A 115343-nucleotide genomic window follows, 5' to 3' on the forward strand; every position below is an offset into this window, starting at 1 on the left:
TGCGCCAGATTCGGTAGAACTGGGTAAAGATCCGGTGGTTGAAGATATCCAGGAATGCCTCCAGGGCTTCATGGCCTTCGCGACGCTGAGCGATGTCGTCAAGAAAGGTCGTCGGCATTGGCGAATCGACGCCGTACAACCCCAACAAACGCGTACGCACCGTGGCCGGGCGCTCGGGATGGCGTTCATCGGTTTCGATTGCCCGCAGCTCCCCGGCAGGAAAGCCCATGCCGGGGTCGGGACGAAAGCGCACCGGGTCATCCGCCGGGTGGGCGGTGCTGCCCAACAAGGGGTGACCGGGCAACGCCTGTTCCAGCAACTGGCAGAACCGGTACAGGTTGGCCTCCGCGACCCGCCCGCCCAGTGCATCCAGCAGACCGGAGGCTTTCAGCCGGGAATACGCTGACTGTGGTTCTCGTTCCATCGCAGGCACTTTCCAGTAGGTTGCAGGATCAGCGTGAGCTGGTTGAATAAATGAATGTCGGCATACAGGCCAAAGAAGCGGTGGAGCATTTCACCGAACAGGCTGATATCGCCCTCCCCCGAAAACCCGTTGGCATCCAGGGTGACTTCGATGTCTACACCGCGCAGTAAAAAGCCCTTTTCAAAACGCTGAACCAGATGGTGGCGAACATCGACAATCGCCTCCAGGCGCCGACGGTTCAGCTCGCTGCCAGTCCAGTCGTACAGTGCCAACGTGCCGCGCAATACCTCGGCACTGTCGAGCATCGGCAGGAAGTTGGAGCCCAGGTGGCTGAGTACCCGCCAATGGAAACGATCCCGGTTGGGCGGGTACTGCGGCAGGCTCGGCGCACACAGGTTGCGTACCTGCAGGCCGGCCTGGGTCGATTGCACGGCGGTGTCGAGCAAGGTGCTTTGCAACGCTTTGCGCGGCAACAGGCCGTTGGTGCCGGTCAGACGCAGGGACAGGCTTTCGGTGGTGTTCAAGCGGTCTGCGTCGAAGCCCTCGCCCCCCAGGATCAGCCAGGTGTCGTGCAGGCCCTTGGCCGAGCGCTTCAAGCGGGTGTGGAAGTAGCGTTCCGGCGCGTCGTCGCGCAGCATCCCGCCCTTGTGGCGGAAGCTGGTGAACGGCACATAGTCATGGCGTTCGGCGTTTTTCGACGAGGTGACCCGGTCGACCGAATAGATCTCCGTATGGCCGTCCTGCAAACGCATCGGCCGCAGCAGGTAGTCAGTCTGCAACGGTGCCAGGGTCAAGGGGTCGGCTTCCAGCGGGAACAGGTTGATTACCGGCACCGCGTGCAGGCGAATATGCTCGTGGTTGAGGCTGAATTCGTGGGGCCAGGCCTCGCGCAGTACCACGTCCAATTCGAACCATGGCGTGCCGCCAGCCAACTCCAGGCGCTCCAGCCCGCACAGGGTCACGAACATGAACTTCTCGCGGAAGGTGAAATATTCCAGCAGCAACTGATAACCGCTGAAGGCGCTGTCGCCCTTGGGCCACAGGCGGTCTTCATCGGCAAAGCCCTTGGGCGCAAAATGCGCCTGCAGCGCCTGGCGCTCGGTTTGCCCTGGCAGGCGCGCATACACGGCCTGGGTGTTCAAGGTCAGCGCCTGATGCAAGGCGCTGGCCAGCGGCGCGTCGGCATTGAGGTACAGCGGCAGGCGGCTCAGGTCGATCTCGCCCCAGTCGGTCAAGGCGCCGCAGGCAAAGCGCAGGCGCAACACCGAACGGCCGTCCGGCTCGTAGGCCAGGCGCACCTGCTCCAGCGCCAAAGGTTGCAGGGTCAGCGCCTGGGTGGTGGTGTAGCAGCAGCGTGTACCTTGCGCACCGATGGGTTGGGACAACACCTCGAAGCCTTTCGCGATCGGTTCGCTGTGCTTCATTTGCTTGAGGTCCGGCGCCAACTCGATGATCGACAGCGACGGAATGGTGCGCAAGTAGTGCGGCCACAGCAGGCTGACCAGCCCTTCGGTCAGTTCCGGCAAGTCATCATCGAGCTTTTCGCGCAGGCGCCCCATCAGGAACGCGAAGCCCTCGAACAGGCGCTCTACGTAAGGGTCCTGGGCGCCGGGTTTATCCAGGTTGAGTTGCGCCGCCCGGTCGGGGAACGCCTGCGCGAACTCCTTGCCGGCTTCGCGCAGGTAGCGCATCTCGGCGTCAAAGTAACGCAGTGTCAAATTATCCATGCTCACACAAACACTCCCGCTCAATAAGGGTTAGCCGCACAGCACGGCGGCGCGTACCGGGTCGATCGTCACCAGCGCCGCCAGCAACGCTTCGGTGCGGCGGGCCAGGCCGGGTTTGTCGGCATCGTTGCGCTGGGTTTTCAAGCGCAGCAGCTTGAGCAGACGCGCCTTGACCTCGAAATTCAGTTCCGGCTCCCACGTCGCCAGGCCGTGCTGTTGCGCGGTGACGTCCAGTTCTCCCAGCAGGTGCATCGCCAGCTCGCTCTTGCCGTATTGCTCGGCAACCCGCGCCATCAACAACCGCAACAGCCAGCGTTGACGACCGGTCTGCGCACCTGGGCGCGCCGCCAGCCAGGCCAGCGCCGCCTCGACGCCATCACTGTCAGCCTGGGCCACCGCTTCACTTTCCAGCGAGAGGATGTCGGCGTCGGCCGAGGTCAGCACCGCCCGTGGCGCGGGTAGCCATTGTTGTGGGCGATTGCCGCTGACGTGCTGGGTGATCCAGTCACGGGTGGTCTCATCGGCGAAGGGTGTGCCGTCGCTCCAGTGCAGCAACTCCAGGCCCGGCAAACGCTCAAGGAACATCCCCAGGTCACGCTTGACGATGTCCGCCCAACTGTCCTGCGGCGTCGGTTGCTTGCTCAGCGCCTGGTACAGGTACCACTGCAAATCCAGCCAGAAATGGTTCACTCCCTCGGCGTACATGCGTTCGATCTGGTCGAGCAGTTCCGACCAGCCCTGTTGCAGGTACAGGCGCTTGAGCTGCGCGCGATAATCGCCACGCGGCGGTGCCAGGCGCGTGGTGCCGCTGGCCTCCTCCGGCGGCGCCTGGTGCACGGTGTCCCAGCGCAGGCTTTTCATCAGCCGATGCGCCGCCAGCCACCCCAGGGGTTGCTCGCGCAAATAGCCGGCCAGCGCACGACCGTTGTCCAGCAGGTCGCGCCCGGACTTGATCGTCGTAACGCCGGGCGCCGCCGTATGCAGGTTGGTTTCATGACTGGCGCTGTGTTGCGGCACCAGCGCATCCACCCCGCCCGACTGCGCCAACCTTGCCGACAACGCGTCATACAGCGCCCCCAACGCCGGTCGCTGATCCGCCGGCCAGGCTTGCAGCCCATGCTCCAGCCAGGCCAGCGCCGCCACCGTACGCTCGGCCTCGCCGCGCACCACCTCCGGGTACAGCGACAGGCTGTCCAACACCTTGCCGCTGGCCAGCCATTCCAGGGCCATCTTGCGGGTGTTGGGCCGCGTCGGCAGCACCTCGGCGACATAGCGCTCCACCAGTGCAGCCAACAAAGTCAGACCATCCGCCAACCCGGCCTCCCCGTCTTTTTGCAGGCGCGCCCACAGATAATAGGTGGCCACGCGCAAATCCTTGCAGGTGTGCTCCAGCAGTTTCTGCGCCCACTGCACCACCTGCTCGGCATCGGCGCCGGAGAGCTTGTTGACTTCTTCGCGCATGCGCTGGAAGTCGTCGTCATAACCGGGGTCGTGGCCGGCGGGCGCGTCGCTGCTGATCGGCTGCAGCCACGCCTGCCAGGGCCCGGCCTGCTGACGGGCCAGGGCCACGGCGTCGCGTTCGCCCAGGCATTGGGTGACCAGGGAGTGCAGGCTCATTCAAGGTTCCCCTGTGTTGCAGTAGTCGCCGTGCTCTCAGCGAGAAAGATCTGCTGCGGCAAGGTGAAATTGCGCAGCGCCAACAAGGCCAGCGGCCCGGTGCTCATTTCGGTGCGCAGGTTCCAGGTCAGGTCCAGGCCATCCGGGGCCTTGAGTACCATGCGAAAGCGGCTGTCGCCGTCGTCCAGCGGTGTGAGCGTGGCTTTTTCCAGCAGGCGGATCAGGCCCCAGGTACCCTCGAAATCACCGAACAGGCGCTCGCCGCTCTGCACGCTGGTCCAACTCAAACTCGCTCCCGGGTCGTCGCTGAAACCCGGCCAGTTGAAGCGCTGCCACGCTTGGCGCTGGTTGAAGTACTGATGTTCCTCACCGTTGAGAATGAAGTTGGTCTGCACCACATTGCGCGACGGCCTACCCTGCAACTCGAAGCTCATGCCCATGCCGCCGTCGGTGTACATCACGTCGGCCAACTGGCTGAGCTGGTTGATCGCCGCCAGGAATTGCGGGTTGAAGCGCAGCCCCTGACTGTGGCGCGGGTCGGCCACCCAACGGCTGCCTTCCTTGCGCAGCACGCCGCCCAGTTGGTTCTGCAAAAACTGCTCGATGCGCCCGGAGTCGGCGCGGATCATCTGCCCCAGCATCGGCAGCGAGGCGTCGCTGGTGGTGTTGGCAAACGGATAACGACCGGCGAACGCGCCCTGCCAGTCGGTGACGATTGCCCGCCGCCACTGGTTGTTGAGCCCTGCCGCCGAAGGTTGCAGCACCCGCTGCCAGGCTTGCGCCAGCGGCTGCACGAACAGCGTCTGGCCGACCACGCCCCACTCCGCGCCAAGGCTGGCGGCAATCAGGCTGCCGTAGGACTGGGTGTCGGTGAGGTCGACGCTCTTGCCCTGGAACACGGTTTGCGCCAGGGCCTGGGTCATTTCCCGCGGGTCGGAGGCGCTGCTCACTTGTTGCAGCTTCAGGCGCACCCGCGTCACCCGGGTGAGGAAGGCTTGCAAGCTCAGGCGCTCGCTGTCGGCCTTGCCTTCGGCGTCCTTGCCAAGCAGGGTCAGCAGCGGCCCGAAGGTGCCATCCAATGGACTGCGCGGCACCTGGCTCTGTTGGTCGATCAGCGGCACCTTGTCCTGGTCGAGCAGGTCTTTGGCCGACTTCATCAGCGAGTCGGCCAAGGCCTGCGTGCGCGTGCCGGCCTGGCCCTGATAGGCCAGGGTGTTCATCAGCGCGATCAGCGGCGACTGGCGCACGTCGGTCATCAGGGTCAACTGGTCGATCACATCGCCCATGCCCTCGGCCTTGCGCCAGCGCAGGCTGTTGAGAAAATCCAGCCAGGCACTGGCGTAGTCCTGGAAGTAGCGTTCGGTGAGTTGCTCCTTGAGCATCTGCGGAGTCAGCTCGCTGGCGATGTCGGTCTGACTGTCGCTGAGCACCCAGTCGATTTCCTCGCGGCGTGCTTCGGCGATCTCATCGATGGCCTGACGCACCCGGCCTTCCCACGCCTGCCGGGTAAAGACGCCCGCTACGCTGGCCGTGGTGGTGAACAGCGCCGAGGCATCGGTTTCGCCAACCATGCCGTGCAGGCTCAACGCCGGGTATTGATTGGCCGCAATGTCGAGCACTTTGCGGTACAACGCGGCCTGCGCATTGCGCTGGCCCAACTGGCTGAGCAACACCTGACGGGCCTGGGCCACCAGCGCCGGGTCGGCCTTGATCGCCCAGTCCGGGTGCGCCGCCAACTGCTCACCATAGAAACCCCACAAGACCGGCGACAACCCTTGCCAAAGCCCCGTCGACACGCCGCTGCGCGCCGGTTCGGCGTTTACCAGCGCCTTGCGTAAAAAGGTGGCGTCGGCCTTTTGCGGCCGGGCCAGCATCAGGTACGCCTTCAAATTTTCATAAGCTCCCGCCGCGGCCCCCGCACGCTGTTCGCTGCCGGGCGGCAAGGCGATAAACGCCTTGAGCCGGCCCTGCAGGTTGGCCACCACCGGGTCGAGCATCAGGCGGTTGTTGGCTTCGACGTAATGCGGCCACACTGCCGCCAGCAGGTTCTGGTTCTGCTCCAGGCCGAAGCGCTGATACCACGGCACCCCGTTTTTAGCACGGTAATCCAGACGCGCCAGTTCACGGGTCAGATCGTTGAGCGCGGTCAACTGCGCGTCGCCGCTCCCGGGCTGCTGCAACGCCGCCACCGAACGCTCGACCTCGCCAATCTGCACGCGGTTGGTCACGAACGAGAGCAACAACCCCGCGCCCCATAACAGCGCCAGGCCCAACACCAACGCATACCCGACGCGCACCACGCCCCAGCCTAGACGGCGGCTATTGCGGTTATCCTCAAGCACACCCTGCCACGGGGCGGGCGCGGACCAGTCGTGGGTTTTTGAAGCAGACTTTAGCGGCGCCACCGGCAGGCTGAACCACAGCCCACGCAACGGCACTCCCCGAGCAAAATCGGGCGTCAGCGGCTCCAGCACCTGCCGCCAAAGGGCAATTCCCTTGGCCTGCAAATCACGCGACAACCGCAGCAGAAAATCGTGGGCCAACGTCTCATTCATCTGCCCCAGCCCGGCACGGCGCAACGGCGTGAGCAACTCGGTCAACTGCTCCTGCAGTTCCTGCGCACTAAAACGCTCGGGCAATACACAGCCCACCGGTTGCACCGCACGACCAGTTTGCTCCCAGGTGCTGGCGCACACTTGCCAGAGGTACAAGGGCAACTGCCAGCCTACGTGATGCGCCAAGCGCTTTAACTGGCGCACGCCGGTGGCCATCGCGGCATCGTCGGCGGCCTGGGGGTTGTCCAAGGCCCAGACCACGCCGTCCAGAGCGCGCCAACGGCTCAGGCCGGACCAGTGTGCGGTGAAGGTTTGCTCCAGGGATTCATGGGCGTTTCCGCCCCACAGCAGGACGGTGCCTTGGCCTTCCAGCCAGTGGCGGGTGGTGAGGTTGGGGGCGATGGCTTCGACGGTGTCGGGGTTGCCGATGATGAGGAGGAGGCGGACTTTTTGGCGCCAGAGGGGGCCGTAGTATTCGCGTAGGTGAGCCTTCAGTTGGATTACGGCATTGGGGTCCACTAGCCGACGCTTGGTAGCGGTAGGCATCACGTCGGAAGTGCGAGCTGTTTTATCCCCTCGCCAGCGAGAGTAGAAATCCATTGATGCCAAGGCCTTGGTCCCCCACCCGCTCAGCCCATCGAGGAAAAAAAACAACAGGCAGGCAATCAGCAGGCCTGCGGAAAACTTCAACTTATCGGTTTCGTTGGCTGACGGAACTAACGGGTTATCCACCCAAATCAACAGACTGCCCACGATCAGTACGCAAAGGATCACTATCCAGACACTGATGCTTTTCTTTTTCACGATTAATCCTTATATCGACATCATCAAACAGGCTGGACCACGAAAACCTGAGCACCTGTGTCCTGCAACATCACCACCTGAGCCTGACGATCCGCATGGGCTTGTTCACCGGCAAGTACCAGAGCAACGTTACCCACCGCCGCCCCAGGTAAACCAAACGAGTCATCCAACGTATGGCACCGGGCAACATCAAGGGGGTAACCCAGAGTGCTCAGAACGATGCTTGCGTCACACCAAACTTCGCCAGGTATTTGAGTGAGCCAGGTCATGTACGCTTGGCTCTCAAGCAGCCGGCCCCACAAAAACGCGTCCTTTAACGCTAAATCAGGGTCATCCATTCGCACGGGCCGGTGAACCCAAGCCGTCGGCACGAAGGTCTGTACCGCACACTCGTCAGCCGACGCCAATAACACCGCCGAAACGGACTCGGCCTGTTCGGAGACAGGTTCCAAAAACAAATTGATTTCCAACGATAACAAGAGCCGATACCGCTCTGGTTGATCCAGCCAAGCATCCAGCCACATCAAACCATCGTCCTGCGTGGCGAAAAACACCTGATCATCCGACTGCTCGTTCTGACGCGCCAACCGCCATAGCGACAACACTTTTTCATCACTCAGAACCTGGTTGTGCCGTATACGTACCCGTAATGGCTGGTCGCGGACATAGCGCTGCAAATCCGGTTCAAGCCCCGCCAACACTTGCCGTAAATACAGAGCCAAACGCTGCGCATACTCTGCTTGTGTGTGCTCCTGTACATAAGGCACCAGTTGGCTCAATCGCATCGTTTGAGCCTGAGACTTAAGGTAAACCGGTTGCAATGACTTGCTGCCGAGGCGAAGTGCCTGGGCTATTAGATTGTTCCCAACAGCGGTGCAATAGGACGTGGCCAACAGCCCCACGGTACGCTGCCCCTGCCGAACCAGCACCTGCTCCTGCTCTTCAAGGCTTCGGTTCCAGCTCTGGGCGTAATCACTGTGTCGTTCGTAAGCCAACAAGCGCAAGGCATAGATCAGTAAGCCCGGTATGACCGGCAATATCACCACACAACACCAGAACCACAGCGAAGTTTGCCAATGGCCCTGCGGCCACAACAATGCGACCAGAGCGCCGACCAGCATCGCTCCCAAGAGCACCATCAGGCACCAGCGCCTATGACGAAGCGGCGCGGGCAATGGCAGCTTTTCCGGCAGCGCCCTCAAATCGACCGGCACTTCATAACCTCCCGGCTTGCGGCAATGAAGTGATTAACAGGCAGCCACAGGCGCAGCGATGCCCATGCAGGGCAACGGGCCGGCCCAGGTATTGACAACCCAAGTCGCCTTCGACGATCTGATTGGCACCGTGCCCAGGCAACGGGCAAAAAACCTTATCTCCTACACACGCTACTTCACGCGCGATGAACTTCAAACCGGGCGCACCGGTCAGTACAGTGCCACCCGAGGAAAGTTTGTCGCCGATACGTATGACGCCTCTCATAAAACCTCCAGGTTAGTAATCTCTTATTCGAACCTTAACGCGCAAGTTTGGGTAAAAACGAAATATCGACGTAGTACTTCTTGGGGTTGTTTTTTTCGATAAGCACTTTAATCACTTCGCGTTCCATGTAAGGTAAAGGGTCAAACCAAATATTCTCACTCTGAAACATATGAAGCTCGGAAGTCTCCGGATTTAGCCACTGGCATATAATTACAAAAGGATTTTCTTGATTCATGGTCAAACTATAATTAACTTCCACAGACTGGATACGTGCCTCTACGGCGATACCATTTTTTTGTAGATAGTCTTTCTTGCGATTTTTCAGAAAGCCTACTAAAAATAGGATTACACCAATAAATACAAACCCCGCACCCAGCACAGTCGTAACCAGGACCGCCCCCCAAACAGCAAAAAAGCTCTTGATAGTTGCGTCCTCTGGATTGTGAGGGGTATACAAGACCTCGATCGTTTCTCCTACCGGGTAGGAGGAAGCATGGCCCCCAGTGGAAGACTTGAATTCGACTGTCTGGCCGTCATTGGTGATAAATCTGACCACGGGGTGATAGCTGACTGAATCACCGCTAGTGTTCTTTATCAGATCAATAATCGTGCCCTGTGCGGGAACAGCGACAGTTAAAAACTCACTGGAACTTTTATAGGCAAATATTGCTCCAACCAACAACACGACACCGACTATCGAGAACAGGTATTTAATAACAGATAACATCTTCATCAAGCTTTCCTCAAGGCATTGGCCTTATGACCGAATATTCAATTCACAATCACTTTTCAACCGATGCCAGACAACCCACTGGGTAAGGCGTCGCCTTGAATATTAAAAAGCTATATTTTTTATCTTCCAAGTCATCTGATTCGATGATATCGGGCTCACTTTATCGGAGTCGCACTATTCACGGCACAGCGCGCCGTTTTGGTGGTTAAAAAAGCTATCTCTTCTTTATTTCTATAGCCATGTGGCTCGGCTGCAGTTCTATGGACATTAACACCCCCACCCCAAGCGGGATTTGCAAAATCCTGGCCGCGTACAACCTTGGTATCACGCCCAAAATAATCCTTGAAGACTGGTTTCTCCGGGCCTTGAGGATCGTTAACAGGCGAGTTTTTGTAATACTCGGGGTCATACCAATCCTTGACCCACTCGTAACCATTATCTGACATCGAATACATGCCCAGAGGATTGGGCGGAAACATATCCACGGGCAAGGGAGTGAAGGTATCCGTTTTCCATCCCTTCGCCTTAGCAAAAGCTTCTCGATCCCAAGAGCTGGAAATATTAATACCCCTGGGGCCACTCTCCCAGTCTCTGGTAACAGGATCATTTGTCATCTTATAAGTACCATCATCAGTAGCGACCATTAAAAATTGGCCACGGCTACGTGCTGCATATTCCCACTGGGCCTCCGTGGGTAAGGCAAACGGTAGAGCGGTAATTTTAGCTAGCCAAGCACAATATTGCTCGGCTTCATACCAGTCCATATGCGCCGGAGTATTAGGTATAGAACTAATATCTTCCCATTTTTTTTGAAAGGCCTGATGAACCTGCCTCAACTGCAACCCATTAATTTTCAAGTAGTATTGATATTCTAAATTTGTCACTTTGAACTCACCCATAGAATAGCCACTTAACTTAACCGAATGCACTGGCTTACTATCCTTATCCACATCATAAGACATTTTCTCCGGCCCATACTCCCGACCATAGTCCCCCATCAAGAATTCACCACCCTCAACAAAAACCAAACTCTGCCTGACTCGTTCAACAAACCATTTAAGCTCCTGCGAGGGTGCTTTAACTTCGGAGACATTAACTACTTTATCTGTTCGCTCGCAGCCTGCAAGTATCACAACCAAAAACAGACCCTTGGTATATTTTTTTGAATTCATCTTAACTCCAATTATCAAACCCAATGTTCTAGCTGGTCTTCGCATGGCCCAAATGTACAATTCTGCGGATACCTAAAATTAGACCCATGGTTAATTTTGTAATAGTGAGTATCATTCATCGCCAATGCATACCCCCAGGCAACTTCTGTTCTTAAACGATTATAAACAGCCATCAACTCTCGCTTGGCGTCGTGAAAACCCTGATCACTGTTAATACCCTCTCGCAGAAAATTGATTAGGTGTTGCTCTTGTTTTTGAACAATCTCAACCTCACTTTCCTCACTCGCAAGGTTAGTGCCATTGGGGCTGATACGGCAAAACACCTTGCGCCATTCGGCACGCGTCTGGATACTTTTAAGAATCCAGTTTACGGCCTCTTTGCGCTCATGGTAGAGATCGGGGATCAAACCATCGCCACGATTATCTAAGTCCAGATGATCCCAAACACCATGACGCGTAAGTAAATATAGGAGTACCCCTTTAGTCTCAGGGGTATAACCTAGAAGATCTTGCCGCCGAAAAATGATATTTCTTGCTAACTGATTACGACTCTTTGAGGACTCCAAATCTTTTTTACTTTCAGTTGCCACTCTCGATAAAAACAACTCAAACGCCTCACTAACGTCTACTGCCCTCTCCTTTAATTCTCCATAAGCCTCATACAGGTCTTTCTCTAAATCTGCCATTTTCATAATGCAATATTGACTATAAACATTAAAGGCAGACCTTTCCACCACATCAAAAAAACCATAATCCAACCGATACAACTGATAAATCAACCAAGCCCCAAACTCTACAATCGTTTTAGTGCCCACCTCACAAATAAAACCGCCCTTCGCCCCAGCCCCCCAACACAAGCTGGCGGCCACGTGAAAACAAAACCGGCCATTGATAAAGGTGCAATGAAGTTTGCCGCCGACCCCTGCGCCGAATAAGCCTGCGACGTTGCCGCCGATGGTGCAAAAGTCGGTAAAGTCGCCGCTGGACTTCAATATGCCAGCGAAGCGGGCATCCACATCTGCGGGCGGAGTGGGTTTGAGCCATTGCAAGCTGCCCTTGAGGCTGCCCTCGGCCCGTATGCCAGCAAAGACCTCGCCGGAAAGGCTAAGACCTTCGTCCCCGGCAGCCATCTGTTTATGAAAAGTCGCACCCTTGGTGCGCCTTTCGCTGAAACGCGGTAATCGGCCGTCTGGCTGACCGGCCAGCACTTGCTGGTCGCCTTGCGTTACAACTTGCAGTTGTGCCTCGACCTGTGCTGAAGCACCGATGAACCCGCTCAACTCGGGGGTCAGGCACAGGCGCACCATTCCCATATCGAAGGTGTTGCCTTGGGTATTAGTGTAAGACCATGACCACCCCATACGGTCTGGAAAATAGGCAGCCAGATTGACCACAGCCGACGCCACGGTCAGGCTGGCCTTGGCCTCCCCCTTGACCGCCACATTACCTTTATTCGGGTCAAACTCGGCGCTGGCCCCGACGTTGGAGATGCACCGCATGAACTGCGCGCCGCCGGAAATATCGACGTTGGCACCTAACGCCTTTTGACCCACCAGGCTTTTGTTCCAACTTTCCGCCCACTCGAACAAGGCGAAGTCCTTGTTCAGTGCCTCAGGGTCAAAATCGAGCCCGGTCCATTGAACGATATCCGCCATATCAAGTTTGACTTTGGGCCATTTGACCTCAGCCAGTTGTTCCTTGAGCTTCTTCTCGTCAATTCTACGGCGCTTGCCATTTTCTTTGACATAGATGCTTTTCTTACCACCTTTCTGGTCGCTGCCTTTCAATGAAACCTTGTGCAGCTTGCGACCTTCCTCGCTCTGGGTGAAATAGCCTTTCTTGACATAGGCGTAGCGGGTTGGCTTGACTCCGTTCTTGCGCTTTGCCCCCTGCCCGCCGATAGGCAGCAGCTCAACTACATCGTCATAACTCATGCCTTCCTGGGAAAACTTGCCGAGTTTTTTACGCAGGGCCTCGCGTTCTTTTTCGAGCTTCGCCTCCGCCGCCGCCACTTCTTTGGCATGGGGGTCGTCCTCTGCCACTCGCATGGGATTGGCCGAAGCCGCTTTCGCGTACTGCTCCAAGGCCCTTGAATACGCCTCCTTGGCCAGATGAAACTCGTTCACCCGGGTCATCATGTCTCGCCAGTGCTCTTCAAAATCATTGGCGTCACGGTCCGCGATAAAAATCAGCTCTTCGGTCTCGGGGCGAAAGTAGCACTGGCCCGATCCTTGGTGTGCCACCACTATGGGGTTCTGTTTACTGATCCGGTTTTCAGCATCAGGCGCATTGGTTTCGTTCATGTCCGTGGGCTCCATGATCATTCAAAAAACAGCTTGATGCCCTGCGGATCAAGGCCGTAGTGGTGTTGGGTGTAGCCGTTGCTATCCGTCACACCTCGGACCACGCTGCCATCGGTGGCTTCGAGGCGATAAGGCACATAGGCTTTGGGCGCGTTCGTCACTTTGTCCTTGACCTGGAACCCACCCTGCATCGGATTTTTATAAATAGGATCTTGCAAGGTCATGGGGGTCAGGGCCTGGTCGAGCGAGGCTGAACCGCCCCAGGCAATGTTGTCGTTCTTGATACGTAACTCACCCGGTGCACCAATCTCGATGGAACCGTCTTTGAGCTTGATATAGGCGCCTCGACTGACAAGGGTGATGCCCTGTTGAGCATTCAGCATGATTTCACCATTGATGCTGTTCAGGGTCAGGGCCTTATCCGCTTGCAATGTCATGGCATTGCTTTGCGCCTGGATCTCTACCGGGCCATGGGCAGCGAACAGCTTGAGTCCCAGCTTTTGGGCGAACAGGCTTATGGCTTCGCCAGCGGCGAGGCTGAAGCGTTTGAAGACACTGATATCGGCACTATCCCCTGCGGTAGCCATAAGGTTTTTACCGGCCGACAACTGAATATTGGCCGGTGTTGTGAGTGCCATACCGGCGGGGGCGGAGGCGATCAGGCCCGCCTCCGCCAGCCGTGTCAGCGCCTCCCGCAATCCCTTTTGAGACTCGACGTCCGCTGGCAGTGCGCTCGATCCAGCAGCGCTTTGTGCCAGGGTGCTGACCAGTTGCAAGGCATTATTGAGCTGCGCTAAGGCGGCGCTCATGTCCAACGTGTCACCTTGGGCTTTGGGCTGCTCATCGGCACTGATAAACAGCCCCTTCCCACCCCGAATCGCGCCCCAACCATCAGTGCGCAGTTCAAAGCCCTCCCCGCGTTTTTTCTTCTCGGCATCCACCAAATGCCCCAGATTCAACTGGCTCTTGCCACTGTGCTCAGTACTGAGCTTGACGTGCTCCTGCCCGCGCAAGTCTTCCATGCGCAGCTTATTGTTGGCTGGCGTGCGCAGCACGTTGCGCGTGTAGTCGCGTTTACCCAACGTCACGTGGTCGACGTGTTGGCTGTCGTGCAACGCGTGGGCGATATAAGGCCGGTCGGGGTCGCCTTGCTCGAAAGCGATGGCCACTTCGGTGCCGGCCAGCAGTGGCAGGTGCAGGCCGTGGGTGTCGCCGGCGTAGGGGCGGGCCAGGCGTAGCCAGAGGCTTTCCTGGCCGGGTTTCCAGGTGTCGCGGTCGAACAGGAAGTGGACTTTGTAGCGGCCTTCGAGGTCGATGTGGCCGTAGGGGTCGTGTTCCTTGGGGCTGGTGACGCGGGCCGGGACGGTGCCGGCGATTTGCGGTTTGGGCAGCAGCGCCGGGCGGTAGCACACGGTTTCCGAATACGGGATGGCCTGGAAGCTGGCTTCAAAACTGCGGTCGCGGGCGGCGTGGGTGGTGACTTGGGTGATAACCGCGCCGGGGGTGAAGGCGTTGGGCGCGCCGCCGGAGATTTTCAGCACTTGACCCGGGGTCAGGCTCGGGCTGCTGCTGATGCCACTGAGGTGGGTCTGGCCGTTGAGGTAGCGTTCGTGGCGCAGGCGTGCGTAGAAGTAGCCGCTTTCGCTTTGCAGGTCTTCGTCCTGGTCGTAGCGGTCGCCGATGAGGTTGTAGGGCTCGGCGTAGTGGTAGGCCTCGCCGTAGGTGCCTTTGGCGCCACGGCTTTGGTCAATGTCGCCGTCGAGGTAGGCGTTGGCGACGCGGTGATGGTAGGCGCGGATGTTGACGTGTTGCTCCACCACCTTGTGGGTCGATTGCAGGCGCCATACGCCGTCCTGGCCGCTGCTGTTCAGGCCGGATTGGGGGCGGTATGGCAGCTGGACGTCGAACTGGTAGTGGCGCTGGTCGTCGTGGAATTCCACCACGTCGATGTTCAGGCGTTCGTCGCGGGTGAAGCGGTACCAGATGCCCACCTCGGCCAGCAGGCGCGAGATGAAGGCCAGGTCGCTTTCGTCGTACTGCATGACCTGTTCGCGCTTGGGGTATTCGCGTACCAGGTTGAAGAGAAAATCCTGACCTTCGAAGTCGTGGCGGCTGCGCAGGATGCTTTCGACGATCTGCGGCGCGGATTGGTGTTGGTAGATGCGAAATTGTTTGCCGCGAGCGAGCAAGGCCAGGCGCGGTTCAAGGGTGATTTCGTAGCGGGCTTCGTCGAGGGAGCCGGACAGGCGTTTGAAGCCGGTGACCACGCCGTGCAAGGTGCGCAGTGGCTTGACCGCCGGTACTTCAATACCCACGGCTTTGAGCGCCGCCATGCCAGAGTTCAGGCCGGGGCCGTGCAGGCTGAAGTTGGCGTCTTGGCCCAGCACGCTGTCGGCACCGATGTCGCCGTTGATGCAGGTGAATTCAACGCGATAGTTGAACGGCTGGCTCAAGCCTTCGTGGCCTTCGAAGGCCAGCACGTCCAATACCGAATCCAGCCCGTAGACAGCGAGTTTGTGGCGGCTGTGGTCGAAGAAGGTGCGCAGTTCATTGAGCATGTTCAGGCCTCCAGGGCGACCGGCGAGTCATGGTCCTGGCCGTCGGTGAAGTGCAGGACGATGCCCTCCTCCTCGCTGTAGCCCAGGGTCACTTCGGTGGTTTTTTCGTGGGCGGCCTGACGTCGCAGCAACTGTTGGCTGAGTACCGGCAGGATCTGTTGATTGAGCAGGCTGTCGATGTTGCGTGCACCGGTGTCAGGCAGCAGGCACGCGGCAACCAGTGCCTGGTTGAGCGCCAGGTCGATGCGGCAGTGCACGCCGTAGTGACGCTGCAAGCGCTTGGCAACCTGGCCCAGCTTGATGGCGACGATGCGTTGCAGGGCATCGGCCAGCAACGGGCGGTAGATCAGGGTCTGGAAGCGGGCGAGCAAGGCCGGCTGGAAATGCTCGCGCAGGATCGGGCGCAGCAGTTCTTGCAGGGTGCTGTCGGGCGCACCGGGGAACTCTTGCAGGCAGGCTTGCAGTTCGTCGCTGCCCAGGTTGGAGGTCATGAGAATGACGGTGTTGCGAAAGTCGATTTCACGCCCTTCGCCATCGCGCATAAAGCCACGGTCGAACACTTGGTAGAACAGGTTGATCACGTCGCGGTGGGCTTTTTCCACTTCATCGAGCAGCACCACGCTGTAGGGGCGTTGGCGCACGGCTTCGGTGAGCACACCTCCCTGGCCGTAACCCACGTAGCCGGGTGGCGAGCCTTTGAGCTGGCTGACGGTGTGGGCTTCCTGGTATTCCGACAGGTTGATGGTGATCAGGGATCGTTCACCACCGAACAATTTGTCCGCGAGGGCCAGGGCGGTTTCGGTTTTGCCGACGCCGCTGGTGCCCACCAGCAGGAACACACCCAGCGGCGCCTTGTCGTCGGTCAGGCCGGTCTTGGCCGCACGCAGGCGCTGGGCCAGGGCGCTCAGGGCGTGGTCCTGGCCGATCACCTGTTCGCCCAGTTGGCGCTCCAGTTCCAGCAGGTTGGCCTGTTCGTCCTTGAGCAGGCTGCCCAGGGGTACGCCGGTCCAGTCGGCGATCACTTCGGCCACGCTGCGCACATCCACATCCAGCGACAACAGCGGTTGGTTACCCTGGACTTCGCGCAATTGTTGTTGCAGGTGCAGGCAAGCGTCCCGGCTCGACGGTTCGGCCAGGCGTGCCGCGAGCAGTTGCCGGGTGAGGTCGAGTTCGTGGCGGTATTGCTCCTCCATGGCCGCTTGCCGATGCTGCAGGTCGGCGTGCTGGCCGGCAATCGCCTCCAGGCGTTCCTCGGCATCGGCGCCATTGAGTTTGTGGTCTTCTTCCAGGGCCAAGTGCTCCAGTTCCAGGGCAGCCTGCTGGGCTTTGAGGCGCACCAGGGGTTGCGGCTCGCAGTCCAGGCCCATGCGCACCCTGGCGCTGGCGGTGTCGAGCAGGTCGACGGCTTTGTCCGGTAGTTGGCGCCCGGTGAGGTAGCGCCGCGACAGGCTGACCGCCGCCTGCACCGCCGCGTCCTGGATGTGTACGCCATGGTGGCTGGCGTAACGCGCCTTGAGGCCGCGCAACATGAGGCTGGCGTTGGCATCGTTTGGCTCGTCGACCTTGACTACCTGGAAGCGCCGCTCCAGGGCCGCGTCCCGCTCGAAATACTGTTTGTACTCGCTCCAGGTGGTGGCGGCGATGGTGCGCAATTCGCCACGGGCCAGGGCTGGTTTGAGCAGGTTGGCCGCGTCGGCGCCACCCGCCTGGTTGCCGGCGCCGATCAGGGTGTGGGCTTCGTCGATAAACAACAGCACCGGCAGCGGCGATTGCTGCACGGCGTCGATCACGTTTTTCAGGCGTTGTTCGAACTCGCCCTTGACCCCGGCGCCGGCCTGCAGCAGACCCAGGTCCAGGGTACGCAGGCTGACCGACTTGAGGCTGTCGGGCACGTTGCCTTCGGCGATGCGCAACGCCAGCCCTTCGACCAGCGCGGTCTTGCCCACACCGGGCTCGCCCACCAGGATCGGGTTGTTCTTGCGCCGGCGGCTGAGGATGTCGATGACCTGGCGGATTTCATCGTCACGCCCGAACACCGGGTCGATCTGCCCTGCCCTGGCCTTGGCGGTCACGTCCTGGGTGAAGCGGTCGAGGATGCCTTGCAACGCCTCCTGCAGTTCGGGGAGCGAGGCGCTGTCGAGCGGCGCACCATCGGCAAGCTCCAACGTAGAGAGCTGGTGCAGTTGTGGACGCTCTATCGACTGCTGGTCGAGCAGCTCGGAGAGGCGTTTCAACTGAGTTTCGCTGACGCTGAGCAACGGCCAGGCGGACTCGCACGCCAGCAGATCGGAATTATCCAGCAAGGCCGCGAGCAGATGGACCGAGCGTATGCTCTCGTTGCGGCTGTCCAGCGATGCGTATAACCAGGCGTATTTGATCAAGTGGTACAGCTTGTCGCACAGCTGCGGTTTGCTTTGCACGCTGCGCGGCAGGCTGTCGAGATGATCGAGCAGGCCGCGCCACAGCGTGTCCATGTCCCATTCATAACGCCGGGCGATCACGGTCAGGTCGCCCTCGCCCTGCTCCAGCAGCTTGAGCAACCAGTGCTCGATACTGATCAGCCCGTGGGCACGGCTTTGGCACAAGGTCGCCGCAGCACTCAGTGCCTGGGCGCAATACGGATTGAGGCGGCGAAGCAAAAGCGCGGAATTCTGGGCCATGGGCGTACATCTCTGGTCTGTGGGCTCGGCGTGTCATCAAGGCTCGATGTGTTTGGCTGAGCGTCCGCGAACGGGCGCTCAACCCTGCACACCGCGAACCGGCAGGCGCACATCGCCTGCCGGTGTTCGCGCATCAGGCGCTCTGGCGTTCGTTCCAGGCGTCGGAGTGGATGATGTTGCCGTCCTTGTAGGTCCAGGTGACCTTCTCGTAGCGCAGCTCGACCTGTTCCATGTGGTTGTGCTTCTCCTTGCCCGGGTCTTTGATGTCGTGCATTTTCGGCGCGACTTTGACGACCTTGACGTTCTCCAGTTTGGTGATGAAGTACTCGACTTCCTGGCCGGCGTCGTCGATGCGGTACCACTTGAACTCGGCGCTTTTGAGCGTCTGGCCCGTGGTCACAGCCTTGTAGAGGTAAGGGCTGGACGCATCGATTTCCTTGCTGAACAGGAACGGGGTGTGCACCCGCGTGCCGGTCAACTTGCCGGTGTTGTTGTCGGTGGGGATGTACAGGCTGTGGTCCTGCGCGATGACCTCGATACTGCCTTCGCGCTTCTGCACGTTTACGGAGCCTTTGATTTGCGCGCCGCCGTCATCTTGCAGCCAGAGGTAAACGGGAATTGCCATTTGAAGCTCCTTTTCTCGGGGTTTGCATGTCGCGGAATGCGACAGGCGGGGTCTTGCCCGGCCCCGCAGCGGGCAGCGCACAGGCCCCCGCTTCCGGTACCAGACGAATATCGACGCGACGGTTGGCGGCGCGCCCGGCGTCGGTGTCGTTGCTCGCCACGGGTTGCTGGGCACCGAAGCCCTGCACGGCGAAGCAACTGTCGGGAATGTCACCCATGCGCTGCATCCAGTCGCGTACCGAAGCGGCACGAGCGCGGGACAGCTCAAGGTTCTGGCCGGGGCTGCCGGTGATGTCGGTATGCCCGGCGATAACGATCAGCCAGCCGGCCTGGGCCTTGATGTTGACCAGCGCGTCGATCAGGACCTTGGTGGAGCCGGCCTTGAGTTCAGCCCGGCCGGGGTCGAACAGCGAAAGGCTGTCCAGGCGCACCGGGTCGGGAATCTTCACCGGCGGCGGTGCCTCGGGTGGTTGCCGGTGGGCGGCGATGGTCGCCAGCAACGGCAGGCGCAGGCGCTCGCCGCGATACAGGCCCAGGCCCAGGGCCAACGGCTCGCCCTGGCGGTAGTAGTCGTCCAGTCGCGCAGCGTCCTCGCGCAACACGGCCACTGCGTTTTCGCGCAGGAGGAATTGCGGCTGGTCGCGGCGCTCGGCCAGCGGGATGGCGTGGTAACGGCGCAGGTCATCACTGACCTGACGCAGCAGCAGGTTGTTCTGCCAGGCCGAACTGGCCAACGCCACCACGCCCGCCAGGGTGAACAACCACACTGCCAGGATGCCCGCACGCAACCGCGCAGAACGCCGAATACGCAGGGGCAGCAGGTTGAGCAAAGGATCGGGAAATGGCAGGCTCGCACCGGCCACCGAGGGTTCGGACGCGCCGAGGGCGACCCTGACGCGCAGCCACTGCTGCCACAGGTTGCCGGGCACGCGCTGAGGCACGGCCGGCACCAGTGTCATCGCCCACACCAGCGGCACACGCCCGTCACGCCCGGTAAAGTGCGACAGCACCTTGTCTTTGAGCCATGCGGCCAGGCTGCCGACCTGTACGCCCATGGCCAGACGCTCCGTACCGTGGGCGCTGTCGACGGCCTGGCGCTGCCAATCGCTCAAGCTGGCACAGGCACCGGCACTGCGCACCCACAGGTCGGGCTCACCGCTCTCGCAACTGAACCAGGCGTCTTCGTCAGTGGTGGTCTGCCCATAACTGACCAGCATCAAGGGCAACGTGAGGCCGCGTTTTCGCGCCAGCGTGAGTTGGTGGCGAAAGGCACGTATGCGCCCCGCCAACTCGCCGTCATCCGTATGTTCAACGGGGTTGACGCAAAACATCACGTTCAGTTGCCCACCCCAGTCCGGGCGTTGCGTCAACACGCCCGCCACTGCCGTACCCAGTTGGTCCAGCGCAGGCACCCGCACATAGCACCCTTGCGCAGTCACCCGCAACGCCAGCTGGTCGGCGGGAACGGCACCGAACAGTCCCGTGAGCCCATCGCCACACACCAGCACCACGGGCTGGCGATAAGTTGCCGCCGGCAGGGGCGTCTCACCCGGCGGCAGCAGTTGCGCGCCGCGCTTTGCGAAACGACGCTCTGCCCAGACCCAGGCCAGCACGACCGTCAAAATCGCTGCCGCTCGCACCCAGCCCGAGGCCGGAATGATCAGTGCCAGCGTTACAACCAGCACCCCGGCCCACAGCCAGAGCCCTCGTATCAAGTTGAGTGTCATCGCGGCCTCACGCCTGGCCAGGGGCAAGCGTGGCGACCAGGCCACCGAGCATCTGGTCCAGCCCACACCAGACGCCGACCAGCAGCACGCCCGCCATGGCCAGGCGAACCCAGGGCGAGCGCAAGGTGCCAAGCCGCTCGTTGCGTGGGCCGCTGCCCTGGGTGGTGAGCATCGGGTTGAGCTTCAGGGGCGGAACGTGCGCATTCAGGGCGTCCATCAGCCGCTGGCGCTCGGGGTGGTTGAGATCCGGGTAGCGCCCGCGAAAACCCAGGAACATCACGCGCTGGAACACCGTCAGCACCAACAGGTCGGGCATTGGCTGGCGCAGGGCCTGGCGCATGTCCTCATACAGGAACTCACCCGCCTGGTGACGGTTGAACAAGTGGGCCTGCAAGGGCTTGCTCGCCCAGCGCGCATGGGCCGGCCCCGTGGCACGGTTCAGCACGGTTTCATCGAACAGCGCGCTCTGAGCATGGCAGATCAGCGCCGTGCTTTTGTTGCTCACACCGGCCGCCTGCAACGCTTGGTACACCTGCTTGACCTGCCGCACGCAGCAACGCCACAGCTCGGAGGTGTCTTGCACCTCTGCGCCCTGGCGCAGTTCGACCACCAGCAGGTAGCTGTTTTGCAAGAGTTTGTCGATATCCAGCGCCGAGGCCGGGTTCTTTTTCGAGGCAGTCAGGTTCATGCGCGCAGTACCGCGAAGAGTTCAAGTTTGATGTCAACCAGCGTGCTGGGGACGTACAGCGCACAAACCCCTTCGGCGAGCATGGCCTGGCCCTTGGGGTGCCCAAGGTCGAGGGCGAAATACTGATTTTCCAGGCGCAGTGGAATCGCCGCCGGTACATGACTGAGCGGCTGCAGCGGAATACCGTCGAGCGCGGCGTTGACCAATTGGTTGACGTCGTCCGGCGTGCCGACTTTGCACAGACGCGGGAAGTGTTTTTGCAACTGCGCGGCCGGCATTCGGCAGCGCACAGACAGGTAGAAATCGGCACCGTCGCGCTCACGCAGGCGGGCATCGTTGAGCGTGACCTGCCAGCGATTCGCGGCCACCTCCTCCAGCACCAGCGCCACCACCCGCGACGGCAGGCTGGCCTCAAGCAAGGTGGAAATGGTCTGCATCAAGGGCGGGAACACGGTTTCCAGTTGCTCATGCCGGTAGGCTGGAATCTGGTCGATATCGTGTTCCAAAGAAAACGTCAGCAAGCCACCGGCCAGTTTGATCAGCGCCTGGTATACCTGCTCGGGATGCCGCGCCGGGTGAGCCTTGAGGTCGGCCAGCACCGGTTGATAGGTGTTCAAGGCGTTGAGCAACCAGAACAGCGACACATCGGCCACGGCAAAATCGGCCATGCGCTGGTTGCTTTCGCGGCGCATGCCCATCAGCCGTTGACGCTTGGCGGCCAGTTGGGTCAGCAGGTTGTCCAGTTGGGTCACCAACCCCGGGTGGGCGGCGAAGCTGAGCAAGGGCGGGACAAAATCAGGGTCCAGGTGCCAGGCGCCCTGCCCGTCACGCATCAGCCGCGCGACGGGACAGGTCAGGTAGTCGGCGTTGTCATCGTCGGCCAGGCGCAGGGTCAGTACATGTTCGAGCACGCCAATCGATTGCACCTCATCGCCATACACATCCTGGACCTTGCGCCAGTCCTGGCGATAGCGCACCGGCCGGTCGACCCGCGTGCCTTCGAACACACAGTTATTGCCATTGGCCTGTTCCAGCGGCAACGCCAGCACCAAGGTGGCGCTGCGGCGGGAATCGGACAGCAGCCCCGCCAGCTCCAGCGCCGGTGGCAGGCGATCCACATGGTCGGTGTCGATCAAGGTGCCATCGGGCAGGCGCACGCGTAACTGCGTGGCCTTGAGCTTGCCCAGGTGCAAGGCCTGCAAATCGAAGGCCACCCCCCAAACCCCCCAGGGGTGTACGAGGCAGAGATGGGCCAGACGGTCGTCGGCCCACGCCTCCCAACGCGCCTGCTGCTGGAACTGTTGCGGCGACAGCAAGGCGCCCGCGGCCCACAGGGGGCGGTCGATCTTCATCACATCGTGTCCTTGCGAAGGGGGTCAGGCTTTGGCCTTGGGCATCTGCGAAACCAACGACAAGTTGACGTCCATGCCTTCGACCTGAAAGTGCGGAATCGCATACAACTTGACGCGGAAGAACCCCGGGTTGTCCTCGATGTCCTCGACCGTCACCCGCGCATCGCGCAATGGGTGGGAGGCTTGCAGGTCATCACCCGGGTCGGTCATTTCGGTGACGAGGCCACCTACCCATTTGTTCAGCTCCAGTTCGAGCAAGCGGCGGTCCTTGGTGGTACCGATGTTTTCGCGCTGGATCAATTTGAGGTAATGGGCGATGCGCGACAGCAGGAAGATGTACGGCAGGCGTGCGTTGATGCGGCTGTTGGCCGTGGCATCGGCGGTGTCGTACAGCGCGGGTTTCTGGGTGGAGTTGGCCGAGAAGAAGCACGCGTAGTCGCGGTTCTTGTAGTACGACAACGGGATGAAACCGAGGTTGGCGAATTCGAATTCGCGGGTTTCCGGGATCATCACCTCGGACGGAATCTTCACCTGGTTGCCCGTGCCCAGGTCGTAGAGGTGAATCGGCAGGTCGGTGACCGCCCCGCCCGACTGCGGGCCGCGAATCTGCACGCACCAGCCGTTGGTAATGAAGCTCTTGACCATGTTGGCCGCGAAGGCGAACGAGGCGTTGGTCCACAGGTATTTCTCGTGGTCCGGGCCCTTGACGCTTTCGATGTAGTTGAAGCTGCGCACCGGGATGGTGTCCGGGCCGTACGGCAGGCGCCCCAATACACGCGGCATGAGCAGGCCGATGTAGCGCGAGTCATCGCTGTCGCGAAACGACTTCCACTTGATGTATTCGGCGCGGTCGAAGTAGTTGCCGATGTCCTTGATCGCCGCGACTTCTTCCATCGACTGTTTACCGAAGAACGCCGGCCCCACCGCGCCAATGAACGGCATATGGGCGGCAGCGGCGACTTTGGAAATGTTGCGCAGCAGGGCAATGTCCTGCGGGCCGCGCCCGAATTCATAGTTGGAAATGGCCGCCGCAATCGGCTCGCCGCCCGGGGTGTCGTATTCCTGGGTGTAGGTGTGCTGGTACAGGCCGCTCTGGGCAATTTCAGGTACGTCTTCGAAGTCCTGGATCAGGTGATCCTTGCTGATATCCAGCAGTTCGATGCGCACGTTCTGGCGAAAATCGGTCTGGTCGATCAGCGACTTCACGCCGCGCCAGGTGGACTCGACGCGCTGGAAATCCGGGTGGTGCATGATCGCATCGAGTTGACGGCTGATCTGCGTATCCAGCGCGGCGATGTGCTCGTCCAGCAACGTCTTGTCCAGGCGCTCGACTTTCTGTGACGACTGCTTGAGCAGGTTGAGGAATACGCTGACCGCTGCGGTTACCCGCTCATCAGGCGAAGCCTCGGACAGCACCTCGGCATTTTGGAATGGCTCGATCGCGCCCAACTCCGACACCGGGTTGAGGTTGATCTTGGCGAACAACGCGTTATAAACGCCCTGGCCGACTTCGGCGGCATAGGTCTGGGTTTGCTGCGGTTGTGACGATGGGTGTTCGACGGACATGATCAAAATTCCTTATCAGCGGACCAAGGGCAATCAACGAGCGGACGGTGGCGCCAGGGCGGCCAGTTCAGCGCGCAGTTCATCGCTCAGGGCGTCGTCCTTGAGGATGCGCTCCAGCTCATGGCGGAAGGTGGCGTTATCGAGCAGGTTGGATTTGAGGTCGCGCAACAGGTTGCGCATCGCCAGCAGGGCGCGCAGCTGCGGCATTTGCCGGGCGACTTGCTCGGGCTCGAAATCCTTCATATTGCGGAAGGTCAGCGCGATGGCCGCTTCGGCGTCGCCCTCGACCAGGGTATTTTCCACCGCCAGTTTCACGCTGGGGGAAAACTCGGCCAGCACGCTGTCAAAGTTGTTCTTGTTGATGTCCACTTTGTTTCGTTCAGACAACGGACGCTGTTCCTGACCGTTGCTGTAATCACCCATAACCATGAGTTTGAGTGGCAGCTCTATCTTTTTCTGCGCGCCGCCGGTGTGCAAATCGAGCTTGATATTTACCCGAGCCTTGGGTACTTCGTTTTGAAAGCTATTTGAAGCCATACACCCTCCAGACACTCTTTGCGCGACACGCCATTGCGTCACGAACAACAACTGAAACTGGAGTTAATGCTTGGCCGACAGCCTCTAAAGGGTTGCCGTCCTGGCATATAAACTCCGCTGAGAAGCTGCAACAAGCAGCGAACTTTCGTGTAATAACTGAATACCCACACCGATAGCGTGGTACTTCACCCTGCGATGACTTTACCTTCAGCGAGCGGCGGGCAACTGGGCGCCCTGCTTCAGGTTTTACCCATTTTTAAACGGCTGGCTGCGCCTGCCCGCACCAAAACGGCGCACAAAAAGATAGCTATTCCTGTCCGCGAGCCAATGACGGTTTATGTGAGAGCCCACCCAATAAACATAACGTTTAAAGAGTATTACATCCCGCTTGAAAAAATATCAATACGTCACCTTTGTTCACATTTGCATGAATACTCAATACAGCACACCTACATGAGCACGTCACGCTCGGAAATTTCCTACATCAATTATTCGAAACTACCGCTAGACACTTAGCCGAACCGAAAAATTATCTCGCTAAATCTTTTTTCCTACACTTGGGGAGGGGGGGGGGGGAATCTTTGGCTGCAGGGTTAAAAATCCCTATTAAATGTCCTACACCTCAAGTCGTTTCCAGGAAGCAAAAACCTGGGCATTTTTTCCGAGTGGCGAAACAAAACTCCGTTACTAAACATTTCAAAGGATGCAAAAAAAACTTCGCTTTAGAAGGTTTTGATGTGTCAGTGCATAAAGCGCCAGGCAACGCGTCGCTGCCGGAGCACCGTGAGCAGCATCTGCGCGAAAGACAGCAGGAGGCTTGCTGCGTCGAGCTCAAAAGACCGATTGAGGTAGCACCGCATCTGTACCGCCCAAGCGCAGGCGTGGGAAATTTTCCCGATCAGGACGCCCTACCCGAATCAACATTGAATGCTACGCGCGTCATAAGCCCGCCTATCTCTTTGATAATTATCGTATTGACTCTGCCGAACAGCGGTTTACGGGCGCTACGTGCGTTCGCGGCCGGCAGGAAATTTCCTACAGAGCCATGGGATTCAGATTGCTTGAATATGCATCGCTTGTAGGTGCTTGAGGCAGACCCCGCCTGAGCGTAGACAAGAGCAACCAGGCCAGGCCGATACGAGCGTCAGTTTGTTCCATGAGACGTGAGCGACCCAGATGCTCTCATGAACAAACACACTCAATAAGCATTAAAAGTTAGCACTCTCAATCCATACGAGTGGGAGGTCGCTCATTTTAAAAAGCCTGCTAAATTGAATTCTGTTATCCAGCGAGTTTCAGCGCGAATGATTAACGGAACCCCAACTTAATTATTTTTGCGGAGACGGCTTACGCCATCGACATGAACAAAATACATGCTGTGATTTGGAGCGTTTCAAAACACTGTTGGTTGGTCGTCTCTGAACACGCAAGCAGCGGTGGCGGGCGAAGCAGCCGTCGCGCGGTCATTGATCGAAGTGGTTTGGACAAGGCGCAAACGGCAGTGGGCGTCCAACAACTGCCTGGCTCTATCAATGCTGTTTCACTCTGCTTGCGCACAGTACGCACTGCTCTTATGCCGATGATGTTGACGCTCGGGACGGTATCCATCGCTGTTGCAGGGCCAGGCGATGGTATTTTCGTCAACGATGGCACTGATAACGGCTGCAGCCGGGTCGGTGACTCGGGCTCGATGAGCGGCGTAACTAACGCGGCGTGTACTTCATCCGACAAGTCAACTCAGACTGATCACTCGCTGTTCTATAACCCACTGGGTCAAGTAGGCCTCGGGGCGACATCGTTGACGCTGGGTAACGAACTCTTTGTCAATGGCGGTTCCACCGCAACACTTTTGGCCCCGGTGACCGCCGGTGCGCATATCAATACCCTCGACATGCGTGGCACTAAAGTCCTGCAACTTGCGAACGGCACTGTTTCGGCCACCTCGCAAGACGCCGTGAACGGCGCCGAACTGTTCAACACCGCAACTTCAACGGCAACCGCGCTGGGGGGTGGCGCTCAAGTCACCGGCACTACCGGGCAGATTTCCGCCCCAAGCTATAGCACCACCACTGTCAATGCAGCGGGCAATGTCACCACCGCCACCACCAGCGCCAATGTCGGTGATGCATTGACCAACCTGAGCACCAGCCTGGCCAACAGCGCTAACGTCGGTGTCAACTATGACGACGCGGCCACCAAGGCCCGCGTGACGTTCAACCCGACTGGCGCTGCAACCACGCTGGCGAATGTTGCCGCCGGCACCTTGAGTGCCACCAGCACCGAGGCGGTCAATGGCACCCAGTTGAATGCTACCAATACCACCGTCAGCGCCCAGGGTGCCCAACTGAGCGGTATGGTCAATGACGGTACGGGCATCAAGTACTTCCACAGCGCTTCAACCAAAGGTGACAGCAGCGCCACCGGTCTCGACAGTGTGGCCATCGGCCCGTTGGCCACAGCTGCCGGCGGCGGATCCATCAGCCTTGGTAACGGTGCCACCACCACTGCAACGGGTGGTCGAGCGATCGCCTTGGGGAACTTATCAAGCGCCCAGAGTAACGGTTCCGTCGCGATCGGCTCTGAATCCACCGCCTCCGGCATTGACGGTCTTGCGTTGGGCTGGCAGGCCCAGGCGCTGACAGCCGGCGCCGTCGCGCTTGGCGGTGAGGCCGCTGCGTCGGGCAATAACAGTGTCGCCCTGGGCAACAACGCCAGTGCTACGGTCGCAAACTCCATGGCGTTGGGCTCTTTCGCCACCACCACTGCTGCTACTGCGACGACCAATGGCGTGATCAATGGCACCACTTACAATTACGCCGGTACTGCGCCTGTGGGCGTGCTCAGTGTTGGTAATGCAACCCAGCATCGGCAGATCACCAACGTCGCCGCCGGCGAGGTTTCGGCTACCAGCACCAATGCGATCAATGGCAGCCAATTGAACGCGACCAACACGGCAGTCAATGCCTTGGGCGCCCAGGATCAACAATTCACCACCGCTCTAGGGGGTGGTGCGCAGTTGGACCCGACCACGGGGGCCTGGGTCGCACCGAGCTACAACACCACCACCATCGATGCCGCCGGCAATGCCAGCGCCCCTGCCACCAGCAACAACGTGGGCGCCGCCTTGACCGGCATGAGCAACAGCCTGGCCAATACCGCCGCCGTGGGTGTCAAGTACGATGATGCGAGCACTAAAACCTCGGTGACCTTCAACCCAGGCGGCACCGCCACCACCCTGAGCAACGTTGCCGCCGGCACCTTGAGCGCCACCAGCACCGACGCGGTCAACGGTAGCCAGTTGAACGCCACCAATACCTCGGTCACCGATCTGGGCACCAGTCTCAATACGTCCATTACCAACCTGGGCAACAGCTTCAGCACCCAGTTGGGCAACATCATCAACAATGGCGACGGCATCAAGTATTTCCACAGCGAATCCAGCCTGGGCGACAGCACGGCTACCGGCCTCGACAGCGTAGCCATCGGCCCGGTGGCAACCGCTTCGGCCGACAATGCCATCGCGATGGGCAACGGTGCCAACGCCAGCATCGCCAACTCCCTGGCTCTGGGTAATGGCGCCACCACCGCTGCGGCCACTGCAACTGCCAGCGGCGTGATCAATGGCACCACTTACAATTACGCCGGCACTGCGCCTGTGGGCGTGCTCAGTGTCGGTGCCGTCGGTGCCGAACGGCAGATCAGCAATGTCGCCGCTGGGCGGGTCTCGGCCACCAGCACCGACGCGGTCAACGGCAGCCAGTTGAACGCCACCAATACCTCGGTGACCGACCTGGGCACCAGTCTCAATACGTCCATTACCAACCTGGGCAACAGCTTCAGTACCCAGCTTGGCAACATCATCAACAATGGCGCCGGCATCAAGTACTTCCACAGCAACTCGGCCCTGGGTGACAGCACGGCCACCGGCACCGACAGCGTAGCCATCGGCCCGGTGGCAACTGCTTCGGCCGACAACGCCATTGCCCTGGGCAACGGAGCCAACGCCAGCACCGCCAACTCTTTGGCCCTGGGTAATGGCGCCACCACCGCTGCGGCCACTGCAACTGCCAGCGGCGTGATCAATGGCACCACTTACAATTACGCCGGTACTGCGCCTGTGGGCGTGCTCAGCGTTGGTGCCGTCGGTGCCGAACGGCAGATCAGCAATGTCGCGGCTGGGCGGGTTTCGGCCACCAGCACCGACGCGGTAAACGGCAGCCAGTTGAATGCCACTAACACCTCGGTGAGCGACCTGAGCACCAACCTGAGCACGCAGATCAGCAACCTCGCCAACAACGCCGGCAACCAGATGGGCCAACTCGGCCAAGGCGTCAGCGCGGCCTTCGGCGGCGGCGCACAAGTGGACCCGACTACTGGCGCCATGACCGCGCCAAGCTACAGCACCACCACCATCGATACCGCTGGCAATGCCACCACCGCCACCACCAGCAACAACGTGGGCGCTGCCTTGACTGGTCTCAGCAACAGCCTGGCCAATACCGCCGCCGTGGGCGTCAAGTACGATGATGTGAACACCAAAACCTCGGTGACCTTCAACCCAGGCGGCACCGCCACCACCCTGAGCAACGTCGCCGCCGGCACCTTGAGCGCCACCAGCACCGACGCGGTCAACGGCAGCCAGTTGAACGCCACCAACACCTCGGTCACCGACCTGGGCACCAGTCTCAATACGTCCATTACCAACCTGGGCAACAGCTTCAGTACCCAGCTTGGCAACATCGTCACCAACGGCGCTGGTATCAAGTACTTCCACAGCAACTCGGCCCTGGGCGACAGCACGGCCACCGGCACCGACAGCGTAGCCATCGGGCCGGTGGCAACTGCTTCGGCCGACAACGCCATTGCCTTGGGCAACGGTGCCAATGCCAGCATCGCCAACTCCCTGGCCCTGGGTAATGGCGCCACCACCGCTGCGGCCACTGCAACTGCCAGCGGCGTGATCAATGGCACCACTTACAATTACGCCGGTACTGCGCCTGTGGGCGTGCTCAGTGTCGGTGCCGTCGGTGCCGAGCGGCAGATCAGCAATGTCGCCGCTGGGCAGGTGTCAGCCACCAGCACGGATGCGGTCAACGGCAGCCAGTTGAATGCCACCAACACCTCGGTCACCGACCTGAACACCAACGTCAATACCTCGGTCACCAACCTGAGCACGCAGATCAGCAACCTCGCCAACAGCGCCGGCAACCAAATCGGCCAACTCGGCCAAAGTGTGAGCAACGCTCTGGGTGGCGGTGCGCAGGTGGATCCGACTACTGGCGCCATGACCGCACCAAGCTTCAGCACTACCACCATCGACGCGGCTGGCAATACAACCACTGCCACCACCAGCAACAATGTCGGCGATGCCTTGACTGGCCTCAGCAACAGCCTGGCCAACACCGCTGCAGTGGGCGTCAAGTACGACAATGTGAGCACCAAAACCCGGGTCACCTTCAACCCAGGCGGCACAGCAACGACCCTGAGCAACGTCGCTGCCGGCAGCCTGAGCGCTACCAGTACCGACGCGGTCAACGGCAGCCAACTGTTCAATACCACCGCCCAGCTCAATAACTTGATTGCCAACTCCGGGAGCCAAAACCAATACGTCGTCAATGCACTGGGCGGTGGCGCGCAAGTGGATCCGGTGACGGGTGCTGTAACCGCGCCCAGCTTCAACACCACCACCATCGATACGGCAGGCAATACGACCACCGCCACCACCAGCACCAATGTCGGCGATGCCTTGACGAGCCTCAGCAACAGCCTGGCCAATACCGCTGCGGTGGGCGTCAAGTACGATGACGTGAACAGTAAAACGCGAGTGACCTTCAACCCAGGTGGCGCTGCGACCACCCTGACCAACGTCGCCGCCGGCAGCCTCAGTGCTACCAGCACCGACGCAGTCAATGGCAGCCAGCTTTTCTTGACCAATAACACCGTTGTCGGCCTGACGACTCAGCTCAACAACATCGTGAACAGCGGCTCAAGCATCAAGTACTTCCACGCCAGTTCGTCCAAGGCCGATTCGCTCGCCACCGGCACCGATGCCATGGCAGTAGGCCCCAATGCCCAAGCCAGCGGTACGGCGGCCATTGCCGTGGGCAATGAAACTGTTGCCAGCGGCAGCAGTTCGGTAGCGCTGGGTGACGGCGCGAAAGCCACCGCTGCCGGCAGTGTCGCCATCGGCAAGGGCGCCAGTGACGACCAGCGCGGTACCGAGACCTATACCGGCAAATATTCGAATGCAAGCAACACCACGGCCGGCGTCGTATCGGTAGGCAACGCGACCACCGGCGAAACACGCGTAGTGAGCAACGTGGCTGATGGCAGCCGGGCTACCGACGCGGTCAATGTGCGTCAGCTCGATGGTGCGGTGGCCGAGTCCAAGGCCTACACCGATACCAGCCTGAATCAGATTCAAGGCTCGATCAAAAATGTGGACGGCGCGATTGCCAACGTCACCAGCAGCGTGACCAAAGTCGAAGCAGCGGTGACCAGTGTGCAGAACGGCACCAGCGGCGCATTCCAGGTCAACAACACCCGCGCCGCAGCGCAACCCAAGGCAAGCGGTATCAACGCGGTAGCCGGTGGCATGGGCTCGCAAGCCTCGGGTAACAACAGCATGGCCGTAGGCAGCAACACCGTGGCCAGCGCTGAAAATGCCACGGCAACGGGTAACGGCGCCCAGGCCACGGCACAAAACAGCGTGGCCCTGGGAGCCAACTCGGTGGCGGATCGCGAGAGCAGCGTCTCGGTAGGTAGCGCGGGGGGTGAACGCCAAATCACCAATGTCGCCGCCGGCACCCGTGGCACGGATGCCGCCAACATTGACCAAGTGAGCCGCGGCATCATGAATGCCAACATCAACTCCAAGGCTTACACCGACCAGCGTTTTACCGACCTCAAACGTAACCTCAAGCAGCAGGACGACACCCTCAGCGCCGGTATCGCCGGCGCCATGGCAATGGCCAGCCTGCCGCGCTCGTCCGTTGCCGGCGGCAGCATGACGTCGGTGGCGATGGGTAATTACCGCGGGCAATCGGCACTGGCTATTGGCGTTTCGCACGTGTCCGAGAATGGCCGCTGGTCGACCAACTTCATGGGCACTACGAGCAGCCAGAATGACACTGGCGTGGCCGTGGGGGTTGGTTATCAGTGGTGATTGCGAACCGAACCGATAATGAAAAAAGCCCGGCCTGCGCGTAATGCAGGTATCCAATGTGGGAGGGGGCTTGCCCCCGATAGCAGTGTGTCATTCACAGCATCAGTGACTGATCCGGCGCTATCGGGGGCAAGCCCCCTCCCACATTTGGTTCACCTGCCTTCAGATTTGCATCAGGCTCGCACAGGGCATTTTTCTTCTACGCTGAGTTACATCCCTATGCCCACCTACGGATTGCCCACGACAGGATCCCCTGAATGAAAACCCAACTGCCGCTATGCTTTGGTTTGATCGCTTGCCTGGGCCTGGCCGGGTGCCAGGAAAAAACCTCTCCCCCTACTGCCAGCCAGCCCGAGTGGCTCGCCGTGCCCGCCCTGCCCATCCTGCAAAGCGCGGTGTTCAGCCTGGCAGACGCCCTCGTCCCGCATAAAAACCCCTTGGCCATGGAACAGATCTGCGCCCTGGCCAAAGGCGAGACCCAGCAGGCAAACGTCAACCACTTCATCCAGCAGCAAGGCGGCAACGCACAAAGCATTCCCCCACAGGGCCACCCATTGTCGTTGCTGGTAAACGGTGACCGCCAGGCGCAGACCCGTGCCTGCGCGGCGTATCTGGCAATCAGCGTGCTGTCACCCTTGAGCTTGAACGGTTTGCTGGTCGAGCAGGCAAGTGCCCCGCCCCAGGACAAGAACAAACCGGTAGAAAAACGTGAGCCTCAGATCGATCAGGCAAAACTGCTGGCGAGTCTACCGAGCAAGCTGGCGATCGCACAAACCAATGCGGATTTTTTCGCGCTGATCGCCACCGAGCTGCAACAGCGTCCAGGGCTGACGCTGGAACAATACCGCCAGTTATCCATGGAGATGTTCGCGGGCCTGGCAGCCGACTATCTGCTGCGTTTGAAAGAGCAGACGCCCCCGCCCGGCACCGAATATAAAGTGCTGAAGCTGGACGCGGACCAGTTCATGTTCGTCAGCAGTACCCGTACCCTGTTCGAGTATGATTTTTCCGGGTTGAAACTGCAGCAGAACGGCATGACCTGGTTTGGCGAGGGCAAGCTGTTGGGCAAGGATTACTTCTTGAAGGTGGCCTACCTTCCCAGCACCGCCAAACAGCTGAAGAACACACCAACGCCTTAGGGCGCTGCGTGGGTTGAGCAGTAAGGCGACTTAGGGAGGTAAGCACGTAGCGAATGCGCGCGCCGCCCGTTCAGCGGGCAGGCGTGAGGAAAAAATACCGTGACGGTGTCGGTCGTGCGGGGTCGATCTGGTCCATAAAGCCTTTGATGGCAGCGGTATCCGGAACGCCCGGCAGCTTTTTGATCACCCTTGCCGGCGGCTTTCCTTCGGCCTTTGGTACCGCCAGGGGCAGCCCTTCGTAAATCAACGCATGGTGCACACTTGGGCAATCCTGGCAGAACGCTTCAAGGTCAAGCATTGCGCCACCGACAAATGCACTGTTGATGAGCAACAGATCAAAGGGCTCAATGGCATGGTCGATCATCGCCAGCAACTCCTCCAACGAAGAGACGGGCGCCACTCGATGGTAGCCGCAGTGGTTGAGCATCCGTTCGAGGTTCAAGCGCTGCAGGTGGACGTGATCGGCAATCAAGATGCGTAAAGAACGTGTGGGCATTTATATATCCTTCCAAACCAGCCAGCAGACCGTCAGACGCGCTTTCCAGAGGGGGCGCGCGCTCCCAGCCAAGTCAAAAAATCTTGCTCGGTCATGGGCTTTGCAAAGAAATAGCCCTGCCCTTGCACACACCCAAGCTCCAGCAACTGTTGATATTGATCTTGTTTTTCAATGCCCTCGACGACCACCGACATGCCAAGCGCCCTACCCAGCTCGAGCGTGCACTTGATCACCGCAACACATCTTGGGTCATGGTCCAGCCCCCGAACGAACTCGCGATCGAGCTTGATCTCGTTGAAAGGCAACTGGCACAAGCGCTGCAGGGAGGAAAACCCCACACCAAAATCATCGATGGATAACCGACAACCCATCATGCGCAACCGCACCAGGCTTTCCAGGCAGGTGGCCGAGGCTTCGAGCAAACCGCTTTCAGTCAATTCAAATGTCAGACTGGAAGCCGGTAGCCCGAAGCTGCACAAGATGCCACGGATGATGGAAACCAGCTCGGGATTGGAGAGCTGTACCGGCTCCAGGTTGAACGCGATATTCAACACGTGTCCGCGACTCGAAGCCTCACGGGCCAACGCCAGGCCCTGCCTGATCTGACCGAACAGTAACTCATTGAGCAACCCGCAACTTTCAATGGCAGGCATGAACACCGCCGGAGAAACCACCCCTTGGGTCGGGTGGTTCCATCGTGTCAGCGCCTCGACGCCAATCACATCACCATTGAGCAAATTGACCTTGGGTTGGAAGTACGTTTCCATTTGCTTTTGATGCATGGCCGAGCGAACTTCGCCTGCTTGCGCCAGCTCCAGGGGCTTGAGGCTCATCGGCGCGATCCTGGGATCGCTCAAGTGTTTATGCAGCAGCTCGTTCAAGGCTTCAGCGTGCAGCGGCTTGCCGAGGTCGCCCAATAGCGGCAGCCCCAGTAGCGTCACCAATTGCCGAGCGGCCTGGCGTACGTCTCCCGAGAGGGAACTGCTGAGAATCACCGCGCCCACCAGGCCAACGCGAGCCACACGTTGCAAAAACTCCAGGCCATCCATGCCTTCCATGCGCAGGTCACACACCACAATGTCCACCGGACCGACCCGTTGCAGGGTCTCCAGGGCCTGGGTGCCGTTTGAAGCACTGAACACATCCTGACAGCCAAGCTTCTTCAGCAGGTTGACGGCGACGGTTTGCTGGAACAGATGGTCCTCCAGCACCAGCACTCGCAGGGGCAACACTTGCATCACTGATTCTCCACAATTGGGTTGCAGCACGAACGCCCGATACGCCCTGATTGCTGGTGGTAGCCGATGCCCACTCAAACAAGGTTGATGGACCTCAACGCCCGCTCCCCAAGGGAGCAGGTGTATTCAGGTCATCCATGACGCACATTCATTAACGTTGCGGGTGCGTTGCTTGGGCAACGTCAATGAAAGATGGGGTCGCTCCCTAGCGGATTCGTTAGGCGAGAGGTCATCTCTGCTCTTTGAGCCGAAATTATCCGGGGATTTTCCTGACCGAAATGTAGGAAATTTCCCGGAGAGCAATTTGGAACAGAGACCTCACGGTCCTGTCTCCGCACCCACAACCAGTCAGTCGACGGATTGGGCGATCCGTTGCGTCAACACCTGCGTCAGGGTGTCCATCGTTTGATGCAGCGCATCCACTGATTGGGTCAAGCGCGCGGCGTCGTGCCCGTCGCAATCTATCTGCAACTGCTCGCAACAGTGAATCAAGCGCTTTGCCTTGACGATGCGCGCGCCACCCTTGACCCGATGGGCCAGGTCGGCTAGCCCGGTCAGGTCGTTCTGGCTGAAGAGTTTGAGCAACCGTACTTGATCCTCCTCGTTACTGCTGAGCAGGTCTTGCAACAAGCTGCGGATTGACGCCTGATCCCCGTAGGTCAGTTGCTCAAGGCTGACCAGGTCGATTTCGTCGTCCAAGTGCGTCACGTCATCGTTATCGGGCAACGGTTCAAATGACGACTCAACCCCCGACAAGCGTGCGGCCAGATCCTTCATGCTGATGGGTTTGAACAGGCAGTCATCCATGCCCGCAGCAAGACAGCGGTCGACCTCGTCGGGTTGCGCGTTGGCGGTGAAGCCAAGAATCAGACACGGCGGCTTGCCCGAGGCCGCCTCGTCGTCACGGATCGCCTTGGCCAGTTCATAGCCATTCATCACTGGCATATTGCAGTCGGTGATCACCACATCAAAGGGATGGCTGCGCCAGGTGCGCAAGCCGTGGGCGCCATCCTGCTCGTCTTTGACGCTGTGCCCCAGATAGCTCAGTTGTTGCAGCAACAACAAGCGGTTGGCGGGGTAGTCATCAACCACCAGAATGTTCAACTCACTGGCAGGCAACAGCTCGGTTGGTTCAGGCTGGCTGCGGGGCAATGGGGCCAGGATGGGTAACGTCAACAGCACCTCGGTTTGCGTGCCAAGACCCGGCACACTGCTCAGCTTCAACTCGCCGTCCATCATCGTGCATAACGTACGGCTGATGGTCAGCCCCAACCCCGATCCGCCGACAGTCAACTGGCTCTGACCGCCAACCTGGGTGAAGGGCGCAAACAGTTTCAACTGGTCGTCGGCGCTGATACCGATGCCAGTATCGCGTACGCGCAACTGAATACTCATCTGCTGATTTTCTTCGTCGAGTGTCGCCTTGACGCTGACCAGCACCTCGCCTTTCTCGGTAAATTTGATTGCATTGCTCAGCAGGTTTGCCAGCACTTGCTTGAACCGCATCGGGTCGATCAACACATCACGGTTGGCGAGCTCATCGAACTCCAGAACCAGCGGCAGTTGCTTTAGCCGAGCACTGGCGGCCTGCACCCGCACCACCTCCTCCACCATCTCCTTGAAGGCAGCCCTCTGCGGGGTCAAGGTCAGACGCCCGGATTCGATGCGCGCCACATCCAGGATGTCGCCAATCAGCTCCAGCAACGCCCGTGCGGCGCTGGAGGCCACTTCAATGGCAAACCGGTCGAGAATACCTTGATCAGCCTTTTTCATCGCCAATTCCAGCATCCCGACCACCGCGTTTATCGGCGTGCGCAGCTCATGGCTCATGGTTGCCAGGAACGTGGTCTTCGCCCGGTTGGCGCCATCGGCATCGTGCTTGGCCACCTTGAGTTCGCTGAGTAACCGCACACGCTCACTGATATCGATCCACCCGGCAATGATCCCTTTGACTTCTCCGCTGCTATCGCAAAATGGCAGCACCCAGTGATAGGCGTCGATCGTCTGCCCGTTGGCCAGCACCAACTGACGGTCCTGAATCTGCTCCTGACCAGCCTCCATCACCTCAAGGTATTGCTGTTCGAACGTAAGGTTGTCCGTTGGCATGATGCCCACGTCAGCAGTGAGCGCCGTGCCGATCACCTCCTCTTGGGTACGCCCAACCGCTTTAAGGTAACGCGTATTGCACAGCAGCATTCGGGCCTGTCGGTCTCGAACGTAGATGGGGTGAGGCAAGCTGTCGATCAGTACATGCAGGAAGTCCATCTGTTCCTTCAACGCATGTTCGGCAGCGGCCCGTCGCTGAATCAGGCGGCGCAGGTAAATGATCCAGCCCGCCGCAGCGAGCAACAGGCCTATCGCCACTGCCAGCCACTTGAGAAAAGCTCGCTGGCTGGCCTGGGTACCGCGATTGTCCAGCATGACTTCGCCACGCCAGCGATCGGACAGGTCGTCGAGCTCTTCTCGGGAAAAACTGCGCAGTGTTTTGTCGAGGATGGAGTGAAGCTCAAAAGACCTGCGATCAGTGGCCAATCGCAATTGAGCCGGGTGTTCACCACCCATCGTACGTGTGATGCGCAACCGGTCACGGTAGAACGTGGAGATCATATACCGCGAAGCCAGCAGGATACTAAGCGTGGCATCCGCCTTGTTTTGTGCAACCAGCGCCATCTGGTCAGCACGGCTGCCGGCCTCCATCAGCGTAATGTCCGGGTAATTCTGGCGAACATAGGCGGCCCAATAGCTGCCGGGACTGACGACCAGGCGCTTGCCTGACATCTCTTCCAGGCTTTTGGGCTCTGCCTCGCCAACACGGCTGACGAATACATCTGGGTTGCTCATGTACGGCCGGGTATAGCGCAGTTGCCCCAGGCGCTGGTCATGCTGGAACGTGGGTGAAAAATCAGCCTTGCCTTTGCTCAACAGGTCAGCCTGCTCATCAAACGAGCCAGCACGAACCACCTCGAACTGTAGGTGGGTTCGCTGGCTGATTTTCTCCAACAGGTCGGCATTGAGGCCACGCAGCAGGTCATTTTGATCAAAAAAGGTCAATGGCGGGTTGCCATCAATCACCGCCACCCGCAGTTTAGGATGCTCTGCCAGCCATTGTTCCTCTTGCGGGGTAAGGCCAAGGTCAAAGCCCTCTCCGGTTGTGGAGCGCAACCTCCAGCGCCGCGCAATCGACTGCTTCTCGGCAGCGGGAATCGCGTTCAGCGCCTGATTGAGCACTCGCAGCAACTGCTTGTTGTCGGCATTCAAGACAAAACCGACACCGCTGACCTTTTTATCAGCTGATGGTTTCAGATGCAGATCGGTGTAGAAGTTTTGCCCAATCAGATAGCTGGATGTGATCCCCGCCCCCACGAATGCATCCGCCTGACCAAAGGCAACCGCACTGATACCCTCCAGCGCCGAGGGGTAGAGTTCGATTTTTGCTTTTGGATATAGCGCCTGGATAGCGGAAGGCTCAACGTAGTATTTGGACATGGCCAGCCGCTCGCCGGCAAGGTCTTGCTGCACATCGCTGACCGACCCGCGATGGGTTGCCAGCATCATCTGATCGAGGATGTAGGCACGCGACATGACCAACCCTGCTTGCGCGGCTTCATACTCCCCGGCCGAGCCCAGCAAGTCCAGCTCACCAGCCTTGAGTGCCTGCAGGGCCAGGTCCCTGTTGTCATAACGCCGGATCTGAACATCAACGCCTAACACAGCAGCCAGCAGCCCGACATAATCAGCCGTTACCCCCTCGAAATCGGCAGGGTCGGACGACACCATCAAGGGTGCTGGATCGCTGCGTGCTGTGCCGACCACCAGTACCTTTTTAGTGCGTAGCCACCGCCAGTCATGGTTCTGCAGTTCAACGTCAAAATCAGCGGTAGGCTCACGCCCCAGCAAGGTCAACGACTCAAAGGCCCGCTCGGCGCCATGGGACTGGCCGAGTACTCCCAACCAAAGGAAAAAAATGAAGTAACCCGACAGGCGCCTCATTCAGATCAGGTGATGACGTTTGGCAAAATCAGCCAGATAGACCACCGACTTGACCTTGAGCTTTTCAATCAGCCGGCTTTTATAGGTGCTGATCGTCTTGTTGCTCAACAACATAGCGTCACCGATTTCCTTGTTACTGTAACCACGGGCAAGCTGCTGCAGAATGGCCAGTTCGCGATTGGACAACTGCTGAATCAGCTCATGCTCAGGTGTCTGGTTATCGACCGGGCGCACCGAGCTGTTGGAGAGCACCGGAAAATAACTGAAGCCCTCGCGAATCACTTTGACTGCACGCATGAGTTCCTCAAGATCATCGCTTTTGGAGACATAACCGGACGCGCCGATGGTCATGCAGCGATGGGCATAAAAGGTCGCGTCCAGCGAGGTCAACACGAGAATTCTGATCGGCAGGTCCAAGGCGCAAATGCGACTGATGACCTCCAACCCGTCAAGCAGCGGCATCGAAATATCCAGTACGATCAAGTCCGGCACGTGCTTGCGAGCCAGGTAAACCGCCTCGACGCCATTCTCGGCTTCGGCCACCACTTCCACGTGCCCGGCCTTGAGGAGCATTTTTACAGACGAGCGAATAAACGGATGGTCGTCGACGATTAATGCTTTCAACATACAAACCTCTTTTTCATCAGCATAAGGAGCAGCATCTGCGAGACCGGCACGTCAAACTATTAAGGTAGCTCAGTTTCACGTCGACAAAACACAGGCCTGAAATATTTAATGGCCTGACTGCGCCAGCAAGCCCTACCGGTTTTGGTAGCGCTCCAACCAACCGCAAAAGTCAGCACCGGGCATGGGCACCGCCAAGTGAAAACCCTGGCCAAAATGGCAGCCCAGTTCAATCAGTGTATCGAGCGCCGGTTGGCTGCCAACCCCTTCGATAATCAGGTCCATCTGCAATGCCCGGGTCAGCGCGAGACTGCTCGCGACGACGGCCCGGTTACCCGGGTTGGCAAGGTCCTGAACGAACACGCCGTCGAGCTTGATCTGGTTGAAGGGCAGCTGTGCCAGCAACCGTAGTGAGGAAAAACCCAGGCCAAAGTCATCGATCGACAACCCACACCCCGCCTCGCGCAAGCGCAGAAGGTTTGCCAATGCCGATGCCGGCAGGTCCAGCAGGCTGCTTTCAGCGACTTCGAATGTCAGGCCCGAACCTGGCAGGTCATACCCTTGCAAGCATTGAATAATGTAGTCAACCAAGTCATTTCGAACCAGTTGGGAGGCTGTCAGGTTGAACGCCATTCCCAGGTCAATACCTTGCGTGCGCAACTGCAACAGCAATGCAATACCCTGGTCGAGCAGTTGCTTGAGCATCTCGTCAATCAAGTCATAGGCCAGTACGGCGCCTAACAGGTCACGGGGCAGCAACATCCCCCGTGTGGGGTGACGCCAGCGCACCAGCGCTTCAACGCCGAACAGCCGACGCTCGACAAGATCGAATTTGGGCTGGTACCAGGCCTCGAATGCACCCACCGCCAAACCGTGTCGCACCTGGTCTTCAGGGATCAGTTCAGGTACCGACAGGTCGGGCGCCGTCAAGACATGGTGGCGCAGCTTGAAATTTTCCAATAACCGCTGCAAATCCTGCATGTCCAGCGGCTTGTCCAGAATGCCCAACAATTTCAGGCCCGACAGCGTCTTCATCTGCTTCACGGTGCGATACAGATCAGCCTGCAACTCGCTGTAGGCCACCAACGTCTGGACGTTTCCCAACTCGCCGGCCACTTTCAGGAACGCAGAGTGGTTGATCGAACCGTCGGCCAGGTCGAAAAAAACGATATCGACCTTGGGCAGCTGTGTCAGCAGGCCAATAGCCTGCTCAGCATCGCTGGCCGATAGCACATTGGCGACCCCCAGATTGCCGAGGGCCTTGACCAGCACCGCACGCTGGAAAGCATGATGTTCAATGACCACAACACAATCAGGAAACATATTCTTCAACCGATTCGACTTTAAAGGAGAGGTTTGAATAGCCACGCCAGGCTCAGCGTTCCCGCATGGCCTCCTGGGCCTTGTTGAACGGCTTGACCAGGTAGTCCAGCACGGTCTTGGAGCCGGTCTTGATGTCCACCGTTGCGATCATCCCCGGCACAATGGCGAAGCGCTCACCGGCCTTGTTGGTCAGCACGTTGGCGTCCGTCTGGATGAACACCCGGTAGTAGTAATTCTCCGGCTTGACCTTGTCCTGGATGGTGTCCGGAGAAATCGTCACCACCTTGCCGTCCAGCCCGCCATAGATCGAATAGTCATACGCGGTGAGTTTCACCTTGGCGGCCTGGTCCGGGTGGATGAAGGCGATATCCCTGGGTGAAATGCGCGTCTCGATGAGCAACTGATCATCCAGCGGCACGATCTGCATCAACTTGCCGTTAGGCGAAATCACACCGCCAATGGTCGTCACCTCGATGCCCTTGACGATGCCGCGAACCGGCGACAGGACGGTCAAGCGCGTCAACGAATCTTCCCGCCCACGAATCACCGAACTCAACGAGCTGACCTCGGAACGCGCCTTGGCCAACTCTTCTCCCGCCTGCACCTGATAGGAAGAACGCAGTTCGGTAGCCTTGAGTTGCAACTCGCTGCGCTGACGCTGCAGGCGGATCACTTCGACGTTGCTCGCGGCACCGGTCTTGGCCAGTGACTGGGTGATTTTCAGCTCACGGTCGACCAACCTGAGCGAATCATTCACCCCGGCCAGGGATTCCTTGAGCCGGCTGATACGCTCCTGATGCAGCCTGGTTTCGCGCTTGATCAGCTCGGGGTAGGCCTGCAGTTCGTCAGGAAAGCTCAGTGGCTTACCGTCCACCTCTGCCTGCAACCGTGTGGCGCTGGCCAGGACAGCCCGGTAGCGCGCAGCACTCTCCTCGACATTCGATTCGGACTTCGTCGGGTCAAGCTGGGCCAGCACTTGCCCCTGCTCCACCAGGTCACCTTCGGCAACGTTAAGCTCTGCCAGGATGCCGCCTTCCAGTGATTGAATGACTTGCTCATGGGAACTGGGAATGACCTTACCGTCGCCCTTGGACACTTCATCGAGCCGCCCCAGCCACGCCCAGGTGCCCAGGATCAGCACGATCAACACCAGGCTGCCGATGATCCGCGTCGAGCGATGCAGCGCAGCGTCATCGGCCGGGTCCATGGCCTCCAGTGATTTTCTATTGCGTAGATAGGCACGCAACCGCGCCAGTTTTTCGTGAACATCAGCCATGCTGAGACGCTCCATTGGAATGAGTGGCGCTGAGTCGACGGATCGCTTCCTCCTTGGGTTCATCCAGCACGATTTTGCCGTCATCGACGACGATGATTCGCTCGACCAACTCCAACAACGCCAGGCGATGGGTGGCAATCAGCACGGTCTTGCCCTGTGCCCACTGGTCGAGGTTTTCCAGAAACAGGCGCTCTGCCCCTTCATCCAGTGAAGAGGTCGGTTCGTCCAGCAACAGCACGTTGGGTTGGCGCAACAACAGGCGAGCCAGCAACAGCGATTGTTTCTGGCCGCCGGAGAGCCCAAGACCGCCTTCCAGAATCAAGTGATCCAGGCCCGTCGGCAGCTTTTTGATAAACCCATCGGCGCCGGTCAGGGCCAGTGCCGAGAGCATTTCCTGGTCAGCGGCCAACGGCGCGCCCAGTTTCAGGTTCTCGCGGATGGTGCCGTGGAACAGGTGCGAGTCCTGGGTCAACAAGGCCACATCCCGGCGCACGTCTGCCGGGTCCAGGTGTTGCAACGCCACGCCATCGAGGCTGACCAGGCCAGAGCGTGAATCCACGCCCCCGACCAGCGCCTGCAGAAGCGTGGACTTGCCTGCGCCGTTGCGGCCCAGCACGGCAATGCGTTCGCCGGCACGAATCTTCAGTTGGCTGACTTGCAGCACCGGGCTGTCGTCGCCATAGGCGAACACCGCCTGGTCCAGCACATAGTCACCGTACAGGTGGGCACGGTGGACTTTGTGGCTGTGTTCGGGGTGGTCGGTGGGCAACTGCATCAGCTTGTCCAAGCCTGCCAGGGCGGTCTTGGCCTGCTGCCAGCGAATGATCACCTGGGTTAACTGGGCCATCGGCGCCATCATGCGCGAGCCGAGGATCGATGCCGCCACCAGTGCGCCGGTGGTCAGGTCGCCGGCCATCACCATCGGCGCGCCGAAGAAAATCACCACGGCAAACACCAGGGTCTGCATGGATTGCGACCAATACTGCAAGCGATGGGTCAAGGCCTTGAGCCGCAGGTTCGCCGAAGCGGTGGTTGCGTTGTAGTGGTTCCAGCTCAGCTGGAATTTCTGCTCGGCTTGCAGCGCCTTGACGTCCTCCATGCCCTGGATGGTTTCCACCAGCAAGGCATTGCGCAGGCTCGACTCGCGCAGTGCTTCGTTGGCCAGGCGCCCCAGCTTGCCTTGGCACAACAGACCTGGGGTAATCATCAACACCAGCGCACACAGCGGCACCAGCACCAACGGGCCGACCAGCAGCCAGAATACGCCGAGGAACAGCAGGAAAAACGGCAGGTCCGCCAGCGCCGTGATGGTGCTGGAGGTAATCAGTTCGCGAATCTGCTCCAGCTCGCGAACCTGGGAAATAAAGGTACCAGTGGAACGCGGACGAGCCGAGTTGCGCAGGCGTATGGCGTGGCCAAAGACCTTGTCGGAGAGACGTGTGTCCGCACGCTTGCCCAGCAGGTCGGTGACATGGGAACGGGCGTTGCGGATGGTGAAATCAATACCGGCCGCCAGCAAAACTCCGATAAACAGAACATACAGCGTCGGCATGGAACCGGCAGGGATCACCCGGTCGTAGGTCTGCATGGAAAACAGCACCCCGGCCAGCCCCATCAGGTTGGCAATCAGCGAGGCGAACAGCACGTAGCGATAGGACTTCAAGTCCTGCAGGACGATGCCCTTGAACCAGTTTTTGTCATACGGTTTGATGTAATCGTCGACTCGTACGTCGGCGCGATTTCCCACGGGGCGTAACAGAATGAGGCGGCGGCACTGCTCCAGCAGTTCCTGGCGCGACAACACTGTGGCCAGGCCATGGTCGCCGCTGAGCCGCACTTGTAGCAGGTCTTCGGCGCGCAAGCCTTCGATCAGCGCCAACTGGCCGTCGGCCAATTGCACCAGCAACGGTAAACGCCATTGAGTCAGGTCTTCGGCCTGTAACTCTTCATCAATCTTGACCGACAGGCCCAAGTGTTTGGCAATGGCATACAGCTGGTCATCGGAATGCGCACTGCCCTGCCAGGCAGCGGCCAGCCGCGCATCTTCGGGCGAGAAGCTCAGGTTGTAATGACCAGCAACCAGCAACAACATTTCCAGCCAGGGCGGGGAAACAGATGACGGGCTGGCTTGCAGGGGTTCTTGGGCACGGCGGTTCATGGCAAACGCTCACGGTAGGTGGCGTCGTTGGCAGCACCAAACGCCTGACTGAGATGGCCTGCGCTATACAGGCAGTTGATCTGTAACCGACGCAGGCTATTGAGCGTGGTCTGCTGCTCGACCCGCGACAAATAGGCCTCTTGCTCGGCATTGAGCAGATCCAGCAAGGGCCGGGTGCCCAACTCAAGGTATTGCTGGCGGTAGAGCACGCGAGTTTCATTGATCGTGCTTTCGCGCACGGTTTGGGCACCCAGGCTGGCATGTAACTTCAGCACCTGGCTCTGCGACTGCTGCATTTCCTGGCGCACGCGCAAACGGGCAGTATCGAGGCCGGCCTGGGAGGACGCCAGGGCCCGCTCGCTGGCGGCCTTGCCGGCCTGGATCGCGTTACCCTGATAGATCGGCATGCTCGCGTTGAGGAAGACGCTGTAGCGGCTGCGGTCCTGGTCCGTACCTGGGCTGCCATCCAGCTGGTGGCTGAATGTCGGCTCCAGGGACAGTGTCGGTAGCCCGGCAGCCTTGGCGGCGCTCACTTCGGCCTCGGCCCGGGCTACACGCGCTTGGGCGGATTGCACCTCAGGGTTGTCCTGCATCTTGGCATCGACCTGCTGGCACGACTGCTCCAGTTCCCGCGGGAAATGGTCGGACACACCCTCGACCCGAGGTTGCCCGATCAGGTTCGACAATGTGGCGAACGTGCGCGCCAGGCTGGCTTGATGCTGGAAGCCGGTGACCTTGGCAGCTTCAATACGCGACATGGTTTGCACATAGTCCGAACGGGTACTGGCGCCCATGTCCAGACGCTGGCGCGCCAGGTCGGAGACTTTTTCCAGGCTGTCGATCTGGTCCTGGGTGATCGCAATCAACCGCTGGTAATACTGGCCGTCAAGAAAGGCCAATGCGGTATTCATGGCAACCTGTTCGACACTCAGGCGCACGTCTGCCTCGCGCTCGGTGACACCGGCCTGGCTGGCCTCGACGGCGCTGGACACCTTGCCGAAGTCATACAGCATCTGCGAGGCACTGACGTCGAAGACCTGGGCACTGTGACTGCCTGGCACACCACTTTGGTAGCCGCTGCGCACGCCGCCGCTGATCCTGGGGTAATAGCCGGCCTGCGCCACTTCTACCCGCTGCACTTGTTCATTGACCCCTTCCCGGGCCCGCAGGATATCCGGGTACGAGGTTAAGGCCTGGCGCACGGCCGCACGCATATCCAGCGCCGCGGTGCCCACAGTGGCTAAGTTGTTCACGCTCAGTTGGGGAGCGGAAGGTGGAAGAAACTGCCCGGCTTCAATCAATGAAACCAAAGAGGGCGCGGGCACCGTTTCTTGCACTTGACTGTTCTTGATCGGATGCACGGTAGGCGCAACCTGAACTTGGGGTTGGTCATGCACAGAGGGTGCATTGACCTGCCCGACCACACCGCCCGAACTGAACGATAAGGCTATCGTCAGGCAGGCAATATCACGCCGGGGATGGAATATCCGGAACATAATTGACACTCAGGGAAAATAACCCTGGGCCATACGGCCCAGGGCTCTGTCATTACGACTTAAACGACGGAAACACCACTCTCGACCCAGAGGTCTTTCTTCGACGTTTCATCGATGTAGTGCACATACTCATGGCCATCCAGCGGCGCCTTGACGCCATCGGGTTTCCACGAATCCGGCAAGTCCAGGGTCGAGGCAGACGTGGATTTCGACACCGTGCCATCGGCTTGCAAGATATCGTTCAGGGTCACCGTCAACGCGGGCTTGGCCGGATCGTCCTTGGCTTGCAGGCTGACCAGCTTGTTGACGTCCAGGTTTGGCCCCTGACCCAGGTTGAACGACGGCAGTGCAGTGTCGCTGTCGACGTCTGTCTGCAACTGGCTTTCCGGCTGAGCGAGTTGCGCCGCCAGATCAGGCGCAGGGGCCACACCGGTTGACACCTCGTTGAGCTCGGTGACGAGCTTGGAGTCGGCGATCTTCACCGCCAGGGTGGAGGTCACCGTCTCGCCGTTCGTGTGCCGTACCTGATACGAGAAGGTCTCGATTTCATTCAGACCCGTCAGGCTGAGCTTTGGCGTGTAGGTGTAGTCACCGTTCGCCGCGACTTTCAAATCACCGTATTTACCGGCAATGGTTTCCTGATTGATCGAAGGCACCGATTTGCCATCGACGCTGACGATGCTGGCATCATCACTGTCGATCAAATCACCCGAGACGGAATAGGCCTTGATATCAATGTGGAAAGTCGATGTGAACCGGGCTCCCTCGGCGGTCCTGGCCTCGTACGAGAACGTCTCGGTCCGGTCCGAAGGGGTGGCGTTGCTGTTCTGCCTGTAGGTGGCTTGACCATCGACGCCGATGCTCAACTCACCAAACTGGCCTTTGACCACCGTGCGCACTTCATTGGCAAGTGTCGTGTCGTTGACCTTCAACAACGTTGCGCCTGCCGGCAGAATCAGGTCACTCTTTATCGCACTGTTGGCAAAACCACCAATGAACGAGGTATGAACAATACTGGTGGTGTAGGTTTTGGCCCCAACCCCCAAAATGTCAAAGTTATTGACCGTCACCCGGTACTCACCCGGCATTTCGTAGGTCAGGGAAATACCCGACTTGGACGCAAAGATCGGCAGAACCGACAGGTTGCCCAGCCCGCCTGCACTGCTGCTGCGCACGTCAACCCACTTACCATCGATCAACTTCTCCAGCTTCACGCCATTGAAGTTGCCCACATCAACGTTTACCGGTGCCGAGCTATTGACCGTAATCTCGACCTTCTCACTGTCACTGACAACGAAGTGATAGGTGGCTGAAGTCGGCAAGAGATCCCCGCCACCCAACGTATTGGAAAACCAATTAAGAACGCTGTTGACGCCCGAGCTGCCCGGTGTGACGAAGGTAGAGGATTTGTTCTGCTCCAGGTTGGCGATGTTTGGATCAATAAACTGGCTGACGGTGACCTCATTGTGTTCCGCCACCAATTGATACGGCGCCGTTACCGACACTGAACCTGTGGAGGTGGACTGGTTATCCAGGGACGCTGAAGTCACCTGCAACACTGTCCCGCCCATTTGTACTTTTACCGGCACCTCATAGTTGCCGTCGACACCGACAGGTTGTTCGCCCAGGGTCTCGCCTGCGGCATTTTTCACCACTACCTTGGTATTGGGGGTGGCCTTGCCGGAGACAAGTTTGCCATCGGCACTGATCATCGCGCTCAACGGCGCCGGGATGGCCTCGCCTGCTACCTGAGGTGCAATCAGTTCGGTTGGCAGCGACTCCTTGCCTGCCAATTCAGCCACCACCGAAACCTTGCTGCCCGCAGGCTGCCTGGTAATGGTTGCGGCGAACGTACCGTCCTCGCCAGCCACGATTGGCCCGGCCAGCAACTGGCCGTTGGCGTCCTTGACCGACACACTCGCACCCGGCAGGGTCTTGCCGGTGATCTGGGTGCCGGCGGCATCCAGGTGAGCTTCCGGTTGTGCAGGTCGATCAACCTCAGTGACCGGTGTTTTCACATAGGCCGGCGCGGACTCCACGCCCTGCCCTTGTGCCGTCACCGCCAGGGTGGTGCCGTCGGGCTGTTTCGGGATGTTGACCACAAAGGTCCCATCCTGCTGGACAACCCCGGAACCGATCTCTTTGCCCTGGGCATCCTTGACGCGAATGGTTTCGCCCGTGTTGCCCTTGCCCGTCACCTGGGTGCCGGCTTCGTCGACTTGCACCTCTGTCGGCGTATTGGAGGCAATGTGCGGCGTCATGACCGATTCAGAAGCGGACACCTTATCTTTGTTCTGCAACGCGACATTCAACAGTTGACCGCCCGGCTGTACGGGGATAGTGACCTCAAAAGTGCCGTCCGGCCCGACGATGCCCTTGGCGATCACGGTTGTGTCGTCCGCCGCTTTGATCAATACGATGGTGTTCGGCGCACCCTTGCCCTGCACCTTGGTGCCGGTGGCGTCCACACTCACATCGAAAGGCTTGGCTGGCGTGTCTTCGGCGCTCAGGGGTACCAGCAACAGCGCAGGCGCCGAAACCTTGTCACCCTTGACCGCGCTGATGGCAAGCCTGTCACCACCATTCTGCGCGGGGATATTGGCCGAAAACATACCGTCAGGCCCAGCTGCGAACGTGCCCAGATCCTGTTGGGTATCAAGGTTGACGATCTTGACCGTTTCACCTGGCTTGACCTTGCCCAACACGCGAGTGCCGCTGGGGTTGATATTCAGGTCGGTAGGTGGCAATGGCAGGTCCGCATCGATAAACGGCGCCACGACAGAAACGGTTGGCGAAGCCTTCCCCTCGTCGTAGGCCGTCACGCTCAAGACGGCGCCGGTCTTCTGAGGCGTGCTCAAGGCAATCTCGACAGAACCGGTCTTGTTCACCACGCCACTGCCCAGCTCCTTGCCGCTGGCATCCATGACCTTGATGATTTCGCCCGGCTTGCCCTTGACCGTTACCGCACTGCCGGTGTCATTGATCACCGCATCACGGGGCGCCAGCACAGGCACCGACAGGGTGGCAGGCGCCGACTCCAGGCTGCCCAGGTTGACCGTCGCCTTGAGGTCTTCACCACTCACGCCGGAAGGCAACAGCACACTGCCCTTGCCATTTGCATCCAGAGGCACACGAACGATTGTGCCGTCCGGGTTGTTGATTTGCACAATAGCGTTGGGCTTACCTTCTACGCTCACCTGCCCGGTGACCGCATCGACCGCGCCGAACACCGGCGCCAGCAACGGCACTTCGAGCGTCGCGACCTGCGACGTAATACCTGCCGCTTGAGCAACCACGCCCACTTCCTCACCGCCCAGAGCCTGGGGCAGCTTGATCACGGCGTGGCCTTGTGCATCCAGTTGCACCGGCGCGCCGACCGGATTGCCGTCTTTGTCCTGCAACTGCACAGAGACGTTTGGCTTGCCGGTGACCGATAGCTCCTCTTTGGCCGCATCAAATGCCAGGGTTGGCGCAAGCAGCGGAACCACCAGGGCATCGCTGACAGGTGACTTGGCCTCCTTGAAGGTTTGAACCGCCTGCAGAGTCTCTGCGCCAAGGGAGGCCGGGATCGAGATCACGCCTTTGCCTTGGGCATCCAACGTCACAGGCGACCCCACCGGCTTGCCATCCTTGTCCTGCAACTGCACGCTGGCGCCCGCTTTGCCTTCGACCGCCGTCTGGCCGGTTTTTGGATCAACCGGGCCCAACACCACTTTGAGCAAAGGAATGGCCGTCTGTACCGTCGCCGATTCTTCCTGCCCATCCTTGATGGTTACGCTGACCGACTCTCCACGCAATGCCGGAGAAAGGACCAGATTGCCCTTGCCATCATTGCCCAATGTGAGGCGTTCAACCACTTCACCCGCAGCGTTCTTGACCTCTACCTGCCCACCCGGCATACCGACGATTTCCAGGGCGGTGCCGTCTTCGTTGAAAGTCAATTTCGGCTCGAACAGCGGAACCTCAATCGATGGGGCCTTTTCTGAGCGCTTGGCCGGCTTGGCCGGTTCGACCGTTTGCAGCGCCGGGTTGTCAAACTGTGCGTCAAGCGCACCCGTGCGGCTGGTGGTAGCAGCGTCTTCCTGGCTGGCGCTGATTCTTTGTCCGCTGGCGTTGAAGGGCAGCGTTACCGTTGCCTTACCGTCCAGATCGAAAACACCTCGAACGTAGACCTCGCCTGTAACGTCGTTAAATACCTGGAACAAGGCCCCAGGTTTACCGTCCAGGGTGACATTTCGCGTTCCTCCGTCAACCTGACCCAGTATCGGTGTCAGCATAGGTACCGCCACGCCGGAAGGGCCGGACTCGACACTGTCGACCAATTGGGTGACGGTCAGATCCAGGTTGCTCAATTGCGGGCGCAATGGGATCTGGCCTTCGCCTTGGTCATTCAGGGTCACGGGGTTGCCTATCGGCAGGCCAGTGCTGTCTTTCAACTGCACGGTCGCGTTCGGCTTGCCTTGAACATTCACTAGATTGTTCGCGTCATCGACAGCGCCCACAACCGGCGCAAGCACTGGCGCCAACACGGTATTGCTGACGGGCGATTGCACAGTGCCCGAGGTTTGAACGGCCTGCAGATTTTCGCCGCTGGCTTCCTTGGGCAGCGTGATCAGGAACTGGCCCTGCTCATCCAAGATCACTGGCGCGCCGATCGGTGCTCCTTCGCTGTCCTGCAATTGCACGCTGGCGCCCGGCTTACCGGTAACCAGCAGTTGGCCGGAGGCGTTGACATCACCCAGTTCGGGTTTCAACAACGGCGCGGTCAGCGCGGTGGTGGGTGGTGACTCGAGGTTGTCCACGGTCTGGGTGACCGCCACAGGCTGCTCGCTCAGGGTGGTCGGGACTTGCAGTGAGCCCTGGCCTTGCGCGTCCAGCGTGACTGGCGTACCCACGGTGCTGCCTGTGCTGTCCTTCAACTGCACGGTGGCACCGGGTTTCCCCTGCACCAGGAGGGTGCCTTCCGGATCGATTGTGCCCACGACGGGGGTCAATACGGGGACAGTCAGCAAGTCGCTGGCGGGCGATGTGGCCGTACCCGACGTCTGCACGGCCTTCACGCTTTCGCCTGAGGTGTTTGCAGGCAACGTCAGCACGCCTTCGCCCTCGTCACTCAGGACGATTGGAGTACCGATCGATTTGCCAGTGCTGTCTTGCAACTGCACGGTGGCACCTGGTTTGCCGGTAACCGTCAACCCGCCGGTGGCGGCGTTGACATCACCCAGCTCTGGCTTCAACAACGGCACGGTCTGTGGAGCGGTGGCCAGGGACTCGTTGTTGTCCACGGTCTGGGTGACCGTCACGGGCTGCTCGCTCAGGGTGGTCGGGATTTGCAACGTGCCTTTGCCGTCGGCGTCCAGGGTGACCGGAGTACCCACGGTTTTGCCCGTGCTGTCTTTCAACTGCACGGTCGCGCCTGGTTTGCCCGTCACTTCGAGGATGCCGGTTTGCGGGTCGATTGTGCCCACGGTAGGGGTCAATGTGGGGATGGCCAGCGTTGGGCTGGTCGGCGATGTGATGGTGTCCGACGTCTGCACAGCCTGCACGCTTTCGCCAGCGGTGTTTGCAGGCAGCGTCAACGTGCCGTTGCCCTGGGCATCCAGGACGATAGGATTACCAATCGAGGCGCCAGTACTGTCTTGCAACTGAACGCTGGCCCCTGGCTTGCCGATGACCGGCAACAGACCGGTGGCAGGATCGACAGGACCCAACTGTGGTGCCAGCAACGGCACGTCAAGGTTGGTTGTGAGCGGCGGGTTGGTGCCGTCATTGAGCACCACGCCGACCTTTTGGTCACTGACATTGCCAGGCAGTGTGAGAGTGCCCTCGCCTTTATCGTTCAAAGTGACTGGTTTGCCAATTGGCTTGCCGTTTGCGTCCTGCGCCTGCACGGTCGCGCCTGGCTTGCCGGTGACCACTACATTGCCGGTGGCTGGATCGATAGGGCCCAATTGTGGTGCCAGCAACGGTACTTCGACGTTGGTCGTGAGCGGTGGGTTGATGCCGTCATCGAGCGCCACGCCGACTTGTTGGCCGCTGGTGTTGCCTGGCAGCGTTATGGTGCCCTGGCCTTTGTCGTCCAGGGTGACTGGGTTGCCAATCGGGCTGCCGTTCTGGTCTTGCGCCTGCACGGTCGCGCCTGGCTTGCCGGTGACCACTACATTGCCGGTGGCTGGATCGATAGGGCCCAATTGTGGTGCCAGCAGCGGTACGTCAACGTTGGTTGTGAGCGGTGGGTTGATGCCGTCATCGAGCGCCACGCCGACTTGTTGGCCGCTGGTGTTGCCTGGCAGCGTTATGGTGCCCTGGCCTTTGTCGTCCAGGGTGACTGGGTTGCCAATTGGCTTGCCGCTTGGATCCTGCGCCTGCACGGTCGCGCCTGGCTTGCCGGTCACCACTACATTGCCGGTGGCTGGATCGATAGGGCCCAATTGTGGTGCCAGCAACGGTACGTCAACGTTGGTCGTGAGCGGCGGGTTGATGCCGTCATCGAGCGCCACGCCGACCTGTTGGCCGCTGGTGTTGCCTGGCAGGGTCACGGTGCCCTGGCCTTTGTCGTCCAGAGTGACTGGGTTGCCAATCGGATTGCCGTTCTGGTCTTGCGCCTGCACGGTCGCGCCTGGCTTGCCGGTCACCACTACGTTGCCGGTGGCTGGATCGATAGGGCCCAATTGCGGAGCCAGCAACGGTACTTCGACGTCGGTCGTGAGCGGAGGGTTGATGCCGTCATCGAGCGCCACGCCGACCTGCTGGCCGCTGGTGTTGCCTGGCAGCGTTATGGTGCCCTGACCTTTGTCGTCCAGAGTGACTGGGTTGCCAATCGGGTTGCCGTTCTGGTCTTGCGCCTGCACGGTCGCGCCCGGCTTGCCGGTGACTACTACGTTGCCAGTGGCTGGATCGATAGGACCCAATTGCGGAGCCAGCAACGGCACTTCGACGTTGGTCGTGAGCGGCGGGTTGGTGCCGTCATTGAGCGCCACACCGACTTGTTGGCCGCTGGTGTTGCCTGGCAGCGTCACGGTGCCCTGGCCTTTGTCGTCCAGGGTGACTGGGTTGCCAATCGGGTTGCCGTTCTGGTCTTGCGCCTGCACGGTCGCGCCTGGCTTGCCGGTGACTACTACGTTGCCAGTGGCTGGATCGATAGGGCCCAATTGTGGTGCCAACAGCGGCACTTCGACGTTGGTCGTGAGCGGTGGGTTGATGCCGTCATCGAGCGCCACGCCGACCTGTTGGCCGCTGGTGTTGCCTGGCAGGGTCACGGTGCCCTGGCCTTTGTCATCCAGAGTGACTGGGTTGCCAATCGGGTTACCGTTCTGGTCTTGCGCCTGCACGGTCGCACCTGGCTTGCCGGTGACCACTACGTTGCCGGTGGCTGGATCGATAGGGCCCAATTGTGGTGCCAGCAGCGGTACGTCAACGTTGGTCGTGAGCGGCGGGTTGGTGCCGTCATCGAGCGCCACGCCGACTTGTTGGCCGCTGGTGTTGCCTGGCAGCGTTATGGTGCCCTGGCCTTTGTCATCCAGAGTGACTGGGTTGCCAATCGGATTGCCGTTTGCATCCTGCACCTGCACGGTCGCGCCCGGCTTGCCGGTCACCGCCACATTGCCGGTGGCTGGATCGACAGTGCCCAACTGCGGTGCCAGCAGCGGCACGTCAACGTTGGTGGCTGGAGACTGGGTGTCACCTTCCTTGATCACCACGCCGACCTGCTGGCCGCTGGTGTTGCCCGGCAACGTCACGGTGCCCTGGCCTTTGTCGTCCAAAGTGACTGGGTTGCCAATCGGGTTGCCGTTCGGGTCCTGCACCTGCACGGTCGCGCCCGGCTTGCCGGTCACCGCCACATTGCCGGTGGCTGGATCGACAGTGCCCAACTGCGGTGCCAACAGCGGCACGTCAACGTTGGTGGCAGGCGACTGCGTGTCACCGTCCTTGACCACCACGCCGACCTGCTGGCCGCTGGTGTTGCCCGGCAGGGTCACGGTGCCCTGGCCTTTGTCGTCCAGAGTGACTGGGTTGCCAATCGGATTGCCGTTCTGGTCCTGCACCTGCACGGTCGCGCCCGGCTTGCCGGTGACCGCCACATTGCCGGTCTCAGGATCGACAGTGCCCAACTGCGGTGCCAACAGCGGCACGTCAACGTTGGTGGCAGGCGACTGCGTGTCACCGTCCTTGACCACCACGCCGACCTGCTGGCCGCTGGTGTTGCCCGGCAACGTCACGGTGCCCTGGCCTTTGTCGTCCAAAGTGACTGGGTTGCCAATCGGGTTGCCGTTCTGGTCCTGCACCTGCACGGTCGCGCCTGGCTTGCCGGTGACCGGCAATTCCCCGGTGTCGGGATTTAGCGTGCCCAGCGTCGGCTTCATCAGCGGCAGGGTGAGTGCTACGGAAGGATCAGACTGAAGGCCATTCTCCGTCTGAGTCGTGGTGATAGTTTGATGGCTGGCACTTGAAGGTAGCTCGACCTGCACACGTCCATCATTACCCAGCGTGCCGGAGGCAAGTACCTGACCACCCTCCCCCTTGACCTCAAATGCAGCGCCGGGGCGGCCCTGGATAGCGAGCTTGTTGGCCTGAGTATCGAAACTGATCACAGGCGCAGACGGTTTGGTAGCGCTGACAGAAGCGTTTGCGCCACCGCCACCGCCACCGCCACCGCCACTGTGACTTGCCAGCGCCACTACGCCGCCAAGCCCAAGTGCACCAATGAGCCACATGAAGGTGTTGTCACCGTCCTCCACAAGCAGCTCATCTACATTGGAAATCTCTTTTAAAGAAAGTGATGCCTGGCTTGGCTCATAAGTCGCGTGCCAGAATTTCCCTTCGTTTTCCAACACCAACTCATTGTGCAGACCGTCAGCCGCCACAACAAAAAAGCCCTTGAGCACGACCTGCTCACCGGACTTCAACACGATGACCAAATCGTCGCCAGCCCGGGAAGCCGACTTCAGCGTTTCAGGATTCAACGAAATCTTTACGATACTGGGGCTGCCAACGGTGGTGGAATTACCCGTTGCCTGCTCTACCAGTTTTCCAGATTTGATATCTATCAAACTAACCTGCGCCATACGTGCTTTCACTCCAAATGTGAGAAATTCGACTGAGCGCCCTTCAAACAACGTCTAGGGCTAGTCAGCCAAACCAATAACGCCCGGTCACACATGCGGTGTTCGGACATTTACCGGCGCACATACTCGTGAGAAATTTCCCACCAATATGTAGGACATTTCCCAGCAGCATCACGACTGACTCGAGCAGGCGTTTCAGAAAAAAGGAGAGAAAACTCATGGCGATCGTTGACGAGCCAGCCAACGCTGGCCCGTTTTTTTGACGTGACTATCGAGCGGAACTGATCAGTTGAGAGGGCTCCCAACCTCCGCCTAGCGCCTTGTATAGCTGGACTTGACTGTCCAGCTTAAGCAGTTGATCGCTCAACAGCCTTTGCTCGGCCGTGAACAACAGTCGCTGGGCATCGAGGAGGGTCAAATGGCTGTCAACACCCGTTTCATAGCGCTGCTGCGCCAAATCGAAATAGGCGCGACTATCCATCACCAGATCACGCTGTGCCTGCAACTGCTTGCCAAAGGTGCCCTGCGCCGCCAAGCCATCGGCCACCTCGCGAAACGCGGTTTGGATGCTCTTTTCGTACTGGGCAACGCTGATGTCTTTCTGGATCTCGGCGTAATCCAGGCTAGCGCGCAACCGTCCTCCATTGAAAATGGGCACGTTGATCTGCGGGGCAAAACTCCAACTGCCCTGGCCACCATTGAGCAGGTCACCCAACTCACTGCTGGCCGACCCAGCCGTCGCGGTCAAGCGGATCGAGGGAAAGAATGCCGCCCGAGCCGCGCCGATGTTGGCATTCGCAGCCAATAACTGGTGCTCGGCCTGCAGGATATCCGGACGGTGGCGCAGCAGATCGGACGGCAGGCCCACGGGAATATCCGCCAGGACGGCGCCGTCCAGCGGCGCGCCATTGGGCAGGTCATTCGGCAGGTTGGCACCCAGCAGCAGCCGCAGGGCGTTGACGTCCTGGGCAACTTGCCGGGTGTACTGCAGCATTTGCGCCTTGGCCGTGTCGACTTGAGTGCGCGCTTGACGTACATCGAGCTCGGAAGACGTACCTGCCTGATGTGCCTGGCTGGTCAGCGCCAGGCTCGCGCTGTAGCTGTCCAGGGTTCTGCTGGTCAGCTCAAGCAACGCCTGGTCGGTACGCCACGTCAGATACGCACTCGCCACATCGGCGATCAAGCCGATACGGATGCTGTTCTGCGCCTGTGCGGTGGCCAGGTAATTTTCCAGAGCCGCCGCGTTGAGGCTACTGACGCGTCCAAATACATCCAGCTCATAAGAGGTGATGCCGACATTCAGTCCATATTGACTCTGAATACCGGAGCTCCCCGTACTCGACAGATCAGCCGGCAACCGCTGCCGGTTGCCGCTGCCATTCACATCCACAGAGGGAAACAGTGCCGAGCGCTGGATCCGGTATTGCGCACGATAAGCCTGGACATTCAGGGCCGCGACCCGCAGGTCCCGATTGTTCTCCAGGGCCACGGCAATCATCCGTCGCAGCCCGTCATCGCGGAAAAAGTCATTCCACAGTACCCGGGGTGCATTGGCCTCGATCAAGCCAGGCTGAGCATAGGCAGCGCCTTGCGGCCAGGCGTTCTCGGCAGGCACTTCCAACCAGGATTTTTTCGGAATCAGGCTGCACCCAGGCACGCCTAATCCGAGGCACACACAGAGCGTCAACGTTTTAAGTCTCATGCTTGCTCTCCCGACGGGGCGTTATCCGGTTGTTTCTTTTTGCTCAACAGGCCGGTGACGAACGTGTAGAACAAGGGCACGAAAAAGATCGCCAGGAAGGTCGCCGCGAGCGTACCGCCCACCACGCCGGTGCCGATGGAGTGCTGGCTGCCACTGCTCGCGCCGACAGCCCGGGCCAAGGGCAACACGCCCATAATGAATGCAATCGAGGTCATGATGATGGGCCGCAAGCGCAGGCGGGCAGCCTCCACGGCAGCTTCGACCAGCGTGCGTCCCTGGTGCTCATAAAGGTCTTTGGCAAACTCCACGATCAAGATCGCATTCTTCGCCGCCAAACCCATGGTGGTGAGCATCCCGACCTGAAAGAACACGTCGTTGGACAGCCCGCGCAGCAAGGTCGCACAGACAGCCCCGAGAATACCCAGCGGCACCACCAACAGCACCGACACCGGAATCGCCCAGCTCTCATACAGTGCGGCCAGGCACAAAAACACGATCAGCAACGACAAGGCATACAGCATTGGCCCCTGCGCACCCGCGTGTCGCTCCTCATAGGACAAGCCGGTGTAGGACATACCGATGCCAGGAGGCAACTGCGCCGCGATGCGTTCAACCGCTGCCATGGCATCACCGGTACTGTAGCCAGGGGCCGGTGTACCCAGGAGTTCGATGGCAGAGATACCACCGTAGCGTTCCAGCTTCGGCGAACCATACACCCACTTGCCCGTGGCGAACGCCGAAAACGGCACCATTTCGCCCTGTGCGTTGCGTACGTACCACTTGTCGAAGTCTTCAGGCGCGATGCGTGAGTCCTGGTCGCCCTGCACATACACCCGCTTGACGCGGCCGCCGTCGATGAAGTCATTGACATAGGCCGAGCCCCAGGCGACCGACATCGTCTGGTTGATGTCGGCGATGGACACCTGCAGCGCCCGCGCCTGCTCATCATTGATGATGACCTGGTACTGCGCTTCATCATCCAGGCCGTTAGGCCGGGTCAGCATCAACGTCGGATCTTGTGCCGCCAACCCCAGGAACTGATTACGGGCAGCCATCAGGCCGGCATGCCCGACATTGCCGTTGTCCTGCAGGAACACGTTGAACCCGGTCGAGTTACCCATCTCCAGGATCGCGGGTGGCACCAGGGCAATCACGTTGGCGTCTTTGATTGCGCCGAACTTCGCGTTCAAACGCTTGGCGATAGCGAATACCGATAGCTCAGGCGATGTACGCTCGGCAAACGGCCGCAAGGCCACGAACACGATCCCGCTGCTCTGGCCGCGACCGGCAAAGTTGAAACCGTTCACGGTGAAGGCCGATGAAATACCAACGCCTTCGTCTTTCAACAGGAATTTACGCACCTGCCCCAGAACGTCTTCGGTCCGTTCTGCGCTGGCGTTCTGTGGCAGTTGCACCTGAACCGCCATGATGCCCTGGTCTTCGTCAGGCAAAAATGCCATTGGGATCTTGGTAAACAGCAACCCAGCTCCCACTGTCAATAACAGGTAAATACCCATGAAGCGCCAGCGCCGCGTAAGGATGCCTTTGACGCCGCGCTCATAGCGCAGCGTGTTTTTTTCGAACGTGCGGTTGAACCAGCCAAAGAAGCCCTTTTTCTCGTGCGCGCCGGCTTTGTGCGGCTTGAGCAAGGTGGCACACAGCGCAGGCGTAAATATCAGGGCAACCAGCACCGAAAAACTCATTGCGGCAATGATGGTGATCGAAAATTGCCGATAGATCACACCCGCCGAACCGCTGAAGAACGCCATCGGCATGAACACCGCCGAAATCACCAGACCGATACCCACCAGGGCTCCGGAAATCTGGTCCATGGATTTGCGTGTCGCCTCTTTAGGCGACAGCCCCTCCTCGGCCATGATCCGCTCGACGTTCTCCACTACCACGATGGCATCGTCCACCAGCAAACCAATGGCCAGCACCATGGCAAACATGGTCATCACGTTGACGGTGAAACCAAAGGCGAACAACACGCCGAATGTGGCCAGCAGCACCACGGGTACCGCCAACGAAGGAATCAGCGTGGCCCGAACGTTCTGCAAGAACAGGAACATCACCAGAAACACCAGCACGATCGCTTCAAACAGGGTGTAGATCACCGACTTGATCGAGGCTGCCACCACGGGCGAGGTATCGTAGGGGAATACAATTTCAACCCCTTCCGGCAGGTAAGGCTTGAGCTCATCCGCGGTTTTCTTGACCGCCGCGACCGCATCCAACAGGTTGGCACCGGTGGCAAGGCGCAACGCAAGCCCTGAGGCAGGCTTACCGTTGAACTGGCTTGAAATGGAAAAGTTTTCCGCTTGAAGCCCCACTTCGGCCACATCTTTAATACGAACCTGCGAGCCGTCGGGATTGACCTTGAGCAGGATCTCGCGGAACTCGTCCACGGTGGTCATGCGCGTCTTGCCAATAATCGTGGCCGACAACTCAATACCTTTACGTGCCGGCAAACCGCCGAGCATGCCGGATGACACCTGGACGTTCTGCGCCGAAATCGCGCTCATGACGTCCTGGGGCACCAACTGATAGCTGTTCAACTTGCCGGGGTCGAGCCAGATACGCATGGCGTTCTGTGAACCCAAGACTAAAAAGTCGCCGACCCCCTTGGTCCGTGAAATAGGGTCCTGAAGATTGGCAACAATCAGGTTGCCCATGTCGAAGTCCGACATTCGGCCATCGGTCGAGACCAGCCCCAGAATCAACATGAAGTTGACCTGATACTTCACCACTCGAATGCCTTGGCGCTGGACTTCTTCGGGCAACATGGGGGTAGCCAGTTGCAGCTTGTTCTGCACCTGTACCTGGGCGATGTCCGGGTCGGTACCCTGATCGAAGGTGACGATGATCTGCATGCTGCCATCGGTGTTGCTGGATGAGGAAATGTAGCGCAAGCCATCCAAACCATTGAGCTGCTGCTCGATCACCTGCACCACCGTGTCCTGCACGGTCTGTGCCGACGCACCCGGGTAGGTCACGGTGATCTGCACGGCGGGTGGCGCAATATTCGGGTACTGGTTGACGGGCAGCGAAATCACCGCCAACGCGCCCCCCAACATGAGCATCAAGGCGATAACCCAGGCAAAAATCGGCCTGTCGATAAAGAAACGGGACATGGGTATCAGCTCCCTTCGCCGGTCGTGGCGCTGAAGTCGCTGATCAACTCAACGTTAGTGGCCGGGCTGGCCTTGACCTTTGCTCCCGCGCGCAAGCGTTGCACCCCTTCGGTGACCACTTGCTCTCCAGGTTCGATCCCCTTGCCGACCAACCAGGCATTGCCCACGGTGCGCAAGGTTTGCAGCTCACGCAGCTCGACGGTTTCATCCGGTTTGATCACCCAAGCCGTGGCGACGCCCCGGCTGTCGCGAATAATGCCTTGCTGCGGCACCAGTTTGGCCGCCTCGCGCACGCCTTCCTTAAGTTGTGCATGGACGAACATGCCGGGCAGCAACTTACCGTTGGGGTTAGGAAACACCGCACGCATAGTCACAGAGCCTGTGCCGGGATCAACGCTGACTTCAGAGAACTTCAACGTACCCGGCAATGGGTATGCGCTGCCATCATCCAGGGTCAGGGTGACGGGTGCCTGCCCCGCGCCCGTGCTCTGCAAGCTGCCGGACTCCAGCGCACGCTCCAGCGCCAACATGCGGATAATGGGTTGGGTCACATCGACATAGATGGGGTCCAGCTGGTTGACCGTCGCCAGTTCCGTGCCCTGCCCGTTCGTCACCAGTGCACCTTCAGTGATGTTGGAGCGCCCGATCCGCCCACTGATCGGCGACAGCACCTTGGTGTACTGGACGTTGATGCTGGCGACCTGAACATCGGCCTTGGCCTGCTTCCACGCCGCTTGCGCATCATCATGCTGCTGGCGGCTGATGGCTTTGGTTTCCAGCAGGCTCGCGTAGCGTTTGGCCAGGTTTTGCGCGGTATCCAGGTTGGCCTGCGCCCTGGCCAAAGTGGCCTGATACGTCGCTGGATCAATCTGGTAGAGCTGCTGTCCTTCCTTGACCTGTGCCCCTTCTTCAAACAGCCGCTTTTGCAGGATGCCACTGACTTGTGGGCGTACCTGCGCAACGCGATAAGCCGAGGTTCGCCCAGGCAGATCAGTGGTCATGACCAAGGACTCGGCCTTGACCGTATAGACCCCAACCTCCACCGGAGGACTGGCGGTCGAAACCTGTTCGGATTGATTACAGCCCACCAGTAACGCGGTGGTGAGCGGAAGAATATGTACAGCACGCGACGGCCATCTGAGCTTCACCAGAAGCACTCCCCAGGAAGATGAAAAAAAAGATACGTGAACCACGATAAGGTTCAGTGTATCACTATACGATTCACCAAAATCAATCTGTACTTTTCAAAAACCCTTGGCGAACGCTCAAACATCACGCAATCACGTGCGCCAAATGTGGTGATCACCAGGACCAGAGGGCGCTATCGGGTAAGATGGGCGTTCGGCAAAAAGGCGAGCGAATACGACATGAGCGACGAGACACTCAAGCAGGAAAAAAATGGTGGCATTCAGGTCATTGCGCGGGCGGCCGCCATCATGCGTGCACTGGGAAACAACCCGAAGGGCTTGAGCCATGCGGCGATTGCGCAAGCCGTCGACCTGCCGCGCTCAACGGTGCAACGGATCATCACCGCCCTGGAAGAAGAACGCCTTGTTGAATCCATCGGCCCACAGGGCGGCTTTCGGCTGGGGACCGCACTGGGCTTGCTGATCAACCAGACCCAGACCGACATTATTTCATCGGTTCAGCCCTTTCTGATCGAGCTTGGCCAGCTGTTGAACGAGTCGGTGACGTTGTCGTCCTTGATCGGCGACAAGGTGTATGTGATCGATCGAGTGGTGGCTGAACGGGAATTGCGCATTGTCTTTCCGATCGGCATCAACCCCCCATCATTTGCAACGTCCAGCGGCAAGATACTCCTGGCCGAACTGTCACCTCAGGACCTCGAAGCCATCCTGCCAAAACAGCTGCCGGCGCTGACAAGCACCACGCTGAACAAAAAGGCCCTGCTGGCAGAATTGGAACAGATCCGTGCCAGCAGCATCGCCCAGGAAACGGAAGAGTACATCGAAGGTATTTGCTCCTACGCGACCATCATCCGCACCTACCTGGGCAATTTCTCAATCACGGTCGTGGCACCGGCCTCGCGGGCAAAGGTGCATGCCGAACGTTTTCAAGCTGCGTTGCTCGAGACCAAAGACGCCATAGAACGTGTGATTGGCCGCCAACACGATTGAGCTACAACACCCGACTTGCCAGCCCGGGCTATCACGGCCGAGCGCTTGAAAAGGCGTTCCGATAAGCAACCGGGCTTGTGCCCAGCAGCCGTCGGAAATGCTCTCGCAACGACGTCGAGGAGCCAAACCCGGTGCGCAATGCCACCTGCTCCACGGACAAATTCGTGGTTTCCAGGATGTATTGCGCCCGTCGCACCCGCGCCTGTAGTAGCCACTGCAGCGGGGTAACGCCCAGTTGTTCGCGGAAGCGGCGGCTCAGCGTTCGGGTACTGACCGACGCCCTGCCCGCCAGTTGCTCAAGCGTCAAAGGCTGGTCCAGATGCTGCTCAACCCACGCTTGCAGGTGTTGCAGCATCCCGGTTGATTCGGGAGGCTGGTGAACGATGAACTGGGCCTGCCCCCCGGCACGTTCCAACGGCATGACCGCATGGCGCGCCACATCAGCCGCAATCTGAGCGCCATGGTCGCGCCGGATCATGTGCAGGCATAAATCCAGGCCAGCGGATGCACCGGCAGAGGTCAGTACCTGGCCGTTATCGATAAACAGAACGTTGGGGTCGACGGTGACAGGTGGATATCGGTTGGCCAGCATCAGCGCTGCGGACCAATGCGTGGTGACCCGCAAGCCATCCAGCAACCCGCATTCCGCCAGGATGAACGCCCCCGTACAGATCGAGGCCACCCGAGTGCCCGCCGCCGCGGCGTCACTCAAGGCATCCAGCAGTTTTTTTGGCAGAGGTGCGGTGAAATCCAACGCGCCGGGCACAATGATCGTGTCGACATTGGCCAGTTCGCTCAACCCCCACCTCACGCGCATGTCAAAGTGCGCAGACTTGATCATTCGCGTGGGGCCGCAGACCAACACCTCATAGACCAGCTCGCCAGTCTCGCGGCGCGCACGCCCGAACGTTTCAAGCGGTATGGTCAGGTCGAACGGCACCACGCCATCGAAAGCAAGCACAGCGATTTTATGCGCAGCAACGTGAATTGACATTTGGCTGTCCGATTTGGCTCGAATCCTTCGGTAATTGGCATTTTAGCCAATTGGCTTGGCACTGCAAGGTCGCCATACTCGACCGTCTACCCTTCATAGATACCCATCCCGATGACCGATTTACCTGTCCGCTCCTCTGATTCGCTACGGCCATTGCGATATGCCGCCTGCGTAGAAGGCAGCAGCTTGCTCATCCTGCTGACCGTCGCCGTGCCGCTCAAACATTTCTTTGGGTACCCGGCTGCAGTGCAAGTCGTCGGTCCATTGCATGGCTTGGCATTCTTGACTTACTGCTGGCTGGCGATCAGCGTCGCCGCCAGCGAAAAATGGAAACCCACCAAACTGCTGGGCGCCCTTGCATTGGCCTTTATTCCGCTCGGTGGCTTTTTTGCAGCCCGGTTTCTATGGCGGCGCAATAAGCAATCGCCCGAACAGCCCAAACTTGAGCAGAGCAATGGCGCATGACCTACCTGCTGATCAAGTCAGTGCATCTATGCGCCGTTTTGTTCTGGATAAGTGGGCTGTTCATGTTTGTGCTGTTGTTGCTCGCGGGGCGCGACCTGCCTGGCCCGGTCTTGCCGCTTGAACTATCACGGTTACGCACGCTGCGGCGCTGGTGCCAGCACATTACCGTGCCCGCGATGCTGCTCACCTGGCTGAGCGGCCTGACCCTCGCTGCACAAGGTGGTTGGATCGGCGCCACCTGGCTATCGCTCAAATTGGCAGGCGTGCTGAGCTTGAGCGTATTGCACGCAGGGTTGGGCGGCTTCCTGCGACGGCGGATGGAACACCCAACGGACGCCCCACCCGCGCGTTTGGTGCTGATAATGCCAAGCCTGATGTTCGTAGCCGCAGCGATCGTTTTCCTCGTCGTCAACAAGCCGTTTTAGATAACCGCGATAAAAGCCCTAGGAAATTTCCTACATAGAAAGACTCATCACCCACGTACTTTCACGTTTCCTCCTTTGAGTTATCTCGCTAGCCGCTCGCATCGATGTGATCACCTTCGCGAAGCGGCTTTTTTATACCTCTAACCTCACTGTTGGAGATCATAGGAAGCCTTGTCAGTTTCACTGACGCGACAACCCCATCCCGGTATCGCCAAGAGTCGAATCAACAGCCGGCGATGAGCAGGGGAATTCCCTACTCAACCTGGCCCATTTCTCTCTTAGCGTTACAGCGTTCGCCCCGCCAGCGTTTTCCAAGCAGCCTTACCGGGGGACTTGCTGCTGGTATGGGTGAACTCCATCCATGGTGAAGCACCGTCCCTCAACGCGCAGCAGAGAGATGCCGCTGGTTTGGCAGTGATGCGATCCGTACGAGGACAGGAGACCGTGATGAGCACGCCACTTCCTTGCTACCACTGCACCCTGCCCGTGCCTGCCGGCAGCCCCTATACCGCCGTCGTCCTGGACACAACCCGCGAGTTCTGCTGCGCGAGTTGTCAGGCCGTGGCCCAAGCCATTGCTGCCAATAATCTGGAGGGTTACTACGGCCACCGCAGTGAAGCCTCGACCAACCCCGAAACGTTGCCAAAGCAGTTGCCGGATGAGCAAGTGCTATACGACCGGGTAGATGTACAGCAACACTTCGTCCAGCATGAGGGTGAGCTGGCCACAACCCTCCTGATGATCGAAGGTATCAACTGCGCGGCCTGCGGCTGGCTCATCGAAAAACACCTGCGCGCTCTGCCGGCGGTGGCTGAAGCACGATTGAACTTGTCCAACCATCGCCTGAGCGTGCGTTGGGATGACCAGCAGCTACCCCTGAGCCAGGTGCTTAACGAGATCAGACAGATCGGCTACGCCGCGTACCCCTATCAGGCCGATCATGCGTCCGAACAACTGGCCAGCGAAAATCGCCTGGCCCTGCGTCAGTTGGGTGTTGCCGGGCTGCTATGGTTCCAGGCAATGATGGCAACCATGGCGACCTGGCCGGAATTCAATTTGGATTTGAGCCCCGAGTTGCACACCATCTTGCGCTGGGTAGCGTTGTTTCTCACCACACCCATCGTCTTCTACAGCTGCGCGCCATTCTTCAAAGGCGCCCTGCGTGACCTGCGCACCCGCCACCTGACCATGGACGTCTCGGTGTCCCTGGCGATAGGCATCGCCTATATCGCCGGGATCTGGACCGCGATTACCGGAGTCGGCGAGTTGTACTTCGATGCCGTGGGCATGTTCGCCTTGTTCTTGCTCGCCGGACGCTACCTGGAACGTCGAGCCCGCGAGCGTACCGCAGCCGCCACCGCGCGCCTGGTGAATTTGCTGCCGGCCTCGTGCCTGCGCCTGGACGCCGACGGCCAGAGCCAACGCATCCTGCTCAGCGAACTGCGCCTGGGCGATAAGGTACTGGTGCATCCCGGCGCCATCCTGCCGGCGGACGGCAAGATCCTCGAAGGCCAGTCAAGCATCGATGAATCCCTGCTCACCGGCGAATACCTGCCGCAACCGCGCAGCCCGGGTGACGTGGTTACCGCCGGCACCCTCAACGTCGATGGCACGCTGACCTTGCAAGTCCTGGCCCTGGGCCAGGACACTCGCCTGTCCGCGATCGTCCACCTGCTGGAGCGAGCCCAGACCGAAAAACCACGCCTGGCCGAAATCGCCGACCGCGCCGCCCAATGGTTCCTGCTGTTCTCGCTGATCGCTGCGGCAGCCATTGGCTTGCTCTGGTGGCAACTGGACGCCTCACGAGCGTTCTGGATCGTCCTGGCAATGCTCGTCGCCACCTGCCCCTGTGCGCTGTCCCTGGCTACACCGACCGCATTGACCGCCGCCACCGGCACCCTGCACAAACTCGGCCTGCTGCTGACTCGCGGCCACGTACTCGAAGGCTTGAATCAGATCGACACGGTGATTTTCGACAAGACCGGCACACTCACCGAGGGCCGCTTGACCTTGCGTGCGATTCACCCCTTGGGCGATCTCGACAGTCAGCAATGCCTGAGCCTGGCCGCCGCGCTGGAGAACCGCTCCGAACACCCGATAGCCCGAGCCTTCGGCCGTGCGTCGCTGGCTGCCGAACACGTGCTGAACATACCTGGGTTGGGTCTGGAGGGCCGGGTGGGCGAGCAACACCTGCGCATCGGCCAGCCAGCCTTCGTGTGTGACCTGAGCGCCTGTGCAGTTCCGCCGATGCCGAATGAAGCCGGCCAATGGCTGCTGCTGGGCGATAGCCAAGGGCCGCTGGCCTGGTTGGTCCTCGACGACCACCTGCGCAGCGACGCCCCCGCGCTGCTTGCCGCCTGCAAGGCGCGTGGCTGGACCACACTGCTGCTGTCGGGCGACAGCTCGCCAATGGTTGCCAGCGTCGCCACCGAACTGGGTATTGACGAGGCCCGCGGCGGCCTGAGCCCGAATGACAAGCTGCAAGTGCTGCAACAATTGCATCGCCAAGGCCGTAAAGTGCTGATGCTCGGCGACGGGGTCAACGATGTCCCGGTGCTGGCCGCTGCGGATATCAGCGTGGCCATGGGCTCGGCCACCGACTTGGCCAAAACCAGCGCCGACGCGGTGCTGCTGTCCAACCGCCTGGATGCGTTGGTGCAAGCCTTCAGCCTGGCACGGCGCACACGTCGGATCATCATTGAGAACCTGCTGTGGGGGGCGCTGTATAACGGCCTCATGCTGCCGTTCGCCGCCCTGGGTTGGATCACGCCCATTTGGGCCGCAATCGGCATGTCCATCAGCTCGTTGACGGTGGTACTCAACGCCTTGCGCCTGACCCGGATGCCGCGCCAAAACTCCACCTCACCCCCATGAAAAGGGCATGGAGCGAGCCTCCCTGCCCTGCTTAGGGTGCCGAGTCTCACTCAGCCTGTAGCGCGCCCGCCACCGTCGAGATATCAGCGATCAGCGCCATGGCGGACAGCGCGGCTTGATGCACCTGCGGCGCCGCCGCCGCACAGGCATCGGCGGCCACCGTGATGGCATAGCCCAGGTCTGCAGCTTCGCGCACCGTATTCTCGACCACCGAATGCGTGGCCACGCCCGCAACGATCAGGTGCTCCACCCCTAACATACGTAGCGTCTGCTCGACGGCGGTGCCCTTGAACGCGCTGATACGCGTGTGCGTCATCACGAACTCACGCTCGCTCGGCTGCGGCGCCAGCGACGCCATGAACTCTGCCCCCCACTCTCCGTTGCGTACCGCGCCCAGCTCCACGGTCTTGCGGAATATCGGTGTGTTCCTGGGGCAGTCCGCGTAATCGGGGCGAAAAGCAATGCGTACGTGCAGGATCGGCAGTTGCTTTTCGCGAGCGCCCGCCAGCAGCCGCCCGGCTGCTTCGATCACTTGATCGCGCATCGGATCATTCTCGGCCAGCCCCACGCGGATACGCCCCTTGGGGTGAAGCACTTCGTTCTGGTAATGCAAGGCAAGCACGGCGGTACGAACAGTCATGTCATTCATTCCTTATCGGGGATCATTAAGAGCGAGGCAATACGACTGAGGGGTCAGCCAGCACCGAGCGCTTGCGCGACATGTAAGCCCGACAAGCCACCCACACCAGGCCCCGGATGGGTCGAGGCACCGATATGCCAGAGATGGGCCACGCAGGTCGTGTGATTACGCGTGGCGCGCAACGGCCGCCACAGCATCGACTGGTCCATCTCGCATGAGCCTCCATACGGATCGCCACCGACCAGATTGACGTTGAGCCCCTCGAGGTCGGCGGGAGAGAGAACATGGCGCGCCAACACGCTTGTGCGGATGCCGGGCAACTGCCGGGCAATCTGTGCCAGCACCCGGTCTGCATAGGCTTCTTTCAGGCTTTCGGTCCAGCGCCCATCAGCCGGCACCTGTATCTGGCCTGCTGCATCGCCACGAACGATACGCGGGCACGCGGGCAGTTGAATCCACAGGGTGGCCCGCCCGGCGGGCGCGCGCGAGGGGTCGTGGATCGTAGGTTGGGCAATGCAAATGGTGGGTTCTGCCGGCAGTAACCCTCTGTCTGCTTCGTTGATGGCGCGCGAGATCGAGTCCGGCCCATCACACAGATGAATGTAAGTCACCGAATCGAGCTCCGCCACGGGCCATTTGAGCGGCTCGGAGAGCGCCAGATGGATCTGCATGTTGCCCTTTCCGTAACGGTAGGACCGGCTTTGCTCCAGCACTTGCCTCGGCACATGATCCGGCTCAAGCAGTTGCCCATAAAGCTGTGTCGGCGTCACGCTACAGACGATATCACCGGCCTCGATTTTTCGACCGTCAGCCAATTGCACGCCGTACGCCCTTCCCTTGCGGACCAATACACGCCGAACATCGGCCTCCTGCTGAAGATGCCCGCCGGCCTTGCGGATCACCGCTACCAAGGCGTCAACCAGGCCCTTGCTGCCACCACGCACCAGGGGTAATCCAACGTTTTCAAGCATCGATGAAATGACTTTGGTCATCAGCGACGACATCGCACTGTCGGGCCCCAGCCCGGCGTGCAGCGTCCAGGGCGCAAGCAGCGCACGCAGCGCCGGGCTTTTCACCGCGCCATCGAGCCAGTGCCGGCACGACATCATCGACTCACCCAAAAAATCGCTCGTAGAATGCATACCTCTTTTGAGCACCTGCAGCGACAGCGCACAGGCGGTGGACGCCCGCCACAGCTCATTGCCCAATAAAGGGAAGATAAACTTTTCGTGGCGTTGCAGCCCCTCCATGGCTCTGGCGAAGGCCGCACCGTCTCCCACAGCCAGACGCTCGAACCGCGCGAGATTTTCAATACGCGAAGTCGATAACCATGTGTGGGAACCATCAGGCAAGAGCACACCGGTGGAGGCCACACTGGTGCAGAACACCAAGCCCTCTGCGCGTAAGGCGTCACCCAACGCAACATAAGCAGGCCCGGACACGAACAGTGGGAACGCCATGGCCAGGGTGTCATGCACGAACCCTGGCAGCGTGAGTTCATCACTGCGGATACACCCGCCAAAAACCGTCTCGCGCTCCAGTACCAACACCGAGCGTCCGGCTCTGGCAAGCATCGCCGCGCACACTAAGGAGTTGATGCCACTGCCGACGATAATGACGTCGTATTTTTGGGATTGGTTTATTTTCATGGCAGCAGCATGGGGTTTCATTGCGCACGCGCACTATCCATTTCCCGCATCAGGGCTGTCCATTTTTGGCAAGTTTGCCGTTTGCGGCGGTAGCAATATTTTCGGGTTGGACATTGCGCTCAGAAAGTTCGTACTATCCGATGAGCCCAGAGACACACCTTGATCTGGCAATATTTTTCACGCTTTGAAACGTCGATAACACCAGATTTTTTCGATGTGACATTTATAAAAAAATCAAACATCTTCTCTTACTGCCGTGAGAGTCACCGATGAACAGCTCCTTCCAGACACTCGATTTATCCCGCATGTACAGCAACCTGGTCTTTGAGTCGCGCAGTGCGGCGGACTTTCAGGCGCACCTGCGCCAGGCACTCAACAATCACGTGATGAGCTGGGGGCCTGGCGAAGTGGACTCGGCGCTGTACAGCATCGATACCCGGCATCTGAGGCTGATGATTCTTCGCTATGGACCGGCCGTTGAGATCCGGCCCGATCCGTTCGATGGTTTCATTCTGGTACAGGTGCCCTTGCGGGGACGCTCCGTCATCAAAAGTGACGGAGAGATCACCTCTATAGGCCCTGGCCAGGTCGCCGTCCTTGCACCGCGACGTGAAATCAGTTTTCGCTGGAGCGAAAACTGCGAGCAGCTCATTCTGCGGGTGCCGTCGGCCTTTGCCAAAACGGCTGCCTCACGGCTTTATACACCGCTTACGGATCTGAACGAGGGAGAGGATCTGGCCCCCGTGGTACTTCTGGACAGTCACGTGGCTGCGCAATGGTGCAGCCTTGTTCAGTCGTTGGTCGACCAGATAAACCCTGGGCATAGCGAGGGTTTCGGCCACTGCCACCCCGCCTGGCTGGAGTATCTGGAAATCGGGTTGGCCCTGCTCCTTTTAACCCACATACACAAACAGCCTGACACGCCGGTCAGCCATGCGTTACAGCCCCCGTCAACGAAGCGCTCGGCACTCGACGCCGCACGCCAGTACAGCCTTGCGCATTTGTGGGCACCCATCTCACTGGAGGACCTGGCTCGCGCGGCCGGAATCAGTTCACGCTCACTGCACACCTTCTGCAAGCAGGAGTTCGGCGTAGGCCCCATGGCCTGGCTACGCGATATACGCCTGGAAGAAGCCCGCCGCAAAATCCTGGCCCACTCGCCCAACAGCATTACCGACATCGCGCTGGCGGTTGGTTTCGGGCATCTGGGCAGGTTTTCAGCGTACTACAAGGATAGGTTTGGCGAATTGCCAAGCGCCACGTCGGCATTGCACAAATGCACAATGCCTTAGGTTGGCTACGAAATAAGCCGGAACTTGTCAGGCGGGAACGACGGCGATAGCTTCGATCTCGAATAACATACCGTCGAGTGCCAGGCGCGGTACCGGGATCAAGGTACAGGTGGGTTTTGTCGCTGCGCCCCAGACCTGATTCAGCGCATTGCCGAAAATCCCCAAGCGCTCATGGCTGTGGTCAACGATCAGTACAGTCAGCTTGGCCACCTGGTTGACTTGCGCGCCTGCAGAAGCCAAGGCAATTTGCAGGTTTGCCAACGCTTGCTCCACTTGAATCGAGAAATCATCGGCCAACTCAAGGTTGACGTTCTCACCCCCCTGGCCGGAGATAAACACCAGCCGCGTGCCAGCAGCAATTTGCGCCACGTGGGAATAACCGTTGCCGCTCGGATCGTACAGCCCCAAAGGGTTCGTCAGTGTCAGCGCAGGCGCCTGGGTAAACAGGCCTTGCTCGTTGTCTTTCATGGTGTTCACTCCGTACTACTTAATAGGGGATCTGAGCCAAATAAAGCACTTGATGCTTGCTCGCACTCGTATTCAGATGGCGTGGAGCAGTCGCTCGTTTCTACGGCATACTTCATTCGTCGCGCCAGTAATCCCATCCGTGATTGGCGCGAGATGGGGCAGCAGTATGGAGAGTATTTCGTCGCCAGCCTGCTCCGGTGTACCCGTTGTAAAAGGTGGTGCTGGATCGTATTCAAGAAACAGCGTCATGGCCTTGGCAACATCTTCGCCAATCAACGTCGCCACGACCTTCAGGCCGAAATCGATACCCGAGGTAATCCCGCCGCCCGTGATCCGATTACCGTCAAAGACGATACGTTCCTTGACCACTATTGCACCCAGCCTGCCAAGCTCATTACGCGCTGACCAATGAGTCGTCGCCTTGACGCCCGTCAGAAGTCCGGCTGCGGCCAGGATCAGTGAACCTGTACACACCGATGTGATGTAGCGGCTGGAATGGCCTTTTTCCCGGATGAAAGACAGTATCTCGGCGTCCCGCATCATGCGACCGGTACCCGGCCCCCCCGGTACAAACACTATATCGAGATCGCTGGGGCAGTCGGCCAGTGTGCAATTGGGGTTGATCAACAGGTTTGTGTCGGTTTGTACGGGCTCCAGTGTCTTCCAGACGAGATAGATGTCGGCAAACTTGCTGAATACCGTTTCCGGTCCCAGCAAGTCCAGCAATGTCATATCTGGATAGCACAGCATTGCGATCTTTAACTTGGTATTCATAGGCCAGCTTTCCTTTAGGTTGGATGTCTTTCGCCATCGATCCAATAGGTAACATCGCCGGTCCTTTGGCACATGGATGATCCGCAAGGGACTTACTTGGTCGTCGATTTGCTTACTTTACGCAGGATCATGAACACGCCCATAAAGGCGCTGATCAAACCACTGATCAGTCCGGTAATGCCATGTCCTATTGAGTGCTCAAGGGAAGAGAGAGGCAGCGGTGAACTCTGGTTCACCAAAAAAGATATGACGGCTGAAATGATCCCGCCGATCAAACCTGCAATAAGCGATTCTTTCAGAATAACGTTCATAGACACGTTTCCTTTTACGGTTTTCAAGAAGGTATTCATAAACAGGTACAAGTGGCTCCGAACGTTCGGCGCTACTCCTGGCGTGACATGGAAAACCAGGCACGCGGCGAGTGCCCCTGGTCCGGCCCCAGGCAACTGAAACCACCGTCGACGGGTATGTCCGCCCCGGTGATCCAGGAGGCCGCGTCAGAACAGGCAAATGCGACCGCCGCCCCCACCTCCTCGCCCCTGCCGACCCGGCCGAGCGGGTGAAGCCGTGCGCCAACCTCATCTGCCCTATCAATGGAGCCTGCGCTGTGTTCAGCCAACGATGGCGACCACGTCCAGGCGGGAGAAATACTGAGACAACGTATGCCTTTTGGCGCGAGGGTGACGGCGATGTTTTTCGTGATCTGCAACAGGCCGGCTTTGGAGGCGGGGTAGACGGCGCGGCCCGATGTACCGAACTTCCCCCCCGTACTGCCCATATTGACAATGACGGAGCCCCGCCCCATGACGACCGCAGCCCGCTGGGCAAAAATCGCAGCGGAAACCAGGTTCACCCCTAACGTGCGGTGCCAATCCTGCCTCGATGAATCAAGCCCCTGATCGAGATAGATACCTGCACAGTTCACCAGTACATCCACCGCACCAAAACGCTCAAGCGTGCGTGCGATGCAGGTATCGATCTGCTCGTCAATCTGCACGTCGGTTGCAACGAACAGGCATGCTTTACCCAGCAGCCTAAGCACGTCGTCGTTCAGGCGAATGTCGGTCAACACGACCTTCGCGCCCTGCCCAAGCAACACTTTGGCGATATCCAGGCCCACCCCCTGCGCAGCGCCGGTGACAATCGCCACCTTGCCCGCCAGAGGGCCTTTTGCGCCGGCGCCACCAGCGCTCACGGGAACACCTCGATGTTGCTGAAGACGCTGTCGCAATTGACCAGGTCGACCCGTTTGAGTGCGATCTTGAAACCTTCGGGCGACTCAACCAGCTTGTGTACCACGCGCCCGGATAAATACCTCAAATCGAGCCGGTATTCGCTGACATGCAGGCGGGAACTCACGATCAGACGCTCTTGAGCATCACGTCCCAGCACACAGACATTACTCACCACGCGGCTGGTTCTTGTCGGCGGCTGTTGCGACCAGTTGCGCTCGTTCAGCAGACGCCGCACGCGCGTCTCACGCAGCATGGCGTTTTCCCAGAAAATTGAAATGTGCTCGTGAGGACTCGCCTGGTCGGGGGCTCGCGGCACCCAGTAGCGACCGTTTTCGGCCCAGAGGGCCAGCCAGCCATCGAACGCTCGTTCATCAAGCAACGACGCTTCGCGAAACAGAAACTGCTCCACCTGGAAGGTCAGTTGTGCGTCCGGCGACGTGGGGTGTATGGGTTCGATCGAGATATCGAGAAAGCCATCATTCAACACAATGCACCTCCAGTCGCTGTTGTTCTTTGTGTGGTGTCAACGGCTCACTTTCCATGTATTGCCGCCAGGCAGCGAACTGGTTGCGCATCGGCAGTTCACTGGTGCCATTGATCGAGACGGCGCCATCGGGCAAGACCACATCCGTCCCCGCATAACGATGCTGGCTGATCCAATCGCCACCCGCTGTCGTGTTACCGACCTGGCAGCGGCGATACACCTCGACATCGTCCGGCATAACGTTCGAAGACGGCGAGTTCACCACATTGGCGTACGTGAGTGCCCGGTCGAACACTTCCGGCGGTGCGCCCACACAACGGAAAACCTGGATCTCGACCAGAGTCCTGTCCACCGATACCGGGCGAATGACGCGAAACTGCTGGAACACATTGTGGGGGGAGCCACTGCCATAAATGATCGTGTTATGCCGGCTCATTCCCAGGATTTCACGCGCCCGCTCTTCACCATAGGCATCGCTCAGGCAAGCGAAATGCCGACGTGAAACTTCATCACGCGTCGCCGCAGCGGGATCGAAAATGCCTTCCATGTAGCCATGACCATAGTGATAGGCACGCAACTCGAGTTTTTCCCAGAAGCTGTACGGCTCGCCGTTACCGTCCTGAATCAACAGCTCGAACGGCATCTCACCGATTTCCTCAGCCTGCTCGCGCGCGGCGATCACCGAGGACTCGTGGGTAACCGGTCCATGCATCGTGTCATGCAGGTTTTCGTAGAACATCTTCCAGTTCGACAACTGCATCACTCGGAACACGCCGCCTGCCACCTCGACCTTGCCAACAGGCGAACGGTCGCAAAGGTTGTCGATCGAACTCGCCGCGCCGCCCAGGAACTCGACCAGGCCCGGGCCACCCACGCTCTGCTTGGCAAAGACGAATCCTCGATAGTTGTCGACCTGTGCCACCGGGACCATAGAAACCTCGGGGCTCGACGGGTCGAAGGAAGTGCCCTCCAAGCCCGCGCGCATGGGGGTGGTCAGCAGTGAGCCATCGAGCTTGAACGTCCAGGCGTGATAGGAACAACGGAAAAACTTGCCGACGCAACCCGCACCATCAGCAACCAGGTTCGCTCCACGATGTGGGCAGCGGTTATAGAGCACGCTGATCTTCTGGTCGTTGACCCGCACCATGATGACTTTCTGGTCGCCAAGCTGGGTGGTGTGGTAGTCGCCGGTCTTGGGCACCTGGCTTTCATGACCCACATAAATCCAGGCCTGGCCGTAGATCCTCTGCATTTCCAGGGCAAATATCTCGGGGTCGGTATAGACGCGTTTATGAACGCCGTCCGGACGCACAAGCTGCCTCAATTCATCCGTGCTAATCATGGAGTGAACCTCTTCTTATTGGCTGATCGAAACACCGCTTAAACACTGCGAGCTACGATTTTGCCGTCGCCCTTGACGATCAAATAGCCAGGAATCGCAAGGCACTATCCGTATTTCGCGCAGCACAAGGAGCAGGTTCCAGGCTGTGCCAGAAACGGATAGATACGTCCTGCCAGATTGCGGTTTGCGGATATTCGTCGCGCTGCTGGCTACCTAGACTTTGATCAACCTTGCCCTGCGCAAACAAGCGCGGCCACCAGAAACAAGGGTTCGATCATGCAAGCGATAAAAAACGAACAAACGTTGCGTGTGCGAATAGCCGAAGCAAGCACTCCGGCAAGCGGGGTCCGAATGCTCAGGCTTGAGTCTCATGATCCTGACCAGCCGTTGCCGGCCTTCACACCCGGCGCGCATATCGGCGTTTCGGTACAACTGCAAGACTGCCAGGACTGGCGTCAGTACTCGTTGATAGAACTGGAATACGGGAATGGTTCGACTGGCGCACCGCAGTGCTACCTCATCGCCGTCCGCCTCGACGAGCAGGGCCGTGGTGGCTCGCGCTTCATGCATCAGGCCCTGAACGTCGGCGACATCATCGAAATTACCGAGCCGCGCAACGACTTTCCCCTGCGCATGGCCGGCAAGCGCGTATTTCTGGTCGCTGGCGGAATCGGCGTGACCCCGCTGGCCACCATGGCGGCCGCCTGCAAGTTCCACGGGCGTGAAGTCAAGATGGTGTATGCCGGCCGTGATCGGGCGTGTATGGCCTTGATCGATCAATTGCACGCTTTGCTGGGCGACCGGCTGTTCGTGCATACCGATGCAGAGGTTGGGGCACCGATGGATATCCGCGCTTTGTTCGACCAGTTCGACAGTGACGACGACATCCATATATGCGGGCCTGCACCTTTGCTCGACGCCATGCTCGCCGAGGCCCAACGACGCGATTGGGCCCGCGACAAACTCAACTTTGAACTCTTCGCCCCCCCGGCCACGACACCCGGCGACAGTGCCTTCGATGTGGTCCTGGCCGGCAGCGACCGCAGGCTCCATATCCCGGCCGACAAAAGCATTCTCGACGTCCTGATCGAGCAAGGCTGTGACCCCTTGTTCGATTGCAAACGCGGGGAATGCGGCGTGTGTGCGACGACCGTTCTCCAGGGCGAAATCGACCATCGCGATTACGTGCTTACAGAGCGCGAACGGGTGGCCAACAACCTCATGTACCCCTGTGTTTCGCGCAGCCGGTCTGCCGTTCTGGTGCTCGATTTATAAGCGGGCACACGACCGTACAGACCCATTCACTGACTGTTTAAAACGCTTCATGCGGAGCCACTAAAAATGACCCAGCCAGAATTTCCCGTGACCAACCTCGCCGAGATACTCCTTCAGACCGCCACCCTCCCCTGGCGTGAAAAATCACTGAAAGGCGTGCATGAAAAGATGTTGTTTCGCGATGAGCAGACAGGCGCCTCCATCGCACTGATCAAGTTCGACAAAGGCACAGGCATTCCGCAGCCACATATGCACGCCTCCAACCAATCAATGTTTTGTCTGTCGGGCAAGTACGAATACACCTCAACCGGCGTCACGCTGGTAACGGGCTCTTTCTACTGCAACCCCAAGGGCAACGTGCATGGCCCCACCTACGCACATGAAGAAACCATCGTCGTTGAAATTTATGACGGCCCGCACTACCCGCAAAAACCCGATTGGTACACAGACGAACGAGATGCCCATTGACCGCAGGCGTGGCGTGTGAGCGCACGCATTTGATGCCCACACAAGAAGAACAAAGGACAAACATGACCGGAAAAACCGTACCCGCCGAACACCTGACCCGCCTGATCGGGGCCATCTTTGAGTCGCTGGGCCTCGCCGCAGACGATGCCACCTGCACGGCCCAATCGTTGGTCAGTGCGGACCTGGAAGGCATCCCTTCCCACGGGGTTTCCCTCGTGCCGATGTACGTCCAACGTATCAAAGCCGGCAGCATCAACGTCGACGGGCAACCCTCCATCGTGGAGGACCACGGCGCAATGGTAATCATGACGGCAGCCAACACCCTCGGCCAACTCTCTTCGGAGGTGGCCGTCAAGCTCGCCATCGAACGCGCGCAGCAACACGGGATATCAATTGTGACCGTGCGTGACGCGTTCCACTTCGGCACCGCCGCCTATTGGTCGAAAAAGTTCGCCCATGCGGGCATGGTCGGCTTCTCATTTTCCAACACTCGCCCTTTGATGCCCGCACCCGGTGGCGCCCAGGCGCTGGTAGGTAACAACCCCATGGCCATTGCCTTCCCGAGCGCCACGGGCGACCAGCTGGTGGTGGACATGGCGATGAGCGCCACCGCCATGGGAAAGATCCGCATCGCCCAGGCCCAAGGCAAAAGCATTCCCGAAGGCTGGGCCACTGACGCTGAAGGCCGGGCGACCACCAGCGCCAGCGATGCCATCAACGGCATGCTGTTACCGGCCGCAGGCCCCAAGGGTTTCGGTCTGGCGGTGGCCGTCGACCTGCTCTGCGGCGCACTCTCGGGTGGAGGAGTCGGTGCCGCTGTGCGCCCGTTGTACGGCGACACGAGCCAGCCCTACAACTGCTCCCACGCCTTCATCGCCATCGATGCCAGCCGCATCGCCGGCGGTAGCGGGATTGGCCTCCAGGTTGCGCAGTTCTCCCAGTCGATCCGCGATTCGCGTCGGGCATCGGGCACCGAAACGATCTATGCGCCCGGCGACCTGGAACGTGCCAACCGCCAACGGATAGCCGGCAATTGCGTCCTGCATGCCACCTTGATCGATGAACTCAATGCACTGGCCAAGGCGGCCAACAGTGACCTACGCCTCTAACACTTTTTTATGTCACCAGCGAGCACTCCCATGAAAACCCAGATCACCTCTGAAAAACTGGCCAAACCCAACGGTCACTTCTCCCAGGCCACGATGTGCCAGGCCCAGGGCAAGTTGCTGTTCATCTCCGGTATGACGGCGCGTGCCGCCGACGGCAGCATTACCGGGATCGGCAATATCGGCCTGCAAACCCGCCAGGTCTGCGAAAACCTCAAGGCCGCCTGTGAAGCCGCCGGCGGCTCTCTGGAAAACATCTGCCGCGTTGATGTTTATGTGCGCAACATCGAGCACTTTGACGTGATTCACCGTGTGCGCCGTGAGTTCTTTGTCTCCCCGGTACCTGCATCCACGATGGTAGAAGTGGCCAAGATGGTCAGCCCCGAGTACCTGATCGAGATCAGCGCCATCGCTGTTCTGCCTGAATAAAAAAGGATACGACCGTGAAGCTTGGAACCATTCAAATAGACGGCAGAGTGCGCGTAGCGTGCCTGTTGAATGAGCACGGCGGCACCCTGGTCCCTGCGTATTACGGTGACCTCGTTGATATCATCGCCGGGGGCCAGACCATCCTGGAAATGGTGCGCTCCTCGGCCCTGGTTGGCGAGGCCGAGCAGTTCAACCTGACCGACGTCAAGGTCCTGGCACCGATCCAGCGCTTCAGCCGCGATGTACTGTGCACCGGCTGGAACTACTGGGACCACTTTTACGAAAGTGAGGGCAAACGCGAAGGCCAGGATGTGCCCAAACCCGATGCACCGACCTTCTTCACCAAAGCCCCCACCGTCACTATTAGCCCCGATGACGACGTAGCCCTCGATGCCAGGCTCTCGCAAAAGTGGGACTACGAAGCCGAGATCGTTGTGGTGATTGGCAAGACCGGGCGCAGCATCCCCAAGGAACGGGCGCACGAACATATCTTTGGTTACTGCCTGGCCAATGACATCTCGCAACGCGATCTGCAACGCCGCCATGGCGGGCAGTGGTTCAGAGGCAAGAGTCTCGACGCCACCATGCCCCTGGGGCCCTGGATAACCCTACGCGATGACATCGCGATCAACGACGTCGGCATCGAGTTCGAGCTCAACGGCAAGCTCATGCAGAAAGCCAAGGTCAGCGACATGGCCTTTCCTATCGAGGAGCTGATTGCCGAGTTGTCCCTGGGGCTGACCCTATATGCCGGCGATATCCTCCTGACCGGCACCCCCAGCGGCATCGGCAATGCCCGCACCCCGCCGGTTTTCCTGAAAGCCGGCGACCGGATCGTCACCCGTGCCAACGGCCTGGGTGAGCTGCGCAACACCCTTCGCGCAACCGATCTTTCGACCTATACCGCGTGATGGAGCCCAGCATGCAAAAACTACGCGTTGAATATCTGGCGGGCTACGGCCTGGAGGTTCCTGATCTCGAGGTGGCCGATGCGTTCTACTCGGCTTTTGGGCTTGAGTCGCAGCGCCTGGGAGCAACCCGACAACTGCGCTCCAAACACACTGGCCCCGCCGATATCGTTCTTCTCAAAGGCGCACAAAAGAAGCTCCACCACCTCTCGTTCGCCATTCGCGATATCGACACGGTGCGCTTCGCCGAGCACCTGGAGGCCTCGGGAATACCTGTAACGACACCACCGTTCGGTGCGATTCGCGAAGGGTTGTGGTTCCAGGATCACTGGGGCACCTGGATCAACCTGGTTCCGGTGGAAACCAAGCCACCCGTGCTCGAACTGCCGCCGCTGACCTTTGAGCCACGCGTCGATCGACACTACTGGCAGGAGCTAGAGCGCGAAACCAAGCCAAACCGCCTGGGGCATATGCTCATGTTCACCCATGACTATGATCGGGTCGAAGGGTTTTTCCTGGATGTTCTGGGCATGCGCATCGCGGATCGGGTGCCGGGCAAAGTGACCTTCCTTTCAGCCGGCACCGGCATCCGCGATCACCACTGCTTCGGGTTGATTCCAAGCACCCATCGTGGCTTTCAGCACAGCAGCTTCCAGGTGGACTCCGTGGACGCCATCGGCTTTGGCGCCTTGCAAATGCAAAAGGCCGGGTACAAGGAGGGCTTTGGCCTTGGCCGTCATGCCCTGGCCTCCAACCTGTTCTATTACATCCGCGACCCATGGGGCAGTTGGGTGGAGTACTACAGCGACATGGACAAGATCAGCGAGTCCTGGGAAACACGGGACTGGAACGGCCTTCCGTATATCTGGCCCGAGTGGGCGCCCGAGTTCTGGAGCAAAGAAATGAACGCCAACCTGGAAGCCGGAGACTAGGATGATCGAACTCGACGTTCACACACACCTTGCCCCCATCAATGCACAGGCGCTCGAGGCGATCCCGGGCGTAACCTGGGACCCGGACAGCGAAGCCTTGACCCTCGATGGTCACCGCATCGGGATACGCGACCTGTTTCATGCCGAGCGGTTGATCGCGCGCATGGACAATCATCAGATAAGCCGGGCGCTCGTATCGATTCCACCGCCCCTGTATCGCCAGCACCTGCCCGCTGACCAAGCACTCGTCTGGACCCGCTATCTGAATGACGAATTGCTGAAGATTACCGAACGCAGCGAAGGCCGGTTGGGAGCGCTTTACTACCTGCCCCTTGAACACCCGGACCTACTGAATACGTTGTGCGAGGGCTATGAAACAGGCGGTTTCGAGGGTATTGCCCTGGCAGCCGGCGGCCATGCCGAGATCGTTTACTCGCGCAAAGAGTATGACGTGCTGTGGCAATGGCTCGATGACTGCAAAGCGTTCGTCTTTCTGCATCCAGGCTGTTGCCAGGACCCACGTCTCACAGCGTTTTACCTTGAGAACCTGATCGGCAACCCAATGGAAACCGGCGTCGCCGCCGCGCACCTGATGATGGCGGGCGTACCCGCACGCTATCCGGACATACGCTTCTGCCTGGCCCATGCGGGGGGCACCCTCCCCTCCCTGGTCGGACGCATGGAGCGAGGCTTCGATACTCAACGCCCTGGAGTTGATACAGCAATCGAACGGCCACTGCAGAGTGCCAAGCGCTTTTATGTCGACAATATTGCCCACCATCCCGGCCTGCTGACGCTTGCAGGCCAGGTCTTTGGGCAGCAACACGTGGTGTATGGCTCGGACTGGCCGTTCCCGATGGGGTTGGCCGACACCTGAGCGGTGCAGCGCAAGTATGTTTCGTATCCCGACTCTAAAACCGTGAAAGTGAGTAATGTCTGATGAAACCTACAAAAAAAGTACTGAATGGTCATGCTCAAGTAAAAGTCGCCATCGTTCAGACCGCTCCGGTCTTCCTCGATCGTGATCGCACCATCGACAAGGCGTGCCTGAAGATTGCCGAGGCCGCAAGCCAGGGCGCCCAGATCATCGTGTTCAGCGAAGCCTGGATTGCCGGTTACCCTTACTGGGGCGAAGGCTGGGAGTCACGTCTGGAGGACTGGGCGGATGTACGGGCCAAGTTCTTCGATAACGCCTTGATCATCAATGATGAGGAATGCGCCCAACTGTGCGCCGCCGCCGCCCGCGCGAATGCGGTCGTGGTGATCGGCTGCAATGAAATGGACGCTCATCCGGCGATACACACCACCTACAACAGCCTGCTGTACATCGATAACCACGGCCAGATACTCGGACGGCACCGCAAGATCATGCCGACCTTCGCCGAGCGCACCATCTGGGGCCGCGGCGATGGCAGTGACCTGCTTTGCCTCGAGACTGACTACGGCCGCATCAGTGGCCTGATCTGCGGCGAAAACCTGATGACACTGGCCCGTGCCCACCTCATCTCCCAAGGCGAAGACTTCCACGTGTCGGTCTTTCCGGGAGCGTTCACGTTGCACACCGGGCCCAAGCTCGAAGAGTTCGATGCCGAGGCCCGCAGTTTCTGGGGTTACGCCAGTTGCAGCAACCATGCCTCCGAATCAGGTGCTTTTGTGCTGGGCTCTTGCGGCTACATCACACAAAACGACTTTCCCGACGACTTCGCGCTGCGCGACAGCCTGAACATCGATTATGCCCAGGGTGGCAGCGCAATCTATGCGCCAGTGGGCGTTCCCGTGACACCGCCCACGCCTGGCGACACTATTGTCTACGCCGTTTGCGAGGCGCGTTTCATCAAGGTGGCCAAGGCTGTGATCGATACCGTCGGCCACTATTCGCGGTCGGACATCTTCACCTTGAATGTGCATCCACGCCTCAGCCCCGGTTCGAATCTGTGGTCAAAGCGGGCGCTCGAGTCCATTTCACCCGGCGAGCTGAACCGCATTGCCGACCGACATGAGGTGAGTGTCGCCGCTATCGAAGAGGCAGTCGTTGCTGATTCTTGAGGGCACTTTTCAAGCGCTGCACCCCTTCAGGCACGCTCTAAAGCCCTCGCGTAAAAGGACTATAAAATGCAAACAGCGCTCCCCCACCCACTGCCCGTCGCCATCATCGGGGCGGGCCCGATTGGCCTGACCACAGCACTCGGCCTGGCGTACTACGGTATTCCCTGCGTCATCTACGAAGATGACGCGACCTTATCGTCGGACACCAAGGCAGGCACCCTGCTGACCCGCACACTCGAGGTTTTCCGACGCTACGGTGTTGCCGACGATGTATTGCGCCAAGCCCTGCGAGTCGATGAAATCGGTGAGATCGACAAGCGCACCCAAAAATCGACATTCCCTGTACTCCTCGATGCGCTGTCCCTGGAAACCCGTTACCCGTTCGTGATCAATTTGCCGCAACAGGATCTGGAACCGATTCTGGGCGCGGCGCTCGGTCGCACCGGTCTGATCCAGATCAAAATGCAGCATAAACTGCTCGACTTTGAGCAGGACCAGGACAGTGTTCGCCTGCGCATACAGACGCCAGATGGCATCATTGAGGAGCAGGCCGCATTCGTCCTGGCCTGCGATGGTGGCCGCAGCACAGTCCGTGAGCGGCTGGGCATCGCCGTGGAAGGCACCTCGCTGCCGGTCAAATATGCCCTGATCGACCTGGTGGTCGACCTCGACCTGGAAAATCCGCGCAACTATCCTTACCTGGCTTATTTCGCCGACCCCGAGGAATGGATGATCCTGGTCCGCCACCCGCACTGCTGGCGGTTCCTCTACCCGCTGGCCGAAGGCGTGGAAGAACCGAGCGAGGACGAGCTGCGTGATAAATCGCTGTCGTTTATCGGCCAGGTGAGCAACGTCAAGGTGCTTAACCGGGTGACGTATCGCGTACATCATCGTGTCGCGACGCGCTGGCGAAACGGGCGAGTGTTTCTGATGGGTGACGCCGCTCACCTCATTACTCCCATGTGGGCCTTGGGGCTCAATACGGGCGCACTGGATGCCTCCAACCTGCCTTGGCGGCTGGCGTGGTTCTTGAAGGGCTGGGCGAGCGAACAGATCCTCGACGGCTATGAGCGGGAACAACGCCCCCTCGCTATCCATGGCTCGGGCGAAATGGCGGAAGCAGCACGCTATTCAATGTCCATGCGCGGCGACGCGCGGGTAGCCATGTCGGACAATAACTGGAGCAATGCCTACACCCGCACGATGCTCGGCGTAAAACTGGACGTGGCCGGGACCAATGAATGGTCGATGGTGACCCGCTCCACCCGCCCTGCCGTAGGCCCCGGCGACCGCCTGCCGGACTATCTGGTGCATACCCCCGACGGTAAGCAAGTGCGGGTTCATGACCTGTGTTCCGGCCGGTTCACTGCGTTGTACTTCAGCGACGTGCGGCGCCGTCCTGTCGTTCCGGAAAACGGCTCGGCGGTGCTGCAGCACTTTGCCGTGTCCCGCTATGACGCGCCCCACGACTCCGGGCTGCGCAACCGCAGCCTGCTCGACCCGGGAAACGCCTTTCTCGAAAGGCTCGGCATTTCATCCGACACCCTGGTGCTGGTGCGTCCCGACGAGCATATCGCTGCCATCGTTGCGCTCGATAATGCGCAAGGCCTGCACCTTGCCGCGTCGCTCTATACGTCGATCACGGGTATGTCACCTGACATCGCCACAGAAGGACAACAGGTATGAAGGTCAACTACGACTTCAGAGGCCATACCATCATCGTCGCGGGCGCCGCCTCCGGGATCGGGCGTGCCACCGCTTTGGCCTGCCGTGATGCGGGGGCCACGGTGGAGGCCGTGGACATTGACGAAAAGGGCCTGCAACCGTTACGTGCCGATGGATTGTCGGTGCACGTACTGGATATCGCAAATGCCCAGGCTGTACAAACGACAGTGGAGGCTATCGTTGCACGCACCGGGCGTCTGGACGGGGTGGTGCTGACCAGCGCGATCCAGACCCGGACCACCATCGAGGCGCTGTCGGATGCCGAGTGGCAACGCCATCTGGACGTGAATCTTTCCGGCATCTTCTATTTCCTGCGTGCGGTGTTTCCGGTGATGAAACAACAGCAGTCCGGCTCCATCATCGCCTTTACCTCAGGCCTTGCCAGCAACGGCTGGCCGGGAGCGAGCGCCTATGCTACGACGAAGGCCGGCATCATTGGCCTGGTCAAAAGCGCCGCACACGAGCTGCGCGAGCATGGTGTGCGCATCAATGCAGTGTCACCGGGCCTGGTTGCCACACCGGTATTCCTGAACTCTGCCAGTGAGGAAGAACTGGCCATGTATGAACGCTCGCTTGGCATTTCCTCGCCACAAGAAGTGGTGCCTACCCTGATGCATCTGCTCTCGGAGGCGGCGTTGACGATATCGGGCAATGTGATCGAGCGGCGTCTGATCCCTCGATCACAGTTTCAACCTCAACCCCATCAGAAAAATACGACTGCTTAGGAATGAAAGGTAACGCTTTCGGCTATGGGCACACGGTCGACCTGCGTTCGGTTGCCTGGAACATTCGCATCCGGGTAACCAAACGACATTCCAAAGAGCATTTTCATTTCTTCGGAAATACCCAGGACCTCTCTGATCGTCTGCGCGAAGAAACCAAGCGAGGTTTGTGGAATCCCCCCTAACCCTCGGGCGGCAAGCGAGAGGAGGAAGGTCTGCGCGTACATACCCACATCACCTGCTGTTCGCACACTGTCGCCAAAAACCGGCATGAATAGAAAAACAGCCTGGGGCGCGTTGAAAAAGGAGAAATTCAAGGCTGTTGCCTGACGGCGTCCCTCCTCGTCTTCGCGCATGATGTTCATCGCCTCATAATAGGCTTTACCCTGTGCGTTCTTGCGATCGCCATAGGTGCCGTAGAAGGCGTCCATATCAAACGAAAAGTCCGGGGTGAATTCGCCAGCCGTGTTTTTCGCGTGAAGCACCTGAGAAAGCTCTACTAATTTCTGGCCGCTGACAGGGAGGGGATAGCGCGCTCGGCATGGACCATCTGAGTATTCACCTGGGTATAAAGTGAAATACCAGAACTCGGCACAACACTAAACGGCGAGAACGTCATCGTTCTACCATAAAGCCAAGTTGTAACTAAGTATCAAGCGGTTCTCATCTATGTCACTGAGAAAGTTGCTGCGCGTACTGGCGTTGCGAATCTTGAGCCCGAAGTCCTTGAGCGGACCACTCTGAATGACATAACTCAGGTCGGTATTTCGCTCCCAGGTCTTACCTTCACTCAAGCCCGGGCCACGATCGACGTTGTCACCTGACACGTAACGGGTCATCAGGCTTAGGCCGGGTACACCCAGCACAAAAAAATCATAGTCATAACGCACTTGCCACGAGCGCTCATTCTGATTACCGAAATCATTGATTTGCAGTAAATTAATCAGCGCATTATCTGCACCGTTTATGTAGGCAAATCCGGTGCTGCCACTCAGATGCTGATAACCAACGCCGAGGTTATGCCCCCCCGACTTATAAGTGAATAACGCACCCATGGCATCGTTATCCACATTGCTACCGCCGTCGTCGCTGGAGCGGACGAACCGCAGATCGGATTTGAGGCTCCGTCCCTCCCCCAGCGGCAAGTGGTAAACCATGTTTAACAGGTGTTGTTTATAGATGCCGTCCAGGCCGCCATAGTAGTAACTGGTGACCCATTCCGGACGCCATTGGTAGCGGCCACCACCGAACAGAAGCTCGTTGCTGCTTTTGGCCTGGCCTAGCGTAATGTTACGCTTGCCTCCATTGAATACCGTCAGTTCCTCATTGTTTGAGGAGTTGCGCTGATTGACTCGATCTATGCGACCAAGATCAAGGCTCAGATTATCGATCTCGTTGCTATTGAGCCATGCACCACGAAAAGTTTGCGGTAACAAGCGACCGTCGTTACGCATCAAGGGTGGCAGAACTGGTTGAAGGGTGCCGATCTTGAAAGTGCTTTTTGACGCGCGAAGTTTTGCTGTCAGGCCAGATTCACCGTACTCATCTTTAGCGCGTGTTGACGCCTCGCTAGCATTCTTAAGCAGACCAGTACCGGCTCGATCAGGACTGGAGTCCAGTTTCACACCCAGAAGGCCCACGGCATCAATACCGACCCCCAGCGGCCCCGCAGTGTAACCGGACTCGAAGCGCAGAATGAATCCGTGGGCCCACTCCTCTGCTTTATTCTGCCCGGCGCCGTCGTGCCGGAAGTCTCGGTTCATGTAAAAATTGCGCATATCAAGACTGGCCTTGCTGTCGTCCAAAAATGCAGCAGTCGCAGATTCAGCAATGCCTAACGCAGAGCCCCAATAGAGGATATAAACCATGAATTTAAAGTTGCAAAGCATGGATAGTTAGTCCTGTGAGTATTTTTATTAGTGTTGTTGTTCTTGTTTTTCTGATTACTCATAAGCATCACCTAGCTTGAAAACTCGTCACGACACTTTCCTACCCTCACATCAAAGGCCTCTCTTCCAGAGATAGCTGCCTATCACGATGCCTATGAGGCAAATAATCGCCATGTAGTAGGCAGGCCCCATGGGACTTGCCTTGAGCAGTAGGGTTACGGCTATTGGAGTGAGTCCGCCGAAGATCGCATAGGCCAAGTTGTAGGAAAATGACAGCCCGCTGAAACGGACTGCCGCTGGAAAGGCTTTGACCATCACGAACGGCACCGCACCAATGGTGCCTACAAACAATCCGGCCAGTGCGTACAGCGGGAACAACCAGTCGGGGTGGTCGAAGAGGCAGTGATAGAAGGTCCAGGTAACGATCAGCAGCGCAGCGCTGCCGAATACAAATACTCTCCCGGCGCCTAAGCGATCCGCCAGCGCACCGGAGGCCACGCAACCGAAGCAGAGAAATACAATCGCCAGGCTATTGGCTTGCAATGCGGTGGTCGCTGGGAAAAGGTAAATAGTTTGCAGCGTGGTCGGGGTCATCAGGATGACCACAATAATGGCGGCCGACAGTAGCCAGGTCAGCAGCATGGAGATTGCAATCGCCCCGCGATGCTCTCGTAGCACCGTACGCAATGGCATTTCTTCGGCCAAGGCTTTGCGCAATTGCAGCTCGGCGAACACCGGGGTTTCATGCAACCAGCGGCGAAGATAGACCGCGAACAAACCGAAAACACCGCCAAGCAAGAACGGGATTCTCCAAGCGTAATCGGACACTTCGATTGGGGTAAAGACGCTGTGGATTAGCGTCGCAACCAGCGAACCGAGCAGGATCCCGGCGGTCAGGCCGCTAGTCAGCGTGCCGCAGGCGTAACCCATGTGTCGTTGCGGCACGTGTTCGGACACGAAAACCCAGGCCCCTGGAACTTCACCACCAATCGCCGCGCCCTGAATCACCCGCATGAGCAACAACAACATTGGCGCCCAAATACCAATTTGCGCATAGGTAGGCAACAAGCCCATGATCAATGTTGGTACGGCCATCATGAAGATGCTCAAGGTGAACATCTTTTTGCGCCCCAACAGGTCGCCAAAATGCGCCATGACGATACCGCCCAGCGGTCGCGCAAGATAACCAGCAGAAAATATGCCGAAGGTCTGCACTAGGCGCAGCCATTCGGGCATGTCGGGCGGGAAGAATAGTTGGCCAACTACGGCGGCGAAAAATACAAAAATAATAAAGTCATAAAATTCCAGCGCACCGCCCAGAGCAGAGAGTGATAACGTTTTGTAGTCATTGCGAGTCAGGGGGCGTGCGGGTTGCTCGGTGATCGGAGGCATAATGGTCATCGAAACACTTCTCTTATAATTAGAAAGATTAAAATTCCAACGCCGCTGGCCGGCGCTTGCGACCTCAGTTCAGCGAACCATGAGTAAATGAGGTAGGTAACCAGTTAGTTACGTTCAGCAACGCAGCGGTCCTCGACACTTTTCGGGAGCCGAACCTGGTTCCTCATAACGTGGGCATACAGTGGTAACGTATTCATGTCAGAGAGATGAATACAAGCCAATAGCGCTAGGAATATATAAAAGAGAAACGGTTTTCTGTAGGAAATTTCCGAGAGCAGCCATTGGCGCGGGCATAAACCTAGCGGCCCTATGTACTTTCGCTGCATGGCTTAGGGTTGTGTCAAGTTTCACGAGCGTTGCTAGTCGCCTGGAAACATGCCATTAGCATTAGCAGCCTTTTCAGGAACCGTTTGGATAGCATCCCAATGTTCGACAATTTTTCCGTTTTCCAGCCGGAAGATTTCGATAATTGCCAGCGTCACGCCCTCGCCACGGCCAGTATTTTTGACGTGTAAAATAACAATGTCTCCATCGACAAAAACCTGTTTTACCTCGCTCTTGGAATCTGGAAAATGTTGCTTGAGGAAAGACACAAACTTCCGGAAACCTTCAGGCCCATCTTCACCACTTGGGTTGTGTTCGACGTATCGCTCGCCAAGATAGCGTGCTGCTTTATCAAAGTTTTTCTGGTTCAGTCCCTGTTCAAAAAATTCAAGCACATTACGTTTGTTCTGCTGTTCCTGTTGAGTGTAAGCCGCTTGAGCATGTCCGGCAAATAGAAAAGCCAGAGTTAAAAAAGCAATATACTTTTTCATAAAAATTATTCCATCCAGAGAGGAGTTCACGCTCATACACGGCAGAATCTCTTCAGCCGACCGAGCATTTTGTCATACGAAATACAGTTCAATTGAATCTGGTATCTGCGCTGAGATCATCGCCAGCACCATGCATCATGCCTAGTTTTTTGCGCCAGACAGCCTCAGTAGGTAAGAGATTTTCCATCGCTAGTCGAAGAATACGTTTTTCGAAACCATAAACTTGCACGAATTTCTGTTCAGGCGGTACTTGGCCTCAGCGAGACGATGGAACTTCACCTCTTACGAGCAGCGTTCACTCGGGACTCGCTAATTTTGACCCTGCCGCTGTAGTACGGATATCCACAAACCGCAATTCAGCATGGCGTATTCATCCGTTTCTGGCACTGACCAAGACACGCTCTTACCAAGCGAAAGATCTCTGAGCAACCTGTATCATTAAATCATGCTGTATGCGCGGAGCGCTGCCGCACGCTGGGGCTGCGTAGCGACCCAGCGAACAACCACTAAGAGTGGTACTGCCCAGTTCTGGTAGGAGACTAATAAGCGTCCGCTTACGCGCCTGTAGGAAATTTCCGAAGGCAAGCCTACTAGCCTATGCACTCTGAGGTCTGCGCAAAAACACCGCCGGCCGACTGTTCAGTCCCGCCAGTAGCTTCACTTGGTGCGGCGGCGCTTACGGCGATTACAGCCGCTCGACGTTCAGCCTGCGTGTCGACGAACATCATTTCAACCAACGCCAGAGAAAACGGCGCCAACCGGGCAGAGGTCTCAACACTTATCGTGAGCGTCTGGATCCCATGTGCTGGAGAGAAGTATGACCCCAGGACCCAACAACCAAGTCCAGTAATCACCCGGATAGAAAGACGGTCCGACTGCCGTGATGACAAGCAAGGTAATGCCTGCTCGCAGCCGCCGTTTGGGCGTGAACCACGCGCGGAACGCTTCAAATTTTTTATTAGCATTACCACCCTCCCTGCTTGATAAGCCACAAAGCAAATAACTCACTTAATCGAATCACGCTAGCCGGCGAGACAGGCGCACGCCCGGAAGCGATATGCCTGGGCTGCCGCCGATCGCTTCATCAATCCTGCGGTCATTAGCTAACCGCAGGGGCATTCTGATTGCTCCTAGAACGTCCATGAAGCCATGGCGGAGGTGCTCTGATCGTGAAAGCGCTGGCCTATTTCGCCTGTGTACCTCAACCCAACGGAAAAGGCCGGCGTCAAATCCAAGGTAGCGCTGAACGCCAACTGAGCCGTGTCCTGCTGCACGGGCAAGCCAGAAATATTCACGAAGTCTCCTTGGGACTGCAACTTCAAACGAGTGTCGGTGGTTTTCTCCGTGAATGCGTGTTGCAGCCCGGCGCTACCGTTCAGACGCACGGCCATGCCATTGGCCAGAGGATGAACAGCGTTCACGCGCGCACCGAGTCGGGCCGAGGTCACGTCCATGCGGCTTTTTTTGCCACTGAGGGCGAAGAGGTTTTCCTTCTCTGAAAATGCTTTGGTTTCAACGTGGACGTAGTTGAGCCCGATAAAGGGTTCCAACGTCACTGTGTTGAAGTGAATGTTGTGGGATAGCTCGGCAAAGGCCTGGCGGGTGCTGCCGTCATAATTGCCTTTGAGTCGCGTGGAGCCATTCTTGTGGGCTACATCGCGCTTGCTGTCGATCTCATGCCAGGCATAGGCCGCGCCGAGGCGCAGGGTGAGACTGTCGAACTGTTTGCTCGCATAGGCAGCAAGGCTGTAGGTTTCGACGTCGGCCGAAGCACTCTGCGTGGACAGCGAGGCGGAACTGTTTTGATAGCTGGCGGCAAGACCGGCTTTCAAGCCGCTTTCTTCGTCCTGTCGATCAACCCCTCCGATGACGCCTTGAATCGCACGATTGAGTTTGGCGGCATCGCCCTCCCGGTTTTGTGTCCCTCTGGAATCGAAGGCATACCCCCAGACGCCAAGGGCACGTGGGTTGTGCTCTGTCTCGTAGAGACGATTGAGCGTGGCGTTGCGCACGTAGCTTGAGTCTTGCAGCAGCGCATTCTTGAGTGAAGCATGCAGCTCGCCCGTCATGGGTTTCATGATGTTCTTGAACTCGTCCCTGGAGAGTCCGATCAAGGCATCGTTTTCTTTCTGGGCCCAGGTAAGAGACGGGGTCGGCGCAGCGTTCGGTGTGGGAGCTGCGTCCAACAGGGCAGCGGATGGGGCCGGCTCTGGTGTAGTTATAGTTGACGATGCCGTGCCAGCGACTGGCAATGTCGCGAGCGGTGGGATGACCGGCTCTTCGTATTGAGTGATAACAGGCCGGGATGTATCAGGCAAAGTAACAACAACAGGTTCGGAGGTTGTTGGAACAGAGGGTTCAGAGGTCACCGGGGAAGGCTGTACGTGGGTGGCCGCCGAGCCTTTGCCTGGCAGCGTTGCCGCCGGACCGGCCGGTATCGTGGTGAGCAACTGCGTGGCCAGGGCTTTTTCGTTCTCGTTCTTGAGCAACTCTGCGGGGCGAATATCATTGCGCACAAGGTTCAGGGTCACCTGGTTGGGGTCGTAAGCGAGGCTGGGCGTGAGAAACGCCAGATTGGAGGTCACTTGGGCAAATTGACCACTGACACCTTTCTGCGCCTGGATAATGGCCAGCGTGGTGTTGGGCCTGTAATCGCCGGCTTGTGCCTGGACGTCCACCAGACCACCTTGCAGATCCGCGCGCCCGGCCACTTCCAGTTTGTCGGTACGCCCAGCCGCATCGACCTCCACCCGGTAAATCGACTCGGGGTTGAAGGTCAGGTCTTGGGCAACACGCAAGGTGCCGATCGAGTTGCCCGGGGCGATGATCCCGCCCTTCTTGACGGTGACTGCGCCGACTTCGCCGATACCTTGCAACTGAGCACCGGATTCGACGTAAAGCATCGCGTTGCTCAATGTGCCATTGGCGCTCAGCGTGCCTTTGTTGATATCGATGCGCCCGGCCATATCGCTGACGCCCGTCAACCTGAGCTGACCTGCACCGGTTTTAATCAGATTGGCGTTGCCACTGAGGCTGCCGCCAAAGACTTTATCCTCGTCGCTACCAAAGAGTACGGGGAGCTCGTCGCTCGTTGTGATGCTCGGCACCGGTGGCGTGATCGCTTGAGCAATGGCAGCAAGAGAGGAACTCGGTGCAACGGGCTGGGTTGGAAGGGGTTGAGTGTAAACAGGCTGGGGTGCGTCAGGCACAGTAACAACAACAGGTTCGGAGGTTGTTGGAACAGAGGGTTCAGAGGTCACCGGGGAAGGCTGTACGTCGGTGGCCGCCAAGCCATCGCCTGGCAACGTTGCCGCCGGGCCGGCCGGTATCGTGGTGAGCAATTGCGTGGCCAGGGCTTTTTCGTTCTCGTTCTTGAGCAGCTCTGCGGGGCGAATATTATTGCGCAACAGGTTCAGGTTTACCTGGTTGGGTTCATAAGCAAGGCTGGGCGTGAGGAAAGCCAGGTTGGAGGTGACGCTGGCAAATTGACCCTTGATACCTTTTTGCGCCTGGATAATGGCCAGGGTGGTACTAGGACGATAATCACCGGACTGCGCCTGAACATCGACCCGGCCACCTTGCAGGTCAACAGGCCCGGCCACATCCAGCTTGTCTGCACGCCCAGTGGCATCAACCTCGACGCGGTAGACCGACTCGGGCCTGAAGACCAGATCTTGAGCGATACGTAGCGTTCCGATCGAATTGCCGGGCGCGAGCACCCCGCCTTCCTTGACGACAACCTGACCGATTTCGCCGCTGCCCTGCAATTGGCCGCCGGACTCGACGTAAACCAATGCATGGTTCAGCGTGCCATTGACCTTCAGTACACCCTTGTCGATATAGGTGTACCCCATGGAACGGTTACTGCCCGTGAGTTCGAGGGTGCCCGTCCCGTCTTTTATGATATTGCCGTAACCGCTGATGTCGCCACCAAAAACCACGTCATCGCTGCGGTTAAAGGTCAGAGTGCCCTTGTTGTTGATATTGCCCAGCACTGAGCCTTGCGTACCGCCGTTACCAATTTGCAAGGTGCCCTGGTTCAGATCGATGCCACCACCAAAGGTGTTATTGCCCGTGAGAATGAGCGTTCCACTGCCCTCTTTGATCAAACCACCAGGGCCGCCAATATTTTCCTTCCAGGTATCGACCTGAGAAAAACCGGCCAGGTCCAGATCCGAATCCGGGTTTTGGTTGACCGTGAAGTTTTCATAGAAATAGGTGGGGCCGCCAAAAGCCCGAGGCAGGTTGATCAGCCCCCAATTGGCATTCGGGCTGTTGGCATCGAAGGTCCAGCCCGCCAGCGAATTGCTGGGATAAGCCGTGCTGGCCAGAATCTGCCGCCATTCGGGTGATTTCAAATAGGGGAAGCGAAAACGCAGCAAGGCGCCGGCCTGTTGCGGGATATGCTCAGGCGCGAGCACAACGGCGTCACGCGCGAGCATTTGATTGTAGTAACCGAGGCTGTAGTTTTCTTTGGCTTGGGTATCGGTCAAGGGCGAGTCTTGAGCCTCAAGGCAGTTGCGCAAGGTGCCCGAGCACAGTTTCGATGCGTCTACCTGTTTGCGAATATCCTTGCTCAGCTCAAAGAAAGTCGTTGCCAGCGTGTCGTCTTCCAGCATTTTGGACAGGTAATAATAGTTACCAATACGGGACGCGATGGTGTCGGTAGGAAAGTGCGCTCGCAATACGACCCGGCTTTCGCCGTACTGCAAGGCGCGGGAAATGATTTCACTGCCACGCTCTGGAAATACCAGGCTCATGCCCATGGCCGTTTCATAGCCATCCCACGTATGGCCGCTGGGGAAGGATGAACCTTCTATGGACTGGTAATTTTTTATGTATTGTGAGTTCTCAAGCACGTCCTTGGGTCGACCACGAAGGAACTGGTCTTTTAATATGAAATCTGCAGTTCGTTCTTTTTTTTCATTAGCGTCATATGAGTAGCTTGCCAGGTTATATAGATCTACCAAGTGACTGTATGAATCGAAGGTTGAGAGATCCAGCGGTGCGCCGGGTGTTTTTTCAGGGGTGAGGGAGCCTAGCGCTGACTGCGTCATGATCGCCCTCTTATAGACAGATTTCTGAGATGCATCGCTGATGGCGAGCCGATATCTGTCGCCGCTGTCCTGCGCGTAGGCGATAGACCCTAGTCGGTCAAGGTTTGCCGCTTCTGACCCTGGTTGTGGGTAGCGAGTGATGACATGGCTTTGCAGTTCTTTGAACCAGGCCGTTCTTTTGGAGTCAATCAGCCCGTTAGCGGTGTCGATATCAATGTCGGCTAATGCAGATACTGGTGAAGCCAACCAGACAAAAAATGCATATTTCAAAGCAGTGTTTTGGCCAAGTAGGCGCACATCTGAAATTTTGATTGTTGACGGCATGATTCTTCCTGAGTCATTTGGCTTAGTTGGAATATACCGTTATGCAGTTTTTTCTTTTCGGTTTTGTTACTGAACTATCGAAAACACCCAAAAAACACTTTTCAGGCACCACCCAATTAAATTTTAAACTTATTATTACTTTAGGAAATTTCCGATTGATTAATTTTTAATTGCAATAATTTCAAATTTCTCTTTATAAATCTTTATGTTAGCCATAGCAATACTCAGCATTTGCAGAGTAATTAAAGTGCAGGTTATTTTTTAGCCGCACGCTCAGAAACGCAGAGCGACACGCCGGATTGCTCGTGGCATTTTACTGCCCGTCGAACTCGCCCAACTACATAACGAGACGACGCAATCATCATCGGGCATCAGGATAGGTATGACCATCAAGCTAGCTTCTCAGACTTTGGCAGTTTGAAACGCTTTTATTGGTAGGTAAGGCGCACATCATCCCAAGTCGCCAATGGCAGCGCCAAGAGTAGGTGACCTTAATCTTCGTTTTACTTCTAACGCTGCAGGCCTCAAAGGTGAGCTGCTCTCCCGGCTGAGCCATACGCTCGATAACTGTTGCACCGCCTGACCTATCCAGGCGTTGGCGTCATTGGATACTCTCAACGGCACTGGCACTCCACTGCCTGACTTGCGTCCTCCCGACCGGGAAATGCTGAGATCAAAAGGCCTGACATTTCAGGGTCTAAAACTGAGATACCCAACCAACCGCAGCGCAGGAAATTTCCTACATGAATTTCGGACAATGCATGGAATTAATGGCCCGAACATTCACCCCAATTTGAAAGGTGCTGCCATTGCTACTTATCACTAGGAGGACCGGCGAACGCTTACGTATCGACGACGAAATTCAGATCAAGGTGATTGACGTTATAGACAGTCATGTCTCTTTAGGCATCCAGGCACCCAAGCACATCTCGATCGCTCGATCCGAACTGCATGAAAGAGCTATAGATGCCGAGGACAAAGACAAAAGGCCAGGCTCGCCATCCGCACCTGAATCACCATTGCCAAAAAATCGGTCATGACAGACCGTCCCGCGATTGATAAAGCGCAGTCACGCTGCGAACTTATTATTTTGCGTCGCTCTGAATCATATCGAGTACGCAAATGATCGAGGCATACGGCATGGCTCTACATTTTCCCTCCCGCAACATCTGTCGGTTTGATACTGCGGGCGAGCGCCGTCTGGCTGAACGCCTGGAAAAGAAACTGTCGGACGATTGGCTGTGCTGGTTCAATGTACCTGTAGGCCCAAAAGGCTTGCGGCCGGACTTCGTGCTGATGCATCCGCAACGAGGGATTCTGGCGCTGGAGGTAAAGGACTGGAAGGTGGAGACCATCGAAAGCCTGACCGCTGAGCACGCCAGGATCCGTGTCGAAGGTCAATTGAAAACCGTGGCCAACCCGTTAGCGCAGGCTCGGATCAACACCCTGGAGGCCGTGAAGCTGCTGCAAAATGACCCGGCATTGCAACAGCCAGCCGGTTCTATTCGCGAGCGTAGCTTACTGATGCCCTACAGCTGGGGCGTGGTCCTGACAGAGATCACCCGTAAGCAGTTCGAGAGCGCCGGGCTTGCCAATGTGCTGGCTGAACAGCGAGTCATCTGCCGAGATGAAATGACTGAGGCGGTAGAAAGCGAGGGCTTTGAGGCGCGCCTGATCAGGATGTTTGCTCAGGTGTTCGCCTGCCACCTCACAGATGAGCAAATTGACCGAATGCGCTACCACTTATTCCCGGAAGTACGAGTAAACCTCTCACCAGGCCAGTTTGGACTGTTCAACGCCCACGAAGCGCCGGCGCCGAGCTTGATCAAGGTGATGGACTTACAACAGGAGCAGTTGGCGCGGTCCATCGGCGAAGGCCATCGCGTGATCCATGACAACGCAAGGGGCGCACACTGGACGACATGGCCGTTATTTAACGACATTGGGCTCAAGCCGAGCACATTGAAAAAATCCTGAAGGACGCTGGCATTCCGTTTGTCTCCACGCGCCTCACCCAAGACCGCAGCAAACTCTACGATGATGCAGATACAGTCAAAATCGTCAGCATGCATTCCAGCAAAGGCCTGGAGTTCGGCTTGGTTGTCCTCCCCTATCTGCACGACATGCCCATCAACGGCGCAGATGACGAAGATGAAACACGCGTGCTATACGTGGCCATGACCAGGGCCATTGATCGTTTGGTGATGATGCACCGTGATCACTCCAGCTTTACCCGGCGGGCCCAGGAGGCGATCAGGGCGGTCAGCGAGCATTTGGCGGGGAACGATGCGCAAAACATTGAACTATAAAAAGACCTCGAACTGAGCAGCAGTGAGGTCGATCATTGAAGGTCACGTCGCGCGGACGTCTCATTGCTCCTAGGCTTCAGGCATCGCCGAAGAATGGTGATTGAGAATCTTCCAATGGCCGTCCACCTGTTCGTAGACAAAGGTATAGCGCGCCTGCACCTGACGCGTCTTGCCGGTCGCTTCGGTCAGGGTGAAGGTGTAGACGCCGCTGTCCACGGCCACGTTGCTGCCCAGCAGGCTGATGTCGCGGTAGTTGATTTGGCCCACAGGCTTGAGCGCTATGAAGTGATCGAAGTAGTCCTTGATCTGAGCCGACGTGGTGCGCAACTGATTGGACATGGTTGGCTGCAGCACCGCGTCCGGCGCGTACAGGTCGACCACCGATTGAGCGTTACCGGTCTGCAACATGCTGTTCCAACGGTCAAACAAACCGGCAATCTCACGGTCCTTCACGCCGTCAGGCACTTGGGCCACAGTGTTGTAGACATACGGAGACGTCTGCGCTGCTTGAACAAACGGTGCGTTCAAGGCAAAAAGCAAGGCAATGGTCGGGGTTTTGAATTTCATTGCGATATTCCAGTGGTGGTCGTTGCGCACACTTTGCCAACCCGCCAGCCACCCGACATCGGCCAACCGGAATCATTTAGCTATGCCATTTGGCAGATGGCACACCGTACCGTTAACAAGGTTTAATGACCCTCCCTGCGCCCGTGGCGCTTGCCCCAACGCCGGAGCCCAAGCATGCAAACCCTGCCACACGACCCCGGTAGTGCCTTGGCCATCCGCACCCAATATCGGCAATCGGAGAGTCGCGCGGCGCGCCTGCGGCTGTTGGTACATACCGGGCAGGAGTTGACCCGGCTGGCCCCGGACGCCATGCGCGAGCAAGTATTGGCACGGGCTTGCGCCTTCCTCGCGATGGACCACGGGATGCTGCTGGAGTGGGACGCCGACGGACGCGTTAGCACCACCGCCCGGCATGGCTGCCGTGATCGACTGAACAGTCTGGAGATCGCCGCCGACCGTACAATGCGCACGCCGAACTGGCAGGATCGTCCGGGGGAATCCTTGCCCAATGTGCTGCGGGTGCCGTTACGCGGTGGCGACGGGAATGCCTTTGGCGCCCTGGTGCTGGCCAACAGCGTGAGCCTGCGGGCGCCGGACAACGAAGACAGCGAATCCATGCAACTGCTCGCTACCCTGCTGGCTGCGCACCTTGAAAATGACCGATTACTGACAACGCTCAAAGCCCGGGATCGCACTCTGTCGGATCTGGTCAAACGGCTGTTTTGTGCGCAAGAAGACGAACGTAAGCACGTCGCCTATGACCTGCACGACGGCCTGGCGCAAACCCTCGCGGGCTTGCACCAGCGGCTGCAAGGTTTTGCCGGCCGCTGCCCGACACTGCCGGACACCCTCGGGGCAGACTTGCAGGCGATTCTGGCACTGGCCCAGCATTGCGTGGTTGAAGGCCGGCAACTGATCAGCGGCCTGCGCCCGACGGTGCTCGACGATTTCGGATTGCTCAAGGCGGTCGATAAAGAAGCTGATCGGCTGCGCGAAGCCGGAATCAGCGTGAATTGGTTAACGCGTTGCGAGGTGCGCTTTCCCAGTCAGGTGGAGATCGGTTTGTTCAGGATCGCCCAGGAAGCGATCAACAATATCCTCAAACATGCGCACGCCAAACAGGTGCAACTGGCGTTGGAACTGCACGACGGTCAGGCCTGGCTGCGGGTAAAAGATAACGGCAAAGGCTTTGCTGCCCCCGAACTCCAACTCGATACCGACAAAACTCGACATCTGGGCCTGGTCACCATGCAGGAACGCGCCAGCCTGTTGGGTGGACGCCTCACCTGCACCAGCGCAATCAACGGCGGCACCCAACTGCACGTCGGCGTGCCCGTGAACCTGGATGGAACACTCCAATGACCCACCTCCTACGTCTCGTGCTCGCTGATGATCATGAAGTCACGCGCACCGGTTTTGTCGCCTTGCTGGCCGGTCATCCGCAATTCGAAGTGGTCGGTCAGGCCCGCGATGGTCAGGAGGCCGTCGAGCTGTGCGAACGGTTGCTGCCGGATATAGTGATCCTCGACATCCGCATGCCGTTGCTCAACGGCCTGGGCGCTGCACGTCTGCTTCAGCAACGCCTGCCGACCCTGAAAGTGGTGATTTTCACCATGGACGACAGCCCCGACCATCTGGAGGCGGCCATGAGTGCCGGCGCCGTCGGTTACCTGCTCAAAGACGCCAGCCGCAACGAAGTGATCGACGCCCTGCAGCGCGTCGCTGCCGGTGAAGAAGCCCTCAATCGTTCCGTCAGCGCCCGCCTGCTAAGACGCATGACCGAACGTAATGCGAGTGGCGGTACACCCACCGAAAACCTCACTGCACGAGAACGCCAGGTACTTGGGCTGGTGGCCAACGGCATGAGCAATCGCCTGATCGGTGAGAAGCTGGGGATTACCACCGGCACGGCAAAAGCCCACGTCGAACGGGTCATCGGCAAACTCGGGGCGGCTGACCGAACCCAGGCTGCGGTGCGTGGCATTGCTCTGGGCCTGGTGACTCAACCATGAAGGTGTTTTATGCCGGACGCTGGGCCGACCTGCCGCTACGGGGCAAGGCCCTGGTGGTGATTTCCCTGCCATTGGTGATCCTGCTGCTGTCACTGGTGTTGATCTACATCACCGAGCGCCAGACTGCCCGTGCCGAAGAAGACGTGCGCCGCGTATTGCTGGTGCAAGGCGATATCCAGACTGTGCACACCTTGCTCGCCGAAGCGGCCGCCAGCGTACGCGGTTATCTGCTTACACATCGAGAAGATTTCCTGCCGGGCTATCTGAAAGCCAAGCCCCTGATCGAATCGGCCCTGCGCCGCCTCGACAGCCATGTGCGTGATGAACGGGTGCGTGCACAACTTACCGCCATCGCACCGCTGATCAACAGCAAAATCGATGGGCTGGAGCAAATGCTTCGCGATCGAGAGGCTAAACCGGAGTCGCTCACCACCATCCTGGTCAATAACAAATACATCCTCGATGAATTGCGCGAGCACATCGGCACCATGCTCACCCTTGAGGACACGTTGCTGGCCGAGCGGACTGCGGCGGCATACGCGACCCGTCAGCGGCTGTTGTTCTCAACCTTACTGGCCGCCCTCTGCGGACTATTTGGTGCCATCGTGGCGGTACTGTTTTTGTCCAAAGGGATCGTAGCCAGGGTGCAGCAGGTCCAGGGCAATGCCCAACGCCTGGCCCTGGGGCAACCTTTGCAGCCACAACCGCCGGAGAACGATGAGATTGGCCAGTTGGGCACTCGTCTGGTGGAGGCCGGCCTACTGCTGGCTGAACGTGAACGCGCGTTGCGCGACAACGAAGAACGCTTGCGGCTGATCATCGACGGCGTGAAGGACTACGGGATCTTCGCCCTCGACACCCAGGGCTATGTCACCAGTTGGAACGCCGGCGCCGAGCGGATCAAAGGCTATACCGAGCAGGAAATCATTGGCCAACACTTCTCAATGTTTTACCTGCCGCAAGAGTGCCCACAGCATCCCGAAATGGCCTTGCGTGAGGCCACTCGCGACGGGCATTACATGGAGGAAGCCTGGCGTTGCCGCAAGAATGGCAGCCGCTTCTGGGCCAGCGTGGTAATCACTGCGCAATACGACAGCAGCGGCACGTTGCGTGGGTTCTCTAAAATCACCCGGGACATTACCGATCGCCGCGCAGCCGAGATTGCCTTGCGCACCGCCCGCGAAGAGGCCGAGCGCGCCAGCCTGGCTAAAAGTGAATTCCTGTCGCGCATGAGCCACGAACTGCGCACCCCGCTCAACTCGATCCTGGGCTTTGCGCAACTGCTGGACATGGACGCGCCCCCTGGGCAAAAGGCGCAGATCGGTCACATACTGCGTGCCGGCCAGCACCTGCTGATCTTGATCAATGAAGTGCTGGACATTGCCAAGATCGAAGCCGGACGCCTGCCGCTGAACATCGAATCCGTGCCCTTGGCAATCGCCTTGCAAGAAGCCTTGACGCTGGTCTCGCCAATGGCCGCCGATGCCGGCATCCAGCTGGCACCGCTGCCAATCCTGGCCGCTGACAGTGGGATCGTCGCCGATCGACAACGCCTGACTCAGGTGTTGCTGAACCTGCTGTCAAACGCCATCAAATATAACCGGCCTGAGGGTCAGGTCAGCATCGAGGTCAAGATTGATCAGCAACGAATCGCTGTGTCGATCAGCGATACCGGCAAAGGCATTGCGGCTGATCGCCTGGTTCGCCTGTTCAAGCCGTTTGAACGCCTGGAGACCGACCCGAATGTGGAAGGCAGCGGCCTTGGTCTGGCACTGAGCAAGAGCCTGCTGGAAATGATGAACGGAAGCCTGACCGTGCAAAGTCAACCCGGCGTCGGTTCCCGATTTACCCTGGAGCTGGCGTTTGTACACTTGCAGGACGCCGTCGGGGCAGCCGCTGCCGCGCTCGATAATCGACCGCTGATCCCTGCACTTGCAGACCCCGAAGTTCAGGGCAAGGTGTTGTGCATCGAAGACAACCTCTCCAGCCTGGCGCTCATCGAAACCGTGCTGCAACGGCGACCTGGGATAAAACTGCTCTCGAGCATGCAAGGTCAATTGGGGCTGGACCTGGCTGCCCAACATGCGCCACAGCTTATCCTGCTGGATGTCTCGCTGCCGGACATCGACGGGCTGAACGTTCTGCAGCGCTTGCGCCGGTGCGCAATCACCCGAACCACCCCGGTGCTAATGATCACCGCCGATGCCACCGACCTCACCCGCCAGGCCTTGAGTGACGCGGGCGCGACCGCCGTGCTGACCAAACCGATTCACATTCCTTCGTTCCTTGCCCACCTCGACCAGTACTTTCCGGAGCCCGTGTGAACCCCGACCTGCGCATTCTGATCATCGACGACAAACGCCCCAACCTCGATCTAGTGGAGCAATTGCTGGTGCGTGAAGGGCTGACCAATGTGCTGAGCAGCACCCAACCGTTGCGGACTCTGGAGCTGTTCAACAGCTTCGAGCCGGACCTGGTGATTCTCGACCTGCACATGCCCGAGTTCGACGGCTTCGCTGTGCTGGAACAACTCAACCGGCGTATCCCAAGCAGCGAATACTTGCCGATTCTGGTGCTCACCGCCGACGCCACCCGCGACACACGCTTGCGCGCCCTGGCCCTGGGAGCCAAGGATTTCATCAGCAAACCACTGGATGCGCTGGAAACCATGTTGCGCGTGTGGAACCTGCTGGAAACCCGCGTGCTTTACAAGACCTTGCGCACCTTGGTGCCAGCGGATCAAATCGATTTACTGCAAAGGCGGGGTTCAAAATCATCAGACTGAATAGCTCGATCACGCAACGCCCAAAGAACGCGCCGAAGCGTCTATTCCCCAAATCGCAGGCAAAAAAAAGCCACTCGTTAGAGTGGCTTTTTTCTTTAATGCTTGGAGCGGGAAACGAGACTCGAACTCGCGACCCCGACCTTGGCAAGGTCGTGCTCTACCAACTGAGCTATTCCCGCTTGGTGATGCGCATTCTATAGAATCCTCAGCACCCGTCAACCCCTTGATTCAAAAAAGTTTTATTTCTTTTCAACGGTGGTTCGCAGATGGGGCCAGGCCGCACGCAGATATTGCAGCATGGACCACAGGGTCAGGCCTGCGGCGACCAGCAGCAAAGCGTAGCCCGTGAGCACCCAGAACGAGAAGTCCGACGGGTTGGCCAGCAGGATGACCAGCGCGAGCATTTGCGCGGCGGTTTTCCATTTGCCCATGTTGGAGACGGCGACGTGGGCGCGGGCGCCGATTTCGGCCATCCATTCGCGCAGGGCCGAGACGACGATCTCGCGGCCGATGATGACGGCGGCCGGCAGGGTCAGCCACAGGTTGCCGTGTTCCTGTACCAGCAGGACCAGGGCGACGGCCACCATGAGTTTGTCGGCCACGGGGTCGAGGAACGCGCCGAAGGGCGTGCTCTGTTCCAGGCGGCGGGCCAGGTAGCCGTCGAGCCAGTCGGTGGCGGCTGCGAAGGCAAATACCGAACTGGACGCGACGTAGCTCCATTCATACGGCAAATAGAACAACAATATGAAAATCGGGATAAGCAGGACGCGTAGTACGGTGATCAGATTAGGGATATTCATCGGCACAACTGGCTACGAGGTGAGAAGGCATTCTATTCGCTGTGCAGGTTTGCATAAATCAATTCAGCGAGCTTTTTACTGATACCGGGTGCTTTGGCTATTTCGTCAATGCTGGCACGGGAGAGCTCCTGCAAGCCACCAAAATGTTTAAGCAAGTCGCGACGTCGCGTCGGGCCTACCCCTGCCACCCCTTCCAGGGTTGAGGTTCGCCGGGTTTTGCCACGGCGGGCGCGGTGGCCGGTAATGGCGAAACGGTGGGCTTCGTCGCGGATTTGTTGAATCAGGTGCAGTGCAGGTGAGTCGCCCTTCAACGTGAACTCATGGGCGGCATCATTCAAGTACAACGTCTCGAAACCGGCCTTGCGCGTGGTGCCCTTGGCGACGCCGAGCAGGATCAGGTCGGGCACGGCCAGCTCGTTGAGCACGTCTCGCGCCATGGACAGCTGGCCCTTGCCGCCGTCTACCAGCAGGATATCGGGCAGCTTGCCCTCCCCGTCCTTCAACTTGCTGAAACGCCGCGTGAGCGCCTGGTGCATCGCGGCGTAGTCATCGCCGGCGGTAACGCCTTCGATGTTGTAGCGCCGGTAGTCGGCCTTGATCGGCCCTTCCGGCCCGAACACCACGCAGGAGGCCACCGTAGCCTCACCGCTGGAGTGGCTGATGTCGTAGCACTCCAGGCGCTGGGGCGGCTCGTCCAGGTTGAGGACTTCGGCCAGGGCGTCGAAGCGTGCGGCAACGTGCTGTCGATTGGCCAGGCGCGCGCTCAGGGCCTGCTCGGCGTTGGTCACGGCCAGTTGCTGCCAGCGGGCACGGGTGCCGCGTACGCGGTGGCTGATGTCCAGCTCGCGGCCGCGCAGGGCGTGGATCGCTTCGATCAAGGTGGGGAAGTCTTCGTGCACCACATTGACGATCAGCTCCGAGGGCAGGTCGCGCTCTGGGCTGCTCACGTAGTACTGGCCAAGGAATGCGGCCATCACCTCGGCAACGTCTTCGTCGATACCGGTCTGCGGGAAAAAGTTCTTGCTGCCCAGCACTCGGCCAGCGCGCACGCTGATCAGGTGCACACAGGCGCCGCCCGGGTTGACGAACGCGGCGATCACGTCGACGTCACCGGTGCCGCCTTCCATGCTTTGCTGGTCCTGGACGCGACGCAGCAGGGAGATCTGGTCGCGTAGCTCGGCAGCCTTTTCGAAATCCAGGGTGCTGGCCGCCTGCTCCATGGCCCCGGACAGCTCATCGGTGAGCGCGTTGCTGCGCCCTTCGAGGAACATCACCGAGTGGCGCACATCCTCGGCGTACTCTGCCGGCTCAACCAGGCCCACACAGGGCGCCTTGCAGCGCTTGATCTGGTATTGCAGGCACGGCCGCGTGCGGTTCTTGTAGAAGCTGTCTTCGCACTGGCGCACAAAAAAGGTTTTTTGCAGCAGGCTCAGGCTTTCACGAATCGCCCCGGCGCTGGGATAAGGCCCGAAGTACTTGCCCTTTTGCTTTTTCGCCCCACGGTGAATGCTCAGGCGCGGGAAGTTGCCATCCGATAAAAACACGTAAGGGTAGGATTTATCGTCACGCAACAAGATGTTGTAGGGCGGCCGCCATTCCTTGATCAGCGTCTGCTCAAGCAGCAGCGCCTCGGTTTCATTGGCGGTGATGGTGGTTTCGACCTGGGCGATACGCGCCACCAGGGCGGCGGTTTTCGGCGCAAGGCCGGTCTTGCGAAAATAACTCGCCAGCCGGTTCTTCAGGTTCTTGGCTTTGCCCACATACAGCAGGCGCGCCTCGCTGTCGAACATGCGGTACACGCCGGGGCGGCCACTGCAGGTCGAGAGAAAGGCACTTGGATCAAACGGCGTAGTCATGTCAGGCGCTGGCGTCCACCATGCCGTGGCGCACCGCGAGCAGGGTCAATTCAACATCACTGCTGATGGCGAGCTTCTCGAAGATGCGATAACGGTAGGTATTGACGGTCTTGGGCGACAGGCACAGCTTGTCGGAGATCGACTGCACTTTCTGGCAACCGACGATCATCAAGGCGATCTGGATTTCCCGCTCCGACAGCGTATCAAACGGCGAATCGCTGGTGGGCTGGAAGGATTTGATCGCCAACTGTTGGGCGATCTGCGGGCTGATGTAACGCTGGCCGGCAAAGACCAGGCGAATGGCCTGCACCATCTCCGCCAGGCCCGCGCCTTTGGTCAGGTAGCCCGCAGCACCGGCCTGCAGGAGCCGCGTCGGAAACGGGTCTTCCTCGCACACCGTCACCACCACGACCTTGATGTCCGGGTGGCTGCGCAACAGCTTGGTCGTGGCACCAAGACCGCCGATCCCGGGCATCTTGACGTCCATCAACACCACATCGGGTTTCAATTCCCGAGCCTTGATCAGAGACTCCTCCCCTGACTCAGCCTGGCCGACTACTTGCAGGCCGTCGATGTCAGCCAGCATTCGTGTAATGCCTGTACGAACGAGATCATGATCATCGACTACTAGCACCCTAATCAAGCAGACACCTCGCGATATGGTCTTATAGATTGCTGAACACCTTAGCAAAAAAGCTGGGCACAGACCTAGCCGCAAGCGTCATATATATGGAGTTTGCCTGCCCGGTAGTCGTCCAACGGGTGGCGGACGACCGAATTTATTGGGCAAAAGGTCAGAAATCCTGGGGCGCACGCCCGCCGTTTTCATATTTGCCTTGAGCGTTGGCTTCAACGCCTCCGATTTCACCAAAAACTTTATGCGGCAGGCCGAGTCGCTCTCTTTCTTGCCTTAAACGCGAACCGATTCCACTCAATTTGGATGCATGATCCCATTTTGCACACATCAAGAGGTGACACATTCATCTCTTCGTTGAACGAACTTGAGCGGTTTTGAACTATGCCCGCAATCCGCACCGCTGCACAAGCCAAGGCCTGGCTGGAACATCAAGGGAAGTCGGCTCCTGAATCAGTATGCGCTTATTAGGATTTTGCACAGGGTTTAGCGTACGCGACAGACACGCTCCATCCGCCAGAAGCCATCCTCTTCGCCAACAATGCTGAACCCCATGCGCTGATAGAGCCTTCTGGCCGGATTGGTCTTGAACACCGTCAACCGCAACAGCCCCAGCGCCTGTGCCTTCAGCGCTATCTGCTCCAGCACCCAAGTGCCTGCGCCCTGCCCGCGATACGCCTGGAGCAAATGCAACTCGCGGATGTATAGAGCGCCACCGTCGCGACTGAGGCTGATAAATCCCAACGTGTGGTCATCTCGGCAAATCAGCCAGTTTTCCCGACCGGCCCAGGCCGTGTCGAAGCCGGCATTGGACCAAATCAGCTGGTTTTGCACGTAGTAGCGGTTCATCGCCTCGTGGGTCAGGGCCCGCGCAAACGGCAGATCCTGTTCTGTGGCAGCACGCAGGTGAAAAGCCATTTATACGGCCACCACTTGGCCCACCCAATGCTCGTCGTCGCGACGGGCAATCACCAGCGCTTCGCCGACACCGGGTACCGCTGCAAGCAAACGGCCATCCGCGGCCCAGATCGCGCTGCGACCTGCACAGGCCCAGCCACCCGAGGGGCCACCGTGGTTAGCCATCAGCACCAGCAGACGATGCTTCGCGGCATAGCCCTGCAGCAGCGCGCTGTCTTTTGCGTAGCCGCCTTCGCTGATCAGTACGCCCGCTGCGTACACATTGGCACCCGCTTGCGCCGCCTGGCGCGGATGACTGGCGTGGGAGAAGTCGGCGCAAACCGCCAGGGCAATTCGGTCATTGCCCCATTGGAGTGCAGCACCACCCTGCCCGGCCGCAAACGCCACGTCTTCGCCTGGATGCAAATGCTGCTTGGTGTACACCGCCAGTGAGCCGTCGGCGCCCAGCACCAGGGCGCCAATCAAAACATCCGTTTGCGGGGCCAGGCGGATCGGCATACCCACCACTGCCGTCAGCTGCAACTCGCGCGCCATCTCGCGCAGGGGCGCCAACACTGGCGAGTCGGGAGCGATGGCCAAGTCAGCGGCCAGCGTGGGTTCATAACCGGTCAAAGACAGCTCCGGAAACACCAGCAATTGCACACCCTGCTCTGCCGCAGCCTGCATGAACACCCGATGCCGTGCGATATTGGCTTCAACGTCGCCGGCAATGGAAAGGGTTTGCGCCGCAGCAAGGGTCAAGGCAGTCATGGTCGCGTCCTGGCAACATCGTTTATGAGGCACCAGCATAGCGACACTCACCCCATAGCCGTAAGTACCCTCAAGCAATAGAAATTACTGATTGAATCCACCCGTGCGCCTCTAGTAAGCTCCCCCCCCATCATTTGGAGAGCCACCATGTTGCAACTCACCCACACTCAGGTTTGCCCTGCCGCCAGCGCCTTGCGCTCTGTGTCGGCTACCCGCGTGAACGGTTCGAGCGCACTGGCCGGCTTTTATTTTGGGTATTGGTTTAGCCACTGGCGCGCCTGATACCTGAAATCGGCGCCCACTACTCAAGGGGTCGCCTACCAGAGAAATCTAAACCCCCGGTCGGCTCCCCGACCGGGGGTTTTGTTTTTCAGCCGCTAACCATTTTGTTTGTTCAAGAACACTTAAAGGAATCACACCATGAACTACGCCACTTATTACCGCTTCGACACTTGCACTGCATGGCGATTTAGCCAGCTCCGTTCGGGACAGTCTGCCGCCTCCGATCGGTCACCTATTGGTGGCAAACCAACACACGTCGCCAGTACGGCCAATTGTCGAACACCCCAGTAGGCCAAGCGCGCGGGAACAACCCGCCGCTTGCCCAGGAAGCCTTGAATATGAACTCCTCCGTCGCCGCTTTGCCCGTCTGCACCCTCAACAGCGCCAATGAAGCCCTGACCCAGCGCCTGCCCAGCTCCCTTGAGCTGAAACACCAGTTGCCCCTCAGCCCGTTCCTCCATGAACAGATCCACGCCCATCGCCAGGCCGTACGCGCCATCCTCAATGGCGAAGACTCGCGCTTACTGGTGATTGTCGGCCCGTGTTCGATCCACGATCCGCAATCGGCCATGGAATACGCACGCAACCTGAAGAAACTCGCGCTTGAAGTCAGCGACCAGATGCTGCTGGTGATCCGCGCCTACGTCGAAAAACCGCGCACTACCATCGGCTGGAAAGGCCTGGCCTACGACCCGCACCTGGACGGCAGCGATGACATGGCCGCCGGCCTGACCCTGTCCCGCGAACTGATGCGTGAAATGCTGCGCCTGGGCCTGCCGGTCGCCACCGAGCTGTTGCAGCCCATGGCTGCCGGCTACTTCGATGACCTGCTCAGTTGGGTCGCCATCGGTGCACGCACCACCGAGTCGCAAATCCACCGCGAGATGGCCAGCGGCCTGGGCATGCCCGTAGGTTTCAAGAACGGCACCGACGGCGGCGTCGCGATTGCCTGTGATGCCATGCGCTCAGCGTCCCACCCGCATCGCCATTTCGGTGTCGACAGCCAAGGCCATCCCGCCATCATCCAGACGCCAGGCAACCCCGACACGCACCTGGTACTGCGCGGCGGTCACCGCGGGCCAAACTACGATGCACAGAGCGTGGCCCAGGTGAAACATGACCTGGCCAAGGCCAAAGTGGCGGCGCGGATCATGGTCGATTGCAGCCACGCCAACAGCGGCAAGGACCCACTGCGCCAACCGGCAGTATTCAATGACGTACTGGAGCAGCGCTTGCAGGGTGATACGTCGCTGATCGGCATGATGCTTGAGAGCCACTTGTTCGAAGGCTGCCAGCCGCTGAGCGCGTCAATGCAATACGGCGTGTCGGTAACCGATGGTTGCCTGGGTTGGGACGGAACCGAGCAGTTGTTGCGCAGTGCGGCCGAACGCCTGCGCGAATCTCACAAAACCAACTGAGGGGTGCGGAACAACATGCGGCAGCAGCGTTGAAACGAAGCTAGGCCCGGGCCACCCGCGCCCGGGACAACTCCCGTAGCCACGGCAGTACCCGCAGGCCATGGGCAGCCTCGGATGGGTCGACGATGTCCATGAAGTGTTCGAGGCTGACGCTGTCCGGCACGCCCGGCAGACGCACCCGCACCGCTGACGTTGCACCGGCAGGCTCACCCAGGTCGATGTGCTCGTATATCAACACGTGGTGCACTGACTGCTGGAGCCCAATGGCATGGTCCAGCAACCCGGCATTGATGATGAGCGCATCGAAGGGTTCGGCTGGAATGGAGGTCAGAATCTGGACTTCTTCGAGCGTTTGCACCGGCACGATCCGGTAATACCCCAACTGGTTGAGCATTTTCTCGATGTACAGGCGTTGCAGATGCTGTTCATCGGCAATCAGGATGGTCAGTGCTTTGTTTGGCATGGCAAACCCCTGGGCAGGCAGTGCTCGGCAGTGAGCGTCGCCCATTTTCCAGACATATGCCGACGACAAAATCAGGCATGTTCCCCGTTTACGTAAGAGTTTTCCCAAATCGCCTGAATGGCGATCAACCGCGATCAAGGCTGATTGCAATACGCGTTCAAGCCTTGCTGCAAAATACCGATCGCTTCACTGACGCCATCAACCGCAGGGCCCAATGCCAGGCGGTCCTGCTGTTCACACACCGCCTCCAATGTTTCACAACACGCGATCACCCCCTGCGCCTTGACCATCCGTGCGCCACCCTTGGCGCGATGGGCCAGGTCGTGCAGCTTGGCAAAGTCGGCCTGGTTTGACAGCTGTGAGAGCAAGGCACGGTCCGTTTCCAGGCTGTCGAGCAACGGCGCCAACAACTCAATAAGCGCGGAGCGATCATCCCCCGTCAATGCGACCAGGGTGCTCAAGTCAAACGCCTGCATTTGTGGCGGGCCCAACTCGGCGGAACGCGAAGCCAATGCCGAGCGCAAGTCGTCCAGCCCGGTGGGTTTGAACAGGCAGCCGTCCATACCTGCTTGCCGACAGCGCTCGGTTTCCTCCGGCTGGGCGTTGGCGGTGAACCCCAACAGCAGGCAAGGTGCCTGACCCCGTTCACGTTCTTGCGCACGAATCTCCCGCGCCAACTGGTAGCCATTCTTGAAGGGCATATTGCAATCGGTGATCACGCCGTCGAATTGTCCCGTCCGCCACTGCTCAAACCCTTGGGCGCCATCTTCGGCCGTAGTGATCTGGTGGCCCAGGAAGGTCAACTGGCGCGCCAGCAGCAAGCGGTTGGCCGGGTAGTCATCCACCACCAGGATGCGCAGCGCACGGCCCGCTGGCACTGCATCAGCAGTGTGTGCGGCGTGGGCCGGCAAGCTGTCCGTCAGGGCCAGGGCCAGCGTCACATCCACCCGGGTGCCCTGCCCCAACACGCTGCTCAAGTGCAGCTGGCCGCCCATCATTTCGCACAAGCTGCGGCTGATCACCAACCCCAGGCCAGAACCGCTGCGGGCCGACTGCTGGTTATTGCTGCCCTGGATAAACAGGCTGAACAATCGCTGCTGATCTTTGACGCTGATCCCAATGCCGGTGTCTTGCACCCATAGCTGCACATTCAACCGGTCGCCCTCGACTACCGCCCGGGCCCCGAGGGTTACCTGGCCGCTGGCGGTAAACTTGATGGCATTGCTCAACAGGTTCGACACCACCTGTTTGAAGCGCAGCGGGTCGACCAGCACCGTCCGCTCAACCAACGGCTCCAGCTGGACTTGCAGCGCCACCCCCTTGGCTCGCGCCAATCCCTCGAACACGCGCGCCACCGATGCCAGCAGCTCACGCAGGTTGGCCGGCTCCAGGGTCAGCGACAAATGCCCGGACTCGATCCGCGCGATATCGAGAATGTCGCCAATCAACTCCAGCATGCCGCGCGAAGCCACGGATGCCACTTCCAAGGCATCACGGTCGGCCCGCCCCTGTTCGGCATTTTTCAAGGCCAACTCGATCATGCCGATCACGGCGTTCATCGGCGTGCGGATTTCGTGGCTCATGGTCGCCAGGAAGGTCGTCTTGGCGCGGTTAGCGGCGTCGGCATCGTCCTTGGCTTCCTGCAATTGGCCCAGCAAGCGATGACGCTCGCTGACGTCCACCCAACCGGCAATCATACCCACCACCTTCTCGTCGCCGTCGCGATACGGCAGCATCCATTGGTAGATGGTCAGCACATCGCCGTTGGGCACCTTGAGTATCCGGTCATGAATCTGCGGCTCGCCGGCAGCCATCAAGCGCAGGTAATCCTCATGAAACGACTGGGCCTGTGGAGGGTTGTCGACGTCGGTTTCCATCACCGTCTTGCCGATCACGTCTTCAAGTTTGTAGCCAAACACATCGAGGTACGCATTGTTACAGGCCATCAACCGACCCTGGCGGTCGCGCACATAGATCGGATGCGGGGTGCCGTCGATCAATACGCTCATGAACCGCATCTGATCGCTGAGCGCCCGCTCGGCCTGCACGCGCTTACGAATCAAGCTGCGCAAGTAGATGATCCAACCCAGCGTGACCACCAACAACAGTGCGGCCAACCCAAAGCCCTGAATGATCACGTTGCGATAACGCAGCCAGTAGCTGTCCTCGATGATGACTTCGCTGCGCCATTGGCCAATCAATTCATCCATTTCCTGCGGTGTGATGCTCAGCAGTGCCTTGTCCAGGATCGAATACAGCTCCAACTGACTGCGGTTGACTCCGAAGGTCACGCGCGCCGGTTCAGTGCCGACCGTACTGGTGATACGCAAGCGGTCACGGTAATGCCGGGTGATCAGATAGCGCGCACTGATCAGCGAGTTCACGGCGCCCTCGGCGTCGCCATTGGCCACCAGCGCCATGGCTTGCAGCGGGTTTTCCACGTCGATAAACGCAACCCCTGGAAAGTTTCGCGCTATCTCATCATGCAGGCCATTGCCGGTCACCATGGCCAGGCGTTTGCCGACCATATCCTCCAGCGTGAGCGGGCTATCAGGGCTGTCGCGGGTCACCAGCACAAACGGGTTGGTCAGGTAGGGCCGGGTAAAGCGCACTTTGTCGGCACGCTCCATACTGGGGGTGACCACCGCCAGCATATCCGCCGTGCCCGCACTGACAATATTGACCTGGCGCGGCAACGAACTGCCCGGGACCACATCGAACTTCAAACCGGTGCGCAAGCTGATGCGCGACAGCACCTCCGCACTCAGCCCTTCGAATTGCCCCTTGTCACCGATAAAAGACAATGGCAGAAAGTCGTTTAGCACCGCGACTCTGACCCGTGGATTTTTCTGCACCCAGCGTTGTTCATTGGCACTCAAGTGCAGCCGGTCGATGCCCACGATGCCCAGGTTGCCACCGCTCCAGCGGCGCAGGATCTCCATGTGCTCACTGGCGGGAATGGCCTCCAGCGCCGCATTGATGATCTGCAGCAGCCGCGTATTGTCGCGGGTGACGGCAAACGCAAACGGGTTGACCTCCAGGGCGGAAAAATCAGCCATGCGTACATTGTTCAGGTGGTTGCGATTGATCAGGTAGTTGCTGCTGATGGCATCGCCCAGGTAAACATCGGCGCGACCAAACGCCACGGCGCCAATGGCCTCGAAGGTCGAGGCAAAAAGCTCCAGCTGTGCACGGGGGTAAAATGCCCGGACGGCGTCGGGCTGCATATAGTGATACAGCATTGCCACCCGCTTGCCTGCCAGGTCGTCACTCAACGCTTGGCTGTCACCGCTGCGAGTCACCAGGGTCGGTTGATCGTTGGCGTAGGAACGAGACAACTGCAATTGCTTGTCGGCAGCCTCATAACCATTGGCGGAACCGAGAAAATCCACGCCACCCTGCTTCAGGGCCTGGATCACATCATCACGGGTTTCGTAACGCCGAACCTCGATGGAGATATGCAGGGCCTGGCCAATCAGCGCGGCAAAGTCGGCCGTGATACCTTCAAGTTCATCGTTGTTATTGGTCAGGTCAAAAGGCACGTAATCGGGGGCAGAAATTCCCATGACCAATGTGCGCCGCTCGCGTAGCCAGCGCCAATCAGCCTCGGTCATCTCTACTTTGGGGATTTCGAGGTGGGAGTGCCCCAACAGTTGCAAAGCCTGGGGCTCTTCAAAGGCCACCGCGATCAATGGTAATAGGCTCATCCAAAGGATCGCGACGAACCTGGTCAACGCGGTGGTGATCATTTGCAGCTCAGATGAGATGGTTGCGCTGGGCAAACTTGGACAAGTGCACTACCGAAGACATACGTAACTTCTCCTTGAGTCGAGTCTTGTAGGTGCTGATGGTCTTGTGGCTCAGCAGCATTTTCTCGGCCACTTCCTTGTTGCCCAGCCCCAGGGCCAGCATCTGCAATACGGTCAATTCACGGTCCGACAATGACTCGATCATTTGCCGTTCCGTTTCCTGCAGGTCATCACGGCGTACCGAACTGGTCGGCAAACTGGGGAAGCAGCTGTAGCCCGACCTGATCGCCCTGATGGCTTTAATCAACTCGTCCAACTCCCCGGTCTTGGCCACGAACCCCATGGCGCCGGCACGCATACAGCGGGTAGAAAAGAACATCGCCATGTAGGAGGTGAGCACCAGAATCTTGCACGGCAGGGCCAGTGCCTTGACCCGGCTGATAACCTCCAACCCACCCAGTTTTGGCAGCGCAAGGTCGAGAATAATCAGCTCGGGACGTTGCTCCCTGGCCAACTGCATTGCATCTGCCCCATCCCCTGCTTGGTAGATTTCAGTAAACCCTTCCGATTTCAGAAGGTGTTTGACCGTCGCGCGGATAAACGGATGGTCATCCACAATTAATGCTTTGCTCATAAAACTTCCCTATGTGGACAAAATACCCTTACACATCACACCGGGACTGGATACCTGTGAGAAATGACAGTTCCGACGAGCGGCACTGCACACCCTCATGACGATAACCAGGCGGTGTCTGGCCCCCTTCAATTAACTCAGCATAACCACGGACGCAGGACCACAACGACCCAACAGCCGCAAGTGCGCAACCTTAGCAACGCCAAGATGTTTCAATTGAAGGGATATTCCTGACTACGTGTAGGATTTTTCCACAACCAAGCTTAGCCAATCCTGGCGTGCCCAGAGGGGTCAGTCGGTAGTACTCGGGCTCCAGAAGGCCTGTACCACCAGGGTTGAGGTGGAGATGCGCGTCACCAGTGCATCCAGCTCGTCGCCATCGACCGACGTTGCGGCCAGGGTGGCCTCGATTTCCACTTCTTCACTGCCGAATGGTCGCACGTCGACATCGCTGGCCGGGTAGTTACAGCGCGCCAGCTCGGCTTCCAACAGGACCATCACAGCCTGTTGCTGGCTGCGCCGCGCAATCACGTAAAGGATGTTGGTGACCTCTGCCGATACCACGTCCAGTGGCTGGCGGTTGATGTTGTTGACGATCGGTCGCAGCAAGGTATTGGCCGCCAGCACAAACAGCGTGCCCAGCAATGCCTCAAGGATCAGGTCGGCACCGGCACAGGCGCCCACCGCCGCCGAAGCCCACAGGGTGGCCGCCGTATTGAGACCACGCACATTGCCTTCTTCACGCATGATCACACCGGCCCCCAGGAAGCCGATGCCCGACACCACGTAAGCGACTACACGCACAGCGCCTTCCGCACCACCGAGGCGGCTGGCCATGTCGACAAAAATCGCCGCGCCCACCGCCACCAGCACATTGGTACGCAAGCCCGCGGTGCGCTGGCGGTACTGGCGCTCGAAGCCGATCAAACCACCCAGAATAAACGCCGCGCTGAGGCTGACCACGGTATCGATCAGGGAGTTGAGGTTGATGTTGTTGATTGCCTGCATAAAAAAATCTCCATGAATGCAGCGGCAAATTGGAAGCACCGCAGGTCCCTGTGAGAGCTGGCTTGCCTGCGATAGCGGCGCGCCAGCCAATGAATCAGGCGACTGATACACCGTCATCGCGGGCAAGCCCGGCTCCCACAGTTTTTTGCGGTGTTGCATAAAACGTATTACTGCCAGCCAAACTTGCGGATGTAGTAGCCCTTCACCGCTTGGGTCAGCGCCATGTACGCCAGCAAAATCACTGGCAAAAATACGAAGTACAACGACGGCAGCGCCTGCAATTTGAAGTAGTGCGCCAGCGGCCCCATCGGCAGAAAGATCCCCACCGCCATGATCACGCCCGTCATCAGCATCAACGGCAGTGCAGCGCGGCTTTGCAGGAATGGAATTTTCGGCGTACGGATCATGTGCACGATCAGGGTCTGGGTCAGCAGCCCCACCACGAACCAGCCGGACTGGAACAGGGTCTGGTGGTCCGGGGTGTTGGCATCGAACACATACCACATGAGTGCGAACGTGGTGATGTCGAAGATCGAACTGATCGGCCCGAAAAACAGCATGAAGCGCCCCACCTCCCCCGGCTGCCAGCGTTGCGGCGTGGCGAGCATTTCGTCATCGACGTTGTCGAACGGAATTGCAATCTGCGAGATGTCGTACAGCAGGTTCTGCACCAGCAGGTGCATCGGCAACATCGGCAGAAACGGGATAAACGCACTGGCCACCAGCACCGAGAACACGTTGCCGAAGTTGGAGCTGGCCGTCATCTTGATGTACTTGAGCATGTTGGCGAAGGTGCGCCGGCCTTCCAGCACGCCCTCCTCCAGGATCATCAGGCTTTTTTCCAGCAGGATGATGTCGGCCGCTTCCTTGGCGATGTCCACGGCGCTGTCCACGGAAATACCGATGTCCGCCGTGCGCAGCGCCGGCGCGTCGTTGATACCGTCGCCCATAAATCCCACGACGTGCCCATTGGCCTTGAGCAGGCGCACGATGCGCTCCTTGTGGCTGGGTGTGAGTTTGGCAAACACATTGGTGGTTTCCACGGCCTGGGCCAGCTCGACGTCGGTCATGGCTTCGATGTCGTTGCCCATCAGCAAGCCTTGTTGCGCAAGGCCCACTTCGCGGCAGATCTTCGCCGTGACCAGTTCGTTGTCGCCGGTCAAGACTTTCACCGCCACGCCATGGGCCTTCAGTGCCTTGAGAGCCGGAGCAGTGCTTTCCTTGGGTGGATCGAGAAACGCCACATAACCGATCAACGTCAGCTTGTTTTCATCCGCCAGGCTGTAGGTATCACGCCCGGCCGGCATCGGCTGCGCGGCTACTGCCACCACACGCAGCCCTTCTTCGTTAAAGGCGGCGGTCACTTGGCGAATGCGCGCCAGCAGCTCTTCGCTCAATGCTTCATTGACGTCGCCATGGCGCACGCTGGTGCACACCGACAAAATCTCTTCCACCGCCCCTTTGCAGATCAGCAGGTGCGGCTGATCCCGCTCGGCCACCACCACCGACATACGGCGGCGATTAAAGTCGAAGGGGATCTCATCCACTTTGTGAAACGCGGTGCCGACCTTCAGCTCGCGATGGATTTCCACATGCTCCAGCACCGCAACATCCAGCAGGTTTTTCAGGCCGGTCTGGTAGTAGCTGTTGAGGTAGGCCATTTCCAGTACGTCTTCGGACTCCTGGCCCCACACATCCACATGACGCGCCAGGAAAATCCTGTCCTGGGTGAGCGTGCCGGTCTTGTCGGTGCACAGCACGTCCATGGCGCCGAAGTTCTGGATCGCGTCCAGGCGCTTGACGATGACCTTCTTGCGCGACAAAAACACCGCGCCCTTGGCCAACGTCGAGGTGACGATCATCGGCAGCATTTCAGGGGTAAGGCCCACGGCAATCGACAACGCGAAGAGCAGCGCCTCAGTCCAGTCGCCCTTTGTAAACCCGTTGAT

General features: G+C 59.0%; 79 protein-coding genes, 1 tRNA gene and 3 pseudogenes (2 of these 83 running past the window's edge). 26 read left to right on the top strand and 57 right to left on the bottom strand.

All coding sequences use genetic code 11. The features are described from left to right. From tssG to tssB, 17 genes are all read right to left on the bottom strand, one after another. Positions 1-424: the 5' end (the start) of a type VI secretion system baseplate subunit TssG gene (gene tssG / locus QMK52_RS24225; RefSeq protein WP_320403557.1), read on the bottom strand. It extends 674 nt beyond the left edge of the window; only the first 424 of its 1098 coding nucleotides appear in the window; the start codon lies at positions 422-424; its stop codon lies off the left edge, out of view. After that, entirely contained in the window at positions 388-2157 is a 1770-nt protein-coding gene (gene tssF / locus QMK52_RS24230; protein ID WP_122735749.1) for a type VI secretion system baseplate subunit TssF, read from the bottom strand. Before tssF ends, tssG begins: the two co-directional genes overlap by 37 nt. 24 nt (positions 2158-2181) lie before the next feature. Further along, positions 2182-3768, bottom strand: a complete 1587-nt coding sequence (tssA, locus tag QMK52_RS24235) for a type VI secretion system protein TssA (RefSeq protein WP_122735750.1) — start codon at positions 3766-3768, stop codon at positions 2182-2184. Further along, complete coding sequence (locus QMK52_RS24240; RefSeq protein ID WP_320404212.1) at positions 3765-6869, bottom strand: ImcF-related family protein; 3105 nt, start codon at positions 6867-6869, stop codon at positions 3765-3767. The genes tssA and QMK52_RS24240 overlap by 4 nt, the downstream gene beginning before the upstream one ends. A 281-nt stretch (positions 6870-7150) precedes the next feature. Beyond that, a complete protein-coding gene (locus QMK52_RS24245) occupies positions 7151-8341 on the bottom strand; it encodes a hypothetical protein (RefSeq protein ID WP_320403558.1) in 1191 nt (396 codons plus the stop codon). 1 nt (position 8342) lies between these two features. Then, positions 8343-8606, bottom strand: a complete 264-nt coding sequence (locus tag QMK52_RS24250) for a PAAR domain-containing protein (protein ID WP_320403559.1) — start codon at positions 8604-8606, stop codon at positions 8343-8345. 34 nt (positions 8607-8640) lie between these two features. Beyond that, a complete protein-coding gene (locus tag QMK52_RS24255; RefSeq protein WP_320403560.1) occupies positions 8641-9339 on the bottom strand; it encodes a DUF3592 domain-containing protein in 699 nt (232 codons plus the stop codon). 155 nt (positions 9340-9494) lie between these two features. Then, positions 9495-10511, bottom strand: coding sequence for a formylglycine-generating enzyme family protein (locus QMK52_RS24260; RefSeq protein WP_320403561.1), 1017 nt, complete (start codon positions 10509-10511; stop codon positions 9495-9497). A 14-nt stretch (positions 10512-10525) separates the two neighbouring features. Then, positions 10526-12814, bottom strand: coding sequence for a hypothetical protein (locus QMK52_RS24265; RefSeq protein WP_320403562.1), 2289 nt, complete (start codon positions 12812-12814; stop codon positions 10526-10528). 17 nt (positions 12815-12831) lie between these two features. Then, on the bottom strand, positions 12832-15372 hold the full coding sequence (locus QMK52_RS24270) for a type VI secretion system tip protein VgrG (protein WP_320403563.1): 2541 nt from the start codon (positions 15370-15372) through the stop codon (positions 12832-12834). 2 nt (positions 15373-15374) lie between these two features. Next, on the bottom strand, positions 15375-18032 hold the full coding sequence (tssH, locus tag QMK52_RS24275) for a type VI secretion system ATPase TssH (protein WP_320403564.1): 2658 nt from the start codon (positions 18030-18032) through the stop codon (positions 15375-15377). Between the two features lie 133 nt (positions 18033-18165). Beyond that, positions 18166-18657, bottom strand: coding sequence for an Hcp family type VI secretion system effector (locus QMK52_RS24280; protein ID WP_122735768.1), 492 nt, complete (start codon positions 18655-18657; stop codon positions 18166-18168). Continuing rightward, complete coding sequence (locus tag QMK52_RS24285; RefSeq protein WP_320403565.1) at positions 18623-20383, bottom strand: OmpA family protein; 1761 nt, start codon at positions 20381-20383, stop codon at positions 18623-18625. Before QMK52_RS24285 ends, QMK52_RS24280 begins: the two co-directional genes overlap by 35 nt. Positions 20384-20390: 7 nt before the next feature. Next, on the bottom strand, positions 20391-21071 hold the full coding sequence (tssL, locus tag QMK52_RS24290; RefSeq protein ID WP_320403566.1) for a type VI secretion system protein TssL, short form: 681 nt from the start codon (positions 21069-21071) through the stop codon (positions 20391-20393). Next, complete coding sequence (tssK, locus tag QMK52_RS24295) at positions 21068-22423, bottom strand: type VI secretion system baseplate subunit TssK (RefSeq protein WP_320403567.1); 1356 nt, start codon at positions 22421-22423, stop codon at positions 21068-21070. Before tssK ends, tssL begins: the two co-directional genes overlap by 4 nt. A 24-nt stretch (positions 22424-22447) precedes the next feature. Further along, the gene (gene tssC / locus QMK52_RS24300) at positions 22448-23989 is read right to left on the bottom strand and encodes a type VI secretion system contractile sheath large subunit (protein ID WP_065944093.1); all 1542 of its coding nucleotides are present in this window, start codon (positions 23987-23989) and stop codon (positions 22448-22450) included. A gap of 33 nt (positions 23990-24022) precedes the next feature. Further along, the gene (gene tssB, locus QMK52_RS24305; RefSeq protein WP_065944094.1) at positions 24023-24526 is read right to left on the bottom strand and encodes a type VI secretion system contractile sheath small subunit; all 504 of its coding nucleotides are present in this window, start codon (positions 24524-24526) and stop codon (positions 24023-24025) included. A gap of 1360 nt (positions 24527-25886) precedes the next feature. On the opposite strand from tssB, the pseudogene QMK52_RS27455 reads away from it, so the two are divergent. The 3 genes and pseudogenes from QMK52_RS27455 to QMK52_RS24315 all read left to right on the top strand — a co-directional run. Then, a pseudogene (locus QMK52_RS27455) lies at positions 25887-25991 on the top strand (ESPR-type extended signal peptide-containing protein); the annotation flags it as partial. Positions 25992-26099: 108 nt separating this feature from the next. Next, positions 26100-31691, top strand: a complete 5592-nt coding sequence (locus tag QMK52_RS24310; protein WP_320403568.1) for a YadA-like family protein — start codon at positions 26100-26102, stop codon at positions 31689-31691. 257 nt (positions 31692-31948) lie between these two features. Then, on the top strand, positions 31949-32830 hold the full coding sequence (locus QMK52_RS24315; protein ID WP_320403569.1) for a hypothetical protein: 882 nt from the start codon (positions 31949-31951) through the stop codon (positions 32828-32830). A gap of 70 nt (positions 32831-32900) precedes the next feature. Here QMK52_RS24315 and QMK52_RS24320 read toward each other — a convergent pair whose 3' ends face one another. From QMK52_RS24320 to QMK52_RS24375, 12 genes are all read right to left on the bottom strand, one after another. After that, a complete protein-coding gene (locus QMK52_RS24320) occupies positions 32901-33326 on the bottom strand; it encodes a response regulator (protein ID WP_065944097.1) in 426 nt (141 codons plus the stop codon). Positions 33327-33358: 32 nt separating this feature from the next. Continuing rightward, entirely contained in the window at positions 33359-34564 is a 1206-nt protein-coding gene (locus tag QMK52_RS24325; protein ID WP_320403570.1) for an EAL domain-containing response regulator, read from the bottom strand. Positions 34565-34912: 348 nt separating this feature from the next. After that, complete coding sequence (locus QMK52_RS24330) at positions 34913-38554, bottom strand: transporter substrate-binding domain-containing protein (protein ID WP_320403571.1); 3642 nt, start codon at positions 38552-38554, stop codon at positions 34913-34915. Next, entirely contained in the window at positions 38555-39181 is a 627-nt protein-coding gene (locus QMK52_RS24335) for a response regulator transcription factor (RefSeq protein ID WP_320403572.1), read from the bottom strand. A 132-nt stretch (positions 39182-39313) separates the two neighbouring features. Then, complete coding sequence (locus tag QMK52_RS24340) at positions 39314-40483, bottom strand: EAL domain-containing response regulator (protein ID WP_320403573.1); 1170 nt, start codon at positions 40481-40483, stop codon at positions 39314-39316. A gap of 70 nt (positions 40484-40553) precedes the next feature. Beyond that, complete coding sequence (locus QMK52_RS24345; RefSeq protein WP_320404213.1) at positions 40554-41708, bottom strand: HlyD family type I secretion periplasmic adaptor subunit; 1155 nt, start codon at positions 41706-41708, stop codon at positions 40554-40556. 61 nt (positions 41709-41769) lie between these two features. Beyond that, on the bottom strand, positions 41770-43935 hold the full coding sequence (locus QMK52_RS24350) for a type I secretion system permease/ATPase (RefSeq protein WP_320403574.1): 2166 nt from the start codon (positions 43933-43935) through the stop codon (positions 41770-41772). Then, positions 43932-45431: a TolC family outer membrane protein gene (locus QMK52_RS24355; protein ID WP_320403575.1), complete on the bottom strand. Its 1500-nt coding sequence runs from the start codon at positions 45429-45431 to the stop codon at positions 43932-43934. The genes QMK52_RS24350 and QMK52_RS24355 overlap by 4 nt, the downstream gene beginning before the upstream one ends. Positions 45432-45490: 59 nt before the next feature. Continuing rightward, entirely contained in the window at positions 45491-54496 is a 9006-nt protein-coding gene (locus QMK52_RS24360; RefSeq protein WP_320403576.1) for an Ig-like domain-containing protein, read from the bottom strand. Between the two features lie 268 nt (positions 54497-54764). Beyond that, a complete protein-coding gene (locus QMK52_RS24365; RefSeq protein ID WP_320403577.1) occupies positions 54765-56198 on the bottom strand; it encodes an efflux transporter outer membrane subunit in 1434 nt (477 codons plus the stop codon). Next, a complete protein-coding gene (locus tag QMK52_RS24370) occupies positions 56195-59332 on the bottom strand; it encodes an efflux RND transporter permease subunit (RefSeq protein ID WP_122734376.1) in 3138 nt (1045 codons plus the stop codon). Before QMK52_RS24370 ends, QMK52_RS24365 begins: the two co-directional genes overlap by 4 nt. A gap of 5 nt (positions 59333-59337) precedes the next feature. After that, positions 59338-60480 (bottom strand): efflux RND transporter periplasmic adaptor subunit, encoded by a 1143-nt coding sequence (locus QMK52_RS24375; RefSeq protein WP_413817825.1) that lies wholly within the window; start codon positions 60478-60480, stop codon positions 59338-59340. 219 nt (positions 60481-60699) lie between these two features. Here QMK52_RS24375 and QMK52_RS24380 point away from each other — a divergent pair, with 219 nt between their 5' ends. Next, on the top strand, positions 60700-61470 hold the full coding sequence (locus QMK52_RS24380; RefSeq protein WP_122734373.1) for an IclR family transcriptional regulator: 771 nt from the start codon (positions 60700-60702) through the stop codon (positions 61468-61470). 31 nt (positions 61471-61501) lie between these two features. Here QMK52_RS24380 and QMK52_RS24385 read toward each other — a convergent pair whose 3' ends face one another. Continuing rightward, positions 61502-62464 (bottom strand): GlxA family transcriptional regulator, encoded by a 963-nt coding sequence (locus QMK52_RS24385; RefSeq protein ID WP_320403578.1) that lies wholly within the window; start codon positions 62462-62464, stop codon positions 61502-61504. A gap of 111 nt (positions 62465-62575) precedes the next feature. Between QMK52_RS24385 and QMK52_RS24390 the strand changes: the two genes are divergently transcribed. From QMK52_RS24390 to QMK52_RS24400, 3 genes are all read left to right on the top strand, one after another. Then, positions 62576-62929, top strand: a complete 354-nt coding sequence (locus QMK52_RS24390; protein ID WP_065944107.1) for a DUF3817 domain-containing protein — start codon at positions 62576-62578, stop codon at positions 62927-62929. Continuing rightward, positions 62926-63354, top strand: coding sequence for a CopD family protein (locus QMK52_RS24395; protein ID WP_320403579.1), 429 nt, complete (start codon positions 62926-62928; stop codon positions 63352-63354). Before QMK52_RS24390 ends, QMK52_RS24395 begins: the two co-directional genes overlap by 4 nt. A gap of 447 nt (positions 63355-63801) precedes the next feature. Then, a complete protein-coding gene (locus tag QMK52_RS24400; RefSeq protein ID WP_320403580.1) occupies positions 63802-66228 on the top strand; it encodes a heavy metal translocating P-type ATPase in 2427 nt (808 codons plus the stop codon). A gap of 46 nt (positions 66229-66274) precedes the next feature. Here QMK52_RS24400 and QMK52_RS24405 read toward each other — a convergent pair whose 3' ends face one another. Together QMK52_RS24405 and QMK52_RS24410 are read right to left on the bottom strand one after the other, a co-directional pair. Continuing rightward, positions 66275-66868 carry a cysteine hydrolase family protein gene (locus QMK52_RS24405; RefSeq protein WP_122734363.1) on the bottom strand — a complete coding sequence of 198 codons (594 nt, stop codon included), beginning with the start codon at positions 66866-66868 and terminating at the stop codon, positions 66275-66277. 53 nt (positions 66869-66921) lie between these two features. After that, positions 66922-68538 carry a phytoene desaturase family protein gene (locus QMK52_RS24410; RefSeq protein WP_206362141.1) on the bottom strand — a complete coding sequence of 539 codons (1617 nt, stop codon included), beginning with the start codon at positions 68536-68538 and terminating at the stop codon, positions 66922-66924. A gap of 248 nt (positions 68539-68786) precedes the next feature. On the opposite strand from QMK52_RS24410, the gene QMK52_RS24415 reads away from it, so the two are divergent. Next, positions 68787-69809 (top strand): AraC family transcriptional regulator, encoded by a 1023-nt coding sequence (locus QMK52_RS24415; RefSeq protein WP_122734359.1) that lies wholly within the window; start codon positions 68787-68789, stop codon positions 69807-69809. A gap of 27 nt (positions 69810-69836) precedes the next feature. Here QMK52_RS24415 and QMK52_RS24420 read toward each other — a convergent pair whose 3' ends face one another. The 6 genes from QMK52_RS24420 to QMK52_RS24445 form a co-directional block, all read right to left on the bottom strand. Beyond that, complete coding sequence (locus tag QMK52_RS24420) at positions 69837-70277, bottom strand: RidA family protein (protein ID WP_122734357.1); 441 nt, start codon at positions 70275-70277, stop codon at positions 69837-69839. Positions 70278-70349: 72 nt separating this feature from the next. Further along, a complete protein-coding gene (locus QMK52_RS24425) occupies positions 70350-71051 on the bottom strand; it encodes a DJ-1/PfpI family protein (protein ID WP_065944113.1) in 702 nt (233 codons plus the stop codon). A 92-nt stretch (positions 71052-71143) separates the two neighbouring features. Continuing rightward, positions 71144-71362 (bottom strand): hypothetical protein, encoded by a 219-nt coding sequence (locus QMK52_RS24430; RefSeq protein WP_065944114.1) that lies wholly within the window; start codon positions 71360-71362, stop codon positions 71144-71146. Between the two features lie 71 nt (positions 71363-71433). Then, positions 71434-72246, bottom strand: coding sequence for an SDR family oxidoreductase (locus QMK52_RS24435; protein WP_065944115.1), 813 nt, complete (start codon positions 72244-72246; stop codon positions 71434-71436). After that, a complete protein-coding gene (locus QMK52_RS24440) occupies positions 72243-72773 on the bottom strand; it encodes an aromatic-ring-hydroxylating dioxygenase subunit beta (RefSeq protein ID WP_065944116.1) in 531 nt (176 codons plus the stop codon). Before QMK52_RS24440 ends, QMK52_RS24435 begins: the two co-directional genes overlap by 4 nt. Further along, positions 72763-74112 carry an aromatic ring-hydroxylating dioxygenase subunit alpha gene (locus QMK52_RS24445; RefSeq protein ID WP_065944117.1) on the bottom strand — a complete coding sequence of 450 codons (1350 nt, stop codon included), beginning with the start codon at positions 74110-74112 and terminating at the stop codon, positions 72763-72765. Before QMK52_RS24445 ends, QMK52_RS24440 begins: the two co-directional genes overlap by 11 nt. Before the next feature lie 351 nt (positions 74113-74463). On the opposite strand from QMK52_RS24445, the gene QMK52_RS24450 reads away from it, so the two are divergent. The 10 genes from QMK52_RS24450 (at position 74464) to QMK52_RS24495 (ending at position 83726) form a co-directional block, all read left to right on the top strand. Next, positions 74464-75387, top strand: coding sequence for a PDR/VanB family oxidoreductase (locus tag QMK52_RS24450; protein ID WP_320403581.1), 924 nt, complete (start codon positions 74464-74466; stop codon positions 75385-75387). Positions 75388-75453: 66 nt separating this feature from the next. Further along, positions 75454-75855, top strand: coding sequence for a cupin domain-containing protein (locus QMK52_RS24455; protein WP_122734350.1), 402 nt, complete (start codon positions 75454-75456; stop codon positions 75853-75855). A 62-nt stretch (positions 75856-75917) separates the two neighbouring features. Then, positions 75918-76964, top strand: a complete 1047-nt coding sequence (locus QMK52_RS24460) for an Ldh family oxidoreductase (RefSeq protein WP_065944120.1) — start codon at positions 75918-75920, stop codon at positions 76962-76964. A gap of 30 nt (positions 76965-76994) precedes the next feature. Beyond that, complete coding sequence (locus QMK52_RS24465) at positions 76995-77390, top strand: RidA family protein (protein WP_320403582.1); 396 nt, start codon at positions 76995-76997, stop codon at positions 77388-77390. A 14-nt stretch (positions 77391-77404) separates the two neighbouring features. Then, positions 77405-78301, top strand: coding sequence for a fumarylacetoacetate hydrolase family protein (locus tag QMK52_RS24470; protein WP_320403583.1), 897 nt, complete (start codon positions 77405-77407; stop codon positions 78299-78301). An 11-nt stretch (positions 78302-78312) separates the two neighbouring features. Beyond that, positions 78313-79230, top strand: a complete 918-nt coding sequence (locus QMK52_RS24475; protein ID WP_164365964.1) for a VOC family protein — start codon at positions 78313-78315, stop codon at positions 79228-79230. A gap of 1 nt (position 79231) precedes the next feature. Beyond that, a complete protein-coding gene (locus tag QMK52_RS24480) occupies positions 79232-80107 on the top strand; it encodes an amidohydrolase family protein (RefSeq protein ID WP_122734346.1) in 876 nt (291 codons plus the stop codon). 62 nt (positions 80108-80169) lie between these two features. After that, entirely contained in the window at positions 80170-81276 is a 1107-nt protein-coding gene (locus tag QMK52_RS24485; RefSeq protein WP_122734344.1) for a carbon-nitrogen hydrolase family protein, read from the top strand. A gap of 66 nt (positions 81277-81342) precedes the next feature. Beyond that, on the top strand, positions 81343-82962 hold the full coding sequence (locus QMK52_RS24490) for an FAD-dependent monooxygenase (protein ID WP_065944126.1): 1620 nt from the start codon (positions 81343-81345) through the stop codon (positions 82960-82962). Then, a complete protein-coding gene (locus QMK52_RS24495) occupies positions 82959-83726 on the top strand; it encodes an SDR family oxidoreductase (protein WP_320403584.1) in 768 nt (255 codons plus the stop codon). Before QMK52_RS24490 ends, QMK52_RS24495 begins: the two co-directional genes overlap by 4 nt. Here the strand turns inward: QMK52_RS24495 and QMK52_RS24500 are convergent. The 6 genes and pseudogenes from QMK52_RS24500 to QMK52_RS24520 all read right to left on the bottom strand — a co-directional run bounded on the left by QMK52_RS24500 (position 83723) and on the right by QMK52_RS24520 (position 93209). Next, a complete protein-coding gene (locus QMK52_RS24500) occupies positions 83723-84208 on the bottom strand; it encodes a nitroreductase family protein (protein ID WP_320403585.1) in 486 nt (161 codons plus the stop codon). The genes QMK52_RS24495 and QMK52_RS24500 overlap by 4 nt on opposite strands. Positions 84209-84346: 138 nt before the next feature. Further along, the gene (locus QMK52_RS24505) at positions 84347-85591 is read right to left on the bottom strand and encodes an OprD family porin (RefSeq protein ID WP_413817852.1); all 1245 of its coding nucleotides are present in this window, start codon (positions 85589-85591) and stop codon (positions 84347-84349) included. A 132-nt stretch (positions 85592-85723) separates the two neighbouring features. Next, the gene (locus tag QMK52_RS24510; protein WP_164365965.1) at positions 85724-87004 is read right to left on the bottom strand and encodes an MFS transporter; all 1281 of its coding nucleotides are present in this window, start codon (positions 87002-87004) and stop codon (positions 85724-85726) included. 368 nt (positions 87005-87372) lie between these two features. Next, a complete protein-coding gene (locus tag QMK52_RS24515) occupies positions 87373-87828 on the bottom strand; it encodes an ester cyclase (protein ID WP_320403587.1) in 456 nt (151 codons plus the stop codon). Positions 87829-87916: 88 nt separating this feature from the next. Then, positions 87917-88069: pseudogene (locus QMK52_RS27460) on the bottom strand (asparagine synthase-related protein); the annotation flags it as partial. Positions 88070-88958: 889 nt separating this feature from the next. Continuing rightward, complete coding sequence (locus QMK52_RS24520; protein ID WP_320403588.1) at positions 88959-93209, bottom strand: autotransporter domain-containing protein; 4251 nt, start codon at positions 93207-93209, stop codon at positions 88959-88961. Positions 93210-94009: 800 nt separating this feature from the next. Between QMK52_RS24520 and QMK52_RS24525 the strand changes: the two genes are divergently transcribed. The 3 genes from QMK52_RS24525 (at position 94010) to QMK52_RS24535 (ending at position 95518) form a co-directional block, all read left to right on the top strand. After that, entirely contained in the window at positions 94010-94249 is a 240-nt protein-coding gene (locus tag QMK52_RS24525) for a carbon storage regulator (protein ID WP_083204905.1), read from the top strand. 82 nt (positions 94250-94331) lie between these two features. Then, on the top strand, positions 94332-95186 hold the full coding sequence (locus QMK52_RS24530) for a nuclease-related domain-containing protein (protein ID WP_320403589.1): 855 nt from the start codon (positions 94332-94334) through the stop codon (positions 95184-95186). A gap of 11 nt (positions 95187-95197) precedes the next feature. Continuing rightward, positions 95198-95518, top strand: coding sequence for a 3'-5' exonuclease (locus tag QMK52_RS24535; protein ID WP_320404215.1), 321 nt, complete (start codon positions 95198-95200; stop codon positions 95516-95518). A 69-nt stretch (positions 95519-95587) separates the two neighbouring features. On the opposite strand, the gene QMK52_RS24540 is transcribed toward QMK52_RS24535, so the two are convergent. Beyond that, positions 95588-96085 (bottom strand): SgcJ/EcaC family oxidoreductase, encoded by a 498-nt coding sequence (locus QMK52_RS24540; protein ID WP_122734389.1) that lies wholly within the window; start codon positions 96083-96085, stop codon positions 95588-95590. Between the two features lie 174 nt (positions 96086-96259). Between QMK52_RS24540 and QMK52_RS24545 the strand changes: the two genes are divergently transcribed. The 4 genes from QMK52_RS24545 to QMK52_RS24560 are packed head-to-tail and all read left to right on the top strand — an operon-like array spanning position 96260 to position 100882. Then, positions 96260-97447 carry a sensor histidine kinase gene (locus QMK52_RS24545; protein WP_122734327.1) on the top strand — a complete coding sequence of 396 codons (1188 nt, stop codon included), beginning with the start codon at positions 96260-96262 and terminating at the stop codon, positions 97445-97447. Continuing rightward, positions 97444-98097 (top strand): response regulator, encoded by a 654-nt coding sequence (locus QMK52_RS24550; RefSeq protein WP_122734325.1) that lies wholly within the window; start codon positions 97444-97446, stop codon positions 98095-98097. Before QMK52_RS24545 ends, QMK52_RS24550 begins: the two co-directional genes overlap by 4 nt. After that, entirely contained in the window at positions 98094-100421 is a 2328-nt protein-coding gene (locus QMK52_RS24555) for an ATP-binding protein (RefSeq protein ID WP_122734323.1), read from the top strand. The genes QMK52_RS24550 and QMK52_RS24555 overlap by 4 nt, the downstream gene beginning before the upstream one ends. After that, on the top strand, positions 100418-100882 hold the full coding sequence (locus tag QMK52_RS24560) for a response regulator (RefSeq protein WP_065944140.1): 465 nt from the start codon (positions 100418-100420) through the stop codon (positions 100880-100882). Before QMK52_RS24555 ends, QMK52_RS24560 begins: the two co-directional genes overlap by 4 nt. A gap of 103 nt (positions 100883-100985) precedes the next feature. On the opposite strand, the gene QMK52_RS24565 is transcribed toward QMK52_RS24560, so the two are convergent. The 7 genes and pseudogenes from QMK52_RS24565 to QMK52_RS24595 form a co-directional block, all read right to left on the bottom strand. Next, positions 100986-101061 (bottom strand) — tRNA-Gly (locus QMK52_RS24565). A 60-nt stretch (positions 101062-101121) separates the two neighbouring features. Continuing rightward, complete coding sequence (pgsA, locus tag QMK52_RS24570) at positions 101122-101682, bottom strand: CDP-diacylglycerol--glycerol-3-phosphate 3-phosphatidyltransferase (RefSeq protein WP_003190391.1); 561 nt, start codon at positions 101680-101682, stop codon at positions 101122-101124. Between the two features lie 32 nt (positions 101683-101714). Beyond that, positions 101715-103538, bottom strand: coding sequence for an excinuclease ABC subunit UvrC (uvrC, locus tag QMK52_RS24575; RefSeq protein ID WP_320403590.1), 1824 nt, complete (start codon positions 103536-103538; stop codon positions 101715-101717). 1 nt (position 103539) lies between these two features. Continuing rightward, positions 103540-104181 (bottom strand): UvrY/SirA/GacA family response regulator transcription factor, encoded by a 642-nt coding sequence (gene uvrY / locus QMK52_RS24580; RefSeq protein WP_005786991.1) that lies wholly within the window; start codon positions 104179-104181, stop codon positions 103540-103542. Positions 104182-104341: 160 nt separating this feature from the next. Further along, a pseudogene (locus QMK52_RS24585) lies at positions 104342-104473 on the bottom strand (transcriptional regulator); the annotation flags it as partial. A 185-nt stretch (positions 104474-104658) separates the two neighbouring features. Next, the gene (locus QMK52_RS24590) at positions 104659-105090 is read right to left on the bottom strand and encodes a GNAT family N-acetyltransferase (RefSeq protein WP_223018797.1); all 432 of its coding nucleotides are present in this window, start codon (positions 105088-105090) and stop codon (positions 104659-104661) included. Further along, the gene (locus QMK52_RS24595) at positions 105091-105840 is read right to left on the bottom strand and encodes a carbon-nitrogen hydrolase family protein (protein WP_320403591.1); all 750 of its coding nucleotides are present in this window, start codon (positions 105838-105840) and stop codon (positions 105091-105093) included. A 620-nt stretch (positions 105841-106460) separates the two neighbouring features. Here QMK52_RS24595 and QMK52_RS24600 point away from each other — a divergent pair. Then, the gene (locus QMK52_RS24600) at positions 106461-107540 is read left to right on the top strand and encodes a 3-deoxy-7-phosphoheptulonate synthase (RefSeq protein ID WP_320403592.1); all 1080 of its coding nucleotides are present in this window, start codon (positions 106461-106463) and stop codon (positions 107538-107540) included. Between the two features lie 40 nt (positions 107541-107580). Here QMK52_RS24600 and QMK52_RS24605 read toward each other — a convergent pair whose 3' ends face one another. From QMK52_RS24605 to mgtA, 5 genes are all read right to left on the bottom strand, one after another. Beyond that, entirely contained in the window at positions 107581-108003 is a 423-nt protein-coding gene (locus QMK52_RS24605) for a hypothetical protein (RefSeq protein WP_005786982.1), read from the bottom strand. Positions 108004-108137: 134 nt separating this feature from the next. Next, a complete protein-coding gene (locus tag QMK52_RS24610; RefSeq protein ID WP_005786980.1) occupies positions 108138-111752 on the bottom strand; it encodes a transporter substrate-binding domain-containing protein in 3615 nt (1204 codons plus the stop codon). A gap of 7 nt (positions 111753-111759) precedes the next feature. Beyond that, positions 111760-112386 (bottom strand): response regulator transcription factor, encoded by a 627-nt coding sequence (locus QMK52_RS24615; protein ID WP_194440425.1) that lies wholly within the window; start codon positions 112384-112386, stop codon positions 111760-111762. Between the two features lie 291 nt (positions 112387-112677). Next, positions 112678-113394, bottom strand: a complete 717-nt coding sequence (locus QMK52_RS24620) for an MgtC/SapB family protein (protein ID WP_320403593.1) — start codon at positions 113392-113394, stop codon at positions 112678-112680. Positions 113395-113561: 167 nt separating this feature from the next. After that, a protein-coding gene (gene mgtA / locus QMK52_RS24625) for a magnesium-translocating P-type ATPase (RefSeq protein WP_320403594.1) crosses the window boundary here: on the bottom strand, positions 113562-115343 show its 3' portion. It continues 924 nt past the right edge of the window; the window shows 1782 of its 2706 coding nt (coding positions 925-2706); its start codon lies beyond the right edge, outside the window; its stop codon occupies positions 113562-113564.

It is taken from the genome of Pseudomonas sp. P9_2, assembly GCF_034008255.1.
In the GTDB taxonomy this organism is placed as follows: Bacteria; Pseudomonadota; Gammaproteobacteria; order Pseudomonadales; family Pseudomonadaceae; genus Aquipseudomonas; species Aquipseudomonas synxantha_A.

Excerpts from the sequence above, each read along its gene's own strand:
- tssA (WP_122735750.1), bottom strand. The coding sequence starts at position 3,768 with ATGAGCCTGCACTCCCTGGTCACCCAATGCCTGGGCGAACGCGACGCC.
- QMK52_RS24240 (WP_320404212.1), bottom strand. The coding sequence starts at position 6,869 with ATGCCTACCGCTACCAAGCGTCGGCTAGTGGACCCCAATGCCGTAATC.
- QMK52_RS24250 (WP_320403559.1), bottom strand. The coding sequence starts at position 8,606 with ATGAGAGGCGTCATACGTATCGGCGACAAACTTTCCTCGGGTGGCACT.
- QMK52_RS24255 (WP_320403560.1), bottom strand. The coding sequence starts at position 9,339 with ATGAAGATGTTATCTGTTATTAAATACCTGTTCTCGATAGTCGGTGTC.
- QMK52_RS24260 (WP_320403561.1), bottom strand. The coding sequence starts at position 10,511 with ATGAATTCAAAAAAATATACCAAGGGTCTGTTTTTGGTTGTGATACTT.
- QMK52_RS24265 (WP_320403562.1), bottom strand. The coding sequence starts at position 12,814 with ATGAACGAAACCAATGCGCCTGATGCTGAAAACCGGATCAGTAAACAG.
- QMK52_RS24270 (WP_320403563.1), bottom strand. The coding sequence starts at position 15,372 with ATGCTCAATGAACTGCGCACCTTCTTCGACCACAGCCGCCACAAACTC.
- tssH (WP_320403564.1), bottom strand. The coding sequence starts at position 18,032 with ATGGCCCAGAATTCCGCGCTTTTGCTTCGCCGCCTCAATCCGTATTGC.
- QMK52_RS24280 (WP_122735768.1), bottom strand. The coding sequence starts at position 18,657 with ATGGCAATTCCCGTTTACCTCTGGCTGCAAGATGACGGCGGCGCGCAA.
- QMK52_RS24285 (WP_320403565.1), bottom strand. The coding sequence starts at position 20,383 with ATGACACTCAACTTGATACGAGGGCTCTGGCTGTGGGCCGGGGTGCTG.
- tssL (WP_320403566.1), bottom strand. The coding sequence starts at position 21,071 with ATGAACCTGACTGCCTCGAAAAAGAACCCGGCCTCGGCGCTGGATATC.
- tssK (WP_320403567.1), bottom strand. The coding sequence starts at position 22,423 with ATGAAGATCGACCGCCCCCTGTGGGCCGCGGGCGCCTTGCTGTCGCCG.
- tssC (WP_065944093.1), bottom strand. The coding sequence starts at position 23,989 with ATGTCCGTCGAACACCCATCGTCACAACCGCAGCAAACCCAGACCTAT.
- tssB (WP_065944094.1), bottom strand. The coding sequence starts at position 24,526 with ATGGCTTCAAATAGCTTTCAAAACGAAGTACCCAAGGCTCGGGTAAAT.
- QMK52_RS24310 (WP_320403568.1), top strand. The coding sequence starts at position 26,100 with ATGCCGATGATGTTGACGCTCGGGACGGTATCCATCGCTGTTGCAGGG.
- QMK52_RS24315 (WP_320403569.1), top strand. The coding sequence starts at position 31,949 with ATGAAAACCCAACTGCCGCTATGCTTTGGTTTGATCGCTTGCCTGGGC.
- QMK52_RS24320 (WP_065944097.1), bottom strand. The coding sequence starts at position 33,326 with ATGCCCACACGTTCTTTACGCATCTTGATTGCCGATCACGTCCACCTG.
- QMK52_RS24325 (WP_320403570.1), bottom strand. The coding sequence starts at position 34,564 with ATGCAAGTGTTGCCCCTGCGAGTGCTGGTGCTGGAGGACCATCTGTTC.
- QMK52_RS24330 (WP_320403571.1), bottom strand. The coding sequence starts at position 38,554 with ATGAGGCGCCTGTCGGGTTACTTCATTTTTTTCCTTTGGTTGGGAGTA.
- QMK52_RS24335 (WP_320403572.1), bottom strand. The coding sequence starts at position 39,181 with ATGTTGAAAGCATTAATCGTCGACGACCATCCGTTTATTCGCTCGTCT.
- QMK52_RS24345 (WP_320404213.1), bottom strand. The coding sequence starts at position 41,708 with ATGGACCCGGCCGATGACGCTGCGCTGCATCGCTCGACGCGGATCATC.
- QMK52_RS24350 (WP_320403574.1), bottom strand. The coding sequence starts at position 43,935 with ATGAACCGCCGTGCCCAAGAACCCCTGCAAGCCAGCCCGTCATCTGTT.
- QMK52_RS24355 (WP_320403575.1), bottom strand. The coding sequence starts at position 45,431 with ATGTTCCGGATATTCCATCCCCGGCGTGATATTGCCTGCCTGACGATA.
- QMK52_RS24360 (WP_320403576.1), bottom strand. The coding sequence starts at position 54,496 with ATGGCGCAGGTTAGTTTGATAGATATCAAATCTGGAAAACTGGTAGAG.
- QMK52_RS24365 (WP_320403577.1), bottom strand. The coding sequence starts at position 56,198 with ATGAGACTTAAAACGTTGACGCTCTGTGTGTGCCTCGGATTAGGCGTG.
- QMK52_RS24370 (WP_122734376.1), bottom strand. The coding sequence starts at position 59,332 with ATGTCCCGTTTCTTTATCGACAGGCCGATTTTTGCCTGGGTTATCGCC.
- QMK52_RS24380 (WP_122734373.1), top strand. The coding sequence starts at position 60,700 with ATGAGCGACGAGACACTCAAGCAGGAAAAAAATGGTGGCATTCAGGTC.
- QMK52_RS24385 (WP_320403578.1), bottom strand. The coding sequence starts at position 62,464 with ATGTCAATTCACGTTGCTGCGCATAAAATCGCTGTGCTTGCTTTCGAT.
- QMK52_RS24390 (WP_065944107.1), top strand. The coding sequence starts at position 62,576 with ATGACCGATTTACCTGTCCGCTCCTCTGATTCGCTACGGCCATTGCGA.
- QMK52_RS24395 (WP_320403579.1), top strand. The coding sequence starts at position 62,926 with ATGACCTACCTGCTGATCAAGTCAGTGCATCTATGCGCCGTTTTGTTC.
- QMK52_RS24400 (WP_320403580.1), top strand. The coding sequence starts at position 63,802 with ATGAGCACGCCACTTCCTTGCTACCACTGCACCCTGCCCGTGCCTGCC.
- QMK52_RS24405 (WP_122734363.1), bottom strand. The coding sequence starts at position 66,868 with ATGACTGTTCGTACCGCCGTGCTTGCCTTGCATTACCAGAACGAAGTG.
- QMK52_RS24410 (WP_206362141.1), bottom strand. The coding sequence starts at position 68,538 with ATGAAACCCCATGCTGCTGCCATGAAAATAAACCAATCCCAAAAATAC.
- QMK52_RS24415 (WP_122734359.1), top strand. The coding sequence starts at position 68,787 with ATGAACAGCTCCTTCCAGACACTCGATTTATCCCGCATGTACAGCAAC.
- QMK52_RS24420 (WP_122734357.1), bottom strand. The coding sequence starts at position 70,277 with ATGAAAGACAACGAGCAAGGCCTGTTTACCCAGGCGCCTGCGCTGACA.
- QMK52_RS24425 (WP_065944113.1), bottom strand. The coding sequence starts at position 71,051 with ATGAATACCAAGTTAAAGATCGCAATGCTGTGCTATCCAGATATGACA.
- QMK52_RS24430 (WP_065944114.1), bottom strand. The coding sequence starts at position 71,362 with ATGAACGTTATTCTGAAAGAATCGCTTATTGCAGGTTTGATCGGCGGG.
- QMK52_RS24445 (WP_065944117.1), bottom strand. The coding sequence starts at position 74,112 with ATGATTAGCACGGATGAATTGAGGCAGCTTGTGCGTCCGGACGGCGTT.
- QMK52_RS24450 (WP_320403581.1), top strand. The coding sequence starts at position 74,464 with ATGCTCAGGCTTGAGTCTCATGATCCTGACCAGCCGTTGCCGGCCTTC.
- QMK52_RS24455 (WP_122734350.1), top strand. The coding sequence starts at position 75,454 with ATGACCCAGCCAGAATTTCCCGTGACCAACCTCGCCGAGATACTCCTT.
- QMK52_RS24460 (WP_065944120.1), top strand. The coding sequence starts at position 75,918 with ATGACCGGAAAAACCGTACCCGCCGAACACCTGACCCGCCTGATCGGG.
- QMK52_RS24465 (WP_320403582.1), top strand. The coding sequence starts at position 76,995 with ATGAAAACCCAGATCACCTCTGAAAAACTGGCCAAACCCAACGGTCAC.
- QMK52_RS24475 (WP_164365964.1), top strand. The coding sequence starts at position 78,313 with ATGCAAAAACTACGCGTTGAATATCTGGCGGGCTACGGCCTGGAGGTT.
- QMK52_RS24480 (WP_122734346.1), top strand. The coding sequence starts at position 79,232 with ATGATCGAACTCGACGTTCACACACACCTTGCCCCCATCAATGCACAG.
- QMK52_RS24485 (WP_122734344.1), top strand. The coding sequence starts at position 80,170 with ATGAAACCTACAAAAAAAGTACTGAATGGTCATGCTCAAGTAAAAGTC.
- QMK52_RS24490 (WP_065944126.1), top strand. The coding sequence starts at position 81,343 with ATGCAAACAGCGCTCCCCCACCCACTGCCCGTCGCCATCATCGGGGCG.
- QMK52_RS24495 (WP_320403584.1), top strand. The coding sequence starts at position 82,959 with ATGAAGGTCAACTACGACTTCAGAGGCCATACCATCATCGTCGCGGGC.
- QMK52_RS24505 (WP_413817852.1), bottom strand. The coding sequence starts at position 85,591 with ATGGTTTATATCCTCTATTGGGGCTCTGCGTTAGGCATTGCTGAATCT.
- QMK52_RS24510 (WP_164365965.1), bottom strand. The coding sequence starts at position 87,004 with ATGCCTCCGATCACCGAGCAACCCGCACGCCCCCTGACTCGCAATGAC.
- QMK52_RS24515 (WP_320403587.1), bottom strand. The coding sequence starts at position 87,828 with ATGAAAAAGTATATTGCTTTTTTAACTCTGGCTTTTCTATTTGCCGGA.
- QMK52_RS24520 (WP_320403588.1), bottom strand. The coding sequence starts at position 93,209 with ATGCCGTCAACAATCAAAATTTCAGATGTGCGCCTACTTGGCCAAAAC.
- QMK52_RS24530 (WP_320403589.1), top strand. The coding sequence starts at position 94,332 with ATGATCGAGGCATACGGCATGGCTCTACATTTTCCCTCCCGCAACATC.
- QMK52_RS24540 (WP_122734389.1), bottom strand. The coding sequence starts at position 96,085 with ATGAAATTCAAAACCCCGACCATTGCCTTGCTTTTTGCCTTGAACGCA.
- QMK52_RS24545 (WP_122734327.1), top strand. The coding sequence starts at position 96,260 with ATGCAAACCCTGCCACACGACCCCGGTAGTGCCTTGGCCATCCGCACC.
- QMK52_RS24550 (WP_122734325.1), top strand. The coding sequence starts at position 97,444 with ATGACCCACCTCCTACGTCTCGTGCTCGCTGATGATCATGAAGTCACG.
- QMK52_RS24555 (WP_122734323.1), top strand. The coding sequence starts at position 98,094 with ATGAAGGTGTTTTATGCCGGACGCTGGGCCGACCTGCCGCTACGGGGC.
- pgsA (WP_003190391.1), bottom strand. The coding sequence starts at position 101,682 with ATGAATATCCCTAATCTGATCACCGTACTACGCGTCCTGCTTATCCCG.
- uvrC (WP_320403590.1), bottom strand. The coding sequence starts at position 103,538 with ATGACTACGCCGTTTGATCCAAGTGCCTTTCTCTCGACCTGCAGTGGC.
- QMK52_RS24590 (WP_223018797.1), bottom strand. The coding sequence starts at position 105,090 with ATGGCTTTTCACCTGCGTGCTGCCACAGAACAGGATCTGCCGTTTGCG.
- QMK52_RS24595 (WP_320403591.1), bottom strand. The coding sequence starts at position 105,840 with ATGACTGCCTTGACCCTTGCTGCGGCGCAAACCCTTTCCATTGCCGGC.
- QMK52_RS24600 (WP_320403592.1), top strand. The coding sequence starts at position 106,461 with ATGAACTCCTCCGTCGCCGCTTTGCCCGTCTGCACCCTCAACAGCGCC.
- QMK52_RS24605 (WP_005786982.1), bottom strand. The coding sequence starts at position 108,003 with ATGCCAAACAAAGCACTGACCATCCTGATTGCCGATGAACAGCATCTG.
- QMK52_RS24610 (WP_005786980.1), bottom strand. The coding sequence starts at position 111,752 with ATGATCACCACCGCGTTGACCAGGTTCGTCGCGATCCTTTGGATGAGC.
- QMK52_RS24615 (WP_194440425.1), bottom strand. The coding sequence starts at position 112,386 with ATGAGCAAAGCATTAATTGTGGATGACCATCCGTTTATCCGCGCGACG.
- QMK52_RS24620 (WP_320403593.1), bottom strand. The coding sequence starts at position 113,394 with ATGCAGGCAATCAACAACATCAACCTCAACTCCCTGATCGATACCGTG.